Below are 107,473 nucleotides of genomic sequence, written 5' to 3'. Positions count from 1 at the left end.
GCCCTGGTCGGCTGGACGGGCGCGCCGGCGGCGTATGCGCTGGCCGCGGCGCTGTCGCTGCTGGCGGCGCTGCTGCTTGCCGGCCTGCCGCGGGAAGCGCCCGCACCGCGGCCGCGGCGGCGCATGCTGAGCGAATTGCGCGAAGGCGCCGCCTTCGTCGCAGCGCATCCGCTGCTGCGCCCCGTGCTGGTCACCGCCGTCTTCTTCAACACCGCCTGGTTCGTGCTGCAGGCGGTCTACGTGGCCTATGCCGTCGAACGGCTGGGCCTGTCGGCCGCCGGCGTCGGCGCCACGCTGGGCGTGTACGGCGGCGGCATGGTGGCGGGCGCGCTGCTCGCGCCGTGGCTGGCCCGGCGCCTGTCCTTCGGCGCCATGATCGGGGCGGGCCCGCTGGCCGCGCTGGCCGCCAGCGTCCTCCTGCTGGCCACGCTGGCGCACCCGTCGGGCGCCTGGGCCGCGGCCGGGTTCTTCCTGTTCGGCGCGGGGCCGATCCTGTGGACCATCACGACCACCACGCTGCGCCAGGCGGTCACGCCCAACGCCCTGCTGGGCCGGGTCTCCGCGGTGATCGTCACCGCCACCTTCGGCGCCCGTCCCGTCGGCGCGCTGATCGGCGCCGCCCTGGCCGCCCGGGCCGGGATCGAGGCCTGCCTGTGGGTATCCACGGCGGGCTTCGCCGTGCAGTTCATGGTGCTGTTCAGTTCGCCCGTGCTGCGGCTGCGCAGCCAGCCGGAAGCCGGCGCGGCCGGATCTGTTGCGGGTTGAGCGCCGGCCATCTGTATCTGGCGGCGCCGGCCGCGGCCCGCTAGACTGCCCCGGTCATCCAACCTGGGCTCCGGACGCGCGCAGCATGCTGAAAATACTGGGAAAGGCTTCGTCCATCAATGTGCGCAAGGTGCTGTGGACCTGCGCCGAACTGCGCCTGCCGTTCGAGCGCGAAGACTGGGGCACGGGCTTTCGGCCCACCTCCGATCCGGGCTTCCTGGCCTTGAACCCCAACGCCATGGTGCCCGTCATCCAGGACGGCGATTTCGTGCTGTGGGAATCCAACAGCATCATCCGCTACCTGGCCTCGCAGTATGGCGGCCTGCCCCTGTACCCCGCCGAACCCAGGCTGCGCGCCGGCGTGGACCAATGGATGGACTGGCAGGCCACCGACCTGAACCGCTCCTGGTCCTATGCCTTCATGGCGCTGGCGCGGCAGTCCGCCGCGCACCGGGACGCCGCCGCCATCGCAGCGTCGCGTCATGCGTGGGCGCACTGCATGGGGATTCTGGAACAGCGCCTGGCGCGGACCGGGGCCTATGTCGCGGGCGGGGAATTCTCCCTGGCGGACATACCCGTGGGCCTGTCGGTGAACCGCTGGTTCCTCACGCCCTTCGACAAGCCCCGGCTGCCGGCCGTCGCGGCCTACTACGACCGGCTGGCCGAACGCGAGGGCTACCGGCTGCACGGCCGCAACGGCACGGCCTGACGCGTGCGGCTACTTCACCACGCCGCAGACCAGGCGCCCGCCTCCGCCGCCCAGGGGTTTCGGGGTATCGCTGTAGTTGTCGCCGCCCACGTGCACCATCAGCGCATGCCCTTTCACGTCGGCCAGTTTCAGGTGCGGCGCCACGACCGCCTTCTTGGCGGAGCCGTCCGCGCCGACCACGATGAAGGGCAGGTCGCCCTGGTGGCCGTCGGTCGCCAGGGGGCCCTTGTGAGCCTTGGTGCCCTTGGGATCCAGGTGTCCGCCGGCCGCGCCGCCGGGCGCCATCTGGTCGTTCACCATGCCCGGGCCGCAGGATCCTTTTTCGTGCACGTGGAAGCCGTGTTCACCGGGAGGCAGGCCCTTCAGGTTCGGCGTGAACTGGAGCCCGCCCTTGGTGTCCTTGAGGGAGATAGTGCCGGCGCTCTTGCCCACGCCATCGGCGCTCAGGAACGACATCGAGACGTTTTCCGCGGACGCGGCGGCGGAAGCGCCCGCCAGCGCAAGCGCCGTGACCAGCAACGAGATTTTCTTCATGGAGTGCCTCCAAGATTCGTGCCCGCGGGCCGCGGGCGCCCGGTATGGCATGGCCGGCCCGTTGCCTCCCATGCCGCCGAAAACAATAGCATTCGGCTCTGGCCGTCCGCCAGCAATCTTCATTCCTGATACAAACGCGCGGCGCCGGTCGGCAGGCCGGCCCGGTCAGCCGCGGAACAGCAGCACCAGCGCATGCAGCGCCACGCCGATCAGGCCGCCGACCAGGGTGCCGTTGAAGCGGATGTATTGCAGGTCGCGCCCCACGCTCAGTTCCAGTTCGTCGACCAGATGGCGTTCGTCCCAGTTCTTGACCGTGCGCGAAATGTGCTCGGTGACGCCGCTGCGCAACCGGCCGGTCAGTCGGCGGGCGGCGCCCAGGACGTGGCTGTTGATGGCCTCGCGCAGGCCGGGGTCCTCGCCCAACTTGCGGCCCAGCGCCAGCAAGGCGCTTTCCAGATGGCGCGCCAGCGCCGAGTCTTCGTTCGACAAGTCGCGCCGCAGGGCCGCGTGGATGTCGTCCCACAGCCCTTGCACGTACTCCTGCACCTTGGGATGGTCGATGGCGCGCTGCTTCAGGGCCTCGACCTGCTCGGACAGGGCGGGATCGTCCCGCAGGCGCCGGATGTAGTCCAGCACCCAGGCCTCGTAGTCGCGCCGGACGGGATGGCCGGGCTCGGACAGCACGTCGCGCAGTTCCTCCACCAGCGCCCGGGCCAGCCGGTCCGCCAGGTTGTCGGCGATGCCGTCCACCGACTTCACCACGTCCACGGCGGCGATGATGCGCGGCCATTCCTTCTTGGCGAACTTCACCAGCAGGCCCGAGGCGCGCGCCTTCACCTCTTCCTGGCCCAGGTAGCCGCCCAGTCTTTCCAGGGCGGCGTCCAGCAGTTCCTGGTGCCGCCCGTCCCGGGTCAGCAGGCCCAGCACCTCGCCCGCGGTGTCCGCCGCGTCCCAGCGGCGCAGGGTCTTCACCACGAACTCCTGGATCACGCCGCGCACCGCCCGGTCGTCCAGCAGGTCCAGCGTCTGCAAGGCCACGTTGCGGGCGCCGTCGCTCAAGGCGCGCGCCTGGCGGGGACGCGCCAGCCAGCGGGAAAGGCGCGCGGCGGGATCGAACACGCGCAGCTTCTCCATCAGCGTGTCCGGGTCCAGGAAATGGTCGCGCACGAACACGGCCAGGTTGTCGCCGATGCGGTCCTTGTTGCTGGGAATGATGGCGGTGTGCGGAATGGGCAGGCCCATCGGGCGGCGGAACAGGGCCACCACCGCGAACCAGTCCGCCAGCGCGCCCACCGTGGCCGCCTCGCAGAACGCCCGCACCCAGGCCCAGGCGCCCTGCCCGCCCATGGCATGGCTGGCGATGAAGCCGCCGATCATGGCCGCCAGCAAGGCCAGCGCCGCGATCTTCATGCGCCGCAACTGTTCGCGGCGCGCGTCGGATGCCAGGGCGGAGCGCGTCGCGTGCGCGGCGGCGGGACGGGGCGTGTCTGTCATGGGGTCTCCGGCTCGGGATGGACCCAGCATAACAATACCGGCCCGCGGCCGCGGCGCCTCAGCCCAGGGGCGGCAGCAGGTCGAACAGCAGGACCATCGCGAGGCCCGCCACGGAAACGATGGACTGCACCACCGAGATCGTCTTGGTGGCTTCGCCCATGGTCATGCCGAAGGACTCCTTCACCATCCAGAAGCCCGCGTGATTGGCGTAATTGAAGAACAGCGAGCCGCAGCCGATCGACAGCGCCAGCAGCGGCAGGTTCAGGCCCGGGTCGGCGCCCGCCAGCGGCGCCAGCAGGCCCGCGGCGCCCACGATGCCGACGGTGGCCGAACCGGTGGAGACCGACAGCAGCATGGCGATCAGCCAGCCCAGCACCAGCGGCGGCAAGGCGAACTGATGGGTGAGCTGCACGATGGCGTCGCCCACCTTGGCGCTCGTCAGCACCTGCTGGAACGCGCCGCCGCCGGCGATGATGAGCATGATGCCGGCGATGGGCTTGAGGCTCTTGCCCAGGGCATCGCGCAGCTTCTCGGCGTCGCCGCCGCGCAGGTACACGAGGGTGACGGCCGCGAACAGCACGCCCAGCAGCATCGCCACCAGCGGGTCGCCCAGGAAGGCGGCGGCCCGCAGCGCGGCGGAATCCTTGGGCAGCAGCATCTCGGCCAGCGCATGCACCAGCATCAGCAGCGCGGGCAGCAGGGCCGCCAGGACGCCCAGGCCCACGCTGGCCGCGCCGCGGCCGTCGGCCTGCTGGCGCGTCGTGGTGAACTGCTCGAGCAAGGCCTCGTCGGGGCGGGTCGCCATGCGCGGCGCGATGAAGGCGCCATACAGCGGGCCGCCGAAGACCATGGCCGGCAGCGCCGCGATGAAACCGTAGATCATGGTCGGGCCGACCGTGGTCTTCAGGGTGGCGATCGCCGTCAGCGGGCCGGGGTGCGGCGGCACCATGCCGTGCATCGCCGCCAGCGCGGCAATCACCGGAACGCCCACGTACACGTAGGCCGACCCCTTGAAGCGCTCCTGGCTTTCGAGCTTGCGCGCCACGCTGAAGATCAGCGGCAGCATCACCACCAGGCCCACCTCGAAGAACATGGGAATGCCGATGACGAAGGCCACCAGGGTCATGGCCCACGGGATCATGCGCGCGGAGGTGTGCCGCAGGATGGCGTTGGCCAGGCGTTCGGTGGTGCCGGAATCCGCCAGGATCTTGCCCAGCATGGCGCCCAGCGCGATCACCACGCCGACCGCGCCGAGCGTCTTGCCCGCGCCGTTGGTCAGGTTCTTGACGATGGCCACGGGCTCCATGCCCGTGGCGAAACCGACGCCGATGGAAACGATCAGCAGCGCCAGCAGCGGATGCATGCGGATGCGGGAGACGATGAGCGCCACCAGCACGAGGACGCTCGCCAAGGCGGTGAGCAGCAATTGGATGTCGAACGAAGACATAGTCTGGCCTGGAAAAAACGGGCGAGGCGTCGCCGGGGGGCCGGCCGCCGGGAGGAAGACGGATTTTATTCCCGCGAAGCTGAACGCCGAGTCAGGAAACGCGCGCCTGCCCTGCCGCCGGCATGAGTCCCGGCTTGCCCTCGTGGTCGGCCTGCGCGCGTTCGAGGATGAATTCGATGATCATGGAGATGGCCCGCGGGTGATGCCGGTTCGGCATGTACAGCATGTACATGCCGCGCCCGAAGATGCTGAGCCGCCATTGCGTCAGCGCGGCCAGCAGGTCGCCGCGCGCCAGGTCCTCGTGCACCACGTAGTCCGGCAGGATGCCCACGCCCAGCCCGGCGCGGATGGCGTCGCGCAGGAAGGCGTAGTTGCGCGAGATCACGGTGGGCTCCAGCACCACGTGCTGGCGGGGCTGGCCGCTGTAGTAGGCGGACAGGCGCAGCGGGCGGCCGATGACGGCGGCGCTGACGATGGGGCTGCGCGCCAGGTCTTCCGGGCGCTGGGGCAGGCCGCGGGCGGTGGCATAGGCCCGCGACGCGCAGGCCACGTAGCGGACCTGGCCCAGTTCGCGCGCGACCAGGTTCTGCGGCGGCTCGGACATGATGCGCACCGCGATGTCCACCTCGTCGCGCAGCAGGTCGTCGACGCTGTTCTCGAACAGCACGTCCAGCACGATGTCCGGATAGGCCTGCTTGAATTCCAGCAGCCAGGGCGCCATCACGAACAGGCCGTAGCCGCTGGGCACGCTGAGGCGGACCTTGCCCTGGGGCGTCTTGCCCAGCGTTTCGACCGATTCGCGGGCGGCCGCGAGTTCGTCCTGGATACTGCGGCCGTGGCGATACAGCTTCAGTCCTATTTCGGTGGGTTCGACGCGCCGCGTTGTGCGCCGCACCAACTGCATGCCGACCGAACGTTCAAGCTGGGCCAGGTGATAGCTGACGTTGGCCCGCGTCATTTTCAGGCGGCGCGCCGCCTCGCTCAGATTGCCCGCGTCCAGGATCTCGACCAGCAAGGTCAGGGATTTGGTGTCCATGCCGCGTCTCCTTCGTGCGCTTGCCAGCAGGCATTGTCAAATTTTCTTATACGTAGTGTCAATTATAGATGCCATTGTCAAGACATATTTACTAGGAAAGAATAAGGCCACAAAAAAGGCGGGCCGCCCCCTGGCCTGCCAGACGACGCCCTCGCGGCCCCTTCCCCGGGACCCGCCCGCGGCGGCGCCCGAACGGAGACACTGTCCATGACAGACCGCGCAAGCACCGGCGCCGCCCGCGCGCGCCGCTATGAAGACGTTCTTGTGGTCACCATCGACCATCCGCCGGTCAACGCCCTGAGCGCGGCCGTGCGCGCCGACCTGGCCGCGGCCGTGCGCGCCGACCTGGCCGCGGCCGTCCGCGACGCGCAGGCCGACCCGCAAGTCCGCGCCATCGTCCTGGCGGGCGCCGGCAGGAACTTCATCGCGGGCGCCGACATCCGCGAATTCGGCAAGCCGCCGCAGCCGCCCGCCCTGCCCGACGTCTGCAACCAGATCGAAGCCAGCGCCAAGCCCGTGGTGGCCGTGCTGCACGGCGCCGCGCTGGGCGGCGGACTGGAAGTGGCGCTGGCCGCCCATTACCGCGTCGCGCTGCCCGGCGCCCGGCTGGGGCTGCCCGAAGTGACCCTCGGCCTCCTGCCCGGCGCCGGCGGCACGCAGCGCGCCCCGCGTCTCATGGGCGCGCAGGCGGCGCTGGACCTGATGCTGTCCGGCAAGCACCTGTCCGCCGACGAGGCCTTGAAAGCCGGGCTGGTGGACGCGCTCGCCGGCGAAAGCGATGCGCTCGATGCCGGCCTGGCGTACGCCCGGCAATTGCTGGCCGGGCGCGCCGGCCCGCGCCGCACGCGCGATGCCGGCGCCGCGCTGGCGGACCGGCCGGCCGCGCTGGCCGCGGTGGACGCCGCCGCCGACCGCGTGGCCAAGACGGCGCGCGGGCTTTTCTCGCCCGCCCGGATCGTCGAGGCCGTGCGCGCGGCCATCGAGCTTCCCTTCGACGAAGGCCTGCGCGCCGAGCGCGCCCTGTTCCTGCAATGCCTGGACAGCCCGCAGCGTGCCGGACTGGTGCACGCCTTCTTCGCCGAGCGCGAAACGTCGAAGATCCCCGGACTGGAACAGGCCCGGCCGCGCCGCGTGGAACGGGTCGGCATCGTGGGCGGCGGCACCATGGGCGCCGGCATCGCGGTATCGGTGCTGGACGCCGGACTGCCGGTGGTGATGGTGGAACAGGACGAGGCCGCCCTGGAACGCGGCCGCGCCCGGGTCGCCCAGGTCTACGACCTGCTGGCCGGCAAGGGGCGGATCAGCGCGGACGAACGCGCCGCGCGCCTGGCGCGCTTCACCGGCGCGACCGGCTACGACGCGCTGGCCGACGCCGACCTGATCGTCGAGGCCGTGTACGAAGACATGGACGCCAAGCTCGCCGTCTTCGCGCAACTGGACCGGGTGGCCAAGCCGGGCGCGGTGCTGGCCACCAACACCTCGTACCTGGACGTGGACCGCATCGCGGCCGCCACGCGCGGTCCCGCCGACGTGCTGGGCCTGCATTTCTTCTCGCCCGCCAACGTCATGAAACTGCTGGAAGTGGTGGTGGGCAGCCATACCGCGCCGGACACGGCCGCCACCGGCTTCGAATTCGCGCGCCGGCTGCGCAAGATCCCGGTGCGCGCCGGCGTGTGCGACGGTTTCATCGGCAACCGCATCCTGGCCACGTACCGGCAGGCCGCGGACATGATGATGGAAGACGGCGCCTCGCCCTACGACATCGACGCCGCGGTGCGCGCCTTCGGCTACCCAATGGGGCCCTACCAGATGATGGACCTCGCGGGCGGCGACATCGGCTGGGCCACGCGCAAGCGCCGCGCCCCCACCCGCGATCCCGCGCTGCGCTACGTGCAGATCGCCGACCGCCTGTGCGAACGCGGCTGGTTCGGCCAGAAGACCGGGCGCGGCTACTACCTCTATCCCGACGGCGCGCGCCAGGGCCAGCAGGATCCCGAGGTGCTCGCCATCGTCGACGCCGAACGCGCGCGCGCCGGGGTGAGCCCGCGCGCCTTTACGCAGGAGGAGATCCAGCGCCGCTACCTGGCCGCCATGATCAATGAAGCCGCCAACGTGCTGCGCGAAGGCATCGCGCTGCGCCCGTCCGACATCGACGTGGTGGCGGTGTCCGGCTACGGCTTTCCGCGCCACCGCGGCGGGCCGCTGCACTACGCCGACAGCGTCGGCCTGCCCGGCATCCTGGCCGATCTGCGCGAGTACGCCAAGGAAGACCCGGCGTTCTGGTCGCCTTCGCCGCTGCTCGTCGAACTGGCCGATGCCGGCCGCGATTTCGCCAGCCTGAACCGGGCTGCCTGATTCCCCTCTTTCCATAGGTCTCTCCATGCGCGAAGCCGTTATCGTCTCCACCGCCCGCACGCCCATCACCAAGGCCGGACGCGGCGAATTCAACCTGATCGCCGGTCCCACGCTGGCGGCGCACGCCGTGCGCGCGGCGGTCGAACGCGCCGGCGTGGATCCGGCGCTGATCGAGGACGCCATCATCGGCTGCGGCTACCCCGAGGGCGCCACCGGCCGCAACATCGGCCGCCAGGCCGTGGTCCGCGCCGGCCTGCCGGCCAGCGTGGGCGGCGCGACCGTCAACCGCTACTGCGCGTCGGGGCTGCAGGCCATCGCCACGGCCGCCAGCCGCATCGTGATGGACGGCGCGCCCGCCATGATCGCGGGCGGCGTGGAATGCGTCTCGCAGATCCGCACCCGCGACGACGGCGTCAGCGGCATGGACCCCTGGATCGTGGCCAACAAGCCCGAGCTCTACCTGCCCATGATAGAAACCGCCGACATCGTCGCGGCGCGCTACGGCATCGGCCGCGAAGACCAGGACCGCTTTGCCGCGCAAAGCCAGGCGCGCGCCGAGGCCGCGCAGGCGGCCGGCCGCTACCGCGAAGAAATCATCGCCGTCACCACCACCATGTCCGTCACGGACCGCGCCACCGGCGCCGTCAGCGAACGCGAAGTGACGGTGGACCGGGACACCTGCAACCGCCCGGGCACCACCTACGAGGCCCTGGCCGCGCTGGCGCCGGTGCGCGGGGCCGGCCAGTTCGTCACGGCGGGCAATGCCTCGCAGTTGTCGGACGGCGCCGCGGCCTGCGTGCTGATGGAGGCCGCGGAAGCGCAACGCGCCGGCATCCAGCCGCTGGGCGCTTTCCGCGGCCTGGCCATCGCGGGCTGCGAGCCCGACGAAATGGGCATCGGACCGGTCTACGCCGTGCCCAAGCTGCTGGCCCGCCACGGCCTGTCCGTGCAGGACATCGACCTCTGGGAACTGAACGAAGCCTTCGCCTCGCAGGCCCTGTACTGCCAGCAGAAGCTGGGCATCCCGATGGACCGCCTGAACGTGGACGGCGGCGCCATCGCGCTCGGCCATCCCTTCGGCGTCACCGGCGCCCGGCTGGCCGGCCACGTGCTGATCGAAGGCCGCCGCCGCGGCGCGCGCTACGCCGTCGTCACGATGTGCGTGGGCGGCGGCATGGGCGCGGCCGGACTGTTTGAAATCTATTGAGGGATCCCCATGGACCTGGAATTCACCCCCGAAGAAAACGCCTTCCGCGACGAAGTGCGGGCCTTCCTGGCCGAGCACCTGCCCGAACGCCTGTCGGCCAAGGTCGCCGGCGGCAAGCTGCTGGCGCGCGCCGACATGGTCGAATGGCACGCCATCCTGAACCGCCGGGGCTGGCTGGCCAGCCACTGGCCCGTGGAATACGGCGGCACCGGCTGGAGCACCGTCGAGAAATACATCTTCGACGAGGAATGCGCGCTGGCCGCCGCGCCGCGCATCGTTCCGTTCGGCCTGAGCATGCTGGGGCCCGTGCTGATCAAGTACGGCACCGAGGCGCAGCGGCGCCATTGGCTGCCCCGCATCCTGGACGGCGCCGACTGGTGGTGCCAGGGCTATTCCGAGCCGGGCGCCGGGTCGGACCTCGCCTCCGTCAAGACCACGGCCGTGCGCGACGGCGACAGCTACGTCGTCAACGGCCAGAAGACCTGGACCACGCTGGGCCAGTACGCCAACATGATCTTCTGCCTGGTGCGCACCTCGCACGAAGGCCGCCGCCAGGAAGGCATCAGCTTCCTGCTGATCGACATGCGGAGCCCCGGCGTGGAGGTCCGCCCCATCATCACGCTGGACGGCGAACACGAGGTCAACGAGGTGTTTTTCTCGGACGTGCGGGTGCCGGCCGGCAACCTGGTGGGCGAGGAGAACCGCGGCTGGACCTGCGCCAAGTACCTGCTGACCTACGAACGCACCAACATCGCGGGCGTGGGCCAATCGGCCGCCGCGCTCGCGCGCCTGCGGGCGGTGGCGGCCCGCCAGCGCAGGAACGGCCGCCCCCTGGCCCAAGACCCCGACTTCGCCGCCCGCCTGGCGCGCGTCGAGATCGAACTGGCCAATATGCGCACCACCAATCTGCGCGTGGTGGCCGCGGTGGCGGGCGGCGGCGCGCCGGGCGCGGAAAGCTCCATGCTGAAAATACGCGGCACGCAGATACGGCAGGAGATCAGCGCGCTGAACCGCCGCGCCATGGGCCCCTACGCCCGGCCCTTCGTGCCCGAGGCGCTGCACGACGGCTACGGCGGCCGGCCGATAGGCCCCGAAGGCGCCGAGAGCGCCGCGGCACAGTACTTCAATCAACGCAAGCTGTCGATCTTCGGCGGCTCCAACGAAATCCAGAAGAACATCATCTCGAAGATGATTCTCGGGCTGTGAGGGCTGGCCATGAATTTTGAACACACCGAAGACCGCCGCATGCTCTCGGACATGCTGCGCCGCTTTGTCGCCGAGCAGTACGACTTCGCCACGCGCGACCGCCACGCCCGGTCCGAGCGGGGCTACAGCATCGAACTCTGGCGCCGCTACGCCGAACTGGGCGCCATCGGCGCGCTGTTCGCCGAGGCCGACGGCGGCCTGGGCGGCACCGGGTTCGACATCTCCGTCGTCTTCGAGGCGCTGGGCCGCGGCCTGGCCGTCGAACCCGTCCTGGACGCCCTCATGGTCGGCAGCGCCATCGCCGCGGCCGGCACGCCGGCCCAGCGCGAAACGCTCGACGGCCTGATCGCCGGCGCCCTCACCGCCTCGCTGGCCCACGCCGAGCCCGGCTCCGGCTATGAGCTGTCGCAGGTCGGCGCCCGCGCCGAATGGCGGCCCGGCGGCTGGGTGCTCAACGGCGCCAAGGCCGTCGTCACCGCCGGCGAGCACGCGGACCTGTTCCTGGTTTCGACCCGCAACGCGGGCGCGCCGGACGACGAGGCCGGCATCAGCCTGTTCCTGGTCGGCGCGAACACGCCCGGCCTGACCGTGCGCGGCTATGGGCTGATCGACGGCGGCCGCGCCGCGGAACTCGAATTCGACGGCCTCGCGCTGCCCCCGGAAGCGCTGCTGGGCGAAGCCGGCGCGGGCTACCCGGTGCTGGAACGCGCCATCGGCCGCGGCGTCCTGGCCTTGTGCGCGGAAGCCGTGGGCGCCATGGATTGCGCCCGCGACGCCACCCTGGAATACCTGCGCACGCGCCGCCAGTTCGGCGTGCCCATCGGCAGCTTCCAGGCGCTGCAGCACCGCATGGCGGACGTGCTGCTGGAAATCGAGCAGGCGCGCTCGGCCGTGATCAACGCCGCGGCGGCCCTGGACCACCCCGACCGCGCCACGCGCGAGCGCGCGCTGTCCGCCGCGAAATACACCATCGGCCGCACCGGCACGCTGGTGGCCGAAGAAAGCATCCAGTTGCACGGCGGCATCGGCATGACCTGGGAACTGCCGCTGGCGCACTACGCCAAGCGCCTGGTCATGATCGATCACCAGCTCGGCGACGAAAGCCATCACCTGGCCCGTTTCATTGCCCTGGCCCCTCAGGAGTAACGCCATGGACACCGGTATCCCGCCCCCCGACAGCCTGGACCTGCCCCTGGAAGGCATCCGGGTCCTGGACCTTTCCCGCGTGTTCGCCGGTCCGCTGTGCGGCCAGGTGCTGGCCGACTTCGGCGCCGAAGTCGTCAAGGTCGAGCACCCGGTGCGCGGCGACGACACCCGCGACTGGGGCATGCGCATCGGCAAGACCGAAACCACGTACTACAACAGCATGAACCGCAACAAGCGGTCCATCACCCTGGACCTGCAGTCCACGGAAGGCGTGGAGATCGTCTACCGCCTGCTGCCGCAGTTCGACGTGGTGATCCACAATTTCAAGAGCGGCGGCGCCGAAAAGCTCGGCCTGGGCTACGCCCGGCTCAAGGCCTTGAAGCCCGACCTGATCTATTGCGCCATCGGCGGCTACGACAGTTCGGGTCCCGAAGCGGCGCGCCCCGGCTACGACCTGGTCATCCAGGGCGAAACCGGCCTGATGGCGATCAACGGCGAAGCGCAACAGCCGCCGCTGAAGTTCGGCGTCGCCGCGGTGGACATGATGACAGGCATGTACGCCGCGCAGGCCGTGCTGGCGGCGCTGCTGCGGCGCGAACGCACCGGCCGCGGGCGCCTGATCGAAATGGCGCTGTACGACTGCGGCATCATGGTCACCAGCTACTACGGCCTGGACGCCTTGCTGCTGGGCCACGACCCCCAGCGCTTCGGCAACGCCCATCCTTCGATCGTTCCCTATGGCATGTTCGAAGCCGCCGACGGGCCGCTGATCATCGCGGTGGGCACCAACGCGCAGTTCGACAAGTTCTGCCGGCAGGTGATCCTGCGGCCCGACATCGTCGAAGACCCCCGCTATGCCACCAATGTCGAGCGGGCGAAGAACCGCCTGGGCCTGTTGCCCATGGTGACCGCGCTGATCCGCGAATTTCCCCGCGACCTGCTGCTGCAGCGCCTGGCCGACGCCGGCATTCCCTGCGGCAAGGTCCTGGGCCTGCACGAAGCCCTGACCAGCCAGCGCACCCGCCAAAGCGGCCTGACGCGGGAAATGCCCCACCCGGTGACGGGCAGCACCCACATCTATGCGCCGCCGTACCGCCTGGACGGGCAGCGCCTGCCCATCCGCCATGCGCCGCCCACCCTGGGCGAAGGCACGCGCGACGTGCTGCAACGCTTGCTGCAGATGACCGATACACAACTAGAGGCATTGCAGGCGCAAGGCGTCCTGACATTGCCCGGGCATTGAGCCTGGCGCCATCGCCCACTTTGAACCCGCCGCAGCCATCAGGAGACAAACCACATGCAACGACCCACCACCCGCCGCGCCTGCCTGGGGCTGGCGCTGACGGCGGCCCTGTGCGCCGCGCTGCCCCAGCAGGCCGGCGCGCAGAACGCCTTTCCCTCCAAGCCCATCACGCTGATCGTGCCCTTCCCGGCCGGCGGCTCCACCGACCGCCACCTGCGCATCGTGGCGCAGGACGCCTCCAAATACCTGGGCCAGCCCGTCATCGTGGAAAACCGGCCGGGCGCCGGGGGCACGCTGGGTCCGGCCACCATGGCCAAGACCGCCAGGCCCGACGGCTACACGATCAGCCTGTACACGCTGGCGATGCTGCGCATGCCCTACATGCAGAAAAGCAGTTGGGACCCGATCAACGATTTCACGTTCATCCTGGGGCTGTCCGGCTACACCTTCGGCTTCACGGTGCGCGCCGATTCGCCCTACAAGACCTTCAATGAATACATCGAAGCGGCGCGCAAGGCGCCCGGCACCATCGACTACGGCTCCACCGGCGTGGGTTCCTCGCCGCACCTGCTGATCGAGGAAATCGCCATCAACGCCAAGGTCAAGCTGAACCACGTGCCCTTCAAGGGCAACGCCGACATGCAGCAGGCGCTGCTGGGCGGCCACGTCATGGCGCAAAGCGACGCCACCGGCTGGGACCAGTTCGTGGACGCCGGCAAGATGCGCCTGCTGGTGACCTTCGGCGAAAAGCGCACCACCCGCTGGCCCGACGTGCCCACCGCCCAGGAGCTGGGCTACAAGGTCGTGTCCACCTCGCCCTACGGCCTGGCCGGCCCCAAGGGCATGGACCCGGCCGTGGTCAAGACGCTGCACGACGCCTTCAAGAAGGCGCTGTTCGACCCCGCCAGCATGGAGGTCATGAAACAGCTCAACCAGGAACCCGCCTACCGCGACAGCCAGGACTACAAGGCCTGGGCCCAGGCCACCTACGTCAAGGAGAAGGGGCTGATCGAGTACCTGGGATTGATGGCGAAGGATTGATTCAGGGCGCCCCCAGCCGCAGCAGTTCCCCCATGCGCCGCTGGATCCAGAGCTCGGTTTCGCTCAGGCTGCGGCCCCGCAGCCACAAAGAGCGCACCGACAGCATCGGCAGGGACAGGTCGGCGCAAGGCAAGCCGACGAGCGCGTTGCTGTAGCCCTCGTACTCCGCGATGTTCAGCGGCAGGATGGCCCAGCCGACGCCGTTGGCGGCCATGGCGGCGATGTTGTAGCTGCTGTCGGCCCGCCACACCGTGGGGCTCAGCACCGCCTGGTCCGCGCCGTCCATCTGCATCAGCAGTTGGCGGTGCCGGGCCAGGTCGTTGCGCCCGACCTCGGGCAGCGCGGCCAGGGGATGCCCCGGCGCCACGAAGATGCCCTGGGCCACGTCGCCCAGATAGCGGTGCGCGTAGGCCGGGCCGGGATCGCCCCGGTCGAAGTGGAAGGCCACGCTGGCGCGCCCCTGCTCCACATAGTCCGCCACTTCCGTCGCCGTGCCGTTCAACTGGGTCAGTTCCAGCGCCGGGCAGCGTTCCGCCAGTTCCTTGACCATCGCGTCCAGCACCAGGTAGGGCAAGGCCTCGTCCAGGGCGATGGACAGCCTCGCCTCCCGCCCGCCCGTGAAGGACAAGGCGCGCTGCTCCAGCGCGCCGGCCTGCCGCAGCAGTTCCCGCGCCTCTTGCAGCATCACCTCGCCGGCCGGGGTCAGCGTGGCGTTGCGGCGCGCGCGGTCGAACAGTTCCACGCCCAGGTCCGCCTCCAGTAGCCCCACCGACGTGCTGACCGCGGATTGCGCGCGGCCCAGGCGCCGCGCCGCGGCCGAGAATGACCCCGCCTCCGCCGCGGCGGCGAATTGGCGAAGCTGCTCCAGCGTCCATTGCATGATGGCCTCCAGCAAATCATCTATTTAATAGATGGATTCCAACTTTTTCCAGGAAATTTCAAGATGGATAATAGCGCCCCTGGAACCGAGGGCCTTTCCGGCCCGTCGCCCGCGCGGCGCGTTCCAGTCATTCAGGAGCAGAACCATGCAGCGGACCGAACCGAACGCTGTCGCCACGGCCGCGCCCGGCCGCTGGCTGGTGCTAGCCATCGTGTCCAGCGCCTTGTTGTTGATCGTGGTCGACATGACCGTCCTCTACACCGCCTTGCCCCGCCTGACGCATGAATTGAACGTCACCGCGTCGGCCAAACTGTGGATCGTGAACATCTACGCGCTGGTCGTATCGGGCCTGCTGCTGGGGATGGGCACCCTGGGCGACCGCCTGGGCCACAAACGCCTGTTCATGGCGGGCCTGGCGGTATTCGGCGCGGCCTCGCTGGCCGCCGCCTATTCGCCCGGCGCGCCCGCGCTGATCGCGGCGCGCGCGCTGCTGGCGGTGGGCGCCGCCATGATGATGCCCGCCACCCTGTCGATCCTGCGGCTGACTTTCGCCGACGAACGCGAGCGCGCGATCGCCATCGGCGTCTGGGCGTCGGTGGCCTCGGGCGGCGCGGCCGTCGGGCCCGTCGTGGGCGGCGTGCTGCTGGAGCATTTCTGGTGGGGCTCGGTGTTCCTCATCAACGTGCCCATCGTGCTGCTGGCCCTGCCGCTAGCGTGGCGCCACATCCCGGCCAGCCGTCCGGACGCGTCCCGCCCCTGGGACCTGCCGGGCTCCTTGCAAGTGATGGCGGGCCTGATCCTCTGCGCCTACGCGCTGAAGGAACTGGGCAAGCCCGCGCCCTCGTGGACGCATGCCGGCCTGGCCTGCGCGGCGGGCGCGTCCCTGCTTGCGGTCTTCGTCCGCCGGCAGCGCGCGCGGCCCTATCCGCTGATCGACTTCGCCATCTTCCGCAACCGCGCCTTCAGCTCGGCCGTGGCGGCGGCGCTATTCGCGGCGGCGGCCCTGCTGGGAATGGAACTGGTGTTCAGCCAGCGGCTGCAACTGGTCATGGGCAAATCGTCGCTGGAAGCCGCGCTCTTCATCCTGCCGCTGTCGCTGGCCGCCTTCGTCTCGGGCCCGCTCGCGGGCTGGCTGCTGGGGCGCGTCGACAGCGCGCGCATGCTGTTCCTGTCCCTGCTGGTCTCGGGCATCGGCATGGCCGGCTACCTGCTGAGCTACGACGCGTCGATCGCGCCGCAGATGGCCAGCCTGTGCATACTGGGCGCGGGCATCGGCGCCACCATGACGGCGGCCTCCAGCACCATCATGCAAAGCGCCACGCCGGAGCGCGCCGGCATGGCGGCCTCGATCGAAGAGGTCTCGTACGAGCTGGGCGGAGCGCTGGGCGTCACGCTGATGGGCTCCATCCTGTCGGGCGTGTACGCGCGCTCGCTGGCGGTGCCCGACGGCCTGTCCGGCGCCGCCGCCCGCGACAGCCTGGACCAGGCGCTCATCGTCGCCGAAGGCGTGCCGGCGGACCTGGGCGAAACGCTGGTCCGCCTGGCCAGGACCGCGTTCGATACCGGCTACGCGGCCGTCCTCGCCACCGCCACCGCGCTGCTGCTGGCCACGGCGGCGTTCGTGCTGTTCAACCGCCGGCGGATGAAGGCCTGAGGCGCACGCCTTCCGCCGGTCAGCCGTTGCGGAAGGCGTGGTCCATGTCCGCGATCAGGTCTTCCTCGTGCTCCAGCCCGATGGATACCCGGATCAGCCCTTCGGACACGCCGGCCGCATCGCGCTCGGCCGCCGGCACGCCGGAATGCGTGGTGGACGCGGGATGGCAGATCAGGGATTCAGTGCCCCCCAGGCTCACCGCCGACCGGAACAGGTGCAGCGCGTTGATGAAGCGGAAGGCCTCGGCCCGCCCCCCTTCCAGCACGAACGCGAAGGTGGAGCCCGGCCCCGTGCACTGGCGCTTGTAGACCTCCTGGTAGGCGCGGTCGGCGATCAGTTCGGGGTGATATATCCGCACCTTTTCGTGCGGATTGCCCGACAGCCATTGCGCCACCTTGGTCGCGGTGCGCGCCGCCTGCTTCATGCGCAGCACCACGGTTTCCATCGAACGCGTGATCATCCAGCAGGAATGCGGGTCCAACTGCGAGCCGAACGCGCTGCGGATGGCGCGCACCTTCTTGATCAATTCCTTGCTGCCCGTGACGGCGCCCGCCACCAGGTCGCTGTGGCCGCCCACGTACTTCGTGAGCGAATACACGCACAGGTCCACGCCGTGCTCGACGGGCTTCTGGAAGATCGGCCCCAGCAGCGTGTTGTCGCACACCGAAATCGGGCGGTAGCCGTGCCGCGCCTCGAACGCGTCCAGCTCGTTCTTCATGGCTTCGAAGTCGATCAGCGCGTTGGTCGGATTGGCGGGCGTTTCCACATAGAAGAGGCGGACCGGCCCCTGGGCCGCCGCGGCCTCCAGCGCCGCGCGCATGCTGTCGGCCGACAGGCCGTCGCGGATGGCGTGCGAACCGATGCCCCACTCCGGGAAGATCTTGGAGATCAGGGTCTCGGTGCCGCCGTACAGGGGCACCGACTGCACCAGTTGGTCGCCCGGGCGCAGGAACGCCAGGAATACCGCGCTGATCGCCGACATGCCGCTGGAAGTCACCGCGGCGTCCTGCGAGCCGTCCAGCAGCGCCAGCCGGTCTTCCACGATTTCCAGGTTGGGATGGTTGAAGCGGCTGTACACCAGCCCCGCCGACTCGCCCTGCGGCAGGGGCTTGCGGCCCGACACCAGGTCGAAGAAGGCCGCCCCGTCCTCGGCCGAGCGGAAGGCGAAGGTGGAGGTCAGGAATACCGGCGGCTTGACGGCGCCCTCCGACAGAAAGGGGTCGAACCCGTAGGACATCATCTGCGTTTCCGCGTGCAGCGGACGGCCGAAGATGTCTTTCTTGTGATAGCTGGAGTAACTCATGGTCTGCCTCTCTCTGGGTTTGCGGGCCCCCGGCAGGGACTGCCGGAGCGGGCGCGTCACGCATGCGAAAACAATAGCGCCGGCGGCCTGGGGATGCATGGCAGTATGGCGTCACGCCGCGGCAATATTCTTTCCATTTACATTGCTGCAAAGCGATAATGGAAAACAATATTTCCCACATCGTCCATTCCATGAAAGATACTGCCTCGTTACATCAACTTGACGCGATCGATTGGAAAATCATGAAAATCCTTCAAGAAGATGGGCGGCTCAGCAACGCCGAGCTGGCCGAGCGCGTGTCGCTGTCCGCCTCGCCCTGCTGGAAACGCCTGAAGCGCCTGGAATCGTCCGGCGTGATCCGGGGCTACCAGGCCATCCTGGACCGCCGCGCGCTGGGCATGGGCGTGGTGGCCTTCGTCAGCATCTCGCTGGAGAACCACACGGAAAAGACCTGCCGCGCCTTCGAGGCCGGCGTGCTCGCCATGCCCGAGGTCCTGGCCTGCCACAACACCACCGGCCAGCACGACTACCTGCTGCACATCGTGGCGCGCGACTTCGACGCTTATTCGGAATTCGTGCGCAACCGCCTGCGCCCCCTGCCGGGCGTGAAGGAATTGCTCAGCACGCTGTCGATGCACGAGGTCAAGTCCTCGACCAAGCTGCACCTGTAAGGCCGCCCGGCGGCTATATCGTGCCGGGCACCACGCGGTTGCGGCCCTGGCGCTTGGCTTGATAGAGGCCGCGGTCGGCCGCCTGGATCAGCTCGGTGCACGGCTGCTCGCCGCGCGGCACCGCCGTGGCCGCGCCGATGCTGACCGTCAGCCAGGGGCCCGAGCCCGCGTCCCGCTGCGGAATCTGCATGGCCGCGACGGCGCGCCGCAGTTTTTCGGCGGCCAGCCGCGCGCCGCCGGCCGGCGTGCCCGGCAGCACCAGCGCGAACTCTTCCCCGCCGAAACGGGCCGCCAGGTCGCTGGACCGGTCGCAACTGGCGAAGATGGTATTGGCCACGCGCTTGAGCGCCTCGTCGCCCGCGATGTGGCCGTAGGTATCGTTGTAGGACTTGAAATAGTCCACGTCGATCATCAGCATGCTGATCTCGCGGCCGTCGCGGCGCGCGCGCAGCCATTCCGCATTGAGGTATTCGTCGAAATAGCGCCGGTTGCCCAGGCCCGTCAGCCCGTCGGAATTCGTCAGCCGGCGCAATTCCATGTTGCTTTCCAGCAATTGCTGCTGGCTCTGGCGCAAGGCCTGGTAGGCCTCGTCGCGCTGCACCAGCGCCAGATACGAGCGCGAGTGGTAGCGGATGCGCGCCACCAGCTCGATGGAATCGGGCAGCTTCACCAGGTAATCGTTGGCGCCCGCCCCGAAGGCGGCGCTCTTGCTCGCCGGATCCTCCTTGGTGGACAGCACGATGATGGGAATGTCGCGCGTCACGGGATGGCTGCGGTATTCCTGCACCAGGCTCAGCCCGTCCACGCCCGGCAGCGCCAGGTCCTGCAGGATGACGGTGGGCCGGGTCTGGATCGCCATGGCCAGCGCCTTGTCGGGGCCCGAGCAATAGTGGAAATCGATATTGCCCTCCGAGGCCAGCGCCCGCCTGACGGCCTCGCCCACTATCACCTGGTCGTCGACCAGCAACACCATCGCCGCGTGCGAATGCAGGCTCGCCGAGGCCGAACTCTCTATGGAAGGGTACATGGTCAGTCCTTCGTTTCCGGCGAGGTGTCGAATTCCTCGTGCCGGAAAACCTTTGTGCAGGGTCAATTCGCCGATAGGGCCGAAACATTCTGGAACAAAGTAGAGCCGTCCCCCAGAGTATTACGAAATGTGGAGTTCGTCGGTAATTATTGCAAAGCCATGGGCTATCAGCCACGAAAAACGCCGCGATCGGGTGCCGAAACCCGCCGCCTACGCGGCCGGCCGCCACAAGGCGGCGGGCGGACGGTGCTCCACCCAATCGCGCGCCTGCCCATAGGCGTGCGCCAGCCGCAGCACGGCCAGGTCGCCCCGAGGCGGGCCGATCAATTGCATGCCCATGGGCAGCCCGGCGGCATTGAAACCCACCGGCACGCTGATCACCGGGCAGCCGGCCAGCGTCCAGGGCGTCACCGTCTCCATCCAGCGGTGGTAGGTGTCCATGGGGCGCCCGGCGATCTGCCTGGGCCAGTCCAGCTTCGCATCGAACGGGAATACCTGGGCCGACGGCACCGCCAGGTAGTCCACCTCGCCGAACATGCGCAGCACCGCCTGGTACCACGCGCTGCGCTCCTCGGTGGCCTGGTACACCTGCCGCGCCGTCATGCCGTCCAGCCCTTCCACTTCCCAGATCAGCGCCGGCTTGACCAGCTTGCGCGTCTCGGGGTTCTGGACCAGGGCATGGAACTGTCCGCCCACCATCAGGTGGCGGTGCGCCAGCCAGATCCGCCACAGGCGGTCGCCGGCGAACGGCACCCGGTAGTCCACCGCCTCGCAGCCCACCGCCGCCAGGTCGCCCAGGGCCCGTTCGCACAGGTCCAGGATGCCCGGCTCCATCGGCAGGTAGCCGTTCCAGTCGCCCAGCCAGCCCACGCGCTTGCCGCGCAGGTCGGCGTCCAGCGGCCCGGCGAACTGCGCCGGGTCGTCCGACAGCGACAGCGGCACGCGCGGGTCGTGGCCGGCCATCGCCGACAACAGCAGCGCCACGTCGCGCGGAGTGCGCCCCATCGGGCCTTCGTACGACAGTTGCTTGAGGAACACCTCGGGCGCCGGCCCGAAAGGCACGCGCCCGGCCGACGGCCGCATGCCGTAAACGTTGCAGAACGCGGCCGGATTGCGCAGCGAGCCGCCGAAATCGCTGCCGTCGGCCACCGGCAGCATGCGGGCCGCCAGCGCGGCGGCCGCGCCGCCGCTGCTGCCGCCCGCGGTCTTGGAAGGATCGTAGGGGTTGCCGGTGGTGCCGTACACCGGGTTGTAGGTATGCGACCCCAGGCCGAACTCCGGCACGTTGCTGCGGCCGATGAAAATGGCGCCGGACGCCCGCAGGCGCTCGATCATGATCGAATCGTGCTGCGTCACCTGGTCTTTGTAGACGAGCGAGCCCATGGACGTGACCATGCCCCGCACCGCCGTCAGGTCCTTGGGCGCCTGCGGCATGCCATGAAGCCAGCCCAGCCACTGCCCCGCGTCCAGCTGGGCGTCGCGTTCGGCGGCCTCGCGCATCAGTTCGTCGCCGTCGCGCCGGGCGACGATGGCGTTGAGCTTGGGATTGACCCGGTCGATGTGCGCCAGGTAGGCCGCCATCACTTCGCGGCAGGACACGCGGCGCTGGCGGATCGCTTCCGACAGCGCGTGCGCCGGCATCGCCACGATATCGTCCAGGCCGGGGACCGGGGCCTCGGTGGCAGGGTTCATGCATGTCTCCTTGTCGCGCCGCGGAATCCGCCGGCGCGGGTATTGTGTTGGGCGCGCCGGCGGAAATCCGGGCGCGCGCAAACAATACTACGCGACGCGCCGTCCCTTCGCGGCTAGCGGGCCGCCTGCCCGGCGCCGATCAGGTCGATCAGGCCGTCGGACAGCGTGCCTCGCCAGCTCAGGTAATCGTGGCCGCCCTCCACCTCCTGGTGGGTGACCCGGTAACCCTTGGCGGTGAGCACATCGCGCAAGCGCCGGTTGCTGTCGAGGATCCCCGGCTGGCCGCCCCGGCCCATTTCGAAGCGCCCCGCCACCAGGTAGAAGCGCACCGGCAGCTTGCGCGCCGCCGCGAACTGCCGCGCCAGCCACTGGTCCTCTTCGCCCGGCTGCCCCCACCAGTACGAGCCGGACTGGCTCAGCACGTTGCCGAACACCTCGGGATGGCGCAAGGCGGCGTAGGACGAGGCCAGGCCGCCGTAGCTGGAGCCGCCGACGACCGTGCGCGCGGCCGGCGCGGCGATGCCTTGCTCCCGGGCCCACGGCATCAGCTCGCGCGCCAGGAAGTCGGCGAAGTCCGGATTCGGCGGCAGCTCCGCGGATCGCGAATCCGCGGTCGGGTTCGAGATCAGCACCGCCGCCGTGGGCGGAATGACGCCCTCGGCGATCATGTTGTCCAGGATCGTCGGCGTGGGCACGCGGCTGAGATACGGCCCCGCGTCGAACAGCACCAGCACGTGGTTGCCGGGCGCGTCCGGCCGCCAGCCGGCGGGGCGGTACAGGTGGATATCGCGCGTGTTGCCCAGGATCCTGCTGCGCAGGGACTTGGCCTCCACCGTGCCGGCCGGGACGCCGGGGCGCGGCGCCACCCAGGGCTGCGGCGGCGCGCCGGCCAGTTCCAGCACCGAGGAATACTGGAACGCGTCCACGCCGCGCTCGGGGTAGGCCTTGGGGTTCAGCGGATCGGCCTGCGCGGTGGCCAGGATCGCGCGGCGCCGCGCGGTGTCGGAAGCAGGCAGCTCCGGCACGTCCGGCGCCAGCTTGTACGACAGGCGCGCCGAGCGCGCCAGCACGAAACTCCGGTACCAGACGTCCGAGGTTCCCAACCGCGCCAGCGGCGCGTGGTCGGACGAGGGACCGCCGAACAGCCGCACGTTGCGCTGCGCGCCGCGCCACAGGAAGGTCACCCGGTCATGCGCGGCGTCGACGGGCTCGATCAGCGGCGCGCCCGAGGCCGCGATCTCGCGCCAGAAGGCATCGGTGCCGCCGCCCTGCTCCAGCGCGCGCGCCAGCGCCGCGAGCCGCGGACTGTCGATGGCGGGCGCGGGCTCGGGCGCGCGCTGCGCCGACAGCGGCACGCGCTCGGACACCGCCCAGCGGTACGCGCCCCGCCCCTGCGCCCGCAGCGTGTAGCGGCCATCGTCCGGCGCCACCAGCATCAGGCCGCCGGCGGGCCGCTCGGCGTCGCTCAGGCGGCGCACGTGCCTGCCCGACGCATCCAGCAGGTCCAGCGTCACGCCGCTGTCGGCCGCCCACTCCCCGGCCAGGAATTCGCCCTTTTGCAGAGTCAGCGCGGTATCCGCCGGCGCCTGCGGCGACACCCGCCCTTCCGCGCTCTGCGCCAGGGCGGCCCCCGATGCCGCGCCAGCCAGGGCCAGCGCCAGCCATCCGGCGCGCCACCGATGCGTATTGCGTTGCTGCGTCACTTGCCTGCTCTCCTGCTTGCGTGTCGACGGATCCGCCCCGCGCGAAACTGCCTCGCGGCCCGCCCTCACATTAATGGGAATCAATATCATTATCCACTGAAACCCGGCCCTCCGCGGGCGCGCAGGCCCCGCCGCCGCGTTTGCGCCAGATCAAACCGCGCCGGCCCCGGCCCGCCCTATCATGCGCGGATTCCCCCCTTGCCAGGAGACGCCCATGGCCGCTGCCGACCTCTGCACCGAAGCCGAAATCCAGGAACTGGTGCATGCCTTCTACGGCAAGGCGCGCGCCGACGCGGCGCTCGGCCCCGTCTTCGACAGCCAGGTGCACGACTGGGACGAGCATCTGAGGACGCTGTCCGACTTCTGGTCCGCCGTGCTGCTGGGCACCCGCCGCTTTTCCGGCATGCCCATGCCCAAGCACGTGGCCATGCCCAACCTGAGCGCCGAACTGTTCGAGCGCTGGCTGGCGCTGTGGCGCGAAACCACCGACGCCCTGCCCAACCGCGCCCTGGCGGACGCGGCCCAGGAAATGGCCCAGCGCATGGCGCGCAGCCTCTGGTACGGCTACCAGCTCAGCCGCGACCCGAGCCAGCCCCTGACGGACCTGCGCCCCGCCTGATCACTCCACCCGCCACCAGCCGGGCAACAGGCCGCGGACCTTCGCGCGCCGGTAGCGGTCGTCGATCAGGTGGACCGTGCCGACGTCCTGCTCGGTGCGTATCACCCGGCCGGCCGCCTGCACCACCTTCTGCATGCCCGGGTACAGATAGGTGTAGTCGTAGCCGTTCTCTTCGCCATAGCGCCGGTCCATGGCGCGCTTGATGTGTTCGTTCACCGCGTTCACCTGCGGCAGCCCCAGCGTGGCGATGAAGGCGCCGATCAGGCGCTTGCCCGGCAGGTCCACGCCTTCCGAGAACGCGCCGCCCAGGACGGCGAACCCCACGCCCCGCCCGGTCTCGGAAAACCGCGCCAGGAACGCGGCGCGGCCGGCCTCGTCCATGCCGGGGGTCTGCATCCATACCGGCACGTCCGGATGGCGCTCCCGCATCAGGTCCGACACCCGGCGCAGGTAGTCGAAGCTGCTGAGGAACCCCAGGTAGTTGCCCGGCCGCTCGGCGTACTGCTGCGCGATCAGGTCCACGATGGGCGCGAGCGAGCGCTCGCGGTCGCGAAAGCGCGTGGATACGTTGCCCACCACCCGCACGGCCAGTTGCTCCGCCTGGAACGGCGCGGCCACGTCGATCCACGCGGCCTGCGCGGGCAGGCCCAGCGTGTCGCGATAGAACTGCTGCGGGCTGAAGGTGCCGGAGAACAGCACCGTGGCGTGCGCGGCCGCGTAGCGCCCCGCCAGGTACGGGGCGGGAATCACGTTGCGCACGCACAGCGTCGACGGCGGCGTCTTGGCGCCGGCCGCGCCCGGAGCGTCCAGGGTCACGTCGAACAGCGCGTGCGAACCGAACTGCTCGGCCAGGCGCATGAAGTGCAGCGCCTCGAAGTAGAAGCCCAGCACCGGATCGTCCTGCGCCAGGGGCGACAGGCCCATGTGGTCGGTGATCGCCGCCACCGCCTTCTGCACCGCCGCCAGCACGCCCGCCGGGGCCTCGTCGTAGGCCTGGTAGGCCTCCGCCTGCTTTTTGTTCAAGGCGTTCCATGAACGGTTCAGGCCGTCCAGCGCCTTTTTCAGCGGCTTGGGCGCGGCGTAGCGCGCGGCCGACAGCGCGGCCTGGCCGAGTTCGCCCGTGTACATGCGGCGCGCCCGGTCCACCAGGTTGTGCGCCTCGTCCACCAGCACCGCGACCTTCCACTGGTGGGCCTGGGCCAGCGCGTACAGCATGGCGGTGGAGTCGTAGTAGTAGTTGTAGTCGCCCACCACCACGTCGCTCCACCGCGCCATTTCCTGCGACAGGTAATAAGGGCACACCTGGTGCTCGTCGGCCGTGCGGCGCAGCACCGCCGCGTCCAGGCGGACGTGCGCCAGCGCGGCTTCGCGGGCCCGCGGCAGGCGGTCGTAGAAGCCCTGGGCCAGCGGGCAGGATTCGCCGTGGCAGTCCTTGTCGGGGTGCACGCAGGCTTTGTCGCGCGCCTGCATATCCAGCACCCGCAGGCGCGGGGCCGCCGGCTGCGCGTTGACGGTTTCCAGCGCTTCCAGCGCCAGGGCGCGGCCCGGCCCCTTGGCGGCCAGGAAGAAAATCTTGTCCAGGCCCGAACCCGGGCAGGCCTTCAGCAAGGGAAAGAGAGTGCCCAGCGTCTTGCCGATTCCGGTGGGCGCCTGCGCCATCAGGCAGCCGCCGTCGCGGGCCGTCCGGTACGCGGCCACGGCCAGCTCGCGCTGCCCGCCGCGGAACGCCCCGTATGGGAACGCCAGCGCCTCCAGCGCCGCGTCGCGCGCCTGCCGGTGGGCCAGCTCGGTCCTGGCCCACGCCAGGAAGCGGCCGCACTGCTCCTGGAAGAACGCCGCCAGCGCCGCCGCGTCGTGCGTTTCCGTCAGCACCGTTTCTTCTTCCGTGACCACGTTGAAGTACACCAGCGCCACGCGCAATTGCGCCAACCCCCGCTCCTGGCACAGCAGATGGCCGTAGACCCGCGCCTGCGCCCAGTGCGCCGCGCGGTGGTTGTCGCGCACGCCGTCCAGCCGGCCGCGATAGGTCTTGACCTCTTCGAGCTGGTTGGCCGCGGGGTCGTAGCCGTCGGCGCGCCCGCGCACCCGCAGGTTCTCGTAGTCGCCCGACAGCGGCACCTCGGTCTCGTAGGCGGGGCCGCGCCGGTCCGCCACGAGAGCATGCCCCGCCATGCCTTCCAGCCCGCTGGGCGCCGGCGTGAAGCGCGAATCCAGGTCGCCGGCGCGGGCCGTGAACTCGCACAGCGCCCGGACCGCCACTGAATAGCTCATACCGGATCCTCCCGCCAGCTCACGTGGCAGACGCTGACCGGCATGCCGTGCGCCACGCAGTATTCCAGCCAGCGGATCTGGTTGTCCTGCAGCTTGTCGCCCGGCCCCTTCACCTCGATCAGTTCGTAGCGCCGCTCGCCCGGCCAGAAGCGGACGAGGTCGGGCAGCCCCGAACGGTTGGTCTTGACATCGCGCAGCAGCCGCAGGAAGAACAGCTTCAGGTGCGCGGCGGGCAGGCAGTCCAGCGCCTGCGCCAGCAGCGGTTCGGACAGCGCCCCCCAGAACACGAACGGCGACTGCACGCCGCGCTTGTCGGCATAGCGCGCCAGGATGGTGTCGCGGTAGCCGGGCGTATCGAGCTGCGCCAGGCATTCGGCGAAATGCGCCTCGCGCCGCGAATGGAAATCGGGCGCGTCCAGGTCCGCCGGCCCGCGCTGGAACGGATGGAAGAACGCGCCGGGCACGGGCGCGAACACCGCCGGCCAGCACAGCAGGCCGAACAGCGAATTGATGAGCGCGTTTTCCACATAGTGCACCGGCGCGTCGTCGCGGTGCAGGTGGTCGCGCGCCACGAATTCCACCGGCGCGGGCTGCGCGGGACGCGGCAGGGCCAGGTCCTGGCGCGCCACCGCGGGCGGCCGCCGGCGCGCCGGGGCGCCCTGCCCCGCGCCGCGCAGCAGGCGCGGCATCATGCGCGCCAGCCGCTGGCTTTCCTCTTCGCTTTCGGGCGCGGCCTGCGCCTGCGCCGCCAGCGCCAGCGCGTCGCCGAACCGTGCCATGCGTTCATACACCCGGATGCGCCGGTGGCGCGCGCCCGGATAGGCGCACAGCGCGTACACCCGCTGCGCGGCCTCCCAGTCCTGGGCCCGTTCGCAGGCCTGGCCGATGCGCAGCAGCATCTTGCCGCGCCGCTTCTCCAGCCAGGCGTTGTCGCTGGCGCAGGCGTCCACCGCCGGCAGCAGCGCCTCCACGCCCGCCCCGTCTTCCAGGGCCTGGCGGCATGCGTGCAGCGCGAGGTAGCGGTCGACGTCGGCGCGCGCCTGGAACGCGCGCGACGCCGCGTCGAACGGCACGGTCTCGTACTGGAACACGCCCAGGTCCGCCAGCACGAATTCCGACCAGTCCTGGCGCAGATTGCCGAAGAACATGAGGCGGAACCGTTCGCACAGGTCCGCCGCCATGACGCGCCAGACGGGCTCGCCAGCCCGCGGGTGCCAGGCGGCATAGGATTGCGGCTGGGGGTGCAGCGGCCGCAGCGCTTCCAGCAGGTCCGCCTTGCGGGCGCCGGGCTTGGCCGGCGCGCCGGGGAACAGCGCGGCGAGTTCGGCCTTGGTATGCAGGCCGAAAAGTTCGTCCAGCGTCATGGGCGCGCCGGCGTCCAGCCAGCCCAGCGCCTCCAGCGGCGCGGCGGCTTCACGGGTGCCGGGGATCTCTTCGTAGGCCAGCCGGGTGGCGCGGAACCAGGGCCCGCGCCGCATCAGCATGCGCACCATCAGCGCCCGCGACGCCTGCGGCAAGGCCTGGAAATCCGCCAGGAAACGGAGTTCGGCGGCATCCAGCAGGTCGGCGTAGCGTTCGGCCACCCACGCCAGCGCGCGCTCGAAATTGTGCAGGTAGTAATAGCGGTACGGAGGAAACATCGGCGCTGCCGGATAGCTGGGTATTTATCCAGTAATCATAGCAGGCCGGCGGCCGGCCTTGCCGGAAAGCCCGGGAGCTTTCCGGCAAGGCGCGGCCGGCGAGGCGCCACGCCGCGGGCCTTGGGCGCCTCAGCGCGCCGGCTGCGGCGCGGCCCCGACGTCCTTGCGCACCTTGGCCACGTCGGCGGCGCTGACCGACGCCCCCTGGTTGCCCCAACTGGACCGCACGAAGGTCACCACGTCGGCGACTTCCTTGTCGGTCATGCGCCAGTCGAAGCCCGGCATCGCGTACGCGGTCGGCGCCGCCGAGGTCCCCGGCACCTGCGCGCCTTTCAGCACGATGTGGATCAGGGACGCCGGATCCGCCGAGTTCACCGTGGAGCTGAGCGCCAGTTGCGGGAACGTTTCCGTATAGCCCTTGCCCGTGCTGCGGTGGCAGGCCGCGCAGTTGTTGAGGAAGGCCATCGCGCCGTCGCTCTTGTCCTTGCCGGTGCGCAGGGCCTGCGCCACGGACCCGTCGTAGGCGAGCGGCTTCGCGTCCTTGTTCGCCGGAGGCAGGCTCTTCAGGTACGCCGCGATGGCGTTGACGTCGGCGTCGGACAAATGCTGCGTGCTGTCGCCGACCACCTGCGCCATGCCGCCGAAGGCCGCCGAATGGCCGTTGCGGCCGGACTTCAGGAAGGCCGCGATGTCCTCCTGGCTCCAACTGCCCAGGCCGTCGGCCATGTCGCCCCGCAGGTTCTTGGCGAGCCAGCCTTCAACCACGCCGCCCGACAGGAAGGCCGAGCCGTCCGCCTCGGTCAGCGCCTTTTCCTGCAAGGCGAAGCCGCGCGGCGTATGGCAGGTGCTGCAATGGCCCAGGCCTTCCACCAGGTACTGGCCGCGCAGCAGCGCTTCGCGGTCGGCGCCCTTGAGATCGCTGGCCGCGGGCCCGCTCACGGCGTCCGGCGCGAACATCCAGCGCCACACGCCCAGGGGCCAGCGCATCGACAGCGGCCAACTGATGTCGGTGTCCTTGTTGGCCTGCTTCACCGGCTCGACGCCATGCATGAAGTAGGCGTACAGGGCCTTCACGTCGTCGGGCGCGACCTTGGCGTACGCCGTGTACGGCATGGCCGGATACAGCGAATGCCCGTCCTTGGACACGCCGTGGCGCACCGCCCGGTCGAAGTCCTCGTAGGTGTAGTCGCCGATGCCGGTTTCCTTGTCCGGCGTGATGTTGGTGGAATAGATCGTGCCCAGCGGCGACTCGATGCCCAGGCCGCCCGCGAACGGCTTGCCGCCCTTCGCGGTGTGGCAGGCGATACAGTCGCCGGCGCGCGACAGGTACTCGCCCTGCTTGATCAACTGCGCATCGGCCGGCGTGCCGTCGGCCGCCCACGCGGATCCCGCGACCAGCGCGGAGAGCGCCGCAACAATGGTCTGCTTAATCATTGTTCCGTCTCCTTACGCCTGGACCAGCGGGCCGGGGTTCTTCAGGTACTGGTCGCGGATCGCCTGCGCGGCCCAGAAAGCCAGGGCGCCCACCAGTCCCGTCGGGTTGTAGCCCATGTTCTGCGGGAACACACAGGCCCCCATCACGAACACGTTGGACACGTCCCAGCTCTGCAGGTACTTGTTGACCACGCTTTCCTTCGGGTTGGACCCCATGATGGCGCCGCCCGTGTTGTGCGTGCTCTGGTAGACGCGCGTGTCGTAGCGCGCGCCCTTCTTGCGCACCGCGACGAAGTGCTTCTCGGGCTTCATGGCCTTCGCCACCTCGTCCATGCGCTTGCCCATGTAGCCCAGCATGTCGAATTCGTTGTCGTGCCAGTCGAAGGTCATGCGCAGCAGCGGCTGGCCGAAGCTGTCCTTGTAGGTCGGGTCCAGCGACAGGTAGGCGTCGCGGTACGACATCACCGAACCGGAAATGCCGATGGTCATGTAGCGCTGGTACGCGTCCTGAACGCCCGCCTTCCATGCCGTGCCCCAGGTCGGGGTGCCCGGCGTGGTGGGCGTCATCTTGATGGGACGCCCGCCGTAGCGCACGTGGCGGATGCTGGCCCCGCCCAGGAAGCCCAGCGGGCCGTGGTCGAACTGGTCGCCGTTCAGGTCGTCCATGCCGACGCCGCCCGCGCCCGTGCCCACGAAGGGATTGAGCTGCGTGCCCTTGGGCAGCAGCACGTTCACCGCGCCGTTCATCTGGTAGGCGTAGTTCTTGCCGACCGTGCCTTCGTTGGTCTTGGGATCGTAGGGCTTGCCGATGCCCGACAGCAGCAGCAGGCGCACGTTGTGCATCTGATAGGCCGACAGGATCACCAGGTCGGCGGGCTGCTCGACTTCGCGGCCCTGCGCGTCGATGTAGGTCACGCCCACGGCCTTCTTGCCGGTCGAATCCAGGTTGACGCGGATCACGTGCGATTGCGTGCGCAACTCGAAGTTGGGCTTCTTCAGCAGCACCGGCAGGATGGTCGTCTGCGGCGATGCCTTCGAATACATGTAGCAGCCGTAGTTCTCGCAGAACCCGCAGAAATTACAGGGCCCCAGGCGCACGCCGTACGGATTGGTGTACGGGCCCGACGCGTTGGCCGCGGGCGCCGGATACGGATGGAAGCCGACCTCGCGCGCGGCCTTGTCGAACAACTGCGCGCCATAGGTGGTGGTCAGGGGCGGCAGCGGGAATTCCTTGCTGCGCTTGCCTTCCAGCGGGTTGCCGCCTTCGACGATCTTGCCGTTCAGGTTGCCGGCCTTGCCCGACGTGCCGCACACGTATTCGAACTTGGTGAAGTACGGCTCCAGTTCGTCGTAGGTCACGCCGAAATCCTGGATGGTCATGCCTTCGGGGATGAAGCTCTTGCCGTAGCGCGTCTCGTAGCGCGTGCGCAGTTCCAGCTCTTCGGGCAGCACCCGGTAGTGCATGCCGTTCCAGTGGAAGCCCGCCCCGCCCACGCCGGTGCCCAGCAGGAACGAACCGTTCTGGCGGTACGGCACGGCCACGTCGTCCACGCCGTGGCGGATGGTCACGGTTTCCTTGGACAGGTCCTGGAACAGCTTGCCGCGCACGGAGTACGCCAGTTCGTCGATCACCTTCGGGTACTCGGCGTCCTTGGGCGTGTCCTGCATGCCGCCGCGCTCCAGCGCCAGCACGTGCAGGCCGGCTTCGGTCAGTTCCTGGCCCAGGATCGCGCCGGTCCAGCCGAACCCGACCAGCACCGCGTCAACTTTCTCTTTCTTGATCGCCATGGCTCAGCCCTTTTCCCCAGAGATCGAAACGGGACCGTAGGGGTACTTCACGTTGGGCTGGTCCACCCAGTCCATGTAGTCGGCGCGAGCCCCCGGAAAGCCCACCATCTTCCAGCCCACCATGTTCTTGTTGCCGCCGTACATCGGATCGGCGAAGAACCCTTCCTTGGTGTTCGACAGCAGGAAGCTGAAGAACGTCCTGGACGGAACGGTCTCGAACTCGATCTTGCCGCCCTGCAGGTCCTTCAGGATCTGTTCCTGCAACGGCTTGTCCAGTTCGGCGTAGACCTTGCCGTGCGTTTTCACGCACCAGGCGTCGCAGGCCTGGATGCCGTTGCGGTAGACCTCGCGCGGATTCTGGTTGAGCTGGTAGCCCAGTTCCGGCACCACGTCGGGATGAAACGGCCCCTGCATGTACCAGAGCTTGCCGTGGCCGAACGGCGTTTCCATCTGGCGGTCGATGAATTCCGGCACGCCGGCTTCGATGGCGCCGGGGCCGTAGTCGTCGGCGGGAATCAAGTGGTCGACGGCCGCGACGATGAAGGCCCATTCGGCCTTGGTGAAATAGGTGGGTTCATAGGGCTTGGCCGCGCGCGCGGCGGCGCTCTCCGGGCCGTTGGTACAGCCGGTGGCCATTGCGCCCACCGCCAACGTCGACGCCGGCACGATGGCCAACGCCTGCAGGAACCGCCTGCGCGGCTTTGCGTCTTCTGTCATAGACATCTCCGTGAATACTCCAAGTTGTCCTAGCGACTGCGAACATGAACCTGGAAACACGAACCGCCGAGCTAGTGACAACACGCTCTTCGCTTACAGAAAATCGACCGTTCCTGTGAATAGGGACACAAGAAAAGGTGGGGACATTATGCGCTCTTTCGAGCATCTGATATGCCCGCCGGACCGTATCAGTTCGATTTTCTTGACATGAAAATGTCTTTTGCTTTAAGGACTACGTAAGACGCCTGAAAACGCGGGCTTTTCTGACAAGGCCATGAACGGTTTCCTCGCATTCCATTGCGCGCCGACGCGCGCCGCGCACTGCCCAACGCATTAACAACGCTAATAGGACCGTCTGTTTATTTAATTGGTCCTGCCCTGCCCCGGACACTACAGTGTCATCGATCCATGGGGAGGGAACACGTGTCGCCGCACCAACAACCCACACGCCGGACGCTGGACATCCTGGCAACCTTGATCGCCTTTCCGACCGTCAGCCGGGACTCCAACCTGGGCCTGATCGAATGGGTGCGCGACTGCCTGCGCGGGCACGGCATCGGCGCCCGCCTCAGCTACGACGACTCCGGCGCCAAGGCGAACCTGTTCGCCACCATCGGGCCGGACCTGCCCGGCGGCATCGTGCTGTCGGGACACACCGACGTCGTGCCCGTCGACGGGCAGGACTGGAGCAGCGACCCTTTCAAGGCCCGCATCGCGGACGGGCGCCTCTATGGCCGCGGCGCCTGCGACATGAAGGGCTTTCTCGCGGCCGTGCTCGCCTGCGTCGACCGCCTTGCGGCGGCGGAACTGCGACGTCCGGTCCACCTGGCCTTCACCTACGACGAAGAGGTCGGCTGCAAAGGCGTCAGGACCCTGCTGGCCGACCTGCAAGCCGCGCGGATCTCGCCCGCGGCCTGTATCGTGGGCGAGCCCACCGGCATGCAGGTCGTGACCGCGCACAAAGGCAGCCGCAACTACCGCTGCTGCGTCCGCGGCAAGGAAGCCCACGCGTCGCGCACCCAGGACGGCGTCAACGCCATCGAATATGCCGCGCGCCTCATCGGCCGCATCCAGGACCTCGCCGACGAGTACGCCCTGGCGCCCCGCGAGGACAGCGCGTTCGACACCCCTTACGACACGCTTCAGACCGCCCTCGTCAACGGCGGCCTGGCGCGCAACATCGTGCCGCGCGACTGCGAATTCATCTTCGGCTACCGCTATCTGCCCGACAGCGATCCCGACCGCATCGTGGGCAGCGTCCAGGACTACGCCCGCGACCACGTGCTGCCGCGCATGCGGCGGAAATTCGCCGCGGCCGACATCCTGTTCGAAAAGCAGTCCGACAACCCCGCCCTGCGCCCGGGGCCCAACGCCGCCATCGCCCGCTTCGTCATGGGCCTGTCCGGCGCGGGCCATGCCGGCCCCCACGTGAGCTACATGACCGAAGGCGGGCTGTACCAGCAGGCCGGCGTCGCCTCCGTCATCTGCGGGCCGGGCAGCATCGAACAGGCCCACCGGCCCGACGAATACGTGGAGCTGAGCCAGCTCGCCCGCTGCGAAGCCATGGTCGCCGGACTTTGCGAGCATGCCGCCGAATTCCAGACCGATACGGAAACGACAGGAGAAGCCCGATGACCCCTCGCCCGACACGCGCTTTGCGCCACACGGCGGCCGCCCTCATGGCCGCGCTGGCGGTCCCCCTGTGCGCGCCCGGCGCGCATGCGCAGGCGCCCGCGCCGCTGAAGGACTACCCACGGCAGGCCATTACGCTGATCTCGCCCTTTCCGCCCGGCGGCGGCAACGACGGGGTCGCCCGCCTGCTGGCCAACGAACTCGGCCGCATCACCGGCCAGTCCGTGGTGGTCGAAAACCGGTCCGGCGCGGGAGGCAATATGGGAACCGCCGCCGTGGCCCGCGCCAAGCCCGACGGCTATACCCTGGTGCTTTCGCAGAACAGCGTCATGGCGGTGAATCCCGCCATCTACAAGAACACGGGCTTCGACGCGCTGAAGGACTTCGCCCCGGTATCGCAGATCACCTCGGCCCCGCTCGCGCTGGTGGTCAGGAGCGAAAGCCCCTACCGCACGCTGGCCGACTACCTGAACGACGCCAAGGCGCGGCCCGGCGCCGTCACCTACGCCACGCCCGGCAACGGCACGCTGTCCCACCTGACGGGCGTCCTGCTCGCGCGCCAAAAGGACCTGTCGCTCGTGCACGTACCGTACCGGGGAGCCGGCCCGGCCGTCAACGACCTGCTGGGCGGCACCGTGGACATGCTGATCACCTCGCCGCCCTCCGTGGAGTCGCTGGTCACCGGCGGCAAGCTGCGTGTGCTCGGCGTCACGCACGAAAGCCGCATCGGCGCGTTCGAAACGGCGCCCACCCTGGCGGGCCAAGGCATCGAGAACGTGTCCATCGAAGGCTGGTACGGCGTCTTCGCCCCCGCCGGCACGCCGCCCGAACGCGTGGACTACCTGGCCTCGGCGATCGGCCAGGCGGCGCGCACGCCCGCCGTCCTCGACAAGATCCGCCAGGACGGCGCCGAAGTGGTGGCGAGCGAACCCGACGCATTCGCCCGCAAACTGCGGGACGAAACCACCTACTGGGCGGGCGTGGTCAAGAGCGCGAAGCTCGCGGTCGACTAAGGCCGCGCGGGGCGTTGCCGCGGCAAATCCGGCGGGTTCAACATCATGAATGCTTGCTGATCGCCCTGGCCGCCCGGATCACCAGCGGGCCCAGTTCACCGCGCGCGCGCTCCAGCGACCAGCGGGGCTTCGGCACCGAGATGTTCAGCGCGCCCATGGGCATCCCCTTGTCGTCATGGACCACCGCCGCCACGTTCAGATCCGCCGCGTAGAACTCTTCGTCCGCATAGGCGTACTGGTCCCGCCGGGCTTCGTCGATGAATGCGCGCAGCGTGGCGATATCTGTGGTGCTGCGCGGCGTGTGCTTGATGCGCGCAACGCTGCGCAGCTTGCGGTCCAGTTCGGCGGGGGGCAGCAGCGCCCACAATGCGCGTCCCGAGGCGGACGCCACGCACGGAATGCGCGTGCCTACGGGCATGTACTCGGGAATGTGCCGAGCTGGCGCCACGCGCATCACGAAAACCATATTGTCCTGGTCGTCGGGCACCCCCAGGTTGACGATTTCGCCGCATTCCTGGTTGACCTGATGCAGCACCGCGTGCGCGTGCTGGAACAAGGGCTGCCGGTATAGATAGCTGTAGCCCAGCCCGACGGCCTTGACCGTCACGCTGTAGCGCTTGGTGCGCGGATCCTTGTACAGATAGCCGCCCTGCTCCAGCGTGTAGGCCACGCGCTGCGCCGAGCCCATGGTGATGCCGTTCTCACGCGCGATTTCCTGCAGCGTCAGCGAGGCATGGGCGCGGAAGGACTCCAGCACGGCCAGGCCTTTTTCCAGCGACTGGATCATCAAGGGGGAAGGTTCGGCCATCTGGACTCCGGGCAAAAGAATAGGCATGGCGATCGCGGCCCCAGGCAAACCCTAGGTGTTCGGCTCCGGGCACGCGAGGTATAAAAACGCCAGAGATATCTCTATCCGTATTCTATTATCGAATAGCGATAACATCATATAAAGGATGGGCGGCGCAAGTGCCGATATCGCCGGATCTGACGCATTCCCTCCCGCCACCCGCCTCGGTCGACGTGGCCATCGTCGGCGCCGGCATCATCGGCGTGAGCACCGCGTATGCGCTGGCCCGCGCCGGCGTGCGCGTCGCGGTATTCGAAAAAGGCGCGGTGGCCTGCGAGCAATCCTCGCGCAACTGGGGGTGGGTGCGCACCCTGGGGCGGGACTTGCCCGAAGTCCCGCTGGCGCTGCGCGCGAACCGGCTATGGGGCGAGATCCAAGACAAAGTCGATGTGGGCTTTCGCCGCAGCGGCATCCTGTACCTGCAGGAGTCCGACGCCGACGCGGCCGGGCACCAGGCATGGATCGACGGCGCGCGCGCCTATGGCATCGATGCCCGCCTGCTAGGCAGCCGCGAGGCCCGCGGCATGCTGCCGCAAACCGCGCGCGGCTGGACCGGCGCCCTGTACAGCGCCAACGACGGCGTGGCCGAACCGCAGTTGGCCGCTCCCGCCATCGCGGCGCTGGCGCGCGCCGCGGGCGTGCAGATTCTGGAAGGTTGCGCGGTGCGCGGCGTGGAACTCTCGGCCGGCCGCGTTTCCGCCGTGGTCACCGAGCACGGACGCGTCGCCGCCCAGGCCGTGCTGGTCGCCGCGGGCGCGTGGTCGCGGCTGTTCTGCGGCAACCTGGGCGCCGATTTCCCGCAACTGAAAGTCCGGGGCTCCGTGCTGCGCACCTCGCCCGTCGATGCCGGCCCCATGGCCGCCGTCAACGGCAGGAACTTCACCTGCCGCAAGCGCGCCGACGGCGGCTACACGGTGTCCCAGTTCGGCGCATCGATGGCCGACGTCGTGCCGGACAGTTTCCGGCTCATGCGCCTTTTTCTCCGGTCCTGGATGGCCAACCGCGATTTCGTGCGGCTGCGTTTCGGCAAGCGCTTCTTTGAAGAGCTGGGGATTCCTCGCCATTTCCCCATGGACCGCGCCTCGCCCTTCGAGCGGCATCGCGTGCTGGATCCCCGTCCATCGGCGCGCGGCATCGAACAGGCCTGGCGCCGGCTGGTGCACGCGTTTCCCGCGTTCCGCGATGCGCGCATCCAGCAATCGTGGGCGGGCTATATCGACGTGACCCCGGACGCGATGCCGGTGATGGACGCCGTGCCGCGCCTGCCCGGCCTGTACCTGGCTTCGGGCTTTTCCGGGCACGGCTTCGGTATCGGTCCCGCCGCCGGCGAAGCCATGGCGCAGTTGATCCAGGGCCAGGCTCCCGCCATCGATCTGCACCCCTTCCGCTACGGCCGCTACGGTTCCTAGGAGGTTCCCCTCATGCCCACCCTTCAACTCGCCCGCCGCGCCGCCGCAATGGCGGGCCTGGCTGCCCTGGCCGCGCTGGCCCAGCCCTCCGCCGCGCGCGCCGACGCCTGGCCGGACAAGCCCATCCGCATGCTCGTCGGCTATCCCCCGGGCGGCGGCACCGACACCGTGGCGCGCGTGCTGGCGCAGCAATTGGGCAAACAACTGAAGCAGCCCGTCGTCGTGGAAAACCGCGCCGGCGCCAGCGGCACCATCGCCACTCAGCAGGTCGTCCGGTCCGAACCCGACGGCTACACGGTGCTGTTCGCCACGGCATCGCCCTTGACCGGCGCGCCGCTGACGGTCAAGGGCCTGGCTTACGATCCGATGAACGACCTGATCCCCGTTTCGCGTATCGGCGGCGGCCCCTTCATCCTCGTCGCCCACCCCGCGTTTCCGCCGAACACGCTGCCGGAACTGGTCGCCTACGCGCGCGCCCATCCCGGCGAAGTCAATTACGCATCGCCCGGCGTCATGACCGCCAACTACTTCTTCTCCGAGCAACTGAACATGGATGCCGGCATCAAGACCGTGCACGTGCCCTACAAAGGCAGCGCCGCCTTGCTGAACGACGTCATGGCCGGACAGGTGCAATACACGCTGGACACCCCGGGCACCACCCTGCCCCTCATCAAGTCCGGCAAACTCAAGGCGCTGGCGATTTTCAGCGACAAGCGCCTGGACCGCGCGCCCGACATCCCCACCGCCAAGGAAGGCGAATTCCCCAACATGGTGGGCGGCTCGTGGTACGGCCTGCTGCTGCCCAAGGGCACCCCGCCCGACATCGTGGACGCACTGTACAAGGCCACCAAGGTCGCCCTGTCCGGCGAAGAGGTGCGCCATGCGATGGAAGAACGCGACGTGATCATCGAAGGCAGCACCCCGGAACAGTTCCGCACCTACCTGCACGCCGAATTCAGGCGCTGGCAAGGCGTAACGCAGAAACTGGGCATCCAGCCGCAATGACCCGCCCGCACAGCCCCCATGCGCCGCGCGCGAACGCGCGCCCCAAATGCCGGAGACCTTCATGACCGCCACACCCTATGCGCCCGACCTGACCTCGGGCAGCGCGCCGACTTCCATGCGCCCCACGCTCGCCGGCCTGAACCACATGATCTCGGCCGGCCACTACCTGGCGACGCAGGTGGGCATGGACATCCTGCAGGCCGGCGGCAACGCGGTCGACGCGGGCGTGGCGGCGGGCATTGCGCTGGGCGTGGTGCAAAGCGACATCGTGAACTTCGGCGGCGTCGCGCCCATCCTGGTCTACCAGGCAAGCACCGGGCGCGTCTCCAGCATATCCGGCCTGGGCCACTGGCCCCAGGCCGCCCGGCTGGAAACGTTCCTGGAAAAGCACGGCGGCACCATACCGGCGGGCGTGCTGCGCACCGTCATCCCCGCCGCGCCCGACGCCTGGATCACCGCCCTGGAACGCTTTGGCACCCTCAGCTTCGGCGAAGTCGCCGCCGGCGCGATACGCCTGGCCCGCGAAGGCTTCGTCATGTACCCGCTGATGGCCGAGGTCCTGGCCGAAAATGAAAAGAACTATGCCCGCTGGCCTTCCAGCGCGGCCATCTACCTGCCCGGCGGCAAGCCGCCCCCCGCCGGAGCCATCTTCCGCCAGACCGACCTGGCCGCCAACATCCAGTACATGGCCGACGAGGAACGCCTGCACCGGGGCCAGGGCCGCGCAGCCGGCCTGGCCGCCGCCCGCCGCGCCTTCTACGAAGGCGACATCGCGTCGGCCATCGTCAAGTACCACAAAGAAGAAGGCGGCCTGGTCACCCGCGACGACCTGCGCAATTTCTCCGTCGAAGTCGACCCCGCCCTGTCGACCGACTTCCGCGGCACCCAGGTCCATAGCTGCGGCTTCTGGTGCCAGGGGCCGTCGCTCCTGCAAATGCTGAACATCCTGGAGCCGCGCGACCTGCGCGCCGTGGGCCACAACACCGCGCCCTACGTGCACCTGCTGACCGAAACCATCAAACTGGCCTTCGCCGACCGCGAAGTGCACTATGGCGACCCGCGCCACATCGACGTGCCGCAAACGGCGCTGCTGTCCAAGGACTATGCGCGCGCCCGCCTGGCCCTGATCGACCCGGATCGCGCCGGCCCCGACATGCCGCCCGCCGGCCGCCTGCCCGATGCGCGCGGCATCGACCTGCGCGCGGCCGGCCCGGACGACATGGCCCGCACCGATCCCCGGCTGGACACCTCCTACGTCGCGGTGGTCGACAAGGAAGGCAACGCCTTCTCCGCGACGCCCAGCGACGGCTCGTACAACGTGCCCGTCATACCCGGCACCGGCATCTGCGCCTCCGGGCGCGGCAGCCAGTCCTGGGCCGAAGCCGGCCACCCCTGCGCCATCGGCCCGGGCCGCCGCCCGCGGCTGACGCCGAACCCGTCCCTGGCCATCCGCCCCGGACAGTACGTCATGCCCTTCGGCACGCCCGGCGGCGACGTCCAGTGCCAGGCCATGCTGCAAACCTTCCTCAACATCGAAGTCTTCGGCATGGAAGTGCAGCAGGCCATCGAAGCGCCCCGCTTCGCCAGCTTCAGCTTCCCGTCCTCGTTCGAGCCGCACAACGCCATGCCCGGCCGGCTGATGATCGAAGACCTGATCGCCCGCGACGTCGGCGACCGGCTTGCGGCCATGGGACACACCGTCAAATGGTGGCAAGACCGCAGTTGGCGCGCCGGCGCCATGTGCGCGGTGAAGCACGACCTCGCGACCGGCATCCGCCACGGCGGCGCGGATCCACGCCGGCCGGCTTATGCGATGGGGTGGTGAAATGGAGCATGCGGCTGGGCGGGGTCCGCCGCCTTGCGGATGCCGCATGCGGAATCCAGCCCCAGCAGGATCATGTTCCGTTCATAGTCCTCGGCAAGCAGGCGAATGACGTCCAGGACGCCTTTCCCGCCGCCGCTCGCCAAGCCATAGAGCGCCGGGCGGCCGACAAATACGGCGCGGGCGCCCAGCGCCTGGGCGCGGACGATGTCGGCGCCGCTGCGCACGCCGCTGTCCAGGAACACCGGCACGCGATCGCCGACGCGGTCGACGATGCCTGGCAAAGCGCTGATCGACGAAGGCGCCGCGTCCAGTTGCCGGCCGCCGTGATTGGACACGATGATGCCGTCCGCACCGTGGCTTGCCGCCAACGCGGCATCCTCGGCATGCAGCACTCCCTTCAACAACAACGGACCGTCCCACAGGCCGCGCAGCCAGCGCAGGCTGTCCCATGTCAGGGACCTGTCCATACTTCTCGCCAGCAGCGACGCCTGGACCTCCAGCGGCAAGGCATCGGCGGGCCGTTCCGCCAGATTCACGAACCGCGGCAGGCCGCCCCTGAGCATCCGCAGCGCCCAGCCCGGACGCCGCGCCACGTCCCAGGCCAGCCGGGGCGTCATCCGGAACGGGATCCTGAAGCCGTTGCGCCCGTCGCGCCAGCGATTGCCCCCGACCGGCACGTCCACCGTCAGGACCAGCGCACGATAACCCGCCCCGCGCGCGCGGCGCAGCATCTGCTCCGCCAACCGCCGGTCCTGCATCACATACAACTGCAGCCACTGTTCGCCTCCGCCCGCCTGCGCCCGCACGTCCTCGGCGCGCTGGTTCGATGCCGTGGACAGGACGAACGGCACGCCGCTCTCCGCGGCGGCGGCAGCCAGCATGGCGTCGCCCCCGGGGCGAATCACGCCGTTCAACCCGGTCGGCGCCAGCGCGAACGGCAAGCGCCAGGTCGACCCGAACACGTCCACCGAGGTATCGACGCGGCGGGTGTCCCGCAGCACCCTCGGCATCAGCCTGATCCGCTCGAAGTCGGCCCGATTGGCGCCCAGGCACGTTTCGTATTCCGCCCCGCCGTCGATGAACTCGTATACAAACCTGGGCAGGGCCTTCCTGGCCCTGAGCCGGTAATCGTCAATCGTGATCGGCACGAGGCACCTACTGCAGGGAAATGCCGCGGTCGCGGATGATCTTGCCCCAGCGCTCGTTCTCCTGAGCCACGAAACGCGCCATCTCGTCGGGTGAACTGAACCAGGGCTCGACCGCGATGTTCGCGAAGAAATCGATCACCGCCTTCGATGCCAGCGCCGCGCCCAGCGCCCGGTTCAACGAGTCCACGACATCGCGGGGCGTCCCCGCGGGAACCAGCATTCCCTGCCAGGCGAAAGCCTCGAATCCGGTCAGGCCCTGCTCATGCAACGTTGGAATGTCCGGAAAGTGCTTCATGCGTTCGGGGCTGGCCACGCCCAAGACCTTGAGCCGCCCCGTCTTCATCTGCGGAACGACCGTCGACGCGTCCATCAGCGCGAACGACACCGCGCCCGCCATCAAGTCCGTCACCGCGGGCGCGCCTCCCCGGTAGGCCACGTGCGTCATCTTCAAGCCGGTCCGTTCGCGGAACAGCTCGGCGGCCAGATGCTGCGGAGAGCCCACGCCGGAGCTGGCGAAATTGGCGCTATCGGGGTTGGCTTCGGCCCAGCGAAGAAACTCGTCCAGATTGTTCGCGGGCACCTTGCTCGACACCACCAGCAGTATCGGATAACGCGCGTACAACCCCGCCGGCGCGAAGTCCTTCGCGCTGTCGTAGGGCAGATTGGCGAAAAGATGCGGATTGGCCGCCAGCGTCGCGAAATCGCCCGTGAAAACCATAGCCCCCTGCACCTTGGCATTGGCCACGTACGCAGCCGCGATGTTCGTGGCCCCGCCCGGCTTGTTGCTGACAAAAAAACCGCGGCCCATCTGCGCCCCGACACTTTCCGCGAGCTTGCGCGCAATGGCGTCCGAGCCGCCGCCCACCGGATAGGGATGCACCCATTCCACGGGTCTTTCACCCCCTTGCGCCAGACAGGCGGCCGCGCTCCCGCTGCCAGCCAACGCGAACAGGACTTTCAAGAATTGGCGCTTTCGCATGTCGCTTCTCTCCCGGTGAGGTCATATCGGATGGCGAGAGTGTGAAGCCCGGTGGCATTCCTGAGAATTGTTATTTCAGGCCTAAGTCATTACATTTCGGCATGGCCTACAACCTGCAAGAACTGCGCGCATTCCTCGCCGTCGTCGAAGACGGATCGCTGGGCAAGGCCGCCGACAAACTCGGCCTCACGCAGCCCGCGCTGAGCCGGATCGTCAAGCGCCTGGAAGCCTCCGTCGGCGAACCGCTGTTCGAGCGCCACACCGGCGGCATGCGCCTGACGGCCTATGGCAAGGCGCTGGCCCCGCATGCGCAACTACTTTGCCGCGAGGAAAGGATCGCCCGCGACGAAATCAACCGCATGCGCGGCCTGGCCGTGGGCGCGTTGCGCCTGGGCGTCACCGCGGGCGCGTCCGCGCTCTTCATCCCCAAGGCGCTGGGCGCGTTCCTGGAACGCTGGCCCGGCATCGCCGTCGACGTCGTGGAAGGCATCTGGGATGAACTGGCGACCCGCCTGGAGGCCTACCAGGTCGATCTGGTGATCGCCCCTGAGGCCCCGGAAACCGCGCGCATCGCCGCCGCCAGGGACTGTGCCTGGCACGAAAGCATGAATGTGATCGTCGGCGCCGACCATCCGCTGCACAGCGGATCGCCCATCGCCATGCAGGCTTTGCTGGCGGAGCGCTGGTGCTTCGTGCCCGAACGCACCGAGCCCCGCAACCGGCTGGTGTCCCTCTTCAGGAAGCAAGGCCTGGCACCGCCCGCGATCGCAGTGTCCAGCCCCTCGATTCCCCTCATCAAGAGCCTGGTCGCGCATTCCGGTTTCGTCAGTTGGCTGACCCGGCCCATGTACGGGGCTGAATTGAAGGCCGGCCTGATCCGCGAACTCCAGGTGGAAGGCCTGGGCCACGAGCGCCGGTTCGCCGCCTATCACCGGCGCGAAGGCATCCTGCCGGCGCCGGCCTTGCGCTTCCTGGATGAAATCCGGCGGCAGGCGGGATAGCGCCGGGGCCAGCTCGCCCCGGCGGACGCGATCTCGCCGCCTCGCTGCAGCACGTCGATCAGGATGAGCTGGCCGTCGTAGAACTGCTGGTTCCTGCCCAGGAGCTTGCCTTCCACCGTCTCGGTCGCGAAATCGTCCAGTCACGGATCGCCGGGTCTTGTCCCCCGCCCTTCATGGCGCGCTCGCCGGACGGCCCGCCGCTCCCCGGACAGGCCGTGAAAACGTTCGAAATCCGTACGTCCGGCTCGGTTTCGGACGCCCGCTCTCCTCTCTACTCGCGTCCGCCACGGCCCGCCGCGCACGCGCCTTCCCTCGCACAGCCCGGTTCCGACACATCGCGCCGGGGCCTGCCTGCGGCTGGCATCCATTTTGCTTGGATATCCGCACGCGCCGCGTCAAGCGCGCGGGACAACAACGAGGAGACTCTTCATGTCATTGCAATCCCCAGCCCAGGTGATGGGCATCGATGCCGGCGGCACGATGACCGACACTTTCTTCGTCCGCAAGGACGGCCGCTTTGTGGTCGGCAAGGCGCAAAGCAACCCGGCCGACGAATCCCTTGCCATCTTCAACTCTTCGCAAGACGCGCTCGCGCATTGGGACCGCGATGTCGATGACGTTTTCCCGGAGTTGCTGACCTGCGTGTACTCCGGCACCGCGATGCTCAACCGGGTGGTGCAGCGCAAGGGGCTGGAGGTCGGCCTGATCGTCAACAAGGGGTTCGAGCACGTGCATTCGATGGGCCGCGCCATCCAGAGCTACCTCGGCTACGCGCTGGAGGAACGCATCCACCTCAACACCCATCGCTATGACGAGCCGCTGGTGCCGCTGTCGCGCACGCGCGGCGTGACCGAACGCACCGACGTGCAGGGCGAAATCGTCATCCCGTTGCGCGAGGCCGCGGTTCGCCAGGCCGTGCGCGACCTGGTGGCGGCCGGCAGCAAGGCCCTGGTGATCGTGCTGCTGCAATCCCACAAGAACGGCGCCAGCGAGCGCCAGGCCCGGGACATCGCGTTGGACGAGCTGGCCACGCTGGGCAGCGACGTGCCCGTCTTCGCTTCGGTGGACTACTACCCGCAGCGCAAGGAAAGCCACAGGATGAATACCACCATCCTGGAGGCATATGCCGCCGAACCCTCGCGCCAGACCTTGCGCAAGGTCAGCGACCGCTTCAAGAAGCACGGGGCGAAGTTCGATCTGCGCGTCATGGCCACGCACGGCGGCACGATAAGCTGGAAGGCCAAGGAATTGGCCCGTACCATCGTGTCCGGGCCGATCGGCGGCGTCATCGGCTCGCGGCTGCTCGGCCAGGCGCTGGGCTACGAGAACATCGCGTGTTCCGACATCGGCGGAACCTCGTTCGACATGGCGCTGATCACCAAGGGCAATTTCACCATCGTGGCCGACCCGGACATGGCCCGGCTGGTGCTGTCGCTGCCGCTCGTCGCCATGGATTCCGTAGGCGCGGGCGCCGGCAGCTTCGTGCGGCTCGATCCCTACAGCGGGGCCATCAAGCTCGGCCCGGACAGCGCCGGCTACCGCGTCGGCACCTGCTGGCCGGAAAGCGGCCTGGACACCGTCTCGGTATCGGACTGCCACGTGGTGCTGGGCTACCTCAATCCCGACAACTTCCTCGGCGGCGCCATCAAGCTGGACGTCGCCCGCGCCCGCGAGAGCATCAGGCAGCAGCTCGCGGATCCGCTGGGCCTGACGGTCGAGGACGCGGCCGCCGGCGTGATCGAACTGCTGGACCTGCAACTGCGTGAATACCTGCGATCCAACGTGAGCGCCAAGGGCTACAACCCGACCGACTTCGTGTGCTTCAGCTATGGCGGCGCGGGACCGGTGCATACCTACGGCTACACCGAAGGGCTGGGCTTCAAGGACGTCATCGTGCCGGCCTGGGCGGCCGGGTTCTCGGCCTTCGGCTGCGCCTGCGCCGACTTCGAATACCGCTACGACAAAAGCGTGGACCTGGCCCTGCCCCAGGTCGCGGCGCAGGCCGACAAGGTCCAGGCCGTGGCGACCTTGCAGCAGGCCTGGAACGAACTGGCCGAGAAGGTGATCGAGGAATTCCGCATCAACGGCTTCAAGCCCGAGGACGTGATCCTGCGGCCCGGGTACCGGATGCAGTACATGGGGCAGTTGAACGACCTGGAAATCGATTCCCCCATCGCCGGCGCCGGCAGCGCCGACGACTGGGACAGGATCGTGGGCGCGTTCGAAGACACCTATGGCCGCGTCTATGCCAGTTCCGCCCGCTCGCCCGAACTGGGCTTCTCGGTCACCGGCGCCATCATGCGCGGCATGGTGGTCACCCAGAAGCCGGTCCTGCCCGAGGACCCCGAGGCCGGCCCCACCCCGCCGGCCGAGGCCAAGCTGGGCACCCGCAAGCTGTACCGCCGCGGGCAGTGGCACGTAGCCACGCTGTGGCACATGGAAGCGCTCAAGCCGGGCAACCGGATCAAGGGGCCCGCCATCGTCGAGTCCGACGCGACCACCTTCGTGGTGCCGCAGGGCTTTTCGGCAAGCATCGACAAGCATCGCCTGTTCCACCTGCAGGAAACCAAGTAATCGGACTCCCGGAGAGACAACATGAACACGATATCAAGAATGGAAACCGGTGCCTCGGGCCTGCTGGGCACGGGCGAAACGCTCAAGCAATTCCGCGATGCCATCCTGGCCCGTACCAAGGATAGCGGCCACTACAACGGCCTGGCCCGGCTGGACCTGCGGGAGAGCGAGCCCATCCGCTACGAGAAAATGTTCTCCAAGCTGCGCGGCGGCCTGGTGCATGCGCGCGAGACCGCCAAGCGCATCGCCGCCAGCCCCATCGTCGAGCAGGAAGGCGAACTCTGCTTCACGCTGTATAACGCCGCCGGCGACTGCGTGCTGACCTCCACCGGCATCATCATCCACGTGGGCACCATGGGCGCGGCGATCAAATACATGATCGAGAACGATTGGGAAACCAATCCCGGCATCAATCCGGGCGACATGTTCACCAACAATGACTGCGCCATCGGCAACGTGCATCCCTGCGACATCGCCACCATCGTGCCGATTTTCGCGCAGGGCAAGCTGGTGGGCTGGGTCGGCGGCGTCACGCACGTGATCGACACCGGCGCGGTGACGCCCGGCTCCATGTCCACGGGCCAGACGCAACGCTTCGGCGACGGCTACATGATCACCTGCCGCAAGACCGGCATCAACGACGTGCCGCTCAAGGACTGGCTGCATGAAAGCCAGCGCGCCGTGCGCACGCCCAAGTACTGGATCCTGGACGAGAAGACCCGCATCGCCGGCTGCCACATGGTGCGCAGCCTGATCGAAGAGGTCATCGCCGAGGAAGGGCTGGAGGCCTACGAGAAGTTCGCCTATGAAGTCATCGAGGAAGGCCGCCGCGGGCTGCAGATGCGAATCAAGGCGCTGACCCTGCCGGGCAAGTACCGCAAGGTGGCGTTCGTCGACGTGCCCTACAAGCACGAGGACGTGCAGACCTCGAACGCATTCGCCAAGCTCGATTCCATCATGCACTCCCCGGTGGAGATGGAGATCCGCAAAGACGGCACCTGGCGGCTGGACTTCGAAGGCTCCAGCCGCTGGGGCTGGCACAGCTACAACGCGCACCAGGTGGCGTTCACCAGCGGCATCTGGGTAATGATGACGCAGACGCTGGTGCCCACCCAACGCATCAACGACGGCGCCTACTACGGCACGGAATTCCGCCTGCCCAAGGGCGCCTGGATGAACCCCGACGACCGGCGCACCGGGCACGCCTACGCATGGCACTTCCTGGTCTCCGGATGGAGCGCGCTGTGGCGCGGCCTGGGGCAGGCGTACTTCAGCCGCGGCTACCTGGAGGAAGTCAACGCCGGCAACGCCAATACCTCCAACTGGCTGCAGGGCGGCGGCATCAACCAGGAGGGCGAGATCCATGCCGTCAACAGCTTCGAGGCCAGCTCCTGCGGCACCGGCGCGGGCGCCGTCAAGGACGGCCTGAACCACGCCGCCGCCATCTGGAACCCGGAAGGCGACATGGGCGACATGGAAATCTGGGAAATGGCCGAGCCCCTGCTCTACCTGGGCCGCAACGCCAAGTCCAACTCCGGCGGCTACGGCAAGTATCGGGGCGGCTGCGGCTTCGAGACGCTGCGCATGGTCTGGAAGGCGCAGGACTGGACCATGTTCTTCATGGGCAACGGCTACATGAACAGCGACTGGGGCCTGATGGGCGGCTATCCGGCGGCCACCGGCTACCGCTTCGAGGCCCACCATACCGGCCTGAAGGACCGCATCGCCCGCGGCGAAAGCCTGCCGCTGGGCGCCGACACCAATCCGGAGGCGCCCGACTACGAGCAGCACCTGGCGCCCGGCGCCCGCGTCAAGCGGGACCAGCAGTGCATGACGACGGAGGACTGCTACGAGAACTACGACCTCTATCTCAACTACCTGCGCGGCGGCCCCGGCTTCGGAGACCCCCTGGACCGCGAGCTGGACGCCATCGCCAACGACCTGAACAACGAACTGCTGCTGCCCAAGTACGCGCTGGAGGTCTACGGCGCCGTGGTGGCCCAGGACGGCGCCGGCCGCTGGCAGGTCGACGCCAAGGCCTCGGCCGGCAAGCGCCTGGACATCCGCAAGCGCAGGCTGGAACGGGCGGTTCCCGTGCGCGACTGGATGCGGTCCGAGCGCGAACGCATCCTGGCCAAGACCGCCTCCACCCAGGTGCAGCACATGTACGCCACGAGTTTCGGCTTGTCCAAGAAATTCGAGCAGCAGTTCCGGGACTTCTGGAGCCTGCCGGCCGACTGGACCCTGACCGAGGAAGAACTCGACGTGCCCACCTACGGGTCCAAGTTCCGCATGGACCTTTCGAAAATGCCCGATGTGAAGACCATCGTGCTGGTGGACGAGTGAGCCGGCGGCTTGCGAAAACAAGGAGACGACAATGACGACTTACACGCAGGAACAGGTGGACCACCTGGTTGACGGCCGGCTGGACTGGGACACGACCATCCGCATGCTGTCCATGCCGAAGGACGGCGAGCGCTTCGAGATGTACCTGAAGACGCTGCAGAAGAAGCTCGACTGGAACGACCGGATCGTCCTGCCGCTCGCGCCGCACCTGTACATCGTGCAGCGCGCGCACGACAAGCACTGGGTGACGAAATGCGATTGCGGCCATGAATTCGGCGATTACCGGCAGAACTGGAAGCTCGCCGCGCACGTCTACGTACGCGAGGACGCCCAGGCCATGAGCGAGGTCTATCCCAAGCTCATGGCGCCGGATACCCAATGGCAGGTATACCGCGAGTATTACTGCCCCCAGTGCGGCACCCTGCACGACGTCGAGGCTCCCACGCCCTGGTATCCGGTAATCCATGATTTCGAGCCGGATATCGATACCTTCTACAAGGAATGGGTCAACCTGCCCTTGCCCGAGCGCGCGGCATAGCGGGCGGCCCGCGGCGCGAACCGGACCGGGATAGCCGCGGCCGTCCCGGTCCGGGTTGCTCCGGATTGACGCCTGGCGCTCATGCCGTCTAATGAACGCGGCTGGCCAGGCATTAGGCCCGCCCCGACCCAGGGCCAGCGGCAGCGCGCGCCCTGCGTACAGCCGGCAGGATAGCCGGCCCATGCATCGCATCTTGGAGACTAGGCGATGGAGCCAAGCTACCGGGAACGGTTTTCAGATCCCGCCGCCGAGCGCGCAGTCATGCAAGCCTGGGAATCGGTCTTGTCCGGCACGATCGCCGGGCCGCCGGGAACCGCGCTGCGCGCGCTGATCGAAGGGTCCTGGCAACGCTGCCTCCAGGCCGACGTGAACCCCCGCGCCTCGCGCGGGCCCGAACCCTTGTCCGAGGACGAGCTGTTCCTCCATCGCGAGCGCCAGCGCGATCTGCTCGGCGCCAGCCAGCCCGTGCTCGCCCAGGCCTGTGAAACCCTGGCCGAACTGGGAACCTTGATCGCGCTGTCCGACACGAGAAGCGTCATTCTCAACGCCGTGGGCGACCCCACCGCGCTGGAGGCCGGGCAGGCCATCCATCTCATGCCCGGCGTGGACTGGAGCGAAGCGTACTGCGGCACCAATGCCATCGGCACGGCCCTGATCACCGGGCAGGCCGTGCAAGTGCATTCCACCGAGCATTTCTGCGAAGGCATCAAGGGCTGGACCTGTTCGGCCGCCGTCATCCGGCATCCGCTGGACGGCGACGTGGTGGGCGTGCTCGACGTCTCGGGCCTGTCGCGCACCTACAGCCGCCAGCACCTGGCCATCGCCATGACCTCGGCCAGGCACATCGAAAGCCGCTTGCGCACGGCCGAAATGGAGCGCCGCTACCAATTGCTGGACGCCGCCCTGGCGCGGTTCGTGGCGGCGGGCGCCGACGTGGGCGTCATCCTGCTCGACCACCGCGGCTGTCCGATAAAGGCGAACGCCCAGGCGCAACGCGCGCTGGACGACGCCGGCGCGGGCATCAACCTGCCCAGGCTGCAACGCATCGCCGGGCTCGCCCTGGGCCCGCACTCCCCCGGCGCCCCAGGCCCCGCGCTGCCGGCCTGGCTGCGGCCCGAATGGGTGGAGTCCGTGCTCTCGGGCGCGGAACGGCTGGGCTCCCTGCTGATCCTACCCCGGCATCCGCCGGCCCCTTGCGCGCCGCGGGCCGCGCCGGCCGCGCAGGCCGCGCCCGCGCCCGATCCCTTCAACACCGTGATCACGGCCGACGCCGACGTGGCCGAACTGGTGGAACAGGCGCGCCGCCTGAGGGACTCCCCGGTCCCCGTCCTTCTGCTGGGGGAAACGGGCGTGGGCAAGGAGCTCTTTGCCCGCGGCCTGCACAGCCACGGCCCCTTCATGGCGCTCAATTGCGGCGGCCTGTCGCGCGAACTCCTGGCCAGCGAACTCTTCGGTTACGCCGACGGCGCGTTCACGGGCGCGCGCAAGGGAGGGATGCGAGGCAAGATCGAAGCGGCCGAGGGCGGCACGCTGTTCCTCGACGAGATCGGCGAAATGCCGCTGGACATGCAATCCTACCTGCTGCGCGTGCTCGAAGAGCGCGAGGTGTATCGCCTGGGCGATAACGTGGCGCGCCGCGTCAACTTCCGCCTCATCGCCGCGACCCACCGCGACCTGCAGGCAGAGATCAAGGCGGGACGCTTCCGCATGGACCTCTATTACCGCATCGCCGTCGTGCACCTGCACATCCCGGCCCTGCGCGCCCGCAAGGGCGACGTGGCCTTGCTGGCGCAGGCCTTCGCCCTGCGCTTCCAGCAGGAACACGGCAAGGAGGCCGCCGGCATGGAGCCCGATGCGCTGGCCGCGCTGGAGGCCTATCCGTGGCCCGGCAACATCCGCGAACTGCGCAACGTCATCGAAAGCGCCGTGCTCCTGTCCTCCGGCGGCTCACTCTCGCGGGCGATGCTGCCGCCGGAAGTGAGCCACGCGCCCGCGCCGGCCCCGGCCGCGCCCGGCCCCATCACCCTGGTCCAGGGGGAAGAGGACCTGATCCGCCGCAGCATCGTCGCCAGCGGCGGCAACCTGACCCAGTCCGCCCGCAGCCTGCATATCGCCAAGAGCACGCTGTATGCGAAGATGAAACGCTACGGCATGTCGCGCGAAGACGCGCTGGGCTTCGGGCCCGACCGGCCGGGAATCGACCCGCGCGACGCCTGAGGCGCCCGCGCCGGGCGCTTCCGCCCGGGGATCCATCGCCATGTGCGCCGCAATTGACATGGCGCAAACAATGTCGTCCAGGAATGTAGTTGGAAGCGGTACGCTAAGCCCATACCCGACACGCACTTCAGGAGATTGCCATGCCCGTCATGATGAAAGCCGCTGTCTTTGTCGAACCCGGCCGCATCGAAATCGTCGACAAGCCGATTCCGGACGTCGGCCCCAACGACGCCCTCATCCGCATCACCACCACCACCATCTGCGGCACCGATATCCATATTCTGAAGGGCGAATACCCCGTCGCGCCCGGGCTGACCGTCGGCCACGAGCCCGTCGGCATCATCGAGAAGCTGGGCAGCGCGGTGACCGGCTACCAGGAAGGGCAGCGCGTCATCGCCGGCGCGATCTGCCCGAACTTCAACTCGTACGCGGCCCAGGACGGCGTCGCGTCGCAGGACGGCAGCTACCTCGCCGCCATGGGGCTCTGCGGCTGCCATGGCTACCAGGCCACGGCCGGCTGGCGCTTCGGCAACAAGATCGACGGCACCCAGGCCGAATACGTGCTCGTGCCCGACGCGCAGGCCAACCTGGCCCCGGTTCCCGACGGCCTGACCGACGAGCAGGTGCTGATGTGCCCGGACATCATGTCCACCGGCTTCAAGGGCGCCGAGAACGCCAACATCCGCATCGGCGACGTGGTGGCGATCTTCGCCCAGGGCCCCATCGGCCTGTGCGCCACGGCCGGCGCCCGCCTGCTGGGCGCGTCCACCATCATCGCCGTCGACGGCAACGCCCACCGGCTGGACGTGGCGCGGTCCCTCGGCGCCGACGTGACCCTGAACTTCCGCGACTGCGACGTGGTGGAAGATATCCTGCGCCTGACCGGCGGGCGCGGCGTCGACTCGTCCATCGAAGCCCTGGGGCTGCAAAGCACCTTCGAATCCGCCCTGCGCGTGCTCAAGCCGGGCGGCACCCTGTCCAGCCTGGGCGTCTACTCCGAAGACCTGAAGATCCCCCTGAGCGCGTTCGCGGCGGGCCTGGGCGACCACAAGATCAACACGGCGCTGTGCCCGGGGGGCAAGGAACGCATGCGCCGCCTGATGAACGTGATCCAGTCCGGCCGCGTGGATCTGGGCGTGATGGTCACCCACCAGTACAAGCTCGACAACATCGTCGAGGCCTACGACCTGTTCTCGCACCAACGCGACAACGTGCTCAAGGTGGCCGTCAAACCCGCCTGACGCGCCAGCGGCGCATCAGGTATTTTTCGATTTCGGCGCCGGCGAACACCAGCAGGCCGGCGCCGAGCACGTCCAGCCATTCGCGCCAGCCCAGCGGCACCGAGCCGAACACGGCGTGCATGAACGGCGTGTACGTGTAGGCCAGTTGCAGCGCAACGCAGGCGGCAATGGCGATCCACACGTATCGGTTTCCGAACAGGCCTTCGCGGTTGAGCACCGAGTCGTAGATGTGGCGGCTGTTGATCAGGTAGAACATTTCCGCCGCCACCACCGCGTTGACCGCCATGGTCCGGGCGCGGTCCACCGACATGCCGTTGGAGAGTTCCCACAGGAACAGGCCCAGCGCGCCGGCCATCATCAACACCGAGACCACCAGCACGCGCTGCACGAAAAGCAGCGACAGCAGCGGCTCGCCCGGCGGCCGCGGACGCTGGCTCATGATGCCGGGCTCCGCCGGCTCGAAGGCCAGCGCCAGGCCCAAGGTGCTGGAGGTCACCAGGTTGATCCACAGCACCTGCGCCGGCGTGAGCGGCAAGGTGAGCTGGAACAGGATGGCCGCGATCACCAGCAGGCCTTCGCCGCCGTTCGTGGGCAGCATGAAGAGCACGAACTTCTTCAGGTTGTCGTAGACCGCGCGGCCTTCGCGCACCGCCGCCGCGATCGTGGCGAAGTTGTCGTCGGCCAGCACCACGTCGGCGGCTTCCTTGGCGGCCTCGGTGCCCTTCAGGCCCATCGCCACGCCGACGTCGGCGCGCTTGAGCGCCGGCGCATCGTTCACGCCGTCGCCCGTCATGGACACCACCTGGCCCAGCGCCTGCATCGCCTGCACCAGGCGCAGCTTGTGCTCGGGGCTGGCGCGCGCGTAGATGTCGACGCCCATCACCGTCTCGCGCAGCGTCGCGTCGTCCATCAGCGCCACTTCGGCGCCCGTGATGGCGGGCTTGCCCACGCCGATGTCCAATTGGGCGCCGATGGCGCGCGCGGTCTCGGCATGGTCGCCGGTGATCATCTTGACCTGGATGCCCGCCCGGTGGCATTCCGCCACGGCCGCGATGGCTTCGGCGCGCGGCGGGTCCATCATGCCCACCAGCGCCAGCAGCATGAAGCCGTCTTCCACATCGCCGAAACCCAGGGCCCGGGTCCGGGGAGCCGCGCGCTTGCAGGCCAGCCCCAGCACGCGCAGCCCCTTGGCGGCCGTGTCGGTGGCCATGCGGCGCCAATAGTCCACGTCCAGCGCCTGGGGCAGGCCGTCACGATCGGCCTGCGAGTCGCACATGTCCAGCACCCGCTCGGGCGCCCCCTTCACGAAGATCCATGGAGCGCCCAGTCCTGCCTCGTGGTAGGTCGCCATGAAGCGGTGCTCGGACTCGAACGGGATCGAATCGCGGCGGGGCCATTCCTGCTGGCCCGCAGCCTGCGTCAGGCCGGCCTTGACCCCAAGCACCAGCAGCGCGCCCTCGGTGGGATCGCCCGCGACCCGCCAGACGCCGCCTTCCTCGCGCAGCGCGGCATCGTTGCACAGCACGCCGGCGCGGATGGCCAGCTCCAGCGAGGGATGGATGGCGGGATCGACGGCGCGGCCGTCGATGCTGCACTCGCCCGACGGTTCATAGCCCACGCCGCCGACGTCCGTCACCGCGCTCGCGCACACCACGCGCTGCACCGTCATTTCATTGCGGGTGAGCGTGCCCGTCTTGTCGGAGCAGATGACCGTCACCGAACCCAGGGCCTCGACCGCCGGCAGCCGCCGCACGACGGCCTGGCGCCGCGCCATGCGCTGCACGCCCAGCGCCAGCGTGACGGTCATGATGGCCGGCAGCCCCTCCGGGATGGCGGACGCCGCCAGCGCCACCACCATCATGAACATTTCCGCCGGCGCGTGGCCCAGCCACCACGTGCCCACGACGAACAGCAGCCCCGACAGCGCCAAAATGGCCACCGCCAACACGCGGCCGAAATGATCCACCTGGCGCAGCAGCGGCGTGGTCATATTGCCGATGCCGGAGAGCAATTGATTGATGCGGCCCAACTCGGTATGCGCCGCGGTGGCCACCACCACCCCGCGCGCCTGCCCGTGCACCACCACGGTGCCCGAATACGCCATGCACTGGCGATCGCCCAACGGCGCATCCGCCGCCACGGGCGCGATCTGCTTTTCCACCGGCAGCGATTCCCCCGTGAGCGCCGCCTCTTCGACACGCAGTTCCTTGGCCTCGACCAGCCGCAGATCGGCGGGCACGCGGTCCCCGGAAGCCAGCAGGACCTGGTCGCCGGGCACCAGGCCGGCCGCGTCGATTTCGCTGCGGCTCCCGTCGCGCACCACCAGGGCGTGCGGCGAAAGCATGCCCCGGATGGCGTCCATGGCGCTTTCCGCCTTGCCTTCCTGGATGAAGCCGATGATGGCGTTGACGACCACCGCCGCCATCAGCACGCCCGTGTCGATCCAGTGCCCAAGCAGCGCGGTAATGACGGCCGACCCCATCATCACGTAGAGCAGGATATTGTGGAATTGCCGCAGGAAACGCCCGAACGCGCTCTGGCGCCGCGCCTCGACCAGCCGGTTCGGCCCGTAGCGGGCCAGCCTGTCCTGGGTCTCGTCCGCGGTCAATCCCGCTGGACGGGTTTTTAGTGCTTCTTCCACGGCCATCGCGGGCCGCGCATGCCAATCTTCTTGTTCGGACAACGAGCGATCGGGGGAAGTCATCGATGGAATATGCCTTCGTAACGTGCAGGACTCATTCGCGACAGGGTCGGTCCCTTCGAGTCTATCAGCATATGGGGTCTGCGGCGGTCCCCCGCCTCGCCGCCCGCAGGCGAAAGCTCCCTATTGCGCGCACGCACCCGGCGGCCGATATCGTCAAGAATAGTGATGGACCGTCGTCCCGGGGAAAGTCCACACAGCGCTTTCCTTATGTTCCTTCAACAACTCTCCATAGCACTCGACGTCCTTGAACGTAATCGTGCGGCCCTCCAGCTCGAAATGGAGCTCGCGCTCCTCCAGCAGCATGCGGGTCCGGGAAATGCTGGGCGGATCGTTCATGTAGGCGATAAATGCATCCACGGTGATCGGGCCGTCCAGGCGCGGATCGTGGACGAAGGTGCGCCGCCGGGATGCCAAGGGCCGCATGGAGAGCTTCTTGCGGGCGAAGAAGGCGTAGAACATGTTCTTGTCGATGACGTAAAAGTCCTCGTTGAATCTCACCCGCCCCAGCTTTGCGGACGTCAGGATCACCCTCATCACCCTGGACGGCACCCATTCCGGCGCACGCCCAAGCCGGTCGCGGACGTGGGCCAAATGACTCTCGAAGTAGTCGCACGTCTTCCGATGTTGTTGGGCCGCGTCCCGGCCAAGCTCAGCCTCCAGTTCCACGTAGCTGCGGAAATCGCTGGTCTGGAACCGGCCCTTGCATTCGCACAGGAACAAGACGTCCTCTTCCAACACGAAGGCCACATCGCAATCCCGGTTCTTATGCTTGACCTTTCTCGCGACGATGCCCGCATCCGCCAGCACCCGGCGAGTCAGTTTCTCGAAGCCCGGCCCGATGAACTGCAGCTCATGGTTCGGCTCGTCCTTCCTGCTTCTTATGCTTTTCAGAAGAGACTCCAGCGAAAAAGCCGGCTCGATCAGCATGGCCGCCGTGGGAACCAAGACCAGTTCGCCATTGAAGGGAATCAATGGCGAATCAAGAATGTCCTTCGAGGACGCATTGAAGATGAAGCGGCACAGAATCTGCTCGGCAGATTTCACCGGGATTCCCGCCGCGACAAACTCGGCCAGGAAAAAATCGGCTGTCTTGTGCAGCAGCAACGTTGCCGGCTGCCCAATCAAGGGATGCAATTCAATATGCTTCTTCGCAATCTCCTTGACTACCGTATAGGCGCGAATCCATTCGCACAGCCTGGCTCCCCGGACTTCCTCCCGCAGGTCTTCCGAGTAGAACTGCTGGGTCGTCATGTACGCGGACTTCACCTCGTCGTTCGACCTGAACCCATCGATAGGCAATTTCCGGGTGGAGCCGATGACTGCCGGATGGGTCATCGGATTGAAGGACTCCCCTTGCCTGACCCCGCGAAGACGGCTGAGCGACACCCTGAACGCAGACAGCAATTCGGACCCGCTGGCATCGAAGACTACAGCGTTCCCATGCCGCGTTCCCTTCGCTTGCCCATGTTCCCAGATTGACCGTCGTTCGTGGAAAATCGCCCATTCGCCACTCAGAGGAAGATGCAGGCATGCCGCGTCGAATTTCGCACTGTCATAGTGCACGCTCATCCTCTCCCCCGCTTCCAGGAACGACCTCAGCGTGAGGGAGAAGTAGGACATGGCGTAGTCCACCGAGGCGCCGAAGTCCAAGGGATTCTTGTAATGGCCCTCGTCCAAGAACTCCACCACGATCGAGGTGTTGAAATGCTCGTAGGTCGGCAACCCGCAGGTGGATCTGAGCTGTTGCTCGTGCACCAGCATCGTGTGATAGAGCTCGTCGGACCTGGAATCGAATCTTGCGCCGATGGCGGCGATACGGTCGGTAAATGAACGATCCAGCGCCACGAAAATATCGGCATCGTCCAGGAGTTCCCGCACGTCCCGAACCTCGTCCCGCTTCCGAAGCAGGCCTGTGATGTCCGGATCGGCATAAAGGCGATGCAGTTTCACCTCCCGCAAGACCGCCGCCAGTTCCTCCGCTGGCGCGGATGGCAGCTCCAAGGCCGTCATCACTTTTTCCTTGATCTTCTCCCGCGTCCTTTTCATCTCTGTGTCCTGGTCGCAAGTCTCGCAAAGCGCCAGCATCCGCACTTGCGGAATCGAGGCTGGCCCTCTGCTCACGCGGAAGAATACCGTACCTTCCGGGCGACAAGGTCACAGCGAAGCCATGGCGCAAGCTGTCGTCGACATGGCGCGCCAATCTGGACGACCGGATCAAACGCCTGACGCGGCTGCGCGACGAACTCGACAGTTGCATAGGCTGCGGGGGCCTGTCGCTCACAGACTGCCCGCTGCGCAAACCCATGGACAGACTGAGGGGAGAAGGCCCGGGGGCACGGATTCTGGAGCGGCCGTAGCGAAGATGGGTCCCTCTCCCCTGCCTACGGCGCCATCGCGCCGAGCGCCTTCGCGGCCTGCTCAAGCCCGCCCAGGATGGCATCGGCGACACGCGGCGAGAAATCTCTCGGCAGCGCAGCTTGAACTTCCGCAATCGCCGCCGGTGTACGGGCGAGAAGTTCATCAATAATCGGTTCCGCCGTCGCGGCGTAGCCGATTCTCTGTGCGGTACTGTTGAAGTGCCTGCGCTGGATGCTGTGCATCTCGTAGTGGCGGTTCTTGCCTAGCAAGGCCATCGCGGACTTGATCCCATACGGCGACCACTGGCTGGGACCGTCGCCCAGCACCGGATAGACCGACATCACGTCATACAGCGGGCTCAACTGAAAACGACCGCGCGGCCGAAGCTGGATGCTGAAGTTCTTGGCATGGCCATCGGGCGCTCGCAGCAGCCAGAACAGCACCTGCGCCGACATCAACGTCTTCATGTCGCCCTCGGCGTTCACCGACTGCCGCAGCGTGGCGAACAAGGCCTTGAGCCCGGGGCCGCCCTCGTTCTCATACTTGCGCAGCGGCGAGCAGCCTTCAACCTGACAGAAATCTTCCTGCGGAAGACGCATAAGCCACTGGCCGTTGGGCGCGACACGCCGATCGAAGCGCTCCACCACCAGCACGCGCTGCCGGCCGAAGGTTGCGATATCGGCGTCGGCCACGGCCAACCCATAGGCCTTCAGCAGCCGCAGGCACAGCCATTCGTTGTCGACGGAAGTGCTGAAGTCCGCCCGGCGCCCGCCCATCAGCCCGAGCGGAAGCTTGAAGATGTGGCTCGTCGGCGTAGCGCCCTGCGGTACGAGCCACTGCCCGCCCCACCAAAGGAAAGCCGTCTTCTCCTGCGCGCCGGCCAGCGAAATGCGGAAATCCGCGTCCGGGTCCCGCCCCGCCGCGAAGGCCAGCGGCGAAACGGTTTCGATCAAGTGCCGCTCGATGTCCTCCTCGGACAACGGAACGCCCTCAATACGGTCGAAGCCCTCCGGCTCCTCGTCCTGTCCTAGCAACTGCACGGCACCCACGCAATCGCGTCCGATCGCAGCCAGCAGATCGAACGGTTCTATCGATCCCGTCTTGAATCGCTCGGCCGCGCGTCTGCGGATGGCATCGCTGTCCGGAAGCAGGTTGTCGAAATAATTGGCGACCTTCTCGCCCCTGAGCGGCAGGTTCTGCAGGTTGAACGGCAACGACAACGAGAGTGGCCGGCCGATGTCGGCACCGACCCAATTCGCGTCATATTGCAGCTCCATCTCTCCACGAGCGGGAATCGTCCAGCGACCGACGCGGACGCCGTTGGTCCAGATGGACAGGCTGCGGCTGTGCGATCGACGCCCCATGTCACCAATCCGCGGTCGGCTCGGCGGACACCGCGGCGTTGCCCCGGGTCCCGATGGCCAGCTCCAGGCCCAGCGCTGCGCACCATGCGAGGAGTTGCTCCACGCTCAGCTCGTGGGCATTGAGCTCCAAATGAGAGACCCGCGACTGGCTCAGGCCGATACGGGCAGCCAGCGCCGATTGGGTCAGCCCCTGGGCCTTGCGCGTGGCCTGGAGTACCGCGGCTAGCTGGACGGCGGTGATCAGGGTATGGGAGGTGGGCGTCATGGCGGATACCCGGAATTCAGTTAAATGAAAAATATCTGATATACAGATAATTGTCAAATATCTGGAAAACAACTATCCTTCTAGCAACAGGTCCTAACAGATCCACATAACCGGCAGCATTATTCCCCGCTGAAAATCCATGGCCGATACGCTCCAATCCCTCAGTCAGCAACAACGCGAGTTCGCAAAGGCACGCGATTGGGAGCAGTTCCATTCGCCCAAGAACCTGGCATCCGCACTAATCGTGGAAGCGGGAGAACTACTCGAACACTTCCAGTGGATGACGGAAGAGCAAAGCCGAATGCTCCCGCCCGAAAAACTAGAGGCTGTAGGCAGCGAGATCGCGGATGTACTCCTCTACCTTATCCAACTGAGCAACATGCTTGGCCTCGACCCTGTGAAAGCGGCGCAGGCCAAGATCCACATCAACGCCCAAAAGTATCCTGTCAGCCGCGCCAAAGGTAGCAGCAAGAAATACGACCAGCTTTGAGTTTGTTGGAACACAGGTGCAGCAGTGATCATTTACCAAGCCAGCAAGACGGAGTTTCTTCATCACACGCTCCGTGATGACATCGAAGACATCGTGCTCCGCCACGTCCGCCATGCTGGCGTCGCCGGTGGGGGTGAAAGTGAAGTGCGCTCCTGGCGAAGCTCGTTGTTTGAGATGGCCAAAGTGCTACAGGACGAGGAAATCCCGGACGACGCCGGCATCGCGATCGAGTACCAGTTACCCAGCAGTTCTCAGCGCATCGATTTCATGATCACGGGAGAAGACGAAACGGGATCCCCCAAGGTCGTGATTATCGAGTTGAAACAGTGGTCAAGCTCTCGATATAGCAGCAAGGACGGGATCGTCTGGGCACGACGCGGCGGACGCAACGCCGAGATCGAAGGCCCCCATCCCTCCTATCAGGCATGGTCGTATGCCGCGCGGCTCGAAGATCTCAATGCCGCCGTGCACGAACAAGGCATTCGCCTGCAACCCTGCGCCTACCTGCACAACCATCCCCGCGACGGGCAGATCGACCATCCGCATTACGAACCGCATATCCAGCGAGCGCCTCTCTTTCTCAAGAGCGACAAGGAAAAGCTGAGCCGCTTCATCAGCAAACACGTGCGACGCGGCGATCGTTTGAAATCCCTCTACGCCATCGAGCACGGCCGCATCCAGCCATCAAAAAGCCTGGTGGATTACGTAGCCAGCCTGATGCAAGGCAAGAGCGAATTTGTGCTGATTGATCAGCAAAAAGTCGTTTACGAGTCTATCTTGCAGATCGAAGCCCGGTCGGAGGAGAAGAAGCAGGTCGTCATCGTGCAAGGCGGACCAGGCACCGGAAAGTCAGTGCTCGCCATTAACTTGCTAGCGGCGTTGATCGGCCGGCAACGCAACGCACGCTACGTAACCAAGAACCGCGCCCCCCGAGAAGTCTTTCAAGCCAAGCTGACGGGCACCTTCACCAAGACCCGGATCGGCAACCTCTTCAGCGGTTCGGGCGCCTTCACGAAGGACGAGGCTGATACCTACGACGTCCTATTGGTGGACGAAGCGCATAGGCTCAATGAAAAAAGCGGCCTTTACCGCAATGAGGGGGAGAACCAGGTCCTGGAGATCATTCGGTCCGCGCGGTGTACCGTCTTCTTCACGGACGACGATCAACGAGTCACGATCTTCGATATTGGCCACACCGAAGAACTGAGGCGGCACGCCAGGAGGCTGGGCGCAGAAATCACGGAACTTGCGCTGACGTCGCAATTCCGATGCAACGGCTCTGAGGGCTATCTTGCCTGGTTGGAGAATACACTGGGAATTCGGCCGACCGCCAATCAAATGCTCGATCCGTCCGAGTACGATTTCCGGGTATTTGATAATCCCGCCGAAATGCACGATCTCATTGCCGCAAAGAACCAGGCAAATAATCGATCCCGCGTTGTTGCCGGCTATTGCTGGCCTTGGCCAAGCAAGAACAACCCCGAAGCGTGGGACATCCGACTCCCGCAATTCGATTATCAGAAGCGCTGGAACCTTAGTACAGACGGCAGTCTCTGGATCGTCAAACCCGGCTCCGTACAAGAGGTGGGCTGCATTCACACCTGCCAGGGTTTGGAACTGGACTATGTTGGCGTGATTATTGGAAACGACCTGGCCTTTCGCAATGGCCAGATTGTGACCGACCCCACCCAACGAGCCTCCTCGGACCAATCGGTCCGAGGTCTCAAGAAGATGGTGCGAGAAGATCCCGAACGCGCTCGGGAACTCGGTGACCTCATCATCAAGAATACCTACCGTACGCTGATGACTCGCGGCATGAAAGGCTGCTACGTCTATTGCACCGACAAGGCACTCGCCGATTATCTGCGCAGCCGACTGAGCACGACCCTAGAGCCAACCTCCGTGGTCTCCCTGGAGGACTCCAACGTCGTACCCTTAAGGCAGATCACGGAGCCTAAGCGCCAGAACAGCATGGCTGCGCTGCCGCTCATCGACATCAAAATGGCGGCTGGCGCGTTCTCAGACATCCAAGCACTCGAAGAGGCCGCCAACCAATGGCTCGAACCGCCTGATTGGGTCACTCCCCAGCCAGGTCTCTTCGTGGCTCAAGTCGTAGGCGAATCCATGAGCCGGCGTATTCCGAACGGATCATGGTGCCTGTTCCGCGCGAATCCCAGCGGCACCCGCCAAGGCAAAGTCGTGATCGTCCAACACCGGAGCATCGACGATCCTGAAACAGGCGGAAAATACACCATCAAGGTCTACTCCAGCGAGAAGACGATCAACCCGGACGGCAGTTGGCAGCACGAGCAGATCGTGCTGCATCCGGACTCGCTGCAACCCGGCTACGAGCCGATAGTGATCCATCGGGAAGCCGCTGGCGATGATTTCATGATCGTAGCGGAACTGCTGACCGTTCTCGATAACGAGGCCTGACCACTCGTCATAGGTACAGGCCAGACCATAGACTCAGACTACATTTTCAAGTTCGGTCCAGCGGGCTTGCGCCGGACCACGCGACCATCGCCGGCACCGAACCCGCGCGGCAGCAAGGCGGTCGAAACGGCTGCGTGCGGGTTCGGTTCGCGGGCCAGGCCCGGCGAGTCAGTCGGCTTGGATGAGAGCGGTCCGGATCAGTTCTTGCAGGCGGCTGCGCTCGGCCTCGATGACTTTCGTCATGTCGGAGGGTGAGGAGGCCTCGACAGGCTCTATACCCAGCGTCAGGTACTTTTCCTTGATCGAGGGCGACGACACGGCAGCGTGGATCCCCTTGTTCAGAGACTCCAGGACAGGTTCAGGGGTTCCCACTGGCGCCAACAGCCCGATCCAAGCATAGAGGTCGAAGCCGGGGAGTCCAGCCGACTCGGCCAAAGGCGGCACCTCACGCAACGAGCTGCTTCGCTTCAAGGAAGAAATTCCGTACGCACGGATCTTGCCGGACTTCAACTGAGGTAGCACCGAGGTCACCGAGTCGAACATGAAATCGACACGCCCCGCCATCACGTCGACGAGTGCGCCGCTACTGCCCTTATATGGAATGTGTGAAACCTTCGCACCGATCTGCGAGATGAACAACTCGGAGGTCAAATGCCCGATCGAGCCATTGCCGGAAGAGGCGAAGCTGTACTTGTCGGGGTTGGCCTTAAGCAGCGCGACCAACTCTCGTGCATCTTTTGCCGGAAAGGACGCGGCGGTGACCAGCACATAGGGCACCGTCGCGATGATGCCCGCTGGCGCAAAACTCTGGGTGTCGTAGTTGGTCTTGAACAGCAGCGGATTGATGGTAACCGAGCCTGTCGATCCTGCCAGGAGGGTATAGCCGTCGGGCGCGGATCGAGCCACTGTCTCACTACCGATCGCGCCGCCCGCGCCAGGCCGGTTGTCGATGATGAATGCCTGCTTCATGCTGTCGTTCAAACGCTCGGCCACCGCTCGCGCGGCCGCATCGGTGGCCTGGCCCGCGGTCCACGGAACCACGACGCGCACCGGCTTGGACGGGTAGGCTTCCTGGGCCGACACGCAAGTCATTGCTGCAAGGCCCATCGTGGCGGCTGCAATCGAGTAGCGGGAAAAACGCATGGTTGTCTCCTATTGGATAGTGAAATTGTTTTATCTGCCAGCGAGGCTGCTGGCAGGCACGGCAACGGTGTAATCCAGGTCCAGCACGACGGCCGGGTGATACTGCTTGCCATCGGCACCGCCCAGGACATCCACGTCCGCGGGCGCCACGTTCTTTAAGCCGAGCAGGCGCAGCCGTAGCGCACCCACATCCTGGCGTTGAGGCAACGTCAGCCGTTCCATCACTTCGGAACAGGCGTACAAGGTGTCTCCCGCGACTGTGGGCGCCACATGCCTCCCGCCGTTGATTGCCAGCACGGAAAGGACGTTTTCGAGCCCGTCGTGCGACAGCGCGCGGCACACGGAGATTACGTGCCCCCCATATACCAGCCGCCGGGCGGTGGCCGAGTCACGCATATGGATCGCGTCAAAGTGAACGCGCGCGTTGTTCTGGTAGAGCCGAGTGGCCGACATGTGATCGGCCTCCTCTATCGTCATACCGCAGGGATGGTCGATACGCTGACCGGCGATGAAGTCACCCCACAGCCGCCGTGAACCGCTCGCCCTGCACCAAGTTTCCAGAGCGTCTGCGGTACGTATCGACGGCGCCGCGACCAACTGGCCGGGCGCAACGGCCAAAGGCAGTTTCGGCACCAGGGCTACTGGCGCAGGCGCGTCGGCGTCGCGCTTGCGGACCATCACCCAGCGTACCCAACTCAATACGCATGCCCCATGCTGATTGCGGCAGACCGAGAGCACGTACACAACCCCGCTTGGGCTGCTCGCATTCTCCTTCACACCAATGACGGTGCTCTCGGCGCTAAGCGTATCGCCCGCATAGACCGGGGCGAGAAACCGCACATCTGCATAGCCCAGATTGGCCACCGCGTTCAACGAGATGTCGGGAACGGTCTTGCCGAAGGCGATGTTGAACACCAGCAGATCGTCCAGCGGGCGTCCCGCATAGCCGAGCTGGCGTGCGGCCATCTCGGACGAGTGGCAGAGGATGCGCGTACCGGTCAGCGCGGTGTACACGGCGCTGTCGCCATCGGTCACGGTTCGCGGCGTAGCGTGGCGGAATACCTGCCCGGGCTGGAAGTCCTCGAAACAGTTGCCGTAGCGAAGGGGGGTTTCCATAGAGATCTCCAGTCATGCCGGGCCGGTCAAGCCCCTCAGCCGGCCATAAGGGGGTCTTGTGCGGGGCCCGCGACGATGCCCAGGGCGAGCAAGCGGCCGATCGCCGCATCGCCCAACCCCAGCACGTCGGCCAATACCTCGTCGGTGTGCTGGCCCAACATCGGAGCAGGAACGACGGGCGGGTGCGGGACTCCCATCAGGCGCACAGCGCCACCCGCGGCCAGGTGACGCCCGACCCCTGCCGTATGCACAGTCTGAAAAACCGGATTGGCACTCCCCAGCCGGGGATCCTGGGCGACCGCCTGCCGAACCGTGCGATAGGTTCCCCAGCAGACTTTCTGCTCGGTGAAGCGCTGCCCGATGGTCTCCAGGCTGCGCGCCGCACACCACGGGACGATCTCGGCCGCGATGGCCTCCCGTGCAGCGTAACGGTCGCCTTCGTCATCGAGGTTCAGGCCCGTGGCCGCTTCGATGCGCCGCACTGCCTCCTGCAATCCGCAGGCCGCCACCAAGGCCTTCCATTGCCCTAGCGATATGGCAGCCACGTAAAGACGCCGGCCGTCCCGCGCGCCGAAATCCTTGCCGAACGCGCCGTACAGGAAATTGCCCAGCGCAGGCCGATCAACGTGCAATAGCTCCGCCTCTGCCAGGTAGCCCAAGTGCGACATCGTGGCAAACGCCACGTCTGACAACGCCAGCCGCATCTGCGCGCCGGTTCCGGTGACGGCGCGGCCTTGCACCGCGGCCGAAATGGCGAAGGCGGCCTGATAGGCGCATGCGATGTCCCACGCGGGCAGCACGCTGTTCACCGGCGCCTGCTCAGACCCGTTACCCGTCATGGCGGGCAAGCCCGTGGCACAGTTGACGGTGTAGTCGACGGCAGTGCTCCCGTCTGCATGGCCCTCGATGGTGCAAGTGATGACGTCGGCGCGCTGGCGCGCCAACGCGTCGTGCGACAACCAGGGCACGCCGATATTGGTAAGCAATACACCGCCTTGCTCGCCCGGAGCGCTCACTAGCGCTTGCACCAGTTCCCTGCCTTCGGGCCGACGGATATCCACCGCGACCGATCGCTTGCCCTTGTTCAGCCCCGTCCAATAGAGGCTGCGGCCCTCGGGCATGCGTGGCAGACGGCCGTAGTCGATGCCGCCGCCTATCATGTCGATCCGCACGACGTCCGCCCCGTACTGGGCAAGCGTCATCCCCGCCAGCGGCGCTGCGATGAATGCGGAACTCTCGATAACGCGGACACCGCGCAAGAAGGGTTGGCTCATGATCGGTTCTCTCACAATCGCAACCAAGCGTCGCGGCAGCAGGGCTAGATGACACGCGCTGCGCGCGCGGCCTGAAGATCCTCGGGCGACAAACCCAACAGCCGGCGATAAACCGCCTCGTTGTCGGCGCCGAGCGCCCTGCCCGCATGGCGGAACGTCGGTGGCGTCTCGGACAAGCGGGGCAACGGCGCAGGCAGCGTCAGCGCTCCCACGCGCGGATCTTCAATCTGCATCAGGTTCCCCCGCGCCTCGAACTGCTCGTCCTCGAAGATCTCCTTGATGGAATAGATCTGCGCGCAAGGTACTCCGCCGGCTTGCGTTTGCGCCAGGACATCTTGCAGCGACCGTTCATTCATCCACGCGGCGACCAATCCGTTGATGTGATCGCGGTGGGCAACGCGCACTACGCTGGTTGGATAGTCCGCCGCGAGTCGAGGTTGCTCCATTACGCCGGCAAGGCGCTCGAACATCTTGTCGTTGGTGCACGCAAGCGCCACCCACTGGCCACTGCCAGTCCTGTAGTGGCTATGTGGAACCACGTTGACGGTATCGGCCCCCATTCGTTGACGCACCGTGCCGTACTTGGCGTAGGCCGGCGCCATCTCGTCCAGCAGGCGGAAGACCGATTCGTACAAGCCCAGATCGATGAACTGGCCACGTCCGTTCCGCTCGCGGGCGCGCAGCGCGGTCAGCACTCCGATGGCACCCCACATACCCGACACATAGTCGGCCATCGACGTCGAACCCGGCACCACCGGCGGGCCATCCGCCTCGCCCGACAACCAAGACAGGCCCGAAAACGCATGCGCAATGCGCGCGAAACCGGGTTCGCCGCGCTTGGGGCCGGTCTGGCCGTAGGCGCTGATCCGAAGCATCACCAGTCCCGGATTGATCTGGCGCAGCTCCTCGAAGCCCAGCCCCCATTTCTCCAGCGTCCCGGGCCGGAAATTCTCCAGCACGACGTCTGACTTCGCCACCAGCGCACGGAACATCTCGGCGCCTTCCGGCCGACGCAGGTCCAGCGTAATCGCTTCCTTGTTGCGGGCTTCGCTAAGCCAAACCAGGCTGTCGCCGCACTCGGTGGGCGTACCGAACTTGCGCAACGAATCGCCTGAGTCCGGCTGCTCGACCTTTATCACCTCGGCACCGAAGTCGGCCAGTATCGTGCCGCAGAACGGAGCGGCAACAAAGGTGGCAATGTCGAGTACGCGTATGCCTTGCAGCGCGGGGATGGACGGATCTTGGCTTGTTTCGAATGACATGGGAATTCGCGCAATACGGTGGAAGAAACGCCTTGCCGTCGCGAACATGCTGCCGCGTCGGATGACAGATCGGAACTCTAATCATCTTCGGCCAGCCAAACAAACCAATTTATCTTTCAGATTATGCAGTTTGGCCGCACAATCGCCGAACGCATCCGCAGCGAGATACCCATGGAAAAGCCACTGCCTCAAGTCAACCTGAAACTCATCCAGACCTTCATGCTGGTCGCCCGGCATAGCAGCTTCAGGCTGGCGGCCGAGCAGTCGTTTCGCTCGCAGTCCGCAATCAGCGCCCAGATCCGCCAGTTGGAAGACCAGTTGGGCGTGCCGCTGTTCATACGCACTACTCGCAGTGTCCGGCTGACGCCCGAAGGCGAGGAGCTGATGGAGCGCAGCCGGCGCGCCATGCATGAGGTCGAGTCGGGCCTGCGCGCCATCGCGGAACGCGCAGATGCCCGGCGCGGCCGAGTCGATCTAAGCTGTTCGCCAACCATCGCCGGCGGACGCCTGGCCCCCATTCTCGCGGCCTTCGACAAAGCGTTCCCCAAGGTGGAAGTGTCGGTGCGGGAACTGACCTTCCAGGCGATGTACGAGAGCATCCGCAGGCACGAGGTGGATTTCGGCATCGGTCCTTGCGTGCCGTCCGGCGAGTTCGATTTCGAGGTCGTACTCGAAGATCCACTGTATGCTCTGGTGCCCGTCGCGCTTGCCGGAGGACGGAAGCAGACGATAGGCCTGAACGCGCTTGCCCGCATGCCCCTGTTGATGCTGAATTATGCGACCGCCCTGCGCGGCTCTCTGGAGGACGCAATGACTCAACGCGGGCTGACCTGGCGAACACGCTACGAGTTCGGCCAGGCCCACACGCTGATCGCAATGGCCGCCGCCGGCCTGGGCGCTGCCATCTTGCCCTGTGTCGCACTGCCCTCTCATCTGCCTGACAAACTGCGCCAGCTACGCATCGTCAATCCCCCGATGGGGCGGCAGATTGCCATCATCACATCGCGGGGCCACAAGCTGTCGCCGGCCTCGCAGAAACTTGTTCAACTGGTTCGAGATCGGTTCAGCGGGCACGATTGACGCCCCTGGCTCCAACACAAAGCGCGCCTACGAAGAGACCATTTCAGTAGTCTGCCAGCGGATAGCAGCGTGAACCCGTCTGGTCTGGCGCGACGTACTTGCCCAGACAAGCGTCATTTTCCTTCAGGAAGCCCTTGTCAATCGCGCCTTTGCAAGCTAGCTCCGCCTCACGCCGGATCTCTGCCTGTACGGCTCAGAATCGGTAGTGCTCGGGGACGTCCGCTTTGACCGGCCGTCAGCAATTGCGTATCGGAAGTCGGCGACGACCAGCTCCGCCAGGCGCATGCCGTGCATCCCGTAACGGTCCTGGTAATCGAATATTCGCTCGCCTACGGCTTCATCGAAGCCGAAATCCTCCCGACGGCGCCTGAGCTTGGCATCGGAATCATGCCCGATCGCGTCCTGGCCAACAGGCTGCTCACGGGAGAGCCGCCGCAGGGTCCGCGGCGGCGCCTCGGGGCCCCTCAGCCGAAATCCGCGCTGCCGGCCACCGTGCAGAACCGTCCTAGGCTCTGCATCGAATTGGCGTGTTCCTGCGCGCTGTGCGCAGCGCAGCAGTCTTCCAGCACCACCATCTGGTAATCCCGGTCGTGGCCGTCGCGCACGGTGGCCTGGACCACCGCCTGGGTGGATACGCCCGAGCAGAAGATGCGCTCGATCTTCTGTGCGCGCAGCGCGGCCTCCAGGCCGGTAGCGTAGAACGGACTGACGCGGTGCTTGACCACCTGGATGTCGCCGGGCTCCACGCCCAGCGCGGGGTGGATCTCGGTGCCCGGGGTGCCGAGCCGGAACAGGCCGGCCTTGGGCGCGCCGGAGAACACCTGCGAGCCTTCCGGACATTCCGGATAGCCTTCGGAGAAGCCCACCCGCACGAAGCCGACTTTCATGCCTGCCTTGCGCGCCCGCGCGATGGCGGCGGCGGTGCGCTCCAGTATGCCGCGCGCGCGCACCTGCTCGCCCAGCGGGCTCTTGCCGTTGGGGCCTTCCTCATGCACCAAGTCGTTCTGCATGTCCAGCACCAGATAGATAGATCGCATTGCCTGAAACCTCCTTCAATGAATGAATGATATGAACCCGTGCATCCAGAGCGGGCGGGCGGACAATATCGATGTCAGTCGCACCACATCCCGCCGTTGACGTCGAGCACCTCGCCAGTGATGAAACCCGCCTCGCGGCCCGCCAGGAACAGGACGGCGTTGACCACGTCGTCCATCGCTCCCATGCGTCCAACCGGGATGGCCGCGCGCAGCGGCTCGGGAAAGGCCGTGGTCATGCGCGTGGCGATCGGCCCCGGCGCCACCGCGTTGACGGTGATGCCGGCCGAGGCTAGCTCCTTGGCCAGGAACGCGGTCATCGCATGGACACCGGCCTTGGACACGCCATAGGCGATGTTGCCCGCCACGCGCTGCTCGTCGGGATGAAGCCAGGGCCGAGCGTTGCCGCCGTTCTTGCCGACGATGGAACCCAGGTTGACGATACGCCCGTACCCCGCCCGCCGCATGGCGGCGATGGCGGCCTGGCAGCACAGGAAACTGCCTTTCAGATTGATGGACTGCACGCGGTCCCACTCCGCTTCGTCCAGATCCGCCGCGGCGCCGAATGACACCACCCCCGCGGCGTTGACCAGCACGTCCAGCCGGCCGTGCCGCCGCAGAGTCTCAGCGAACACGTCCCGCACCGAATCACGGCTGGCCACGTCCAGCGCCAACCAGTCCACGTCCGCGGCTGGCGGGAGGGTGTCGGGCCGGCGCGCATCGGCTGCCACCACCCGCGCGCCCAGCCCGGCCAGCGCGCCGGCCACGGCCCCACCGATGCCCCCCGCGCCCCCGGTCACCAGCGCCACTTGGCCGGCGAAACCGTCCCGCGGCTTGGCGCTCATTCGATGGGCTCCACGGACGTCTTGACGATCTTGCTCCAGCGCGACGTCTCGTCGACCAGAAAGGCACCGAACTCCTTAGGCCCCGAGCCCAGTACCTGCACCCCCATCTTGGCGAAATTCTCCTGCGCCGCAGGCGTCTGCAGGGAGGCGCGGATGCCCGCGTCGAGTTTGGCCACGCGCTCGGCCGGCACGCGCGAACCCGTCATCACGCCCCACCACACCGATACGCGGTAGTCGGGATAGCCCTGCTCGGCGAAGGTCGGTACATCGGGTAGCGCAGCCGAGCGCTGCTCGTCGGCCACTGCCAAGGCGCGGACCTTACCCGCCTGGATCAGCGGCAACGCGGTGATCTGGTTGATGATGATGGCCGAGATGCGGCCCGAGATCAGGTCGCCCATTACCGCCGCGCCGCCGCGGTACGGCACGTGCACGATGTCGATGCCGGCCATGGACTTGAACATTTCGCCGGCCAGGTGCTCGGAGGTGCCATTGCCGCCGGAACCGAAATTCAGCATACCCGGCTGCTTCCTGGCCAGCGCCACGAAGTCGCGCAGCGTCTTGGCAGGCAGGTCGTTGTTGATGATCATCACGCTGGGCACCTTGCCTACCAGCGTGATCGGGCGCAAGTCGCGCGCGGGGTCGAACGGCAGGCGCTTGTACAGGCTGACGTTGACCGCCGTGGCGGGCGAGGCCAGAAGCAGTGTATAGCCGTCGGGCGCGGCCTTGGCGACGAAATCCGAGCCGATGTTGCTGCCCGCGCCGGGCTTATTCTCAACCACCACTGACTGGCCCAATTGGCCGCCCAGCCCCTGGGCGACGATGCGCCCGACCGTATCCACCCCGCCGCCGGGCGCGTACGGCACCACTAACGACAGAGGATGGTCGGGATAGTCTGCGGCCGCGGCGGGCTCTGGCCCCCATGCCAGGCCACCGGCCAGCAGCGCCAGGACGCCTATCGTGGTGGTGCGCCAAGCCCCCGAGTGCTGTATGAATCGCGTTGCCATATTGTCTCCTTGTGAATTCGTGGCGAGCCTCTAGGGCTGCGGCGCGGCCGGGTACACAGGCCCGTAGTGCGCGCGTAGTTCATCCAACTGCGCGGCCGGCGGCATGGCGTACATGGCGCGGCGCGAGGTCCACACGCCGCCCATGGAGCGCCGCATGCGCACGGCGGCCTCGCCCATCTTCAGCAGCGTGGTCACCCCATTCAGGATGGGGATGCCGGGCGCGGCCTCGTGCACGCCGTGGCGAGCCAGCAGCGTCATCAGCACACCGACGGCGGGAATGATGACCTCGGCGCCATCCCCGGCATGGGCCCGCGCGGCGGCCAGGAATTGGTCGACCAGCGCGCGCCCGACCTGTTCGTCCGAAAAGCCCAAATCCAGGTCCACCAGACGGTTCACCGTCAACATACGTACGCCGGCCAGGCGGCTTGCCAGGCCGTATTTATTGACGTTCTCGACGATGCGCGGCGCGTGCTTGGCATTGCCCGTCACCAGCGCAAAATTTCCGCCCATCATGCACGCGACGTGCGACGAGGTTTCGCACAGGCCCAGCACCGGCATGGCGGCGATCTCGCGTGCCTCGCGCAGGCCCGGGTCGCCGATGTTGCCGATCAGGAAGGCGTCGAAGCCCTCGCGTGTGGCGCGCTCCACATTGGATAGCACCTCCTGGGCCTCAATGAATTCCAGGTAGCGGTATTGATCGCCGATGCCGCCGCGCGCCTCGATGCCGTGCACTTCGATCACGGTGTCGGGATCCTTGGCCCCCTCCAGCACGTCGTGCAGCGCCGCGTTGTAGGCTGGCCAAGCGTCGGGCCGTGTCAAGCTTTGGTACCAGATCTTCATCGCGCCTTCGCGGGATGCGGGGCGCGCGGCGATGTCATGGTGGCTCACTGCCGTCTCCTTTGTCATTTTGTGGCGCGCAGCGCCGGTTTCGAATGCCGGGAGTGTAGGCAGGGGGGCGCCAGGGATAAAGCAGGCGACGAAAAAAACACTATGAACCTAAAGTTAACAATGATTGCTAAAATAGGGAATTCATTTCCGTATTGATGCCATGCAGTCATCTTCCGAGCACCTGCATCACATCTCCACCTTCGTGCGGGTGGCCGAGGCGCGCGGCTTCACAGCGGCGGCGCGCCGGCTGGGTATTTCCACCGCAGCGGTCAGTAAGAGCGTGGCGCGGCTGGAGAATCGGCTGGGCGTCAAGCTGTTCAATCGCACCACGCGCAGCATTTCGCTGACCGACGACGGCGAGATGTTCTACCGCCGCTGCCGCGACATTCTTTCCGACCTGGAATCGGCCGAGGCCGCGGTGACGCGCGCCAGCGTGTCGCCGCGCGGCAAGCTGCGCGTGCATTCGCCCATCGGGCTGGGCCGGCATATCGTCATGCCCTCGCTGTCGGCGCTGACGCAGCGCTATCCGGACCTGACCATCGACGTCGACCTGAGCGACCGCACGCCCGACCTTGCCGAGGAAGGCATCGACGCCGCGCTGCGCGTGGGCGCGCCTGCCGACTCTCGCCTGATCGCCCGGCCGCTGGCGCGCAGCACCTTCGTTACCTGCGCCAGCCCGGCCTACCTGGCCGCGCGCGGCGCGCCGCGTACGCCCGCCGACCTGGACGACCACAACTGCCTGGCCTACGTAGTGCCGCAGACCGGCCGCTATCACGAATGGGAGTTCATGCACGAAGGCCGGCGCTGCGTATACACGCCGGCTGGCACGCTGAATGTGAACAATGCCGAGGCCCTGCTGGACGCGGTGATCGACGGCGCGGGCATTGCCCGCGTGGCTAGCTTCGTGGCCGCGCCGGCCGTTCTGGACGGCCGCCTGCAACTGGTGCTGGCCGACTGCGTGGCGCCCGGACCGGTCATCCACCTGGTCTACCTGCAGAACCGCCATCTGTCGCCGCGCGTACGCGTGTTCGCCGACATGATGGCCCAGGTCATTCCGACCGAACCGCCTTGGGAGACGGTGCTGGGGCTGGCACCGGCTGGCTAAACCGGCGAACTCGGACGACCTTTTGCACGGATGTGGCGCGCACGCCGCATTCCGCCCCGATCGGGGCCCGAGGGTAAACGATTGCTTGCATGGCCCGCGGCAAAAAAATAATAATGGGAATCATTCTTGAATATGACCCCTAATTACGCTCCGCTGGCCGGGGCGGCGTTTTTCTTGCCCCCATGTCAGCGCCCTCCCCGATCCATCCCGCCAAACGGACGGCCACTGCCTCGGCAGTGCGCGAATTCGTCGACGACCTGCTCAGCCACTACCGGGACTTGTACCGGCACCTGAGCTACCAGTTGCGCAATCCGGACGACGCCGCCGACATTGCCCAGACCAGTTTCGAGCGCGCCTACGCCAGCGGCCTGGATGACGCCGGCAAGAACGGCCCCGGCGTGGAGTCGTCGCGCGGGCTACTCTTTCGCATTGCCCACAACCTTTGCATCGACGAGGCGCGCCGCCGCAAGGTCGCCCGGACCTGGCTGGCCGAACACGCCCCGCTCGAAGCGGACCGGACCGCGCCCTCGGCCGAGCAGATCGTGTCGTATCGGCAGATGGCCGAACGGGTGGCCGCGGTGCTGGCGTCCCTGCCCCCGCGGCGGATGCAAGTATTCCTGCTGTACCGGGCCTACGGCCATAGCCGCGCAGAAATCGCGCAACAGTTGGGCATCACGGAAGCGGCGGTCGCCAAGCACCTGGTGCGCGGCACGCTGGATTGCTCCCGCGCCCTGCGCAACCTGCACCTGGATACCGGCTCCGACGGCGCCAGCGACCGCCCGCAAACCAAGTACGATCCGGCCACGGACGACGGCAACTGACCATCATGCAGCAAGTACCCGACGAGGGACTCATCGACCAGGCGCTCGGCCTGATCGCCACATCGGAAATCGCGACTGAACGCGCCGCCCGCCACGCCGCCTCGCGGTTGGCGGCGTGGCGCGCCCGTACGCCCCAGCACGAAACGGCCTACCTCGAGGCCCTCCGGCGCTGGAAGCTGTTGGCCGTGGTCGCGCCGGAAATGCGCGAGCATTTTCCCCAGGACATCCCGCTGGCCGCCAGCCGCGGAATGTCCCGCCGGACACTGCTGGGCTGGGGCGTGGCGGGCGCCTGTACCGCATTGCTCGGCACGGGCTGGTACTGGCGCCAGCCCCTGTACCGGGCGTCCTATGAAACCGGCTCCGGCCAACTCTCGCAGGCCCAGGTGCCCGACCGCGCCGACGGCGGCGGCCTGGGGACGCGGATCGACCTCAGCGCCCAGACCCGGCTTGCCGTCAGCCTGTACCGGCACGAACGCGTGGTGGAACTGAGCCACGGCGAAGCGCTGTTTACCGTGGCGCCCGACGCCGGCCGCCCGTTCCGGGTCCGGACCCGGGGCGGCGAGGTCGAGGTCGTGGGCACGGTGTTCACCGTCAGCGACCGGGGCGGCGCCGTGTCGCTGGCCGTCGAGGAAGGCCACGTCCGCTTCCATCCCGCGCCGCGCGACGCCCGCTGGTACACGCTGGCGCGCGGCGGACCTTCCCTGGATTTGCGGGCCAACACCGCCGTTACCTGGCGCGACGGCGAGGTCGAACCTGTCCGGCGCATCGACCCGGAAAGCGTGGCGGCGTGGCGCAATGGTTGGCTGTGGTTCGACAACCAGCGCCTGGACGAAGCGCTGCCGGCGATCAATGCCTTCCGCACCCGGCCCCTGACCGCGGCCGGGCCGGCCGTCAACGCCCTGCGCCTGACGGGCCGTTTCCGCAGCGCCGACGCCGACAGCGCCTCGAGTGTGCTCGAAGCCATCCTGCCGCTGCGCGCGGAGACGCGCGCCGACGGCGACGTCGTCTTGCGCCTGCGCTGAAATTTTTTTCGCCGGAGGTGTATCCATTTCGGCGCCTCATCCGTCTTCTGTCTCGATAGGCCGCCCATTGGGGGCGACGATTTTCCCGATAGACGGAGTTGAAATGCACCAATCCGGTATTCGCCGGTCCGCGCTGGTCCTGGCGCTGGCGGGCGCGCTCGGCCTGCCGCTGGCCGCCACGCCCACGAGCGCCCAGGCCCAGGCCCAGTCCGAACGGCTCTACAGCATCGACCTGCCCGCGCAGCCCCTGAACACGGCGCTGACGGCGCTGTCGCGCCAGACCAATACCCCCATCATGGCGGGCGGTGCGCGCGTCGCGGCGCACAGCGCGCCGGCGGTCTCCGGCCGCATGACGGTGCAGGAAGCCTTGACGCGCCTGCTGGCGGGGTCCGGGCTGTCCAGCGCCGCCGCGCCAGGCGGGGGCTTCGCAGTGACCGCGCCGGACCAGAGCCCCGCCGTGACCACGCTGGCGCCGGTGCTGGTGACGGGCCGGCCGCAATTGTCCGAACCCTACGCGGGCGGCCAGGTCGCTCGCGGCGGCCGGGTAGGCCTGCTGGGCGAACGCGACGTGATGGACACGCCGTTCAATATGGCCAGCTACACCTCGGAACTGATCCAGAACCAACAGGCCAACTCCATCGCCGACGTGTTGGCCAACGACGCGTCGGTGCGAACGGTCAACGAGGGCCAGGGTTCCGTTGCCGGCACGGGCGACGAATTCCAGATCCGCGGCTTCCCGGTGCGCAACCAGGACGTGTCCTTCAACGGGCTGTACGGCATGCTGCCGCTGCGCACGATCGCGATGGATGGCGTGGAGCGGGTCGAGGTGCTCAAGGGCCCCACCGCCCTCTTGAACGGCATGAGCCCCCGGGGCAGCGTCGGCGGCGGCATCAACGTCGTGCCCAAGCGCGCCGGCGACGAGCCCCTGACCCGCCTGACCGCGACCTATCAATCCGATTCCCGCTTCGGCGGCATGGTCGACATCGGCCGGCGGTTCGGCGAGAACAACGAATTCGGCATCCGCTTCAACGGCTCGTACCGCGACGGCGACACGGCCGTCCAGAACCAATCCAATCAGATGGGAACGGCCGTCGTCGGGTTGGACTACCGCGGCGACAAGCTGCGCGTCTCGCTGGACGCCGGACACCAGACCAACAACATCGACGCGCCGGGCGATTCGGGCGTGCTGATCTTCGGCGACCACCTGCCGGTGCCGCGCGCGCCCGATGCCTCCAAGGGCTATTCGCCCGACTGGGGCTATTCCAAGTCGCGCGACAACTACGGCGTACTGCGCGCCGAGTACGACATCACCCCCCAACTGACCGTATTCGGCGGCGTGGGCTACCGGCGCAGCAACAACCGCTACCTGTACGCGGACCCCATCGTGGTCGGCGAGAACGGCGAACTGCTGATGCGTCCGTACTATTGGCCCAGTTGGGAGCAGAACGTCTCCAGCGTATGGGGCGCGCGCGGCAACTTCAACACGGGCTCCGTCAAACACGAAGTGAGCCTGAGCTATTCGACCTTCGAACAGCGCGCCGGCTATTACGACTACTACATCTACGGCCTGTCGCCGTCCAATCTGTACGACCCCGCCGACATCCCCAAGCCGTCCACCGACGGGCTGTCGAGTTCGCCGCCGCGCACCTCGCTCCTGAAGCTTCCGACAATCGCGCTGGCCGACACCCTGTCCTTCGCCGATGACCGCGTCCAGCTCACCGCGGGCGTGCGCTATCAGACAGTGAAGTCGACGAACTACAGCTACACCACGGGCCAGGAGACCTCCAACTACGACAAGTCGGCCGTGACCCCGGCGTTCGGCCTGGTGGTCAAGCCGTGGAGCGACGTTTCCCTGTACGCAAACTACATCGAAGGCCTGACGGCCGGCCCCATCGCTCCGGCCGGCACCGCCAATGCGGGCGAGATCTTCGCGCCCATCAAGACCAAGCAGATCGAGGCCGGCGTGAAGGTCGATTTCGGTTCGGTCACGACCACCCTCGGCCTGTTCCAGATCAAGCAACCTTCCGGACTGGCCACGGTCAGCGGCGGCGTGACGCGCTATGACATGGGCGGCGAACAACGCAACCGCGGCGTTGAACTGAATGCCTTCGGCGAGCTTGCCCGGGGAGTGCGCCTGCTGGGCGGCGTCACGTATATCCAGCCGACGATGACCCGCACCGCCTCCCCCGACACCGAAGGCAACAGCGCCGTCGGAGTGCCGCGCTGGATGGCCAATATCGGCATGGAATGGGACCCGTCGTTCGCACCGGGACTGACGCTGACCGCCCGCGCGCTGTCGACCAGTTGGCAATACCAGAATCTGGAAAACACCCGCCGCATACCGGGCTGGACGCGCTGGGACGTGGGCATGCGCTACGCCACCCGCGCCTTCGACCATCCCGTCACGCTGCGCGCGACGGTCAACAACGTCTTCGGCAAGGACTACTGGTCGTCGGCATCCGAAGGGTACCTGCGCCTGGGTTCGCCGCGGTCGGTGATGCTGTCGGCGTCGGTGGACTTCTGAGGCATCTGGATCATGGGCCCTCAAGGCCGCTGCATGCACGGCAGGCCGGTGACCTCGCGCATCGGGGTGCGTCCCAGGTCCTGACGACCTAGGATCAGCGCCTCATCGACTCTGGGCGTCCAGGAACAGTTCATACTGACCACCTGGACGCCCAACTACTGTTCCTTCAGCCCCAACGACTTCATCAACGGGGCGAACAATTTCTTCTCGTCCTGCACGCGCGCGGCATAGTCGGCCGCGCGCAGCGGTAGCGCCTCGGCGCCGGCATCCAGGAAGCGCGTCTGGATCTCCGGCCGTGCAAGCACCTTGTTGATTTCGCCATTCATGCGTTCGACCACATCATCGCGCGTGCCGGCGGCGGCATACACACCAAACAGGCTGTCCGCGAAAACGCCGTCGATGCCAACCTCGGAAAAGGTGCGTATGTCGGGCGCCACGGCCGCCCGCTGCCGGCTCGCCACCGCCAGCACCTTCAGCTTGCCCGCCTGCACCATGGGAAAGACCGTGGCCGGTCCAAACGCGAAGTCGATCTGGCCCGCGGCCAGGTCTTGTATCGCCGGCGCCACGCCGCGATATGGCGCGTGGGTGGCCTGCATGCCGGTCGCCTGCTTGAGCAGCTCGCCGGCCAGATGCGGCGTCGTGCCATTGCCGGCCGAACCGTAGTTGAGCGGATCGGGCCGTTTGCGCGCGTATTCGACAAACGCTTCCAGCGTATCGACGCCCAGCGAAGACCGGACGAACAAGAACAACTGGCTGTTGGCCAGCAAGGCGACCGGCCGCAGGTCCCGCTGCGGATCGAACGGCATGCTGGTGAACATCACCGGGTTGACCGATACGGTCGTCGAAGGATTGAGCAGGAAGGTATGGTTGTCTCCGCCGTTGCGCACAACCTCGGCGCCCGCCACGTTGCCGCCCGCACCGCCCCGGTTTTCCACGATAACCGTCTGCTTCAAGGCCTCGGCCAAATGCGGCTGCACCGTGCGCGCCAGCACGTCGACCAGCCCGCCGGGGGCCAGCCCCACGACCAGGCGCACCGGCTTGGCCGGCCAGGCCTGGGGTGAGGTTTGCGCATGGCTGCCCGTCGCCCAGCCAGTCAGCGCCAGCATCATCATGGCCAGGCAATGTCTACGCAGCGGCATGCGAATCTCCTTATAGGGCGCCACCGCGCGATACTGCGTACGGTGCGTCAGGTGCCGCACCACGGTGTATGCGCCTTGATGCCTCATCGCGGCGGCAGCCCTGCCTATGCCGCTCATTCTTCACAAAACTTTAAGCATAAAGAATCCCGGATAACCCTAGTGTGTCGGAGGCGATGGACCCGGCTTATTGAGATAGAAAGCAGCCGTCGGGCACGGTCATTGAAATATGGTCCCCGCACTTGTCAACTGAGCGACAACGGCCCCGAGAAACCACCTTCCGTAGCGTTCCCGATTTTCGCCATAGCGATATGCTTGCTTGGTCTCCAGATATCCTCGACACTGAGTATCCGCGCAACCTGGGGCGATCGCGATTATTCCGAAACGCCTCCCGGCGTGCATCCAAAGCGTGTAGCAGACTCTTCTTCTAAGACTTCGTCGCCAAACCGGAGGTGGAAAATGGGAAGGGATGTTGGTTCTCGGGCTGCCCGGATGCTGACTTTCGCCGCCACACTGGGCTTCGCCAACCTGCTGGGTCTTTCGGCAGCGCATGCGAAGGATTGCGCTGGGGCTAAACTCAGGAATGTCGGAGGAGTGGCGCGGGCATGGAAGCTGGCGGATGGAGGTATCGCCGCCTACTCCAACATGAATATCAACATCGACGGCTACGCGCGGGCCTACCACCCCAAAAACGCAAGCGCTGGCGCCCTGCTTCACTTGTGCAACGCCGGACGGCCCTATGCACCCGATGGCACGTCGTACAACGCTTCAAAAGACAATCCGACTTGCACGGGGCGCTTCATGGACGACTACGCTCGCATCGGCGCGGCCGGTTGGAAGGACACCTCCGTCGGCATCATCAGGTGGTTTGGCGTTTTGGGGCGGGACCAAGTCCAGCTCAACGGCGGGAATATCAAGTCGGTCGTCCCCGTCCTCCAGAAAGACGGCTCCGGTTTCTACGTATCGCCCACCGCGCTAGCGGATAACGCCATCGCCGACGCAGCGGACTAATCAAGATACCTCAATCCGCTGCGCGTGCCCGCCGCCGTCGTTCCGGATTCAGTCATGGCCCAGGGCGTGAAAATGGGAAGCTTCGGCGTTGCCTACAACAAAGAGACGCGTATTGCGGTGCCGTTTGTGGTTGGCGACGCCGGGCCGGCAATAGGCGAAGGCAGCGTCGCGCTGGCGAGACTCGCGGCAGGCCTGGCCATCAAGGACCCCATCCAGCGCGGCGAACGGTACGAAGGCCAGGTCGACGCCAAACGCGTGCTCTGGATCTACTTCAAAGACGCGCCGGCCCCGTATGACAGCACCAAGGAGGCCGCTACCGTCCAGAACGCGAAGGACGCCTTCCAGGCATGGGGTGGCGAGGCGCGCCTGGCGCTCTGCGTGCAGCAGGTGCCGCGGAACTAGAATGCGAGCGCCATTGAACGGCAGGGGCAAAGCGATTCCGCCAAATTCCTCGTAGCGACGTTAGAGGCTCGGCAGAATCGCAAGTTCTATGACGGGCAGCCGATACTGCCATCACGTCAAGAGCTAGACTACCTTTCCCCCCCCCTCCGCCACGTCCGCCATGCTGGCGTTGTCCATGGAAGTCTTCTACAACCGCCAGCGCGCCCACCAGGGTCCAGGCTATCGAACCCCTGTTCAGGTGCCTTAACCAAACTGTCCGGGAAATACGGGTTAATCCAAGACTCCGCCGCCTTCATGGAGGAAAAGATCACATTGTTATGCTCTTAAGGGCGCCGCGCTTCAAAGCTGATGATTTGGTCGCCCTTTTGCGGGGAGCGTCCGTGCTGGTAGCTGCCTGACACAACCACATCAATGAAACCAGCAGCGCGCAAAGCGAGGGTGAACTCCTCGACACCCCACCAACGCAGCTTGAATAGGTCAAGCTCCGTCGCCACCAAGTTCCCATCCCGCCAATGCTCATAGCGGAGATGGGAAAGTGTCGTCTGAGCTATGTAATCGGTTTCAACCCGATGATCCGTCAGCGTCAACAGATCACCCTTCTCCGTCACCCAACTACGAATAGAACCGGAGGGGCCAAAAAAACCCTCAATCGAGTCGAGGTCTACGATCAGCCTCCCATTGGGAACCAAGTATTGATAAAACCGTTTCAACACTGCCGCTGCTAGCGTTGCATCCGTAATCAATTGCAGTGATCCTGCCGGAATGATTATGGCGGCAAAGCTCTTGTCGTATGAGAACGCTTCAAATGTCTGCCGTGTCAGGCTCGCAGAAATGTTCCGACTTCGACACTCGTCCCGGCAATAATCAAGCATCTCTTCTGATGCATCGAAACCTTCGATTGGAAAGCCGGCTTCGAGCAGCGGCACAAAAATTCGGCCGTTGCCCACTGCAGGCTCCAAAATTGGACCTTCACACTGACTGAGACGCTGCCGGTAGTACTCCAAATCCCCGAATGACCGACCGACTGGCTTATCCAGGTTGTAGACCCAGGATGCAAGCTTTCCGTACCGATTTTCCATTTCACTCCTAATCAATAACGATGAATAGGCTGCCGATCCGATTCATTTCAACGATCATCGACCTAGTTGCGAACTTATTTCAAACAGGCAGAAGCACGAACATAGTTCGCGTAATTATCTGGCATAGCGCCGCAATATTGTCGCGCAACATATCCATCTACAGCAGGATGCTCGGCGCGACCAAAGTTTCCCTGGACTTTCCCGGAAACAAGCGATCTTGACTCAATAGAAAAAGGCGCCGAAGCGCCTTTTCCATTCACCGCGTGACAACCAGGGGAATCACTCCCACTCAATCGTCGCAGGCGGCTTGCTCGAAACGTCGTACACCACCCGGTTGATCCCCCGCACCTCATTGATAATCCGCGAAGAAACCCGAGCCAGCAGCGGATGCGGCAGCGGCGCCCAGTCGGCCGTCATGAAATCAAACGTCTGCACCGCACGCAGCGCCACGACGTATTCATAGGTCCGCCCATCCCCCATCACTCCCACCGACTTCACCGGCAGGAACACAGCAAACGCCTGCGAGGTCAGTTCGTACCAGGTCAAGCCGCTGGCCTCATCCTTGGTATTACGCAGCTCTTCAATGAAGATCGCATCCGCGCGGCGCAGCAGTTCGGCGTATTCGTGCTTGACTTCGCCCAGGATGCGCACACCCAGGCCGGGGCCGGGGAACGGGTGGCGGTAGACCATCTGCGGCGGCAGGCCCAGGGCCACGCCGAGTTCGCGGACTTCGTCCTTGAACAGTTCGCGCAGGGGCTCCAGCAGTTGCAGGTTCAGCGTGTCGGGCAGGCCGCCCACGTTGTGGTGCGACTTGATGGAGGTGGCCTTGCCGGTCTTGGCGCCGGCCGATTCGATGACGTCGGGGTAGATGGTGCCCTGGGCCAGCCACTTGGCGCTCTTCTGCTTGCCGGCCTGTTCCTGGAACACTTCGACGAATTCGCGGCCGATGATCTTGCGCTTGGCTTCGGGATCGGCCACACCGGACAGCTTGCCCATGAACTGGGCGGTGGCGTCGACGTGGATGATCTTCACGCCCATGTTTTCGGCGAAAGTCTGCATGACCTGCTTGCCTTCGTCCAGGCGCAGCAGGCCGTGGTCGACAAAGACGCAGGTGAGCTGGTCGCCGATGGCCTTGTGGATCAGCGCGGCGGCAACCGACGAGTCCACGCCGCCGGACAGGCCCAGGATGACTTCGTCGTCGCCGACCTGTTCGCGGATGCGGGCGACGGCTTCGGCGACGTAGTCGGGCATGTTCCAGTCGCCTTCGCAGCCGCAGATCTCGTTCACGAAGCGGGCCAGCATGGCCTTGCCCTGGACGGTGTGCGTGACTTCGGGGTGGAACTGCACGGCGTAGAAATTGCGGTCTTCGTCGGCCATGCCGGCGATCGGGCAGGACGGCGTGGACGCCATGAGCTTGAAGCCCGGGGGCAACTCGGTGACCTTGTCGCCGTGGCTCATCCAGACCTTGAGCATGCCGTGGCCTTCCGGCGTGGCGAAGTCTTCCAGGCCTTCCAGCAGCTTGGTGTGGCCGTGGGCGCGGACTTCGGCGTAGCCGAATTCGCGGTGGTCGGAGAAACTGACCACGCCGCCCAATTGCTGCGCCATGGACTGCATGCCGTAGCAGATGCCCAGCACGGGCACGCCCAGTTCGAACACGGCGTGCGGCACGCGCATGGAACCTTCTTCGTAGGCGGAAGCGTGGCTGCCCGACAGGATGATGCCCTTCAGGCCTTGCGCCATCTGTTCGCGCACGAAGGCGTCGTCGACGTCGCCCGGGTGCACTTCGGAATACACGCCGGCTTCGCGGACGCGGCGGGCGATCAGTTGGGTGACTTGCGAACCGTAGTCGAGAATGAGGATGCGCTGGTGCATGGAGACTCTACCGGTAATGAATGAAATCGCAGTAAATAAAACCGCACCGGCAGAACCGCTGGTTCATTTGCGGTTCTGCCGGTGCGTGATGCATGACATTGTAGTTGACTGTACGGATCAGTCGGCGCGGTAGTTGGGCGCTTCCTTGGTGATCTGTACGTCGTGCACGTGGGATTCGCGCACGCCCGCGGAGGTGATTTCCACGAATTCGGCCTTGGTGCGCATGTCGTCGATGGTGGCGGCGCCACAGTAGCCCATGGAGGCGCGGATGCCGCCGACCAGTTGGTAAATGATGGCCAGCACGCTGCCCTTGTAGGGGACGCGGCCTTCGATGCCTTCGGGGACCAGTTTGTCGGCATTGTTGGACGGGTCCTGGAAGTAGCGGTCGGCCGAGCCGTCGGTCATGGCGCCCAGGCTGCCCATGCCGCGGTACGACTTGTACGAACGCCCCTGGAACAGCACGACTTCGCCCGGCGCTTCTTCGGTGCCGGCGAACATGCCGCCCATCATGCAGGCGAACGCGCCGGCGGCCAGCGCCTTGGCGACGTCGCCCGAATAGCGGATGCCGCCGTCGGCGATCAGCGGCACGCCCGTGCCTTCCAGCGCCTTGGCGACTTCGGAGATGGCATGGATCTGCGGCACGCCCACGCCGGCCACGATGCGGGTGGTGCAGATGGAGCCGGGGCCGATGCCGACCTTCACGCCGTCGGCGCCGTACTCGACCAGCGCGCGCGCGGCGGCGGCGGTGGCGATGTTGCCGCCGATGACTTCGACCTTGGGATAGTTCTGCTTGACCCAGCGCACGCCTTCCAGCACGCCCTTGGAGTGGCCGTGGGCGGTGTCGACGATCAGCACGTCAACGCCCGCGGCAACCAGCTTCTCGACGCGTTCTTCGGTGCCGGCGCCCACGCCCACCGCGGCGCCCACGCGCAGTTGGCCCTGGCCGTCCTTGCTGGCCATGGGGTGCTCGGTGTTCTTGACGATGTCCTTGACCGTGGCCAGGCCGCGCAGTTCGAAGCCGTCGTTCACGATCAGCACGCGCTCCAGGCGGTGCTTGTGCATCAGGGCCTGCGCCTCGTCCAGCGTGGCGCCTTCCTTCATGGTGACCAGGCGTTCCTGCGGCGTCATGATGTTGCGCAGGGGCTGGTCCAGGTTTTCTTCGAAGCGCAGGTCGCGGTTGGTCACGATGCCGACCAGCTTGCGCCCTTCCACCACCGGCAGGCCCGAGATGCCATGCTGGCGCTGCAACGCAATGGCGTCGCGCACTTTCATCTGGGGGGTAACGGTGACCGGATCGATCACGATGCCGAATTCGTGACGCTTGACGCGGGCCACTTCACGGGCCTGGGCGTCGGCGGACAGATTCTTGTGGATGATCCCGATGCCGCCCTCTTGCGCCATGGCGATGGCCAGGCGCGATTCTGTGACGGTGTCCATGGCGGCGGACACGAGCGGGATGTTCAGATTGATATTGCGAGTAAGGCGCGTAGCCAGGGAAGTGTCGCGAGGCAGGACCTCGGAATACGCAGGCACCAGCAACACATCGTCGAAGGTGAGCGCTTTTTGTACGAGACGCATGGGTAACTCCGGGCGCAAAGCAAGATTATACGCCGCCTGTGTGTTTTGCCTAGGTGTTGACCCTAGGTACGCGGGGATATTTCTGCGGCGCTGGGCGCCTGGAACAGCGTCTGTTTATTTTTACCCGGACATATTGACTTCAATTTTTACCCGGATCATAATTCGCCCATCAATTTCCCCCGGATAAAAACATGACCGACATCCCCATGCCCCGCCCCGCCGATCCGCATACCGCCTTCGCGGGCCACCGCGTGCTTGCCGCCGGCGCGCTGGCCGACGTGGCGCTGGCCGTCAAGCGGGCGATGGCCGCCGGCGACGACGCCGCCATCCTGGTGTTCGACGACCTGTCGGGCAAGCAGGTGGACCTGGACCTGAGCGGCGACGACGCCAGCATCGCCGAACGCCATCGCCCGCGCGCCGAGGCCGCGCCGCCCGAGCCTGCAACCGGCGCCGACGCCGCCGACGAAGCACAGCCGCGCGGCCGGGGCCGGCCCAGGCTGGGCGTGGTGGCGCGTGAAGTGACGCTTCTACCCCGCCACTGGGACTGGCTGGGCGCGCAGCCCGGCGGCGCGTCGGTGGCGCTGCGCAAGCTGGTGGAACAGGCGCGCCGCGACAACGAGGCGCGGGACCGGCGGCGCGACCGCCAGGAAGCCGCCTACCGCTTCATGTCCAGCATGGCGGGCAACCTGCCCGGCTTCGAGGAAGCGACTCGGGCGCTCTATGCGGAAGACCGGGAGCGTTTCACCCGGCACGTCGCGGACTGGCCGCAGGACGTGCGCGGCTACGCCACGGGCCTGGCGTGGGCCTCGCCCCCCGACGAGGCCGCAAACTGAGGGCGCTGGCGCGACACCGGGCTCAGCGCAGCATGGGCCACAGCGTCAGCGCCAGCAGCGCGCCCATGCCGATATTGAAGCCCTTCAAACGTCCGGGCCGCGCAAGAAACCCTCGCAGCCCCACGCCGAAGCCCGCCCACACGGACACGGCCGGCAGGTTCACCAGCGCGAATACGGCGCACATCCAGGCCAGCGACACCCAGGGCGCGGCGGCATCCATATAGACCGCCACGGCCGCCAGCGCCACGATCCAGGCCTTGGGGTTGACCCATTGGAACAAGGCCGACTCCATGAAACTGAGGGGCCGGGCCGATGCGGCCGGGTCCGAGGCGATCGAGCGCGACAGCGCGATGCGCCACGCGAGGTACAGCAGATAGGCCGCGCCGACGATCTTCAGCCCCATGGACAGGGCCGGCCAAGCTTCGAACAGCGCGCCCAGTCCCAGCCCCACGCCCAGCAGCAGCGATGTGAAACCGACCGTGATGCCCAGCACCTGGGGCAGCGTCCTGGCAAAGCCGAAGTTGGCGCCGGAGGTCATCAGCATGACGTTGCTGGGGCCGGGCGAGATGGAAGTCACCAAGGCGAACGTGGCCAGGGCAAGCAGGTTTTCGATGGACAAGATGCGGCTCCCGGCGCGTGGCGCGCCCTGTTCCCGATGAAAGACAGCCGCATTGTGGGCCGGCGCCGGCGTTATTAATATTGGCGCTATTGACATCTTCGATAGCGTTCTTGCCATGAAAATGCAGATCCTCGCCCTGGACGGCGTGTTCGACACCGGCCTGTCCGCCATCCTGGACGTGTTCGCCACGGCCAACGAGCTGGCGCCCATGCTGCCGGCCCGCATCCCGCCGTTCGAGACACGCATCGTGGGCATGCGCCGCAAGGTGCGCACGTCCCAGGGGTTCGGCGTGCCGGTCTCGGGCGATCCCGATCCGGCCGACCCGGACTGGATCGTAATTCCCGCCATCGGCTACAAGATGCCCGAGACGCTGCTGCCGGCGCTATCGCGTCCCGACGTGCGCGACAGCGGCAGGATGCTGCGGGAACGCGCGCCCGCCGGCAACACCGCCGCCGCCTGCATCGGCACCTTCGTGCTGGCGGAATCGGGCCTGCTGGACGGCCAGAAGGCCACCACCACCTGGTGGCTGGCACCACTGTTCCGGCAGCGCTACCCGGCGGTGGAACTGGAGGACAGCCGCATGCTGGTCCGCTCGTCGGCGTTCCTGACGGCCGGCGCGGCGCTGAGCCACATGGACATGGCGCTGTGGCTGGTGCGCCAGGCCAGTCCCGAACTCGCCTCGCTGGTAGCGCGCTATCTGATCGTGGACCAGCGGCCCGCGCAATCCGCCTACGCGCTGTCCGACCATCTGGCGCACGCCGATCCGCTGGTCCAGGCGTTCGAGCGCTGGGCGCGGGAACACCTCGCGCAAGGGTTCTCGCTGGATGCGGCCGCGCAGGACCTGGGCGCCAGCAAGCGCACGCTGGCGCGCCGCACGCAGCAGGTGCTGGGCAAGAGCCCGCTGTCGTTCTTCCAGGATCTGCGGGTCGAACGCGCGGCCCACCTGCTGAAGACCAGCAGCCTGTCGCTGGAACAGATCGCCGCGCAGGTCGGGTACGCGGACGGCGTCACCCTGCGCAACCTGCTGCGGCGGCGCCTGGGACACGGCGTGCGCCAATTGCGCTGATGCGCTTTAATCGGAACTGGCGGGCGCCTTTCGCGCACCGCGCATTCCACACGGTGCATCATGGCCATCGCGAAGAACTTCCTGCTCTACGACGGAGACTGCCCCTTCTGCTCGAACTACGTGCAGATGCTGCAATTGCAAAAGGCCGTGGGCCCGGTCGACCTGCTGAACATGCGCGACCATCCCGACCTGGCGGTGGCCTACAAGGCGCAGGGATACGACCTGAACCAGGGCATGCTGCTGCACCTGAACGGGCAGGATTTTTTCGGCGCGGACTGCATCAACCGGCTGGCGCTGATCAGCACCGGCAATGACCTGTTCAACAGCGTCAACGCCGCCATCTTCCGCAACCCCTGCCTGTCGACCGCCCTGTACCCCTTCATGCGCACCGGCAGGAGCTTGGCGCTGACCTTGCTGGGCAAGAAGAAAATGCAGGTGTAGTGCGGCGTCCTTCCCGGCCCGCCTTGCTTGAGAAACGCGGGCGGCGGGCGTAACGTGGGAATGGCGGCATAAGCCGCGGCACCTGGATAGGTACGCATCATGACGTCCCACACCCCTCACCACCCCAACCCGGCCCATGCCGCGCCCGATTCCGGCATGGCGGCGCCCCCGCGCGCCGAAAAGGAACGGGTAAAGTCGGACCAGCAGCATGAGCAGGCCCGGCGCAAGGCGCTGGTCGAATCGCGGCACAAGGAAAACGTCCACAGCGTCGCCGCGCCGCGCTACCACGGACACCGCGGCGGATAAGCGCCTGGCGCATGGTTTCCCCCTGCTGGCGGCGCCGCCAGATTCCGTAACGTCTTGGAAAAATATCGAACTGCAATAAGTCCCTGAAAAGCGGACCATCTCGCGTTGGACGCCGGACCAGGCCGAAAGCACTGGTCCGCGCCCCGATATATCGCCCTGCATGGTCTTGCACAATAAAGGATGCTTATCGTGACTTCGATCGGAAAGACCGCCGCCGCCTGCGCCCTGGGCGCCTGTCTGGCGCTTGCCGCCGCCGGACAGACCGCCTTTGCCCAGGCCGACGCCCCCACGCCCCTGGCGACCGGCATGATCGACACCGGCAGCGCGGAGGGCCAGGTGATCGAAGCGGTGCGCAACGGCGACATCCTGTCCATCAAGATACGGTTCAAGCCCATCGTGCCGGGCAAGACGGAGATGGTCTACACGTCGATCTCGAAGAACGACTACGAGAACAGCTTCTACGTCGTCGCCGGCAACAAGAAATACCTGCTGCTGAAAGACAGCAACGACAAGCCGCTGACCAATCCCAAGCTGGTCATCCGGACCTCGAAAGAGACCCCCATCGCCGGCTCCTGGCAGGGCAAGTTCCCCGCGCCGCCCAAAGACATCGCCGAAGTCTCCCTGACGATCCCCGGCGTCGAGACCTTCGACGCCATCAAGATTTCCGACCGCTGACCATGGCCGGCCACCCGGGCGCGTCGACGCTGCTGGCCGCGGCGCTGCTGGCCGCCGCCAGCGGCTCTTTCGCGCAAGAGCCGCCCTACAAGGCCGAGATCCTGGATCTCCGGGCGACGGTCCTGGACCTGAAGGGCTTTCCTTCCGACACCGGCGGCGGCGTGTCCGACCTGACGGCCCGGGTGGACGGCCTGGCGGCCCGCCACGAAGGGCTGTCGGTGCGGCAGGACAAGAATGCCGTGACCGTGTCGATGCTGGGCGACGTGCTGTTCGACTTCGACCAGGCCGCCATCCTGCCCGCCGCCGAGCCGACGCTGAACGACATCGCCGGCCTCATCCAGTCCGGCTCCGCCGGCACCGTCGCCATCGAGGGGCACACCGACTCGAAGGGGTCGGCGTCCTACAACAAGGAACTGTCGCTGCGGCGCGCCAAGGCGGTGGCGCAATGGCTGGCGGGCCACGGCGTGGACCCGGCGCGGCTGTCCACGAAAGGCCTGGGCGATGCCAGGCCGGTCCAGCCGAACAAGCTGGCCAACGGCGCGGACAATCCGCAGGGCCGCGCCCAGAACCGGCGCGTGGAATTCGTGCTGCCCAAACGCTGAGCGCGGCGCGCGCCGTCGGGCCTGGACGGCCTCAGCGGGCCGCCCCCGGCGGTTCATCCGCCGCGGCCAGCGCGACGTCCATGTCGATCAGCACCGGCGCGTCGCGCGGCAGTTCCCGCACGCCGATGACCGAACGCGGATGCTGTCCGGCCGCGCCGAACACGGCGGCAAGCAGTTCCGATCCGGCATCCGCGATGGCGGATAGCCGCGTGCTCTTGCGCTGGCCCACCTGGAAGAAATAGTTGACGCGCAATATCTGCGTCACGTCATCCAGGCCGCCCCGCGCGCTGTGCGCCACCCAGGACAGGGCGTGCAGCACGCACAGGCGCACGGCCTCGCGCGCCTGTGCTTCCGATACCTGCTCGCCCACCGCGCCCAGCACGAACAGGCGGTCCGGACCGAGCTTCGGGATCTGGCCGGCCACGTGCACCGTGTCGCCGTGGCGCAGCGCCGGCAAATAGGCGTAATGCGTCGGCATGGGCGCGGGCAGCGCCAGCCCCAGCGCCTTCAGGCGCGATTCCGCGTCGGCCATGATCGTCCTCTAGAGTTTGCCGGGCAGGAAATCGACCTGCTTGGCAAGGGTGGCCCAGCGCGTGCTCTCGCTGGCGACGAAACCGGCGAACGCCTCGGCCGAACCGCCCTTGGTGCTTACCCCCTGCTCCTTCAATCGCGTCGCCACTTCCGGCGATTGCAGCGCCTGGTTGAACGCTTCGTTGAGCTTTTTGATGACTGGCGCCGGCGTGCCGGCGGGCGCGACGATGCCCTGCCAGGACGTGATGTCCAGGTCTGCCAGGCCGACCTCCTTGTAGCTGGGGATATCGGGCGCGGACTCGATCCGGACGGGCGACGTGACCGCCAGGGCGCGCAGCTTCCCCGCCTGCACGTGCGGCAGCAGCGTGATCACGGGGTCCAGGATCAGGCTGATGTGCCCGCCCAGCAGATCGTTGATGGCGGGCGCGCTGCCCTTGTAGGGGATATGGGCCATGCGGATGCCCGCCCGCTGCTTGAAGAGTTCGCCCGCCAGGAAAGTGGAGCTGGACGCGGATCCGAACGTCAGCGCGTCCGGCTTGCCACGGGCATAGGCGATGAAGTCCTTCATCGTCTTGGCGGGCACCGAGTGGCCGGTCGCGATGATGTAAGGCTGGTCGGCCAGCAGGATCACGGGCGCGAAATCGCGCGCGGCGGAATACGGCAGGCTGGCGTACTGCAATTCGTTGATCGACATGATGGGCAGGTTCGCCATCAGCAGCGTGTAGCCGTCCGCCGGCGCCCTGGCGACGTATTCGGCCCCGATGATGCCGCTGGCGCCAGGCTTGTTCACCACGAGTACCGGCTGCTTGATTTCCTGGCCCAGCTTTTGCGCCACGGTGCGCACGACCAGGTCAGCCACGCCTCCCGGCGGGAACGGCACGACGATCTGGAGGCTCTTGCTGGGAAATTCCTGCGCGCTGGCGTGCCCGTTCCATAGGGCGCCCATGGCCAGGGCGGCGGACGCGAAAAGGCGGACGGTTTTCTTCATGTAGGTGCTCCGGGGTTGCGGCCCATGGTGAATGACGAATCGCCCGGCGCAGCCGCCGGGCCAAAGCTCTGGTCGAAAAAGCGCATCCAGTTCTCGCCCATGATCAGCGCCGCTTCGCGCGGCGAGAACCCCTGGGCGCGCAGCCCTTGCTCGATGTTGCCGAAGTCCCGGCTGTCCTGGAACCACCCGGGCTGAGGCGGAAACCCCGGCTGCGCCGCGGACCCCTCGCCGTAGTCCACGCCCTTGGTGTAACGGCCCGTGCGCATCCACTGGACCACCGAATCCGGCTGGTCCTGGCACAGGTCCGACCCCAGGCCCAGATGCTCGACGCCAATGAGTTCGGCGGTGCGCGCCACCATGGCACAGAAGTCGTCCAGGGTGCAGGCCGATTTGTTTTTCAGATGGTGGGGATAGAGCGAAAAGCCGAACATGCCGCCCGCGGACGCCAGCGCCTTCAGCACCGTGTCCGATTTGTTGCGCAGCGCCGGGGCCCATGAATGCGGATTGGCATGGCTGATGGTGATGGGGCGCGCGGACAAGTCGATTGCCTCCAGCGTGGAGCGTTCCCCCGAATGGCTCATGTCGATGACCAACCCGACCCGGTTCATCTCCTTGATCACTTCCCGTCCCATGCGGGTGATGCCGCTGTCGACCGACTCGTAACAGCCCGAGGCCAGCAGGGACTGGTTGTTGTAGCTCAATTGCATGAAGCGCACGCCCAGGGTGTGCACCACCTCGACCAGGCCGATGTCGTCCTCGATGGACGACGGATTCTGCAGGCCGAAGAGAATGGCCGTGCGGCCATCCTGGCGCGCCCGCCTGACGTCGTCGCCGCTGCGCGCGTGCACGATCAGCTCCGGATAGCGCTCGAACCAGGTGTTCCAGCGTTCGATATTGAGGATGGTCTCGCGCAGGTTCTCGTGATAGGCGATGGTGACGTGGACCGCGTCCACGCCCCCTTCGCGCAACTGGCGGAATATTCTTTCGGACCAGTTGCTGTACTGCAGACCGTCCACGCGTAAGGCGCTTGCGCTCATTGCTGCTTCCTTGAATGGGATGAGCGCTACTGTAGATATCCGGCCAGAATTCAGTCAAACTAAAATTATTGTCATCTATTCAATATTTTCTTAATCGTGAAGCTCGAACATTTACGCATGTTCCTGGCCGTCGTCGACGCGGGAGAACTGGCCCAGGCGGGGGACCGCGTCGGCCGCACGCCCGCGGCGCTTTCCATGACCTTGAAACAACTGGAGTCCGAACTGGGCGGGCCGCTATTCGAAGGCGAACGGAAGATCCGGCTCTCTCCCCTGGGCCTCTACGTCCGCGCCCAGGCGCAGCGCGCCATCGCCGAGTTCGACACGGCCGTGGCCCACATGGTGCGCTACGCCAGCGGCGCCCTGGGCACGGCCAAGGTGGCCGCCGTGCCTTCCGCGGCCACGCGGCTGTTGCCACGGGTCATCGGCCTGATGCGCCGGCAGTACCCGCAGGTCAGGGTGGACCTGCGAGATATCGACTCCGCCGCGGTGGGCAAGGCGGTGGCCGCCGGAGAGGTCGACTTCGGCGTTGCCACGCTGCCGGCGCCCCTGCCCGGCATCGTGACCGAACCCTTGTTCGAAGACCGTTTCGTGCTGGTGTGCCCGGCCGGCCACAGCTTGACGGAACTTGGACGCGACGCGCGCTGGAGCGATATCGATGCCGCGGAGTTCATCGCGAACGGCTTGTGCGCCCGGTTCGATTCCCCCGAAGTGAGGGCATTGGTCGAGGCGTCGCTGCTGACGGTACGCAACACCACTTCCCTGCTGACCTTTGTTGAACAGGGCTTTGGCGTCACCATCCTGCCTGCGCTGGCGGTCACGGCCAGCGCAAAATTGGCGGTTATGCCCCTGGCCGACCAAAGCGCCGTCCGCAGCCTGGAAGTGCTGACTCGCGGCGGCGAAACCCTCAGCCCGGCCTCGCAAGCGCTGCTGGGGCTCACGCGCAGCGTGGCCGCCGAGCTGGCATTGACCTGGTCATGACTTTTTCAGGACGCCCATGAAATTCGACATCTACGGCAGATTTCAACTGGACATCCACCGCGAAGGCGGGGCGTGGGCGGCGTACCGTCCTGTTGCGGGAAAACGCGTCCCCGCTTCGGACCTGGCCATTCCCCCGGAAGTGTCCGCCGACGAGCTGGCGGAATACCTGGACGACATCTATCACGAGCTGGCCGGCCCCGGCGACCGGATTTCGCGCATCGGGTAGCGCAAGCGCCCTATTCTTCTTCACCGTAGCCGAAAGGCCACCGGCGCTTGTTCGGCTCGGGCGCGGGTTGCTGACTGTGCATGACGGGCTCCTGAGTATCGATGGCCGAATACTACCGGCATCCGTCGAATCGAACTGCAAAGGTTCGCAAAGGTCGCGGCAATCGTGCCGAAGCAGCCCCATCCGTGTTTCTAACACAAGGCGGCCCCAGCCCGCATCGGGGCTAGAACGTATGCCATTTCAGGGGCTGGCGCGTAGGATTGGAACGAAGCGCTGCATGGGGAGAACATCATGTCTGGTTCCAACTGGATATGTGGCACCGAGCCGCCGCATCGTCAGGGGTTCTACGAAACCGAATTCAATACGGGAGAAACCGAAGTCACGATGTATTCCGTATTGGGTTGGATGCCGCCCGCGCACCGGGGGTACGTCGTCAGATGGCGTTGGCTTGAACCCGCGGTGGAGCAGGCGGAGATCGAACGGTATCTGTATTACCGGCGCGAAGGGCGGGGCCATTCGTGAGTGGGATGCACGCGCTCGATCCATTTCAGCCGACGCTTGATGGCAATGCGAGCTGTGGCCCCCGGCTCCGATGCCTGGATAAACCCCATTAAAGCGAACTACGGCGAAAGAGCTAGAGTCCGAATCCACACCACCTCCTAGAATCGAAAATAGAAAAATTCAATTCGATTCGCGGGAGGGTTCATGAGTTACAAATCAGCAATTAAGCTCACGTCCATGATCGTGGGTTTCGGAACAATCACAGCTTGCACCCATCCGCCCCCAAACCTTCAAACCAGACTGGTAGACACATGGGGAAAGCGACTATACCCGACCACGAATATGGATGCCGTATACCCTCCTCGGGGAGGCATTTTTCCTGGTGACGTAGTCGCTCTTTGCAGCGGTCCAGTGGAAAACCCCGCCGTTCCGCAACAGCCGAGCAAAGAAAAGCCGCAAGCCATTTCCAGCGCAGAAGGGGCGGCTGGCGGCCGGCTGCGATTCGATCCAGTGATAATGGGTAGATTTTCGACCTTCAATGAATTTATCTACGAAGATCTTCGCGACCGGCCACACTTCAAACAGTCCGCACCATCGCCCAACAACAGAATGTCAATCAGTTTCGGCAGTCGGGAGATAGCGCTCCCGACCGTCGCGTTCCCGACATCGTCATTCGTGAGTCAGTCGAACATCGACGTGGGGCTGACTGGTACCGTCGATGCCGTAAAAGGAGGGGTTGGGGCAAGCCGCAGCAATACAGCGTACTACATACTCTCCATTCCCAATGCTGGTTTGCTAGCCCTGCCTTACCCACTCGCCCGAGCAGCAATTTCCCAATCGCTCGCAAAGGATCCCCAAAATGCGAAGATGATTGAAGACTCGTTCAAAGCACTCAAGGGCCAGGATTGGAACTGCGAGCTCGGTCTATTCGCCGTATGGAAGGTCTATTACGCCAGAGAAATGGTGTACTCGTATGGCGAGACTCTTGCACAAGCGTTCTCAGCGCAAGCGCAGGTTTTCATTCCAGAAGGAACCCGCAGTTCGGCCACGAATGAACAAATAAAGTCTGCCGTACCCAAGCCCGCCACCGCTGACGGAAAACAGGCATCAACTACGTCGGACGATCCAATGACTGGAATCATCACAGCGGTTTCGACCAGCCGCTCGGCAAGTGCAAATGCCGCCATGAGCTCATCCGATCTTGGTGTTCAGGGCGGGCGCGTAGCCGTATCAAACGCGTACGATCAGGGCGTTGCTTTCAGATATAAGTATGAGGAACCACTTGCCATCGCAGTCTCGTACATAAAACTCAATGTAGGAAAAAATGATCGCATAAGCTCGCTCGAAATAACTCCCCCGACAGGCAATTCCACCAGCACCCTTAAACACGAAATGGACGTTAACGGAGACATCCTCGACCAGGATATCTTCAAAAAGTCGCCATGAAATTCAGCATTTCCAAAAATCTTGAGCGGCCCGACACGGGCATCCACCGGAACATTCTTGAACCTCCGCTGAGACCGAGAAAGCCAAAGATCATCCAAAGCGGGGCGCACCTTGAAGCAATCCGCGTCACTGGGCAGGAAACTGCCTGAGCGCCCCCTTTGTGAGGCGACACCCGCCAACCTCCGTCTCCGTGCCGCAGGGTGTCCGCCCTGGCCCAGAACAGGGTCCCATGGCAAGAAGGCGGCGGGCAGGCCCTAAGCCCTTGAAATAACTCACAGTTATGAAATTCCCTAAGGAAAACCCCATTAGGGAATTTGCTTATGCGCTTTAATTATTTGCAAAGTGCATACTGGACGCGCAAGAATTCGTCCTTGGCATAAATCAAGACAGATGGAACTTCGTCAACTCGAGGCCTTCGCGGCCGTCATGTCCACGGGCAGCGTCACCGCTGCCGGACGGCTGCTCGGACGCTCGCAGCCGGCGATCAGCCGGTTGCTGCAGGAACTGGAGGCCGAGATCGGCTATCCCCTGTTCGCGCGCAGCGGCCCCCGCGTGACGCCCACCGAGCAGGGCTTCCTGCTGTATGACGACGTCGAACGGGCGCTGACCGGCCTGCAGCAGATCCGCGGCCGGGCCGACGAGATTGCCCGCGGCCAGGCCCAGCCGCTGCTGATGGCCGCCACTTCCGCCCTGGCGGCGGGGCTGGTGCCGGACGCGCTCAAGCGCATCGAATCCCGCCTGGGCACGGCCCGCGTGCAATTGCGCAGCGCGTCGCCGGAACAGGTGGTGCACGCAGTGCTGTCGGGCTCCGCCCAGTTGGGCGCGACCAGCCTGCCGCTGGAACACCGCGGCCTGACGGTGCACTGGATCGGGCAGGCGCCCTGTGTGGCCGCGCTGCCGGAAGACGATCCGGTGGCGCAGCAAGCCGTGGTGCCGGTGTCGGCCCTGGCCGGCCGCCGCCTGATCACCATGGCCAACCCCTTCCGGCTGCGGCGCCGGCTGGATGCCGCGCTGGCGCCCAACGGCCAGTTGCCCGGCACCCTGGAAACCAATTCGTCCATCAACGCCCTGGCCGCCGTGCGCGCCGGACTGGGCGTGTCGGTGCTGGAACCGATCACCGCCTACGGCGCGCCCATGCCGGGCGTGGCGATCCGTCCCATCGACCTGGACATCCCCTTTTTCTTCGGGGTCATCACCCCGCAGGCGCAAACGCTGACGCCGGCCTGCCAGGCCATGGCGGACGCGCTGGCGCAAGCCGCCGCGGACCTGCTGCCCGGCTTTGCGCTGCACGACGCCTGCGAGCATTCGGCGCTATTGCAGTCGATCTACGGTGACGACGCCCCTCTTACGGAATCCCCCGCATTATGAATCTGCCCGTAGCCACCCCGCCGCAAGGTCTCGCCGCGCTGGAAGCGCGCCTGCGGCAAGACCTGTCGTGGCTGGAAATCCCCGCCAAGAACTGGGTGACGCCCCGCTACGTCGACGGCCGGCAGGTGCTGGACGTGGCCATCGTCGGCGGCGGCATGGCCGGCCTGGCGGCGGCGGCGTCGCTCAAGCACCTGGGCGTCGATGCGCCCATCTTCGACCAGGCCCCCGAAGGCTATGAAGGCCCCTGGGCCACCACGGCCCGGATGGAAACGCTGCGTTCGCCCAAGCAGTTGACCGGCCCCGCGCTGGGCCTGCCCGCGCTGACCTTCCGCGCCTGGTTCGAGGCCCAGTTCGGGTCCGAAGCCTGGGACGCGCTGGACAAGATCCCGCGCCTTCAATGGATGGATTACCTGCGCTGGTACCGCCGCGTGCTGGAGCTGGACGTGCGCAACGAACACCGCATCCGCGCCGTGCTGCCGCGCGCCGACAAGCTGGTGCAGCTCGACATCGAATCCCCCGCCGGGCGCAGCACGGTGCTGGCGCGCCGCGTGGTGCTGGCCACCGGCCGCGACGGCCTGGGCGGCGCCTATGTGCCCGACTTCGCGAAGAAGCTGCCGCGCGACCGCTGGGCGCATTCGTCCGACGTCATGGACTACGCCACGCTCGCCGGCAAGCGCGTGGGCGTGGTGGGCGCGGGCGCGTCCGCCATGGACAGCGCGGCCACCGCGCTGGAAGCGGGCGCCGCCAGCGTGGACCTGCTGATCCGCCGCAACGACATCCCCCGCGTCAACAAGGGCAAGGGCGCGGGCAACCCCGGACTGACCCACGGCCACCTGGCCCTGCCCGACGAATGGAAGTGGAAGATCCGCCACTACATCAACGCCGCCCAGGTGCCGCCGCCGCGCGGCAGCACGCTGCGCGTCTCGCGCCACCCCAACGCCCGCTTCAACCTGGGCGCAGGCGTCCAGGACCTGGCGCTGGTGGAAGACGAAATCCGCGTCACCACGCCCAAGGGCGTGTTCGCGCTGGACTTCCTGATCTTCTCCACGGGCTTCCGGATCGACTGGACGGCGCGGCCGGAATTCGCCGCGCTGGCGCCGCATGTGCGCGCCTGGGGCGACCGCTACGTGCCGCCCGCCGGCGAAGAGGACCAGGAACTGCATGACTCGCCCGACCTGGGCACCGTCTTCGAATTGCAGGAAAAAACCCCGGGCGCCTGTCCCGGCCTGGACCGCGTGCATTGCTTCTCGTATCCGGCGGCGCTGACGCAGGGCACGATCTCGGGCGACATCCCGGCCATCAGCGAAGGCGCCAAGCGCCTCGCGCAGGGCATCGCCGGCCTGTTCTACCGCGAGGACGTGGCCGCGCACTACGCCAATATGGAAGCGTTCTCGGAACCGGAAGTGTTCGGCGACGAATGGGTTCCAGCTCCGGCCCCCCAGGCGGAGACCGCGCAATGACGGGCTGGTTGCTGCGCCGCGTGGCGCAAGCCGCGGTGGTCGTCTTCCTGATGACGCTGATCGTCTTCGTGGGCCTGCACGCCATCGGCAATCCGGTGGACATCCTGATCGGCCAGGACGTGGACCAGGTGGACCGCGCCCGCATCATCGCCGAACTGGGCCTGGACAAGCCGCTGTGGGAACAGTACCTGGCGTTCCTGAACGGCGCCCTGCACGGCAACCTGGGCAACAGCTTCGTCTACAACATCCCCGCCGTCGAACTGGTGATCCAGCGCCTGCCCGCCACCTTCGAGCTGGCCATCACCGCCATGCTGATGGCGGTGATCGTCGGCCTGCCGCTGGGCCTCCTGGCCGGCCTGTACCCGGAAAGCCGCTGGTCCAAGATGATCATGGCGGGCAGCATCGTGGGCTTCTCGCTGCCCACGTTCTGGATCGCCCTGATGCTGATCATGACCTTCAGCGTGTCGCTGGGCTGGTTGCCGGCCAGCGGCCGCGGGCAGACGGTGGAGTTCCTGGGCTTCCAGTGGTCGTGGCTGACGGCCGACGGCTGGCGCCACCTGATCCTGCCGGCCTTCAACCTGTCGCTGTTCAAGATTTCGCTGGTCATCCGCCTGACGCGCGCCGGCGTGCGCGACGTGCTGCCGCTGGATTTCGTGAAGTTCGCGCGCGCCAAGGGCCTGTCGCCTTTCCGCGTGGTCTGCGTGCACGTGCTGCGCAACACCATGATCCCGCTGGTGACGGTGCTGGGCCTGGAACTGGGCTCCACCATCGCGTTCGCCGTCGTCACCGAGAGCATCTTCGCCTGGCCCGGCGCCGGCAAGCTGATCCTGGACAGCCTGAACGCGCTGGACCGCCCCGTGATCGTCGCCTACCTGATCGTGGTGGTGTTCCTGTTCGTGACTCTGAACCTGATCGTGGACATTCTTTATAAAGTGCTGGACCCGCGGGTGCGGCTGGAGGCCTCGGCATGAGCGCCGTATCGACACCAAACCCGACGCCTAGCCCCGCCCTGCGCCGCGAATCGCCCTGGCGCCGCAACCTGGCCGAGTTTCTCTCGTCCAAGACCGCGGTGGTGGGCCTGGCCGTGTCCGTGCTGCTGATCCTGGCCGCCGCGCTGGCGCCCTGGATCGCGCCGCAGAACCCGTACGACCTGCTGCAGATCGACGTGCTGGACGCCCGCCTGCCGCCGGGCACCATGAACGGGCTGGACACCTTCCACTACTGGCTGGGCACCGACGGCCAGGGCCGCGACCTGCTGTCGGGCATCCTGTACGGCCTGCGCATCAGCCTGGTGGTGGGCGTGGGTTCGGCGGTCATCGCCGGCATCGTCGGCACCCTGCTGGGGCTGCTCGCCGCCTACGCCGGCGGCAAGGTCGACGCGCTGATCATGCGCCTGGTGGACCTGATCCTGTCCTTCCCGTCGATACTCGTGGCCATGATGATCCTGGCCTACCTGGGCAAGGGCGTGGGCAACGTGGTGCTGACGCTGGTGATCCTGGAATGGGCCTACTACGCCCGCACCGCGCGCGGCCAGGCCCTGGTGGAACGCCGCCGCGAATACGTGGAAGCGGCGCGCTGCCTGGACATCCCCAACTGGCGGATCATGCTCAAGCACATTCTGCCCAACTGCCTGCCGCCGCTGATCGTCATCGGCACGCTGCAGATCGCCCGCGCCATCACGCTCGAAGCCACGCTGAGCTTCCTGGGCCTGGGCGTGCCCGTGACCGAACCGTCGCTGGGGCTGTTGATCTCCAACGGCTTCCAGACCATGCTGTCCGGCGAATACTGGATCAGTTTCTACCCCGGCATCGCGCTGCTCGTCACCATCGTGGCGATCAACCTGGTGGGCGACCGCCTGCGCGACGTGCTGAACCCGAGGACCCACAAATGACCGCCGCCCACGCCTCTTCCGGCGCGCCGGCCACGCTGGAGGTGCGCAACCTGCGCACCCACTTCTTCACCCGCGCGGGCGTGCTGCCCGCCGTGGACGATGTTTCCTTCACGCTCGAGCGCGGCAAGATCCTGGGCCTGGTCGGCGAGTCCGGCTCGGGCAAGTCCGTCACGGGCTTCTCCATCATGGGCCTGGTGGACGCGCCGGGCCGCGTCGTGGGCGGCGAAGTGCTGTTCCAGGGCCGCGACCTGACCAAGCTGTCGCCGCGCGAACTGAGGAAGCTCCAGGGCAACCGCATCGCCATGATCTTCCAGGACCCGATGATGACGCTGAACCCCGTGCTTCGGGTGGACGCGCAAATGATCGAGACCGTGCGCGCGCACAACAAGATGAGCGTGGCCCAGGCCCGCGCCTTGTCGCGCGACACCCTGGGCATGATGGGCATTCCCAGCCCCGAAGAACGCCTGCTGGCGTATCCGCACCAGTTGTCCGGCGGCATGCGCCAGCGCGTGGCCATCGCGATCGCCATGCTGCACCGCCCCGACCTGATCATCGCGGACGAACCCACCACCGCCCTGGACGTCACCATCCAGGCGCAGATCCTGTCGGAAGTGCAGAAGCTCGCGCAGCAGCACGGCACCAGCCTGATCTGGATCACCCACGACCTGTCGGTGGTGGCCGGGCTGGCCGACGACGTGGCCGTCATGTACGCCGGCCGCATCGTCGAGCACGGCACCGTCGACGACGTGCTGGACCGCCCGCAGCATCCCTACACCGTGGGCCTGATCGACAGCCTGCCCAGCAACAACCGGCGCGGCCAGCGCCTGCGCCAGATTCCCGGCATGACGCCCAACCTGCTCAACCTGCCCGCCGGCTGTGCCTTCGCGGCGCGCTGCCCGCGCGCCACCGCCGCCTGCAACCGGCAACCCGACATCACCGACGCCCTGCCCGGACACCTGGTGCGCTGCTTCCATCCCACGATCCAGACCAGCGAGGTGACGGCATGAACGCGCCCGCCACTACCCCGCTGATCGACCTGAGCCGGGTCAGCAAGCGCTTCGGCGAACGCCCCGTGGGCCGGGTCGGCCATGCGATGCAGCGCATGGGCCTGTCCAAGCCGCCCGCCGTCACCCGTGCCGTCGACAACGTGGACTTGATCGTCAACCCCGGCGAAGTGGTCGGCCTGGTCGGCGAGTCCGGCTGCGGCAAGTCCACGCTGGGCCGCATCGCCGCGGGCCTGCTCACGCCCTCCGGCGGCCAGATCCGCATCAACGGCGTGCGCCCGGCCGACATGACCGCCGCCCAGGCCCACGCCGCGCGCCTGCAAGTGCAGATGATTTTCCAGGACCCCTACGCCAGCCTCAACCCGCGCCTGCGCGTGGACGAGATCGTGGGCGAAGCGGCCCGCATCCACGGCCTAGTCGGCAATGGCGACTTCGACGACTACGTCAGCGCCCAGATGGAACGCGCGGGCCTGGACCCGGCGCTGCGCCAGCGCTATCCGCACCAGTTCAGCGGCGGCCAGCGCCAGCGCATCGGCATCGCCCGCGCGCTGGCGGTGCAGCCGTCCATGCTGGTGTGCGACGAAGCCGTCGCCGCGCTGGACGTCTCCATCCAGGCGCAGATCCTGAACCTATTCATGGACCTGCGCGAAGACCTTGGCCTGACCTATCTTTTCATCAGCCATGACCTGGGCGTGGTCGAGCACCTGTCCGACCGCGTCGTGATCATGTACCTGGGCCGCGTCGTGGAAACGGCCACGGTGGAAGAAGTGTTCCGCCGCCCCAACCACCCGTACACGCAGGCCCTGCTGGCCGAGATCCCCAGCCTGAAGTCGCGCCACAAGATCTTTACCGCGATCAAGGGCGAGATCCCCAGCCCGCTGAACCCGCCCGGCGGCTGCCATTTCCATCCGCGATGTCCGCATGCGATGCCGCGCTGCAAGACCGAGGTTCCCACGCTGAAGGGAATCGCCATCAACCACCTGAGCGCCTGTCACCTGAACGACATGGCCTGAACGCATCCGCCGCGGCGCCCGCGCCGCGGTTTCCCGAATTAACCGCTCGTTCCCCCTATACCAAGGACCCCGAACATGAAACGCCTGATTCTCACCACCCTGACCGCCGCCATCCTGGGCGCCTCCGCCGCCGCCAGCGCCGACGACCTGTCCATCGGCTTCGCCGACCCGCTGTCGTCGCTGGACCCGCAACTGAACAACCACGCCGGCGACCGCTCGGTGGCCCTGCACTTCTGGGACCTGGCGATCGAGAACAAGTGGAACAAGCTCCAGCCCGGCCTGGTCGCCAGTTGGAAGCCGCTGGACGACAAGACCTGGGAATTCAAGCTGCGCGAAGGCGTCAAGTGGCAGGACGGCACGCCCTTCACCGCCGACGACCTGATCTATTCCTACACCCGCGCGCGCGCCGTGCCGGGCAGCGTGGCCACCTATGCCGGCTACCTGCGCACCATCGACACGATGACCGCCAAGGACCCGCTGACCCTGATCATCAAGACCAAGGCCCCCAACCCCGACCTGCCGCTGAACCTGGCCTCCGTCCACGTGGTCAGCAAGCACGTCGGTGAAAAGTCGACCACGGAAGACTACAACTCGGGCAAGGCCATGATCGGCACCGGCCCCTACAAGTTCGTGTCCTACACCCCCGGCGACCGCGTCATCATGGAACGCAACGACGCCTACTGGGGCGACAAGCAGATCTGGGACAAGGTCAACTACCGCTACATCAACAACGCCGCCGCCCGCACCGCCGCGCTCCTGGCCGGCGACGTGGACGTGATCGACAAGGTGTCGGTGTCCGACCTGGCCAAGCTGCAAAAAGCGTCCAATATCTCGGTCTATCCGTACGACGGCCTGCGCGTCATGATCCTGCAGCCCAGCTTCAACCCCGCGCCCAACCAGTACATCACCGACAACAACGGCAAGCCCCTGGACAAGAACCCGCTCCTGGACGTGCGCGTGCGCCAGGCGCTGAACCTGGCCATCAACCGCAAGGCCATCGCCGACCGCATCCTGCAAGGCGCGGCCACCGAGGCCAACCAGTGGATGCCCAAGGGCACCTTCGGCTACAACCCCGACGTCAAGGACATCCCCAACGACGTCGCCCAGGCCAAGAAGCTGCTGGCCGAAGCCGGCTTTCCCGACGGCTTCAAGCTCACCATGCACGTTCCCAACGACCGCTACCCCCAGGGCCCGGAAACCGCCCAGGCGGTGGCCCAGTTCTGGACCCGCGTCGGCGTGAAGACCCAGGTGGAAGTGGTGCCATGGGCCGTGTATTCGGGCCGCGCCAACAAGAACGAATTCGCCGTCAGCATGCTGGCCTGGGGCAACGGCACCGGCGAAGCCAGCTACGCGCTCGTCAACATCCTGGCCACCGCCGACGCCAAGAAGGGCCTGGGCGCCTCGAACTGGGGCCGCTACACCAACCCCAAGGTCGACGTCGCGCTGGAACAGTCCACCTCGGAATTCGACGTGGCCAAGCGTGAAGCCATCCTGCGAGACTCGGTCAAGATCGTGTCCGACGACGTCGGCATCATCCCGCTCTACCACTACAAGAACATCTGGGCCGCCAAGAAGGGCCTGAAGGTCACCCCCATGACCAGCGACCGCACGGCCGCCATGATGGTGACCAAAGAATCCGGCAAAGACGCGGGCAAATAAGCCATGGCCCTTACTCTTTCCATCACCCCCGCGGACGCGCTGATCGACGTGGCGCGCCACATCCGCGTCGAGCAGGCCCAGCCCGGCCAGACGGTGGAGATCACCGCCCTGACCCGCCGCAAGGGCGTGCTCTGGCAAAGCCAGGCCGCCTTCGTGGCGGACGCCAACGGCACCGTCGACCTGACGCGGGACGCCCCCGCGTCCGGCGACTACGCCGGCGTGGCCCCCATGGGCCTGATCTGGTCGCAGTCCCCCGTCGATTCGCCCAGCCGCGAGCAGTTCAACCAGCCGGTCGCCGAGCCCCTGGTCACCGACGTGGTCGCGCGCGCCGGCGGCGCCCAGGCCCAGGCCAGCTTCACCCAGCGCCTGGCCGCTGAAGGCGTCACCCGCCAGGACGTGCGCGAGGACGGCCTGGTCGGCACGCTGTACCTGCCGCCCGGCGCCGGCCCGGGCACGCATCCCGCCGTCATGATCCTGAACGGCTCCGGCGGCGGCATCAACGAACCGCGCGCCGCGCTCTACGCCTCGCGCGGCTACGCCGCCTTCGCGCTCGCCTACTTCAAGGCGCCGGGCCTGTCGGACTACATCTCCAACACCCCGCTGGAGTACTTCCAGACCGGCCTGCGCTGGCTGCGCAAGAAGGTGCAACCCAAGCACGACTTCGTCGCCATCAGCGGCCAGTCGCGCGGCGGCGAACTGGTGCTGCTCCTGGGCGCCACCTTCCCCGAGGAAGTCTCCGCCGTCGTCGCCTACGTGCCCGGCGCCGTGGTCCACAGCGGCCAGAACGCCTGCGATCCCAAGATCGGCCGCGAAGGCCCCACGTGGCTGCTGGGCGGCAAGCCCATCCCCCACGTCTGGGAAAATAACCGCACCGCCACCTGGGCGCCCTTCGACGAAGGCCCCGCGCCGCACCGCCACGAGAAGGCCATCCTCACCGCGCTGCAAGACCCCGACGCCGTGGCCCGCGCGCGCATCAAGGTGGAAGACATCAAAGGCCCCGTCATCCTGCTGTCGGGCACCGACGACGGCTCCTGGCCGTCCAGCCTGTACTCGAAGATGGTGCAGGACAAGCTGGCCGAGGTGAAGCACCCCTATCCGGTCCAATGGCTGGACTACGAGAACGGCGGGCACTCCATCCTGTTCCCGTACGTGCCCACCACCCAGCACGTCTACGCTCACCCCGTGTCCGGCAAGATCAGCACCAGCGGCGGCACCCCGCGCGACAACGCCCGCGCCGACCAGGAATCCTGGGAAGGCGTGCTGAAGTTCCTGGACGCCGCCGTCCGCGCCCGCGCCGCCTGAGAGAAACAAGGAGATCCCGCATGGCTGAACCCATCGTCTACAACGTGACGGATGACCTGGTCGATCGCCTGATCGCCCTGGCGCCCGGCAGCAAGACCTACGAAGCCCGCCACCAGCGCGAGAAAGTCGCGGCCGCCACCCAAGGCAGCTACGACGCCCTCTTCGACCCCGCCCTGCCCGGCCTGTCGCTGGCCGAGCGCCTGCTGGTCGCGCTGTACGCCGCCCGCATCACCCCGTCGCCCGTCCTGGCCGCGCACTACCGCGCCCGCCTGACCGACGCCGGCGCCACGCCCGCCGACATCGCCGTCGCCGAATCCGGCAAGCCCGCCGACGCCTCCAGCCCGCGCCTGGCCGCCATCCTCGAATACACGCGCAAGCTGATCGAGAAACCCGTCGAAGGCGACGAAGCCGCGCTCAAGACCCTGCCCGCCGCCGGCGTCTCCACGCCCGCCGTGGTCACCCTGTCGCAGCTCATCGCCTTCCTGTCCTACCAGGTCCGCCTCGTCGCCGGCCTGGAAGCCATGAAGGCCCTGGAAACCCAGCCTGCCGCCGCCGGCACCCCGCCTGCGCCCTTCCCGGCCAACACCGCCTCCACCGCGCCCGGCGCCGTCATCAAGGCCCACGGCTTCACCAACGAAAGCCTGGAATGGAAGGCCTGGCTCGACGTCGTCAACGTCGACACCGCCACGCCCGAGCAGGTTGCCGTCCTGGAAGAAAGCCACCCCAAGGCCAAGGTCTCGGATTACTACCTGTTCCTGGTCCACCAGCCCGAAATCCTGCGCCAGCGCTCCACCGCGTTCAACGCCATCATGTACGCGCCCGGCGGCCTGTCCCGCGCAGAGCGCGAACTGGGCGCCACCGTCGTGTCCCGCGTCAACGGCTGCGTCTACTGCGCGTCCGTGCACGCCCAGCGCTTCGAACAACTGGCCAAGCGCAACGACGTCATCGCCCAGGTGTTCGAAGATCCCGCCACCGCCGGCACCACGGCGCGTGAGCTGGCCATCGGCAAGTTCTCGATCCAGATCACCGAAGCGCCTGCTGCGGTGAACGCCGACAGCATCCAGGCCTTGAAGGACGTGGGCTTGAACGAAGGCGAGGTCCTGGACCTGCTGCACTCGGACGCGATCTTTGCGTGGGCGAATCGCCTGATGCTGAACCTGGGCGAGCCGGTGTTCCCGGCTGCCTGATCCCGCGGCGTCCGGCCGCTTGCGTGCCGGATGCTTTGCCTAGCGCACGTCGTCGCCGACACGAGTCGGCGATGACAAGCCGCCCTATCAACGCTGCCAGGTCAGCAGCTTGACGCCCGCAACGCCAAACACCACGGCCACCGTCCCTTCGATCCAGCGCCGCAGCCTGGCGTACAGCGCAATCATCGGCGCGGTCGAAAAAGCGACGGCATAGCCGCCGAACACCATGACGCCGAGCAACGCGCAACCGCCGATGATCGCGGGCAAGGTACCGTCCGACGCGCTTTCCCCCAGCCCCAGCGACATGATCGCCATCCAGGCCAGAATCGCCTTCGGATTGCCGATGTGCATGAGCACGCCCTGGCGGTAGAGCACCCGATAGCGCGGCGTCGCGCGCCCCGTTTCCACCTTCGCAAATGCCGCGCCCGGCCTCAGCGCCGATCGGCCGCTGCGGAACGCCAGATAGAGCAGATAGACGCCGCCCACTATCTTGATGATGAAAAGCGCCTGGGCGGAAGCCGCCAGCACGGCGGAAATGCCGGTTGCCGCCAGGGTCGCCCAGAACAACGAGCCCGTAATGACGCCCGCCGCGAGTGCTAAAGCCGGCACACGGCCGTCACGCATCGCCGTTGCCATGATCGCCATGTTGCTGGGGCCGGGACTGGCGGTGGCAATCAGATAAGTGCCGTACACAAGAGCAAGCTGACTCACGAGCATTTGCGTTTCTCCAGGGATGTCGGGCCTCTCCAGCGTTACAGCGGGAGGTCTCCGCGATGAACGATATGCACCTTGTTCCCGTCAGGATCGCGCAGATACGCCCCAAAGTAGCCGTCGCCATAATGAGAGCGCATCCCCGGCGTCCCTTCGTCCGTCCCACCCTGCGCAAGCCCGCCCGCATGGGCCGTGCTCACCGCTTCCTGCGTAGGAGCCAGAAAAGCCACCATGCTGCCATTGCCCACCGTCGCCGGCTCGCCGTCGTAGGGCATGTACACATAGAAGCGCGGCAGCAGCGCCTGACCGGTCACCCAGCAAAGCGCCAAGGGCCCGCCATCCGGCGTGACAACGCGACGCTTCAGTCCAAGCGGAAGCAGCACCGCGTCATAAAAACGGCCCGCGCGTTCAAGATCACGCGTCCCGACAGTGATATGGCTGAACATTTGACGACTCTCCCTGCGCCCGCCCTGGCGGCCAGGCGCTTTCAGAAATGCATGACACATCCAATCGCATCGGGCATGTTACTCGCCTGCCAAATCATGCGGATCACAAGAAGAGGCACAGTCCGCGCCCGTTCCGCCAGGGCCGGCCGCGTTTTCGTTAAACTGACGCTTTCCGCCTTCTCCTGCGCCCCGCCTATCGCGGGGCGCATTGCCTTACCCCATGTCCGAAAAAACCCACGACATCCGCCCCGGCCAGTCGATCGAACTGCTCAAGGCCCTGCACATCCTGACCCGCGACGGCAAGATGAACCAGGACAGCCGCCGCAAGCTCAAGCAGGTCTACCACCTTTTCCAGTTCATCGAGCCGCTGCTGAAAGACGTCCAACAGCAGCGCGGCGCCGTCACCCTCGCCGACCACGGCGCGGGCAAGTCATACCTGGGCTTCATCCTCTACGACCTGTTCTTCAAGGAACAGCCCGAAGCGCTGAAGAACGGCTCCCACATCTACGGCATCGAAACCCGCGAAGAACTGGTGAAGTCGTCCGAAGAACTGGCCAAGCGGCTGGGGTTTGGCGGCATGTCGTTCCTGAACCTCTCGGTTGCCGATTCCATCACCTCGGACAAACTGCCCGCCACGATCGACGTCGTCACCGCCCTGCACGCCTGCAATACCGCCACCGACGATGCGATTCATTTCGCGTTGGAGAAGAAGGCCAAGTACATCGTCGTTGTGCCCTGCTGCCAGGCGGAAGTGGCTTCGGTGCTGAGGAAGAACAAGGCCAAGGCGCTGGCGGATCCGCTGGCTGAGATTTGGCGGCATCCGCTGCATACTCGGGAGTTCGGGAGCCAGATCACCAATGTGCTGCGGTGCCTGCAACTGGAAGCCCACGGGTATCAGGTCAGCGTGACCGAGCTGGTGGGGTGGGAGCATTCCATGAAGAATGAGCTGATCATTGCGCAGTACAAGGATTTGCCACGTAGGAAGCCGGCGGAACGGCTGACAGAGATGTTGAACCGGATTGGGTTGCAGGAATTGAAGGACCGGTTTTTTCTGCCTCAGGATTCTGTGGCCACCTCCAAGTAGCCGGGAACAGCGTCCCGATCGCGGCGCGCGCCGACGTGCCGGAGTGCTCGAACCGAGCAATCCACGACATGTAAAGAAAACATGACTTATTGACAAGTAAACTTGACATCATTAAAGTCAGGTTTTCTTTACATAGGTCATTGCCATGCCCACTCACGTTGCCTCCGCCCGTGCGACTTCCCCTGGCCGCAGCTACGCCGTCCGCACCGTTGCCTTCATGAGCGCTTACGTGCTGGTCCACGCTGCCGCCATTGCGGGCCTCTTCGATAGCATCCTGGGCAAACCGGCAGGATGGGCCGTCGCAGCGCTGGCGGCGCTGCTCGTCGCCGGCCAGATATGGGCCACGCTACGGCTCATGGCGCAAAGTGATGAATACGTGGGCGTGATCGTCGCCAAGTGCTTCATCCTGGCCGCTGGCGCCACCATGGCGCTCTGGACCGCGTGGGGGTTTGGCGAAACCTATGCGGCCGCTCCCCATATTCCCGGATGGCTCTTCTACCCCATATTCTGGGGAATCTACGCGCTGGTATCTCCCTTCGTCCGTACGAGCAATTGAATGAAAAACAGATTGCGAGTCCTGCGGACCGAAGCGGGTTGGACGCAGGCGGAACTGGCGGAGCGGCTGGGCGTCTCGCGCCAGGCCGTCAATGCGGTGGAAACTGAGAAGCATGATCCGTCTTTGGATCTGGCGTTTCGGATCAGTGCGTTGTTCAAGAGGCGTGTTGAGGATATTTTTGAGAATCCTCACTAGGAGCAGCAAAATAGATACCGACTACAAATTCGCTAGTTAGATGCTGCGAGCATGCAGTCTGACACCTTGTATCTTGGTCCCCGTGGTGATTAGCTATCACCACAGCGGATTCGAGCAGCTTGTTCTGACACCCAAAGCTTGGACTTTGCTCGATAGATTAAGCCTAGAATCCGCACCT

93 protein-coding genes are annotated in these 107,473 nt (G+C 66.7%); 54 read left to right on the top strand and 39 right to left on the bottom strand.

Annotated features, from left to right (window positions below; genetic code table 11):
* Both AVE30378_RS19680 and AVE30378_RS19675 read left to right on the top strand, forming a co-directional pair.
* Positions 1-765: MFS transporter (locus tag AVE30378_RS19680; RefSeq protein ID WP_129242540.1), on the top strand; the 765-nt coding region annotated here is incomplete at its 5' end.
* A gap of 85 nt (positions 766-850) precedes the next feature.
* On the top strand, positions 851-1,474 hold the full coding sequence (locus AVE30378_RS19675) for a glutathione S-transferase family protein (protein WP_129242539.1): 624 nt from the start codon (positions 851-853) through the stop codon (positions 1,472-1,474).
* Between the two features lie 9 nt (positions 1,475-1,483).
* Here AVE30378_RS19675 and sodC read toward each other — a convergent pair whose 3' ends face one another.
* From sodC to AVE30378_RS19655, 4 genes are all read right to left on the bottom strand, one after another.
* Positions 1,484-2,008, bottom strand: coding sequence for a superoxide dismutase family protein (gene sodC / locus AVE30378_RS19670; protein ID WP_129242538.1), 525 nt, complete (start codon positions 2,006-2,008; stop codon positions 1,484-1,486).
* A 165-nt stretch (positions 2,009-2,173) separates the two neighbouring features.
* Complete coding sequence (locus AVE30378_RS19665) at positions 2,174-3,502, bottom strand: DUF445 domain-containing protein (protein WP_165360247.1); 1,329 nt, start codon at positions 3,500-3,502, stop codon at positions 2,174-2,176.
* Positions 3,503-3,560: 58 nt separating this feature from the next.
* Positions 3,561-4,949 (bottom strand): GntP family permease, encoded by a 1,389-nt coding sequence (locus tag AVE30378_RS19660; protein ID WP_129242537.1) that lies wholly within the window; start codon positions 4,947-4,949, stop codon positions 3,561-3,563.
* Positions 4,950-5,040: 91 nt separating this feature from the next.
* The gene (locus tag AVE30378_RS19655) at positions 5,041-5,985 is read right to left on the bottom strand and encodes a LysR family transcriptional regulator (protein WP_129242536.1); all 945 of its coding nucleotides are present in this window, start codon (positions 5,983-5,985) and stop codon (positions 5,041-5,043) included.
* A gap of 207 nt (positions 5,986-6,192) precedes the next feature.
* Here AVE30378_RS19655 and AVE30378_RS19650 point away from each other — a divergent pair, with 207 nt between their 5' ends.
* Genes AVE30378_RS19650 through AVE30378_RS19625 form a run of 6 tightly spaced genes read left to right on the top strand, consistent with a single transcriptional unit; the run spans position 6,193 to position 14,183 of the window.
* Positions 6,193-8,340, top strand: coding sequence for a 3-hydroxyacyl-CoA dehydrogenase NAD-binding domain-containing protein (locus AVE30378_RS19650; RefSeq protein ID WP_129242535.1), 2,148 nt, complete (start codon positions 6,193-6,195; stop codon positions 8,338-8,340).
* 25 nt (positions 8,341-8,365) lie between these two features.
* Positions 8,366-9,547 (top strand): acetyl-CoA C-acyltransferase, encoded by a 1,182-nt coding sequence (locus AVE30378_RS19645; RefSeq protein ID WP_129242534.1) that lies wholly within the window; start codon positions 8,366-8,368, stop codon positions 9,545-9,547.
* Between the two features lie 9 nt (positions 9,548-9,556).
* Positions 9,557-10,753 carry an acyl-CoA dehydrogenase family protein gene (locus AVE30378_RS19640; RefSeq protein WP_129242533.1) on the top strand — a complete coding sequence of 399 codons (1,197 nt, stop codon included), beginning with the start codon at positions 9,557-9,559 and terminating at the stop codon, positions 10,751-10,753.
* Between the two features lie 9 nt (positions 10,754-10,762).
* The gene (locus tag AVE30378_RS19635) at positions 10,763-11,899 is read left to right on the top strand and encodes an acyl-CoA dehydrogenase family protein (RefSeq protein WP_129242532.1); all 1,137 of its coding nucleotides are present in this window, start codon (positions 10,763-10,765) and stop codon (positions 11,897-11,899) included.
* Positions 11,900-11,903: 4 nt separating this feature from the next.
* Entirely contained in the window at positions 11,904-13,142 is a 1,239-nt protein-coding gene (locus AVE30378_RS19630) for a CaiB/BaiF CoA transferase family protein (protein WP_129242531.1), read from the top strand.
* A 54-nt stretch (positions 13,143-13,196) separates the two neighbouring features.
* Positions 13,197-14,183 carry a tripartite tricarboxylate transporter substrate binding protein gene (locus AVE30378_RS19625; RefSeq protein ID WP_129242530.1) on the top strand — a complete coding sequence of 329 codons (987 nt, stop codon included), beginning with the start codon at positions 13,197-13,199 and terminating at the stop codon, positions 14,181-14,183.
* Between the two features lies 1 nt (position 14,184).
* Here the strand turns inward: AVE30378_RS19625 and AVE30378_RS19620 are convergent, their stop codons facing one another.
* Entirely contained in the window at positions 14,185-15,063 is an 879-nt protein-coding gene (locus tag AVE30378_RS19620) for a LysR family transcriptional regulator (protein ID WP_129242529.1), read from the bottom strand.
* Positions 15,064-15,208: 145 nt separating this feature from the next.
* On the opposite strand from AVE30378_RS19620, the gene AVE30378_RS19615 reads away from it, so the two are divergent.
* Positions 15,209-16,717, top strand: a complete 1,509-nt coding sequence (locus AVE30378_RS19615) for an MFS transporter (RefSeq protein ID WP_129242528.1) — start codon at positions 15,209-15,211, stop codon at positions 16,715-16,717.
* 19 nt (positions 16,718-16,736) lie between these two features.
* On the opposite strand, the gene AVE30378_RS19610 is transcribed toward AVE30378_RS19615, so the two are convergent.
* Positions 16,737-18,020 carry a cystathionine gamma-synthase family protein gene (locus AVE30378_RS19610; protein WP_129242527.1) on the bottom strand — a complete coding sequence of 428 codons (1,284 nt, stop codon included), beginning with the start codon at positions 18,018-18,020 and terminating at the stop codon, positions 16,737-16,739.
* Between the two features lie 191 nt (positions 18,021-18,211).
* Here AVE30378_RS19610 and AVE30378_RS19605 point away from each other — a divergent pair, with 191 nt between their 5' ends.
* The gene (locus AVE30378_RS19605) at positions 18,212-18,691 is read left to right on the top strand and encodes an Lrp/AsnC family transcriptional regulator (RefSeq protein ID WP_129242526.1); all 480 of its coding nucleotides are present in this window, start codon (positions 18,212-18,214) and stop codon (positions 18,689-18,691) included.
* A 13-nt stretch (positions 18,692-18,704) separates the two neighbouring features.
* On the opposite strand, the gene AVE30378_RS19600 is transcribed toward AVE30378_RS19605, so the two are convergent.
* From AVE30378_RS19600 to fes, 3 genes are all read right to left on the bottom strand, one after another.
* Positions 18,705-19,718, bottom strand: coding sequence for a response regulator (locus AVE30378_RS19600; RefSeq protein ID WP_129242525.1), 1,014 nt, complete (start codon positions 19,716-19,718; stop codon positions 18,705-18,707).
* A gap of 210 nt (positions 19,719-19,928) precedes the next feature.
* Positions 19,929-21,410 carry an amidase gene (locus AVE30378_RS19595; RefSeq protein ID WP_129242524.1) on the bottom strand — a complete coding sequence of 494 codons (1,482 nt, stop codon included), beginning with the start codon at positions 21,408-21,410 and terminating at the stop codon, positions 19,929-19,931.
* A gap of 113 nt (positions 21,411-21,523) precedes the next feature.
* Positions 21,524-23,113 carry an enterochelin esterase gene (fes, locus tag AVE30378_RS19590; protein WP_244235105.1) on the bottom strand — a complete coding sequence of 530 codons (1,590 nt, stop codon included), beginning with the start codon at positions 23,111-23,113 and terminating at the stop codon, positions 21,524-21,526.
* Between the two features lie 214 nt (positions 23,114-23,327).
* On the opposite strand from fes, the gene AVE30378_RS19585 reads away from it, so the two are divergent.
* A complete protein-coding gene (locus tag AVE30378_RS19585) occupies positions 23,328-23,732 on the top strand; it encodes a group III truncated hemoglobin (RefSeq protein WP_129242522.1) in 405 nt (134 codons plus the stop codon).
* On the opposite strand, the gene AVE30378_RS19580 is transcribed toward AVE30378_RS19585, so the two are convergent.
* The 5 genes from AVE30378_RS19580 to AVE30378_RS19560 form a co-directional block, all read right to left on the bottom strand.
* Positions 23,733-26,003 carry an ATP-dependent DNA helicase gene (locus AVE30378_RS19580; RefSeq protein ID WP_129242521.1) on the bottom strand — a complete coding sequence of 757 codons (2,271 nt, stop codon included), beginning with the start codon at positions 26,001-26,003 and terminating at the stop codon, positions 23,733-23,735.
* Entirely contained in the window at positions 26,000-27,643 is a 1,644-nt protein-coding gene (locus tag AVE30378_RS19575) for a VRR-NUC domain-containing protein (RefSeq protein ID WP_129242520.1), read from the bottom strand. Before AVE30378_RS19575 ends, AVE30378_RS19580 begins: the two co-directional genes overlap by 4 nt.
* 129 nt (positions 27,644-27,772) lie before the next feature.
* The gene (locus AVE30378_RS19570; protein ID WP_129242519.1) at positions 27,773-29,077 is read right to left on the bottom strand and encodes a c-type cytochrome; all 1,305 of its coding nucleotides are present in this window, start codon (positions 29,075-29,077) and stop codon (positions 27,773-27,775) included.
* Between the two features lie 12 nt (positions 29,078-29,089).
* Positions 29,090-30,865 carry a GMC family oxidoreductase gene (locus AVE30378_RS19565; RefSeq protein ID WP_129242518.1) on the bottom strand — a complete coding sequence of 592 codons (1,776 nt, stop codon included), beginning with the start codon at positions 30,863-30,865 and terminating at the stop codon, positions 29,090-29,092.
* Between the two features lie 3 nt (positions 30,866-30,868).
* Positions 30,869-31,582 carry a gluconate 2-dehydrogenase subunit 3 family protein gene (locus AVE30378_RS19560; RefSeq protein WP_129242517.1) on the bottom strand — a complete coding sequence of 238 codons (714 nt, stop codon included), beginning with the start codon at positions 31,580-31,582 and terminating at the stop codon, positions 30,869-30,871.
* A 408-nt stretch (positions 31,583-31,990) separates the two neighbouring features.
* Between AVE30378_RS19560 and argE the strand changes: the two genes are divergently transcribed.
* Complete coding sequence (gene argE, locus AVE30378_RS19555) at positions 31,991-33,217, top strand: acetylornithine deacetylase (RefSeq protein WP_129242516.1); 1,227 nt, start codon at positions 31,991-31,993, stop codon at positions 33,215-33,217.
* On the top strand, positions 33,214-34,227 hold the full coding sequence (locus AVE30378_RS19550) for a Bug family tripartite tricarboxylate transporter substrate binding protein (RefSeq protein WP_341868035.1): 1,014 nt from the start codon (positions 33,214-33,216) through the stop codon (positions 34,225-34,227). The genes argE and AVE30378_RS19550 overlap by 4 nt, the downstream gene beginning before the upstream one ends.
* 43 nt (positions 34,228-34,270) lie before the next feature.
* Here the strand turns inward: AVE30378_RS19550 and AVE30378_RS19545 are convergent, their stop codons facing one another.
* Entirely contained in the window at positions 34,271-35,035 is a 765-nt protein-coding gene (locus AVE30378_RS19545) for an IclR family transcriptional regulator (protein ID WP_244235104.1), read from the bottom strand.
* A gap of 158 nt (positions 35,036-35,193) precedes the next feature.
* Between AVE30378_RS19545 and AVE30378_RS19540 the strand changes: the two genes are divergently transcribed.
* The 3 genes from AVE30378_RS19540 (at position 35,194) to AVE30378_RS19530 (ending at position 39,313) form a co-directional block, all read left to right on the top strand.
* Positions 35,194-36,483: an NAD(P)/FAD-dependent oxidoreductase gene (locus tag AVE30378_RS19540; RefSeq protein WP_129242515.1), complete on the top strand. Its 1,290-nt coding sequence runs from the start codon at positions 35,194-35,196 to the stop codon at positions 36,481-36,483.
* A gap of 12 nt (positions 36,484-36,495) precedes the next feature.
* Complete coding sequence (locus tag AVE30378_RS19535; RefSeq protein ID WP_129242514.1) at positions 36,496-37,488, top strand: Bug family tripartite tricarboxylate transporter substrate binding protein; 993 nt, start codon at positions 36,496-36,498, stop codon at positions 37,486-37,488.
* Positions 37,489-37,549: 61 nt separating this feature from the next.
* A complete protein-coding gene (locus AVE30378_RS19530) occupies positions 37,550-39,313 on the top strand; it encodes a gamma-glutamyltransferase family protein (RefSeq protein WP_129242513.1) in 1,764 nt (587 codons plus the stop codon).
* Here AVE30378_RS19530 and AVE30378_RS19525 read toward each other — a convergent pair.
* Entirely contained in the window at positions 39,295-40,461 is a 1,167-nt protein-coding gene (locus tag AVE30378_RS19525; RefSeq protein WP_129242512.1) for an alpha-hydroxy acid oxidase, read from the bottom strand. The two genes, AVE30378_RS19530 and AVE30378_RS19525, sit on opposite strands and share 19 nt — an antisense overlap.
* A 7-nt stretch (positions 40,462-40,468) precedes the next feature.
* Positions 40,469-41,440, bottom strand: coding sequence for a Bug family tripartite tricarboxylate transporter substrate binding protein (locus tag AVE30378_RS19520; protein WP_129242511.1), 972 nt, complete (start codon positions 41,438-41,440; stop codon positions 40,469-40,471).
* A gap of 101 nt (positions 41,441-41,541) precedes the next feature.
* Here AVE30378_RS19520 and AVE30378_RS19515 point away from each other — a divergent pair, with 101 nt between their 5' ends.
* From AVE30378_RS19515 to AVE30378_RS19490, 6 genes are all read left to right on the top strand, one after another.
* Positions 41,542-42,441 carry a LysR family transcriptional regulator gene (locus AVE30378_RS19515; RefSeq protein WP_129242510.1) on the top strand — a complete coding sequence of 300 codons (900 nt, stop codon included), beginning with the start codon at positions 41,542-41,544 and terminating at the stop codon, positions 42,439-42,441.
* 429 nt (positions 42,442-42,870) lie between these two features.
* Positions 42,871-45,015, top strand: coding sequence for a hydantoinase/oxoprolinase family protein (locus AVE30378_RS19510; RefSeq protein WP_129242509.1), 2,145 nt, complete (start codon positions 42,871-42,873; stop codon positions 45,013-45,015).
* A 21-nt stretch (positions 45,016-45,036) separates the two neighbouring features.
* Positions 45,037-47,361 (top strand): hydantoinase B/oxoprolinase family protein, encoded by a 2,325-nt coding sequence (locus tag AVE30378_RS19505; RefSeq protein ID WP_129242508.1) that lies wholly within the window; start codon positions 45,037-45,039, stop codon positions 47,359-47,361.
* Positions 47,362-47,392: 31 nt separating this feature from the next.
* Positions 47,393-47,899 (top strand): acetone carboxylase subunit gamma, encoded by a 507-nt coding sequence (locus tag AVE30378_RS19500; protein ID WP_129242507.1) that lies wholly within the window; start codon positions 47,393-47,395, stop codon positions 47,897-47,899.
* 261 nt (positions 47,900-48,160) lie between these two features.
* Entirely contained in the window at positions 48,161-50,116 is a 1,956-nt protein-coding gene (locus AVE30378_RS19495; RefSeq protein ID WP_244235103.1) for a sigma-54-dependent Fis family transcriptional regulator, read from the top strand.
* 140 nt (positions 50,117-50,256) lie between these two features.
* Positions 50,257-51,357: an NAD(P)-dependent alcohol dehydrogenase gene (locus tag AVE30378_RS19490; protein WP_129242505.1), complete on the top strand. Its 1,101-nt coding sequence runs from the start codon at positions 50,257-50,259 to the stop codon at positions 51,355-51,357.
* On the opposite strand, the gene AVE30378_RS19485 is transcribed toward AVE30378_RS19490, so the two are convergent.
* Both AVE30378_RS19485 and AVE30378_RS19480 read right to left on the bottom strand, forming a co-directional pair.
* Positions 51,344-54,061 (bottom strand): cation-transporting P-type ATPase, encoded by a 2,718-nt coding sequence (locus AVE30378_RS19485; RefSeq protein ID WP_129242504.1) that lies wholly within the window; start codon positions 54,059-54,061, stop codon positions 51,344-51,346. The genes AVE30378_RS19490 and AVE30378_RS19485 overlap by 14 nt on opposite strands.
* A gap of 153 nt (positions 54,062-54,214) precedes the next feature.
* Positions 54,215-56,071, bottom strand: coding sequence for a hypothetical protein (locus AVE30378_RS19480; RefSeq protein WP_129242503.1), 1,857 nt, complete (start codon positions 56,069-56,071; stop codon positions 54,215-54,217).
* A gap of 38 nt (positions 56,072-56,109) precedes the next feature.
* On the opposite strand from AVE30378_RS19480, the gene AVE30378_RS33120 reads away from it, so the two are divergent.
* Complete coding sequence (locus AVE30378_RS33120) at positions 56,110-56,418, top strand: MerR family DNA-binding protein (protein WP_129242543.1); 309 nt, start codon at positions 56,110-56,112, stop codon at positions 56,416-56,418.
* Positions 56,419-56,442: 24 nt separating this feature from the next.
* Here AVE30378_RS33120 and AVE30378_RS19470 read toward each other — a convergent pair whose 3' ends face one another.
* Both AVE30378_RS19470 and AVE30378_RS19465 read right to left on the bottom strand, forming a co-directional pair.
* Entirely contained in the window at positions 56,443-57,783 is a 1,341-nt protein-coding gene (locus tag AVE30378_RS19470; RefSeq protein ID WP_129242502.1) for a type II toxin-antitoxin system HipA family toxin, read from the bottom strand.
* Position 57,784: 1 nt separating this feature from the next.
* Positions 57,785-58,048, bottom strand: coding sequence for a helix-turn-helix domain-containing protein (locus tag AVE30378_RS19465; RefSeq protein WP_129242501.1), 264 nt, complete (start codon positions 58,046-58,048; stop codon positions 57,785-57,787).
* A 139-nt stretch (positions 58,049-58,187) separates the two neighbouring features.
* Between AVE30378_RS19465 and AVE30378_RS19460 the strand changes: the two genes are divergently transcribed.
* The gene (locus tag AVE30378_RS19460; RefSeq protein WP_129242500.1) at positions 58,188-58,538 is read left to right on the top strand and encodes a nucleotide pyrophosphohydrolase; all 351 of its coding nucleotides are present in this window, start codon (positions 58,188-58,190) and stop codon (positions 58,536-58,538) included.
* 24 nt (positions 58,539-58,562) lie between these two features.
* A complete protein-coding gene (locus tag AVE30378_RS19455; protein ID WP_129242499.1) occupies positions 58,563-60,974 on the top strand; it encodes a DNA/RNA helicase domain-containing protein in 2,412 nt (803 codons plus the stop codon).
* Positions 60,975-61,142: 168 nt separating this feature from the next.
* Here the strand turns inward: AVE30378_RS19455 and AVE30378_RS19450 are convergent, their stop codons facing one another.
* The 4 genes from AVE30378_RS19450 to AVE30378_RS19435 are packed head-to-tail and all read right to left on the bottom strand — an operon-like array spanning position 61,143 to position 65,769.
* The gene (locus tag AVE30378_RS19450; RefSeq protein ID WP_129242498.1) at positions 61,143-62,117 is read right to left on the bottom strand and encodes a Bug family tripartite tricarboxylate transporter substrate binding protein; all 975 of its coding nucleotides are present in this window, start codon (positions 62,115-62,117) and stop codon (positions 61,143-61,145) included.
* 30 nt (positions 62,118-62,147) lie between these two features.
* A complete protein-coding gene (locus AVE30378_RS19445; RefSeq protein WP_129242497.1) occupies positions 62,148-63,233 on the bottom strand; it encodes a MaoC family dehydratase in 1,086 nt (361 codons plus the stop codon).
* A 35-nt stretch (positions 63,234-63,268) separates the two neighbouring features.
* Entirely contained in the window at positions 63,269-64,507 is a 1,239-nt protein-coding gene (locus AVE30378_RS19440) for a CoA transferase (protein WP_129242496.1), read from the bottom strand.
* Positions 64,508-64,551: 44 nt separating this feature from the next.
* Positions 64,552-65,769: a CaiB/BaiF CoA transferase family protein gene (locus tag AVE30378_RS19435; protein ID WP_129242542.1), complete on the bottom strand. Its 1,218-nt coding sequence runs from the start codon at positions 65,767-65,769 to the stop codon at positions 64,552-64,554.
* A 171-nt stretch (positions 65,770-65,940) separates the two neighbouring features.
* Here AVE30378_RS19435 and AVE30378_RS19430 point away from each other — a divergent pair, with 171 nt between their 5' ends.
* Positions 65,941-66,849 carry a LysR family transcriptional regulator gene (locus AVE30378_RS19430; protein WP_165360246.1) on the top strand — a complete coding sequence of 303 codons (909 nt, stop codon included), beginning with the start codon at positions 65,941-65,943 and terminating at the stop codon, positions 66,847-66,849.
* A 464-nt stretch (positions 66,850-67,313) separates the two neighbouring features.
* Here the strand turns inward: AVE30378_RS19430 and AVE30378_RS19420 are convergent, their stop codons facing one another.
* The 4 genes from AVE30378_RS19420 to AVE30378_RS19405 form a co-directional block, all read right to left on the bottom strand.
* Positions 67,314-67,886, bottom strand: coding sequence for a cysteine hydrolase family protein (locus AVE30378_RS19420; protein WP_129242493.1), 573 nt, complete (start codon positions 67,884-67,886; stop codon positions 67,314-67,316).
* Between the two features lie 74 nt (positions 67,887-67,960).
* Positions 67,961-68,728 (bottom strand): SDR family oxidoreductase, encoded by a 768-nt coding sequence (locus AVE30378_RS19415; RefSeq protein WP_129242492.1) that lies wholly within the window; start codon positions 68,726-68,728, stop codon positions 67,961-67,963.
* Entirely contained in the window at positions 68,725-69,732 is a 1,008-nt protein-coding gene (locus AVE30378_RS19410) for a Bug family tripartite tricarboxylate transporter substrate binding protein (RefSeq protein WP_129242491.1), read from the bottom strand. Before AVE30378_RS19410 ends, AVE30378_RS19415 begins: the two co-directional genes overlap by 4 nt.
* A 30-nt stretch (positions 69,733-69,762) precedes the next feature.
* On the bottom strand, positions 69,763-70,620 hold the full coding sequence (locus AVE30378_RS19405) for an aspartate/glutamate racemase family protein (RefSeq protein ID WP_129242490.1): 858 nt from the start codon (positions 70,618-70,620) through the stop codon (positions 69,763-69,765).
* A gap of 160 nt (positions 70,621-70,780) precedes the next feature.
* Here AVE30378_RS19405 and AVE30378_RS19400 point away from each other — a divergent pair, with 160 nt between their 5' ends.
* The 4 genes from AVE30378_RS19400 to AVE30378_RS19385 all read left to right on the top strand — a co-directional run bounded on the left by AVE30378_RS19400 (position 70,781) and on the right by AVE30378_RS19385 (position 76,092).
* Positions 70,781-71,725, top strand: coding sequence for a LysR family transcriptional regulator (locus AVE30378_RS19400; RefSeq protein WP_129242489.1), 945 nt, complete (start codon positions 70,781-70,783; stop codon positions 71,723-71,725).
* A gap of 182 nt (positions 71,726-71,907) precedes the next feature.
* Entirely contained in the window at positions 71,908-72,546 is a 639-nt protein-coding gene (locus AVE30378_RS19395) for an RNA polymerase sigma factor (protein ID WP_129242488.1), read from the top strand.
* A gap of 5 nt (positions 72,547-72,551) precedes the next feature.
* Complete coding sequence (locus AVE30378_RS19390) at positions 72,552-73,568, top strand: FecR family protein (protein ID WP_129242487.1); 1,017 nt, start codon at positions 72,552-72,554, stop codon at positions 73,566-73,568.
* 103 nt (positions 73,569-73,671) lie between these two features.
* Positions 73,672-76,092: a TonB-dependent receptor gene (locus tag AVE30378_RS19385; RefSeq protein WP_129242486.1), complete on the top strand. Its 2,421-nt coding sequence runs from the start codon at positions 73,672-73,674 to the stop codon at positions 76,090-76,092.
* A gap of 155 nt (positions 76,093-76,247) precedes the next feature.
* On the opposite strand, the gene AVE30378_RS19380 is transcribed toward AVE30378_RS19385, so the two are convergent.
* Positions 76,248-77,231: a Bug family tripartite tricarboxylate transporter substrate binding protein gene (locus tag AVE30378_RS19380; RefSeq protein ID WP_129242485.1), complete on the bottom strand. Its 984-nt coding sequence runs from the start codon at positions 77,229-77,231 to the stop codon at positions 76,248-76,250.
* Positions 77,232-77,720: 489 nt separating this feature from the next.
* On the opposite strand from AVE30378_RS19380, the gene AVE30378_RS19375 reads away from it, so the two are divergent.
* Both AVE30378_RS19375 and AVE30378_RS19370 read left to right on the top strand, forming a co-directional pair.
* Complete coding sequence (locus AVE30378_RS19375; RefSeq protein WP_129242484.1) at positions 77,721-78,239, top strand: hypothetical protein; 519 nt, start codon at positions 77,721-77,723, stop codon at positions 78,237-78,239.
* Between the two features lie 54 nt (positions 78,240-78,293).
* A complete protein-coding gene (locus AVE30378_RS19370; RefSeq protein ID WP_129242483.1) occupies positions 78,294-78,641 on the top strand; it encodes a glycoside hydrolase family 75 protein in 348 nt (115 codons plus the stop codon).
* A gap of 323 nt (positions 78,642-78,964) precedes the next feature.
* Here AVE30378_RS19370 and AVE30378_RS19365 read toward each other — a convergent pair whose 3' ends face one another.
* From AVE30378_RS19365 to guaB, 3 genes are all read right to left on the bottom strand, one after another.
* Complete coding sequence (locus AVE30378_RS19365) at positions 78,965-79,720, bottom strand: class I SAM-dependent methyltransferase (RefSeq protein ID WP_129242482.1); 756 nt, start codon at positions 79,718-79,720, stop codon at positions 78,965-78,967.
* A 279-nt stretch (positions 79,721-79,999) separates the two neighbouring features.
* Complete coding sequence (gene guaA / locus AVE30378_RS19360; RefSeq protein ID WP_129242481.1) at positions 80,000-81,592, bottom strand: glutamine-hydrolyzing GMP synthase; 1,593 nt, start codon at positions 81,590-81,592, stop codon at positions 80,000-80,002.
* Positions 81,593-81,709: 117 nt separating this feature from the next.
* Entirely contained in the window at positions 81,710-83,170 is a 1,461-nt protein-coding gene (gene guaB, locus AVE30378_RS19355; protein ID WP_129242480.1) for an IMP dehydrogenase, read from the bottom strand.
* 191 nt (positions 83,171-83,361) lie between these two features.
* Between guaB and AVE30378_RS19350 the strand changes: the two genes are divergently transcribed.
* A complete protein-coding gene (locus AVE30378_RS19350) occupies positions 83,362-84,003 on the top strand; it encodes a DUF2239 family protein (protein ID WP_129242479.1) in 642 nt (213 codons plus the stop codon).
* Positions 84,004-84,025: 22 nt separating this feature from the next.
* On the opposite strand, the gene AVE30378_RS19345 is transcribed toward AVE30378_RS19350, so the two are convergent.
* On the bottom strand, positions 84,026-84,622 hold the full coding sequence (locus tag AVE30378_RS19345) for a LysE family translocator (RefSeq protein WP_129242478.1): 597 nt from the start codon (positions 84,620-84,622) through the stop codon (positions 84,026-84,028).
* Between the two features lie 115 nt (positions 84,623-84,737).
* On the opposite strand from AVE30378_RS19345, the gene AVE30378_RS19340 reads away from it, so the two are divergent.
* From AVE30378_RS19340 to AVE30378_RS19320, 5 genes are all read left to right on the top strand, one after another.
* On the top strand, positions 84,738-85,688 hold the full coding sequence (locus tag AVE30378_RS19340; RefSeq protein ID WP_129242477.1) for a GlxA family transcriptional regulator: 951 nt from the start codon (positions 84,738-84,740) through the stop codon (positions 85,686-85,688).
* A 60-nt stretch (positions 85,689-85,748) separates the two neighbouring features.
* Complete coding sequence (locus AVE30378_RS19335) at positions 85,749-86,129, top strand: DCC1-like thiol-disulfide oxidoreductase family protein (RefSeq protein ID WP_129242476.1); 381 nt, start codon at positions 85,749-85,751, stop codon at positions 86,127-86,129.
* Positions 86,130-86,228: 99 nt separating this feature from the next.
* Positions 86,229-86,435, top strand: a complete 207-nt coding sequence (locus tag AVE30378_RS19330) for a hypothetical protein (RefSeq protein ID WP_129242475.1) — start codon at positions 86,229-86,231, stop codon at positions 86,433-86,435.
* Between the two features lie 189 nt (positions 86,436-86,624).
* Positions 86,625-87,110 (top strand): hypothetical protein, encoded by a 486-nt coding sequence (locus tag AVE30378_RS19325; protein ID WP_244235102.1) that lies wholly within the window; start codon positions 86,625-86,627, stop codon positions 87,108-87,110.
* Positions 87,111-87,112: 2 nt separating this feature from the next.
* Complete coding sequence (locus tag AVE30378_RS19320) at positions 87,113-87,712, top strand: OmpA family protein (RefSeq protein WP_129242474.1); 600 nt, start codon at positions 87,113-87,115, stop codon at positions 87,710-87,712.
* Between the two features lie 31 nt (positions 87,713-87,743).
* On the opposite strand, the gene AVE30378_RS19315 is transcribed toward AVE30378_RS19320, so the two are convergent.
* From AVE30378_RS19315 to AVE30378_RS19305, 3 genes are read right to left on the bottom strand one after another with little or no spacing between them, the layout of a single operon-like run.
* Positions 87,744-88,244 carry a RidA family protein gene (locus AVE30378_RS19315; RefSeq protein ID WP_129242473.1) on the bottom strand — a complete coding sequence of 167 codons (501 nt, stop codon included), beginning with the start codon at positions 88,242-88,244 and terminating at the stop codon, positions 87,744-87,746.
* A 9-nt stretch (positions 88,245-88,253) separates the two neighbouring features.
* The gene (locus AVE30378_RS19310) at positions 88,254-89,231 is read right to left on the bottom strand and encodes a Bug family tripartite tricarboxylate transporter substrate binding protein (RefSeq protein WP_129242472.1); all 978 of its coding nucleotides are present in this window, start codon (positions 89,229-89,231) and stop codon (positions 88,254-88,256) included.
* Positions 89,228-90,268, bottom strand: coding sequence for a membrane dipeptidase (locus AVE30378_RS19305; protein WP_129242471.1), 1,041 nt, complete (start codon positions 90,266-90,268; stop codon positions 89,228-89,230). The genes AVE30378_RS19310 and AVE30378_RS19305 overlap by 4 nt, the downstream gene beginning before the upstream one ends.
* Before the next feature lie 96 nt (positions 90,269-90,364).
* Here AVE30378_RS19305 and AVE30378_RS19300 point away from each other — a divergent pair, with 96 nt between their 5' ends.
* The 13 genes from AVE30378_RS19300 (at position 90,365) to AVE30378_RS19240 (ending at position 104,303) form a co-directional block, all read left to right on the top strand.
* Positions 90,365-91,246, top strand: coding sequence for a LysR family transcriptional regulator (locus tag AVE30378_RS19300; RefSeq protein ID WP_165360244.1), 882 nt, complete (start codon positions 90,365-90,367; stop codon positions 91,244-91,246).
* A gap of 16 nt (positions 91,247-91,262) precedes the next feature.
* Positions 91,263-91,472, top strand: coding sequence for a DUF7661 family protein (locus tag AVE30378_RS19295; protein WP_129242469.1), 210 nt, complete (start codon positions 91,263-91,265; stop codon positions 91,470-91,472).
* Positions 91,473-91,763: 291 nt separating this feature from the next.
* Positions 91,764-91,994: a hypothetical protein gene (locus AVE30378_RS19290; protein WP_129242468.1), complete on the top strand. Its 231-nt coding sequence runs from the start codon at positions 91,764-91,766 to the stop codon at positions 91,992-91,994.
* Between the two features lie 390 nt (positions 91,995-92,384).
* A complete protein-coding gene (locus AVE30378_RS19285; protein ID WP_129242467.1) occupies positions 92,385-93,419 on the top strand; it encodes a hypothetical protein in 1,035 nt (344 codons plus the stop codon).
* 390 nt (positions 93,420-93,809) lie between these two features.
* Positions 93,810-94,787, top strand: a complete 978-nt coding sequence (locus AVE30378_RS19280) for a LysR family transcriptional regulator (RefSeq protein WP_129242466.1) — start codon at positions 93,810-93,812, stop codon at positions 94,785-94,787.
* Entirely contained in the window at positions 94,784-96,247 is a 1,464-nt protein-coding gene (locus AVE30378_RS19275) for a flavin-containing monooxygenase (RefSeq protein ID WP_129242465.1), read from the top strand. Before AVE30378_RS19280 ends, AVE30378_RS19275 begins: the two co-directional genes overlap by 4 nt.
* Positions 96,244-97,218 (top strand): ABC transporter permease, encoded by a 975-nt coding sequence (locus AVE30378_RS19270; protein WP_129242464.1) that lies wholly within the window; start codon positions 96,244-96,246, stop codon positions 97,216-97,218. Before AVE30378_RS19275 ends, AVE30378_RS19270 begins: the two co-directional genes overlap by 4 nt.
* On the top strand, positions 97,215-98,138 hold the full coding sequence (locus AVE30378_RS19265; RefSeq protein WP_129242463.1) for an ABC transporter permease: 924 nt from the start codon (positions 97,215-97,217) through the stop codon (positions 98,136-98,138). The genes AVE30378_RS19270 and AVE30378_RS19265 overlap by 4 nt, the downstream gene beginning before the upstream one ends.
* The gene (locus AVE30378_RS19260) at positions 98,135-99,145 is read left to right on the top strand and encodes an ABC transporter ATP-binding protein (protein ID WP_129242462.1); all 1,011 of its coding nucleotides are present in this window, start codon (positions 98,135-98,137) and stop codon (positions 99,143-99,145) included. The genes AVE30378_RS19265 and AVE30378_RS19260 overlap by 4 nt, the downstream gene beginning before the upstream one ends.
* Complete coding sequence (locus tag AVE30378_RS19255; protein ID WP_129242461.1) at positions 99,142-100,155, top strand: ABC transporter ATP-binding protein; 1,014 nt, start codon at positions 99,142-99,144, stop codon at positions 100,153-100,155. Before AVE30378_RS19260 ends, AVE30378_RS19255 begins: the two co-directional genes overlap by 4 nt.
* 75 nt (positions 100,156-100,230) lie before the next feature.
* Complete coding sequence (locus AVE30378_RS19250) at positions 100,231-101,814, top strand: ABC transporter substrate-binding protein (RefSeq protein WP_129242460.1); 1,584 nt, start codon at positions 100,231-100,233, stop codon at positions 101,812-101,814.
* 3 nt (positions 101,815-101,817) lie between these two features.
* The gene (locus AVE30378_RS19245) at positions 101,818-103,116 is read left to right on the top strand and encodes an acyl-CoA thioesterase/bile acid-CoA:amino acid N-acyltransferase family protein (protein ID WP_129242459.1); all 1,299 of its coding nucleotides are present in this window, start codon (positions 101,818-101,820) and stop codon (positions 103,114-103,116) included.
* A gap of 20 nt (positions 103,117-103,136) precedes the next feature.
* Positions 103,137-104,303: a CMD domain protein gene (locus AVE30378_RS19240; protein WP_129242458.1), complete on the top strand. Its 1,167-nt coding sequence runs from the start codon at positions 103,137-103,139 to the stop codon at positions 104,301-104,303.
* Between the two features lie 87 nt (positions 104,304-104,390).
* On the opposite strand, the gene AVE30378_RS19235 is transcribed toward AVE30378_RS19240, so the two are convergent.
* Both AVE30378_RS19235 and AVE30378_RS19230 read right to left on the bottom strand, forming a co-directional pair.
* Positions 104,391-105,020: a LysE family translocator gene (locus tag AVE30378_RS19235; protein WP_129242457.1), complete on the bottom strand. Its 630-nt coding sequence runs from the start codon at positions 105,018-105,020 to the stop codon at positions 104,391-104,393.
* Positions 105,021-105,055: 35 nt separating this feature from the next.
* Complete coding sequence (locus AVE30378_RS19230) at positions 105,056-105,460, bottom strand: VOC family protein (protein ID WP_129242456.1); 405 nt, start codon at positions 105,458-105,460, stop codon at positions 105,056-105,058.
* 220 nt (positions 105,461-105,680) lie between these two features.
* Between AVE30378_RS19230 and AVE30378_RS19225 the strand changes: the two genes are divergently transcribed.
* From AVE30378_RS19225 to AVE30378_RS19215, 3 genes are all read left to right on the top strand, one after another.
* Complete coding sequence (locus tag AVE30378_RS19225; RefSeq protein WP_129242455.1) at positions 105,681-106,544, top strand: class I SAM-dependent methyltransferase; 864 nt, start codon at positions 105,681-105,683, stop codon at positions 106,542-106,544.
* 217 nt (positions 106,545-106,761) lie between these two features.
* Positions 106,762-107,100, top strand: coding sequence for a hypothetical protein (locus AVE30378_RS19220; RefSeq protein ID WP_244235101.1), 339 nt, complete (start codon positions 106,762-106,764; stop codon positions 107,098-107,100).
* Positions 107,101-107,295 carry a helix-turn-helix transcriptional regulator gene (locus tag AVE30378_RS19215; RefSeq protein ID WP_088447690.1) on the top strand — a complete coding sequence of 65 codons (195 nt, stop codon included), beginning with the start codon at positions 107,101-107,103 and terminating at the stop codon, positions 107,293-107,295. It begins immediately after the preceding gene.
* Positions 107,296-107,473: the final 178 nt, after the last annotated feature.

Origin of the sequence: Achromobacter veterisilvae, assembly GCF_900496975.1 — a bacterium.
Taxonomy (GTDB): Bacteria; Pseudomonadota; Gammaproteobacteria; order Burkholderiales; family Burkholderiaceae_B; genus Achromobacter; species Achromobacter veterisilvae.
The sequence above is the reverse complement of the archived record's forward strand: the minus strand, read 5'-3'. Positions and strand labels throughout refer to the sequence as shown.

Excerpts from the sequence above, each read along its gene's own strand:
- AVE30378_RS19675 (WP_129242539.1), top strand. The coding sequence starts at position 851 with ATGCTGAAAATACTGGGAAAGGCTTCGTCCATCAATGTGCGCAAGGTG.
- sodC (WP_129242538.1), bottom strand. The coding sequence starts at position 2,008 with ATGAAGAAAATCTCGTTGCTGGTCACGGCGCTTGCGCTGGCGGGCGCT.
- AVE30378_RS19665 (WP_165360247.1), bottom strand. The coding sequence starts at position 3,502 with ATGACAGACACGCCCCGTCCCGCCGCCGCGCACGCGACGCGCTCCGCC.
- AVE30378_RS19660 (WP_129242537.1), bottom strand. The coding sequence starts at position 4,949 with ATGTCTTCGTTCGACATCCAATTGCTGCTCACCGCCTTGGCGAGCGTC.
- AVE30378_RS19655 (WP_129242536.1), bottom strand. The coding sequence starts at position 5,985 with ATGGACACCAAATCCCTGACCTTGCTGGTCGAGATCCTGGACGCGGGC.
- AVE30378_RS19650 (WP_129242535.1), top strand. The coding sequence starts at position 6,193 with ATGACAGACCGCGCAAGCACCGGCGCCGCCCGCGCGCGCCGCTATGAA.
- AVE30378_RS19645 (WP_129242534.1), top strand. The coding sequence starts at position 8,366 with ATGCGCGAAGCCGTTATCGTCTCCACCGCCCGCACGCCCATCACCAAG.
- AVE30378_RS19640 (WP_129242533.1), top strand. The coding sequence starts at position 9,557 with ATGGACCTGGAATTCACCCCCGAAGAAAACGCCTTCCGCGACGAAGTG.
- AVE30378_RS19635 (WP_129242532.1), top strand. The coding sequence starts at position 10,763 with ATGAATTTTGAACACACCGAAGACCGCCGCATGCTCTCGGACATGCTG.
- AVE30378_RS19630 (WP_129242531.1), top strand. The coding sequence starts at position 11,904 with ATGGACACCGGTATCCCGCCCCCCGACAGCCTGGACCTGCCCCTGGAA.
- AVE30378_RS19625 (WP_129242530.1), top strand. The coding sequence starts at position 13,197 with ATGCAACGACCCACCACCCGCCGCGCCTGCCTGGGGCTGGCGCTGACG.
- AVE30378_RS19620 (WP_129242529.1), bottom strand. The coding sequence starts at position 15,063 with ATGCAATGGACGCTGGAGCAGCTTCGCCAATTCGCCGCCGCGGCGGAG.
- AVE30378_RS19615 (WP_129242528.1), top strand. The coding sequence starts at position 15,209 with ATGCAGCGGACCGAACCGAACGCTGTCGCCACGGCCGCGCCCGGCCGC.
- AVE30378_RS19610 (WP_129242527.1), bottom strand. The coding sequence starts at position 18,020 with ATGAGTTACTCCAGCTATCACAAGAAAGACATCTTCGGCCGTCCGCTG.
- AVE30378_RS19605 (WP_129242526.1), top strand. The coding sequence starts at position 18,212 with ATGAAAGATACTGCCTCGTTACATCAACTTGACGCGATCGATTGGAAA.
- AVE30378_RS19600 (WP_129242525.1), bottom strand. The coding sequence starts at position 19,718 with ATGTACCCTTCCATAGAGAGTTCGGCCTCGGCGAGCCTGCATTCGCAC.
- AVE30378_RS19595 (WP_129242524.1), bottom strand. The coding sequence starts at position 21,410 with ATGAACCCTGCCACCGAGGCCCCGGTCCCCGGCCTGGACGATATCGTG.
- AVE30378_RS19585 (WP_129242522.1), top strand. The coding sequence starts at position 23,328 with ATGGCCGCTGCCGACCTCTGCACCGAAGCCGAAATCCAGGAACTGGTG.
- AVE30378_RS19580 (WP_129242521.1), bottom strand. The coding sequence starts at position 26,003 with ATGAGCTATTCAGTGGCGGTCCGGGCGCTGTGCGAGTTCACGGCCCGC.
- AVE30378_RS19575 (WP_129242520.1), bottom strand. The coding sequence starts at position 27,643 with ATGTTTCCTCCGTACCGCTATTACTACCTGCACAATTTCGAGCGCGCG.
- AVE30378_RS19570 (WP_129242519.1), bottom strand. The coding sequence starts at position 29,077 with ATGATTAAGCAGACCATTGTTGCGGCGCTCTCCGCGCTGGTCGCGGGA.
- AVE30378_RS19565 (WP_129242518.1), bottom strand. The coding sequence starts at position 30,865 with ATGGCGATCAAGAAAGAGAAAGTTGACGCGGTGCTGGTCGGGTTCGGC.
- AVE30378_RS19560 (WP_129242517.1), bottom strand. The coding sequence starts at position 31,582 with ATGACAGAAGACGCAAAGCCGCGCAGGCGGTTCCTGCAGGCGTTGGCC.
- argE (WP_129242516.1), top strand. The coding sequence starts at position 31,991 with ATGGGGAGGGAACACGTGTCGCCGCACCAACAACCCACACGCCGGACG.
- AVE30378_RS19550 (WP_341868035.1), top strand. The coding sequence starts at position 33,214 with ATGACCCCTCGCCCGACACGCGCTTTGCGCCACACGGCGGCCGCCCTC.
- AVE30378_RS19545 (WP_244235104.1), bottom strand. The coding sequence starts at position 35,035 with ATGGCCGAACCTTCCCCCTTGATGATCCAGTCGCTGGAAAAAGGCCTG.
- AVE30378_RS19535 (WP_129242514.1), top strand. The coding sequence starts at position 36,496 with ATGCCCACCCTTCAACTCGCCCGCCGCGCCGCCGCAATGGCGGGCCTG.
- AVE30378_RS19530 (WP_129242513.1), top strand. The coding sequence starts at position 37,550 with ATGACCGCCACACCCTATGCGCCCGACCTGACCTCGGGCAGCGCGCCG.
- AVE30378_RS19520 (WP_129242511.1), bottom strand. The coding sequence starts at position 41,440 with ATGCGAAAGCGCCAATTCTTGAAAGTCCTGTTCGCGTTGGCTGGCAGC.
- AVE30378_RS19515 (WP_129242510.1), top strand. The coding sequence starts at position 41,542 with ATGGCCTACAACCTGCAAGAACTGCGCGCATTCCTCGCCGTCGTCGAA.
- AVE30378_RS19510 (WP_129242509.1), top strand. The coding sequence starts at position 42,871 with ATGTCATTGCAATCCCCAGCCCAGGTGATGGGCATCGATGCCGGCGGC.
- AVE30378_RS19505 (WP_129242508.1), top strand. The coding sequence starts at position 45,037 with ATGAACACGATATCAAGAATGGAAACCGGTGCCTCGGGCCTGCTGGGC.
- AVE30378_RS19500 (WP_129242507.1), top strand. The coding sequence starts at position 47,393 with ATGACGACTTACACGCAGGAACAGGTGGACCACCTGGTTGACGGCCGG.
- AVE30378_RS19495 (WP_244235103.1), top strand. The coding sequence starts at position 48,161 with ATGCAAGCCTGGGAATCGGTCTTGTCCGGCACGATCGCCGGGCCGCCG.
- AVE30378_RS19490 (WP_129242505.1), top strand. The coding sequence starts at position 50,257 with ATGCCCGTCATGATGAAAGCCGCTGTCTTTGTCGAACCCGGCCGCATC.
- AVE30378_RS19485 (WP_129242504.1), bottom strand. The coding sequence starts at position 54,061 with ATGACTTCCCCCGATCGCTCGTTGTCCGAACAAGAAGATTGGCATGCG.
- AVE30378_RS19480 (WP_129242503.1), bottom strand. The coding sequence starts at position 56,071 with ATGACGGCCTTGGAGCTGCCATCCGCGCCAGCGGAGGAACTGGCGGCG.
- AVE30378_RS19470 (WP_129242502.1), bottom strand. The coding sequence starts at position 57,783 with ATGGGGCGTCGATCGCACAGCCGCAGCCTGTCCATCTGGACCAACGGC.
- AVE30378_RS19465 (WP_129242501.1), bottom strand. The coding sequence starts at position 58,048 with ATGACGCCCACCTCCCATACCCTGATCACCGCCGTCCAGCTAGCCGCG.
- AVE30378_RS19460 (WP_129242500.1), top strand. The coding sequence starts at position 58,188 with ATGGCCGATACGCTCCAATCCCTCAGTCAGCAACAACGCGAGTTCGCA.
- AVE30378_RS19450 (WP_129242498.1), bottom strand. The coding sequence starts at position 62,117 with ATGCGTTTTTCCCGCTACTCGATTGCAGCCGCCACGATGGGCCTTGCA.
- AVE30378_RS19445 (WP_129242497.1), bottom strand. The coding sequence starts at position 63,233 with ATGGAAACCCCCCTTCGCTACGGCAACTGTTTCGAGGACTTCCAGCCC.
- AVE30378_RS19440 (WP_129242496.1), bottom strand. The coding sequence starts at position 64,507 with ATGAGCCAACCCTTCTTGCGCGGTGTCCGCGTTATCGAGAGTTCCGCA.
- AVE30378_RS19435 (WP_129242542.1), bottom strand. The coding sequence starts at position 65,769 with ATGTCATTCGAAACAAGCCAAGATCCGTCCATCCCCGCGCTGCAAGGC.
- AVE30378_RS19430 (WP_165360246.1), top strand. The coding sequence starts at position 65,941 with ATGGAAAAGCCACTGCCTCAAGTCAACCTGAAACTCATCCAGACCTTC.
- AVE30378_RS19420 (WP_129242493.1), bottom strand. The coding sequence starts at position 67,886 with ATGCGATCTATCTATCTGGTGCTGGACATGCAGAACGACTTGGTGCAT.
- AVE30378_RS19415 (WP_129242492.1), bottom strand. The coding sequence starts at position 68,728 with ATGAGCGCCAAGCCGCGGGACGGTTTCGCCGGCCAAGTGGCGCTGGTG.
- AVE30378_RS19410 (WP_129242491.1), bottom strand. The coding sequence starts at position 69,732 with ATGGCAACGCGATTCATACAGCACTCGGGGGCTTGGCGCACCACCACG.
- AVE30378_RS19400 (WP_129242489.1), top strand. The coding sequence starts at position 70,781 with ATGCAGTCATCTTCCGAGCACCTGCATCACATCTCCACCTTCGTGCGG.
- AVE30378_RS19395 (WP_129242488.1), top strand. The coding sequence starts at position 71,908 with ATGTCAGCGCCCTCCCCGATCCATCCCGCCAAACGGACGGCCACTGCC.
- AVE30378_RS19390 (WP_129242487.1), top strand. The coding sequence starts at position 72,552 with ATGCAGCAAGTACCCGACGAGGGACTCATCGACCAGGCGCTCGGCCTG.
- AVE30378_RS19385 (WP_129242486.1), top strand. The coding sequence starts at position 73,672 with ATGCACCAATCCGGTATTCGCCGGTCCGCGCTGGTCCTGGCGCTGGCG.
- AVE30378_RS19380 (WP_129242485.1), bottom strand. The coding sequence starts at position 77,231 with ATGCCGCTGCGTAGACATTGCCTGGCCATGATGATGCTGGCGCTGACT.
- AVE30378_RS19375 (WP_129242484.1), top strand. The coding sequence starts at position 77,721 with ATGCTGACTTTCGCCGCCACACTGGGCTTCGCCAACCTGCTGGGTCTT.
- AVE30378_RS19370 (WP_129242483.1), top strand. The coding sequence starts at position 78,294 with ATGGCCCAGGGCGTGAAAATGGGAAGCTTCGGCGTTGCCTACAACAAA.
- AVE30378_RS19365 (WP_129242482.1), bottom strand. The coding sequence starts at position 79,720 with ATGGAAAATCGGTACGGAAAGCTTGCATCCTGGGTCTACAACCTGGAT.
- guaA (WP_129242481.1), bottom strand. The coding sequence starts at position 81,592 with ATGCACCAGCGCATCCTCATTCTCGACTACGGTTCGCAAGTCACCCAA.
- guaB (WP_129242480.1), bottom strand. The coding sequence starts at position 83,170 with ATGCGTCTCGTACAAAAAGCGCTCACCTTCGACGATGTGTTGCTGGTG.
- AVE30378_RS19350 (WP_129242479.1), top strand. The coding sequence starts at position 83,362 with ATGACCGACATCCCCATGCCCCGCCCCGCCGATCCGCATACCGCCTTC.
- AVE30378_RS19340 (WP_129242477.1), top strand. The coding sequence starts at position 84,738 with ATGAAAATGCAGATCCTCGCCCTGGACGGCGTGTTCGACACCGGCCTG.
- AVE30378_RS19335 (WP_129242476.1), top strand. The coding sequence starts at position 85,749 with ATGGCCATCGCGAAGAACTTCCTGCTCTACGACGGAGACTGCCCCTTC.
- AVE30378_RS19330 (WP_129242475.1), top strand. The coding sequence starts at position 86,229 with ATGACGTCCCACACCCCTCACCACCCCAACCCGGCCCATGCCGCGCCC.
- AVE30378_RS19320 (WP_129242474.1), top strand. The coding sequence starts at position 87,113 with ATGGCCGGCCACCCGGGCGCGTCGACGCTGCTGGCCGCGGCGCTGCTG.
- AVE30378_RS19315 (WP_129242473.1), bottom strand. The coding sequence starts at position 88,244 with ATGGCCGACGCGGAATCGCGCCTGAAGGCGCTGGGGCTGGCGCTGCCC.
- AVE30378_RS19310 (WP_129242472.1), bottom strand. The coding sequence starts at position 89,231 with ATGAAGAAAACCGTCCGCCTTTTCGCGTCCGCCGCCCTGGCCATGGGC.
- AVE30378_RS19305 (WP_129242471.1), bottom strand. The coding sequence starts at position 90,268 with ATGAGCGCAAGCGCCTTACGCGTGGACGGTCTGCAGTACAGCAACTGG.
- AVE30378_RS19295 (WP_129242469.1), top strand. The coding sequence starts at position 91,263 with ATGAAATTCGACATCTACGGCAGATTTCAACTGGACATCCACCGCGAA.
- AVE30378_RS19290 (WP_129242468.1), top strand. The coding sequence starts at position 91,764 with ATGTCTGGTTCCAACTGGATATGTGGCACCGAGCCGCCGCATCGTCAG.
- AVE30378_RS19280 (WP_129242466.1), top strand. The coding sequence starts at position 93,810 with ATGGAACTTCGTCAACTCGAGGCCTTCGCGGCCGTCATGTCCACGGGC.
- AVE30378_RS19275 (WP_129242465.1), top strand. The coding sequence starts at position 94,784 with ATGAATCTGCCCGTAGCCACCCCGCCGCAAGGTCTCGCCGCGCTGGAA.
- AVE30378_RS19270 (WP_129242464.1), top strand. The coding sequence starts at position 96,244 with ATGACGGGCTGGTTGCTGCGCCGCGTGGCGCAAGCCGCGGTGGTCGTC.
- AVE30378_RS19265 (WP_129242463.1), top strand. The coding sequence starts at position 97,215 with ATGAGCGCCGTATCGACACCAAACCCGACGCCTAGCCCCGCCCTGCGC.
- AVE30378_RS19260 (WP_129242462.1), top strand. The coding sequence starts at position 98,135 with ATGACCGCCGCCCACGCCTCTTCCGGCGCGCCGGCCACGCTGGAGGTG.
- AVE30378_RS19255 (WP_129242461.1), top strand. The coding sequence starts at position 99,142 with ATGAACGCGCCCGCCACTACCCCGCTGATCGACCTGAGCCGGGTCAGC.
- AVE30378_RS19250 (WP_129242460.1), top strand. The coding sequence starts at position 100,231 with ATGAAACGCCTGATTCTCACCACCCTGACCGCCGCCATCCTGGGCGCC.
- AVE30378_RS19245 (WP_129242459.1), top strand. The coding sequence starts at position 101,818 with ATGGCCCTTACTCTTTCCATCACCCCCGCGGACGCGCTGATCGACGTG.
- AVE30378_RS19240 (WP_129242458.1), top strand. The coding sequence starts at position 103,137 with ATGGCTGAACCCATCGTCTACAACGTGACGGATGACCTGGTCGATCGC.
- AVE30378_RS19235 (WP_129242457.1), bottom strand. The coding sequence starts at position 105,020 with ATGCTCGTGAGTCAGCTTGCTCTTGTGTACGGCACTTATCTGATTGCC.
- AVE30378_RS19230 (WP_129242456.1), bottom strand. The coding sequence starts at position 105,460 with ATGTTCAGCCATATCACTGTCGGGACGCGTGATCTTGAACGCGCGGGC.
- AVE30378_RS19225 (WP_129242455.1), top strand. The coding sequence starts at position 105,681 with ATGTCCGAAAAAACCCACGACATCCGCCCCGGCCAGTCGATCGAACTG.
- AVE30378_RS19220 (WP_244235101.1), top strand. The coding sequence starts at position 106,762 with ATGAGCGCTTACGTGCTGGTCCACGCTGCCGCCATTGCGGGCCTCTTC.
- AVE30378_RS19215 (WP_088447690.1), top strand. The coding sequence starts at position 107,101 with ATGAAAAACAGATTGCGAGTCCTGCGGACCGAAGCGGGTTGGACGCAG.